The sequence below is a fragment of the Kitasatospora saccharophila genome (assembly GCF_039529925.1).
Lineage (GTDB): Bacteria > Actinomycetota > Actinomycetes > Streptomycetales > Streptomycetaceae > Kitasatospora > Kitasatospora saccharophila.
In genome coordinates, this window is record NZ_BAAANS010000026.1 from 1 (window position 1) to 113,789 (window position 113,789).

The 113,789-nt window shown below is 73.4% G+C and carries 103 protein-coding genes and 1 tRNA gene; 37 read left to right on the forward strand and 67 right to left on the reverse strand.

The features are described 5' to 3' along the window. Window positions 1–62 precede the first annotated feature (62 nt). The 5 genes from ABD345_RS19720 to ABD345_RS19740 all read right to left on the reverse strand — a co-directional run bounded on the left by ABD345_RS19720 (window position 63) and on the right by ABD345_RS19740 (window position 5,747). Window positions 63–1,322, reverse strand: coding sequence for an MFS transporter (locus ABD345_RS19720; protein ID WP_344553652.1), 1,260 nt, complete (start codon window positions 1,320–1,322; stop codon window positions 63–65). 5 nt (window positions 1,323–1,327) lie between these two features. Further along, a complete protein-coding gene (locus ABD345_RS19725; protein ID WP_344553653.1) occupies window positions 1,328–1,492 on the reverse strand; it encodes a hypothetical protein in 165 nt (54 codons plus the stop codon). Between the two features lie 229 nt (window positions 1,493–1,721). Beyond that, complete coding sequence (locus ABD345_RS19730) at window positions 1,722–2,528, reverse strand: helix-turn-helix domain-containing protein (RefSeq protein ID WP_344553654.1); 807 nt, start codon at window positions 2,526–2,528, stop codon at window positions 1,722–1,724. 304 nt (window positions 2,529–2,832) lie between these two features. Continuing rightward, window positions 2,833–4,440, reverse strand: a complete 1,608-nt coding sequence (locus ABD345_RS19735; protein ID WP_344553656.1) for a S9 family peptidase — start codon at window positions 4,438–4,440, stop codon at window positions 2,833–2,835. Between the two features lie 167 nt (window positions 4,441–4,607). Next, window positions 4,608–5,747 carry a pyridoxal phosphate-dependent aminotransferase gene (locus ABD345_RS19740; RefSeq protein WP_344553658.1) on the reverse strand — a complete coding sequence of 380 codons (1,140 nt, stop codon included), beginning with the start codon at window positions 5,745–5,747 and terminating at the stop codon, window positions 4,608–4,610. A gap of 36 nt (window positions 5,748–5,783) precedes the next feature. Between ABD345_RS19740 and ABD345_RS19745 the strand changes: the two genes are divergently transcribed. Continuing rightward, complete coding sequence (locus ABD345_RS19745) at window positions 5,784–6,338, forward strand: pyridoxamine 5'-phosphate oxidase family protein (protein WP_344553660.1); 555 nt, start codon at window positions 5,784–5,786, stop codon at window positions 6,336–6,338. On the opposite strand, the gene ABD345_RS19750 is transcribed toward ABD345_RS19745, so the two are convergent. From ABD345_RS19750 to ABD345_RS19790, 9 genes are all read right to left on the reverse strand, one after another. After that, the gene (locus tag ABD345_RS19750; RefSeq protein WP_344553662.1) at window positions 6,253–8,943 is read right to left on the reverse strand and encodes a class III lanthionine synthetase LanKC N-terminal domain-containing protein; all 2,691 of its coding nucleotides are present in this window, start codon (window positions 8,941–8,943) and stop codon (window positions 6,253–6,255) included. The two genes, ABD345_RS19745 and ABD345_RS19750, sit on opposite strands and share 86 nt — an antisense overlap. Window positions 8,944–8,949: 6 nt before the next feature. Then, window positions 8,950–10,239: a M16 family metallopeptidase gene (locus ABD345_RS19755; RefSeq protein WP_344553663.1), complete on the reverse strand. Its 1,290-nt coding sequence runs from the start codon at window positions 10,237–10,239 to the stop codon at window positions 8,950–8,952. Next, window positions 10,236–10,811, reverse strand: a complete 576-nt coding sequence (locus ABD345_RS19760; RefSeq protein WP_344553664.1) for an NADPH-dependent FMN reductase — start codon at window positions 10,809–10,811, stop codon at window positions 10,236–10,238. The genes ABD345_RS19755 and ABD345_RS19760 overlap by 4 nt, the downstream gene beginning before the upstream one ends. 27 nt (window positions 10,812–10,838) lie before the next feature. Further along, entirely contained in the window at window positions 10,839–11,828 is a 990-nt protein-coding gene (locus ABD345_RS19765) for an NAD-dependent epimerase/dehydratase family protein (RefSeq protein WP_344553666.1), read from the reverse strand. After that, window positions 11,825–12,556, reverse strand: coding sequence for an O-methyltransferase (locus ABD345_RS19770; RefSeq protein ID WP_344553667.1), 732 nt, complete (start codon window positions 12,554–12,556; stop codon window positions 11,825–11,827). The genes ABD345_RS19765 and ABD345_RS19770 overlap by 4 nt, the downstream gene beginning before the upstream one ends. Beyond that, window positions 12,553–13,128 (reverse strand): NADPH-dependent FMN reductase, encoded by a 576-nt coding sequence (locus tag ABD345_RS19775; RefSeq protein WP_344553669.1) that lies wholly within the window; start codon window positions 13,126–13,128, stop codon window positions 12,553–12,555. Before ABD345_RS19775 ends, ABD345_RS19770 begins: the two co-directional genes overlap by 4 nt. Further along, on the reverse strand, window positions 13,125–14,915 hold the full coding sequence (locus tag ABD345_RS19780) for a hypothetical protein (RefSeq protein ID WP_344553671.1): 1,791 nt from the start codon (window positions 14,913–14,915) through the stop codon (window positions 13,125–13,127). The genes ABD345_RS19775 and ABD345_RS19780 overlap by 4 nt, the downstream gene beginning before the upstream one ends. Window positions 14,916–16,423: 1,508 nt before the next feature. Then, complete coding sequence (locus tag ABD345_RS19785; RefSeq protein WP_344553672.1) at window positions 16,424–17,665, reverse strand: helix-turn-helix domain-containing protein; 1,242 nt, start codon at window positions 17,663–17,665, stop codon at window positions 16,424–16,426. Continuing rightward, a complete protein-coding gene (locus tag ABD345_RS19790; protein WP_344553673.1) occupies window positions 17,662–17,982 on the reverse strand; it encodes a putative quinol monooxygenase in 321 nt (106 codons plus the stop codon). The genes ABD345_RS19785 and ABD345_RS19790 overlap by 4 nt, the downstream gene beginning before the upstream one ends. 175 nt (window positions 17,983–18,157) lie before the next feature. Between ABD345_RS19790 and ABD345_RS19795 the strand changes: the two genes are divergently transcribed. The 13 genes from ABD345_RS19795 to ABD345_RS19855 all read left to right on the forward strand — a co-directional run bounded on the left by ABD345_RS19795 (window position 18,158) and on the right by ABD345_RS19855 (window position 25,771). Further along, window positions 18,158–18,505, forward strand: a complete 348-nt coding sequence (locus ABD345_RS19795) for an SCO3933 family regulatory protein (RefSeq protein ID WP_344553674.1) — start codon at window positions 18,158–18,160, stop codon at window positions 18,503–18,505. 5 nt (window positions 18,506–18,510) lie between these two features. Further along, window positions 18,511–19,890: an FtsK/SpoIIIE domain-containing protein gene (locus tag ABD345_RS19800; RefSeq protein ID WP_344553675.1), complete on the forward strand. Its 1,380-nt coding sequence runs from the start codon at window positions 18,511–18,513 to the stop codon at window positions 19,888–19,890. 79 nt (window positions 19,891–19,969) lie between these two features. Next, window positions 19,970–20,164 (forward strand): hypothetical protein, encoded by a 195-nt coding sequence (locus tag ABD345_RS19805; protein ID WP_344553676.1) that lies wholly within the window; start codon window positions 19,970–19,972, stop codon window positions 20,162–20,164. A gap of 74 nt (window positions 20,165–20,238) precedes the next feature. Further along, entirely contained in the window at window positions 20,239–20,925 is a 687-nt protein-coding gene (locus ABD345_RS19810) for a DUF2637 domain-containing protein (protein ID WP_344553677.1), read from the forward strand. Between the two features lie 19 nt (window positions 20,926–20,944). Beyond that, entirely contained in the window at window positions 20,945–21,136 is a 192-nt protein-coding gene (locus tag ABD345_RS19815) for a mobile element transfer protein (protein ID WP_344553678.1), read from the forward strand. 13 nt (window positions 21,137–21,149) lie between these two features. Beyond that, a complete protein-coding gene (locus tag ABD345_RS19820) occupies window positions 21,150–21,338 on the forward strand; it encodes a hypothetical protein (RefSeq protein ID WP_344553679.1) in 189 nt (62 codons plus the stop codon). Between the two features lie 14 nt (window positions 21,339–21,352). Further along, window positions 21,353–21,889: a DUF6197 family protein gene (locus ABD345_RS19825; protein ID WP_344553680.1), complete on the forward strand. Its 537-nt coding sequence runs from the start codon at window positions 21,353–21,355 to the stop codon at window positions 21,887–21,889. 77 nt (window positions 21,890–21,966) lie between these two features. Further along, complete coding sequence (locus tag ABD345_RS19830) at window positions 21,967–22,506, forward strand: GGDEF domain-containing protein (protein ID WP_344553681.1); 540 nt, start codon at window positions 21,967–21,969, stop codon at window positions 22,504–22,506. Window positions 22,507–22,607: 101 nt separating this feature from the next. Next, window positions 22,608–22,799 (forward strand): hypothetical protein, encoded by a 192-nt coding sequence (locus ABD345_RS19835; protein WP_344553682.1) that lies wholly within the window; start codon window positions 22,608–22,610, stop codon window positions 22,797–22,799. Window positions 22,800–22,804: 5 nt separating this feature from the next. Continuing rightward, window positions 22,805–22,975, forward strand: a complete 171-nt coding sequence (locus tag ABD345_RS19840; RefSeq protein WP_344553683.1) for a hypothetical protein — start codon at window positions 22,805–22,807, stop codon at window positions 22,973–22,975. A gap of 120 nt (window positions 22,976–23,095) precedes the next feature. Beyond that, window positions 23,096–24,388: a replication initiator gene (locus ABD345_RS19845; RefSeq protein ID WP_344553684.1), complete on the forward strand. Its 1,293-nt coding sequence runs from the start codon at window positions 23,096–23,098 to the stop codon at window positions 24,386–24,388. After that, on the forward strand, window positions 24,381–24,605 hold the full coding sequence (locus ABD345_RS19850; RefSeq protein ID WP_344553685.1) for an excisionase family DNA-binding protein: 225 nt from the start codon (window positions 24,381–24,383) through the stop codon (window positions 24,603–24,605). Before ABD345_RS19845 ends, ABD345_RS19850 begins: the two co-directional genes overlap by 8 nt. Continuing rightward, on the forward strand, window positions 24,605–25,771 hold the full coding sequence (locus ABD345_RS19855) for a tyrosine-type recombinase/integrase (protein ID WP_344553686.1): 1,167 nt from the start codon (window positions 24,605–24,607) through the stop codon (window positions 25,769–25,771). Before ABD345_RS19850 ends, ABD345_RS19855 begins: the two co-directional genes overlap by 1 nt. A 73-nt stretch (window positions 25,772–25,844) precedes the next feature. Here ABD345_RS19855 and ABD345_RS19860 read toward each other — a convergent pair. Then, window positions 25,845–25,917 (reverse strand) — tRNA-Arg (locus ABD345_RS19860). Window positions 25,918–26,182: 265 nt separating this feature from the next. Between ABD345_RS19860 and ABD345_RS19865 the strand changes: the two genes are divergently transcribed. From ABD345_RS19865 to ABD345_RS19875, 3 genes are all read left to right on the forward strand, one after another. Further along, complete coding sequence (locus ABD345_RS19865) at window positions 26,183–27,205, forward strand: hypothetical protein (protein ID WP_344553687.1); 1,023 nt, start codon at window positions 26,183–26,185, stop codon at window positions 27,203–27,205. Between the two features lie 108 nt (window positions 27,206–27,313). Continuing rightward, the gene (locus ABD345_RS19870; protein ID WP_344553688.1) at window positions 27,314–28,075 is read left to right on the forward strand and encodes a polyprenol monophosphomannose synthase; all 762 of its coding nucleotides are present in this window, start codon (window positions 27,314–27,316) and stop codon (window positions 28,073–28,075) included. Window positions 28,076–28,149: 74 nt separating this feature from the next. Then, window positions 28,150–29,064, forward strand: a complete 915-nt coding sequence (locus ABD345_RS19875; protein WP_344553689.1) for a YhjD/YihY/BrkB family envelope integrity protein — start codon at window positions 28,150–28,152, stop codon at window positions 29,062–29,064. Between the two features lie 83 nt (window positions 29,065–29,147). On the opposite strand, the gene ABD345_RS19880 is transcribed toward ABD345_RS19875, so the two are convergent. Beyond that, window positions 29,148–31,421 carry a serine hydrolase gene (locus ABD345_RS19880; RefSeq protein ID WP_344553690.1) on the reverse strand — a complete coding sequence of 758 codons (2,274 nt, stop codon included), beginning with the start codon at window positions 31,419–31,421 and terminating at the stop codon, window positions 29,148–29,150. A 300-nt stretch (window positions 31,422–31,721) separates the two neighbouring features. Between ABD345_RS19880 and ABD345_RS19885 the strand changes: the two genes are divergently transcribed. From ABD345_RS19885 to ABD345_RS19895, 3 genes are all read left to right on the forward strand, one after another. Next, window positions 31,722–32,450: a GOLPH3/VPS74 family protein gene (locus tag ABD345_RS19885; protein ID WP_285736124.1), complete on the forward strand. Its 729-nt coding sequence runs from the start codon at window positions 31,722–31,724 to the stop codon at window positions 32,448–32,450. Between the two features lie 338 nt (window positions 32,451–32,788). Then, a complete protein-coding gene (locus ABD345_RS19890) occupies window positions 32,789–33,646 on the forward strand; it encodes a helix-turn-helix domain-containing protein (RefSeq protein WP_344553693.1) in 858 nt (285 codons plus the stop codon). After that, window positions 33,643–33,849: a DUF397 domain-containing protein gene (locus ABD345_RS19895; RefSeq protein WP_344553695.1), complete on the forward strand. Its 207-nt coding sequence runs from the start codon at window positions 33,643–33,645 to the stop codon at window positions 33,847–33,849. Before ABD345_RS19890 ends, ABD345_RS19895 begins: the two co-directional genes overlap by 4 nt. Before the next feature lie 91 nt (window positions 33,850–33,940). Here ABD345_RS19895 and ABD345_RS19900 read toward each other — a convergent pair whose 3' ends face one another. Continuing rightward, on the reverse strand, window positions 33,941–35,047 hold the full coding sequence (locus tag ABD345_RS19900) for an ADP-ribosylglycohydrolase family protein (RefSeq protein WP_344553697.1): 1,107 nt from the start codon (window positions 35,045–35,047) through the stop codon (window positions 33,941–33,943). 194 nt (window positions 35,048–35,241) lie between these two features. Between ABD345_RS19900 and ABD345_RS19905 the strand changes: the two genes are divergently transcribed. Then, the gene (locus ABD345_RS19905; protein WP_344553698.1) at window positions 35,242–36,336 is read left to right on the forward strand and encodes a tyrosine-protein phosphatase; all 1,095 of its coding nucleotides are present in this window, start codon (window positions 35,242–35,244) and stop codon (window positions 36,334–36,336) included. Here ABD345_RS19905 and ABD345_RS19910 read toward each other — a convergent pair. After that, window positions 36,333–38,936, reverse strand: coding sequence for a bifunctional FO biosynthesis protein CofGH (locus tag ABD345_RS19910; RefSeq protein WP_344553700.1), 2,604 nt, complete (start codon window positions 38,934–38,936; stop codon window positions 36,333–36,335). The two genes, ABD345_RS19905 and ABD345_RS19910, sit on opposite strands and share 4 nt — an antisense overlap. A gap of 187 nt (window positions 38,937–39,123) precedes the next feature. Here ABD345_RS19910 and ABD345_RS19915 point away from each other — a divergent pair, with 187 nt between their 5' ends. Continuing rightward, complete coding sequence (locus ABD345_RS19915; protein ID WP_344553701.1) at window positions 39,124–40,320, forward strand: LolA family protein; 1,197 nt, start codon at window positions 39,124–39,126, stop codon at window positions 40,318–40,320. A gap of 189 nt (window positions 40,321–40,509) precedes the next feature. Here ABD345_RS19915 and ABD345_RS19920 read toward each other — a convergent pair whose 3' ends face one another. Further along, window positions 40,510–40,836 (reverse strand): hypothetical protein, encoded by a 327-nt coding sequence (locus tag ABD345_RS19920; protein ID WP_344553702.1) that lies wholly within the window; start codon window positions 40,834–40,836, stop codon window positions 40,510–40,512. Window positions 40,837–41,075: 239 nt separating this feature from the next. Between ABD345_RS19920 and ABD345_RS19925 the strand changes: the two genes are divergently transcribed. Continuing rightward, the gene (locus ABD345_RS19925; protein ID WP_344553703.1) at window positions 41,076–42,326 is read left to right on the forward strand and encodes an extracellular solute-binding protein; all 1,251 of its coding nucleotides are present in this window, start codon (window positions 41,076–41,078) and stop codon (window positions 42,324–42,326) included. Window positions 42,327–42,345: 19 nt separating this feature from the next. Here the strand turns inward: ABD345_RS19925 and rarD are convergent, their stop codons facing one another. The 27 genes from rarD to ABD345_RS20060 form a co-directional block, all read right to left on the reverse strand. Continuing rightward, complete coding sequence (rarD, locus tag ABD345_RS19930; protein WP_344553778.1) at window positions 42,346–43,272, reverse strand: EamA family transporter RarD; 927 nt, start codon at window positions 43,270–43,272, stop codon at window positions 42,346–42,348. A 160-nt stretch (window positions 43,273–43,432) separates the two neighbouring features. Then, the gene (locus tag ABD345_RS19935; protein WP_344553705.1) at window positions 43,433–44,470 is read right to left on the reverse strand and encodes a 2-oxoacid:ferredoxin oxidoreductase subunit beta; all 1,038 of its coding nucleotides are present in this window, start codon (window positions 44,468–44,470) and stop codon (window positions 43,433–43,435) included. Next, window positions 44,467–46,368: a 2-oxoacid:acceptor oxidoreductase subunit alpha gene (locus tag ABD345_RS19940; protein ID WP_380276422.1), complete on the reverse strand. Its 1,902-nt coding sequence runs from the start codon at window positions 46,366–46,368 to the stop codon at window positions 44,467–44,469. The genes ABD345_RS19935 and ABD345_RS19940 overlap by 4 nt, the downstream gene beginning before the upstream one ends. A 202-nt stretch (window positions 46,369–46,570) precedes the next feature. Beyond that, window positions 46,571–47,230 (reverse strand): LuxR C-terminal-related transcriptional regulator, encoded by a 660-nt coding sequence (locus ABD345_RS19945; protein ID WP_344553779.1) that lies wholly within the window; start codon window positions 47,228–47,230, stop codon window positions 46,571–46,573. Window positions 47,231–47,279: 49 nt separating this feature from the next. Beyond that, complete coding sequence (locus ABD345_RS19950; protein WP_344553707.1) at window positions 47,280–48,293, reverse strand: polyprenyl synthetase family protein; 1,014 nt, start codon at window positions 48,291–48,293, stop codon at window positions 47,280–47,282. A gap of 229 nt (window positions 48,294–48,522) precedes the next feature. Then, on the reverse strand, window positions 48,523–50,157 hold the full coding sequence (nuoN, locus tag ABD345_RS19955) for an NADH-quinone oxidoreductase subunit NuoN (RefSeq protein ID WP_344553708.1): 1,635 nt from the start codon (window positions 50,155–50,157) through the stop codon (window positions 48,523–48,525). Next, window positions 50,157–51,770, reverse strand: coding sequence for an NADH-quinone oxidoreductase subunit M (locus ABD345_RS19960; RefSeq protein WP_344553709.1), 1,614 nt, complete (start codon window positions 51,768–51,770; stop codon window positions 50,157–50,159). The genes nuoN and ABD345_RS19960 overlap by 1 nt, the downstream gene beginning before the upstream one ends. Beyond that, window positions 51,770–53,668, reverse strand: a complete 1,899-nt coding sequence (gene nuoL, locus ABD345_RS19965) for an NADH-quinone oxidoreductase subunit L (RefSeq protein WP_344553710.1) — start codon at window positions 53,666–53,668, stop codon at window positions 51,770–51,772. The genes ABD345_RS19960 and nuoL overlap by 1 nt, the downstream gene beginning before the upstream one ends. A gap of 14 nt (window positions 53,669–53,682) precedes the next feature. After that, complete coding sequence (gene nuoK / locus ABD345_RS19970; RefSeq protein ID WP_344553711.1) at window positions 53,683–53,982, reverse strand: NADH-quinone oxidoreductase subunit NuoK; 300 nt, start codon at window positions 53,980–53,982, stop codon at window positions 53,683–53,685. Next, window positions 53,979–54,836, reverse strand: a complete 858-nt coding sequence (locus tag ABD345_RS19975) for an NADH-quinone oxidoreductase subunit J (protein WP_344553712.1) — start codon at window positions 54,834–54,836, stop codon at window positions 53,979–53,981. Before ABD345_RS19975 ends, nuoK begins: the two co-directional genes overlap by 4 nt. Further along, window positions 54,833–55,414, reverse strand: a complete 582-nt coding sequence (gene nuoI / locus ABD345_RS19980; protein ID WP_344553713.1) for an NADH-quinone oxidoreductase subunit NuoI — start codon at window positions 55,412–55,414, stop codon at window positions 54,833–54,835. The genes ABD345_RS19975 and nuoI overlap by 4 nt, the downstream gene beginning before the upstream one ends. 6 nt (window positions 55,415–55,420) lie before the next feature. Continuing rightward, window positions 55,421–56,755, reverse strand: coding sequence for an NADH-quinone oxidoreductase subunit NuoH (gene nuoH / locus ABD345_RS19985; protein ID WP_344553714.1), 1,335 nt, complete (start codon window positions 56,753–56,755; stop codon window positions 55,421–55,423). After that, window positions 56,752–59,202, reverse strand: coding sequence for an NADH-quinone oxidoreductase subunit G (locus ABD345_RS19990; RefSeq protein ID WP_344553715.1), 2,451 nt, complete (start codon window positions 59,200–59,202; stop codon window positions 56,752–56,754). Before ABD345_RS19990 ends, nuoH begins: the two co-directional genes overlap by 4 nt. Next, complete coding sequence (gene nuoF, locus ABD345_RS19995) at window positions 59,199–60,557, reverse strand: NADH-quinone oxidoreductase subunit NuoF (RefSeq protein WP_344553716.1); 1,359 nt, start codon at window positions 60,555–60,557, stop codon at window positions 59,199–59,201. The genes ABD345_RS19990 and nuoF overlap by 4 nt, the downstream gene beginning before the upstream one ends. Then, window positions 60,557–61,276 carry an NADH-quinone oxidoreductase subunit NuoE gene (gene nuoE, locus ABD345_RS20000; protein WP_344553780.1) on the reverse strand — a complete coding sequence of 240 codons (720 nt, stop codon included), beginning with the start codon at window positions 61,274–61,276 and terminating at the stop codon, window positions 60,557–60,559. Before nuoE ends, nuoF begins: the two co-directional genes overlap by 1 nt. 17 nt (window positions 61,277–61,293) lie before the next feature. Then, a complete protein-coding gene (locus tag ABD345_RS20005) occupies window positions 61,294–62,622 on the reverse strand; it encodes an NADH-quinone oxidoreductase subunit D (protein WP_344553717.1) in 1,329 nt (442 codons plus the stop codon). Beyond that, complete coding sequence (locus ABD345_RS20010; protein WP_344553718.1) at window positions 62,622–63,332, reverse strand: NADH-quinone oxidoreductase subunit C; 711 nt, start codon at window positions 63,330–63,332, stop codon at window positions 62,622–62,624. The genes ABD345_RS20005 and ABD345_RS20010 overlap by 1 nt, the downstream gene beginning before the upstream one ends. Next, window positions 63,329–63,883: a NuoB/complex I 20 kDa subunit family protein gene (locus ABD345_RS20015; RefSeq protein WP_344553719.1), complete on the reverse strand. Its 555-nt coding sequence runs from the start codon at window positions 63,881–63,883 to the stop codon at window positions 63,329–63,331. The genes ABD345_RS20010 and ABD345_RS20015 overlap by 4 nt, the downstream gene beginning before the upstream one ends. Window positions 63,884–63,960: 77 nt before the next feature. Then, a complete protein-coding gene (locus ABD345_RS20020) occupies window positions 63,961–64,320 on the reverse strand; it encodes an NADH-quinone oxidoreductase subunit A (RefSeq protein ID WP_014137597.1) in 360 nt (119 codons plus the stop codon). A gap of 425 nt (window positions 64,321–64,745) precedes the next feature. Further along, complete coding sequence (locus ABD345_RS20025; protein ID WP_344553720.1) at window positions 64,746–65,657, reverse strand: DMT family transporter; 912 nt, start codon at window positions 65,655–65,657, stop codon at window positions 64,746–64,748. A gap of 136 nt (window positions 65,658–65,793) precedes the next feature. Continuing rightward, window positions 65,794–67,071: a geranylgeranyl reductase family protein gene (locus ABD345_RS20030; protein ID WP_344553721.1), complete on the reverse strand. Its 1,278-nt coding sequence runs from the start codon at window positions 67,069–67,071 to the stop codon at window positions 65,794–65,796. A gap of 95 nt (window positions 67,072–67,166) precedes the next feature. Then, window positions 67,167–67,862, reverse strand: coding sequence for a demethylmenaquinone methyltransferase (locus ABD345_RS20035; protein WP_344553722.1), 696 nt, complete (start codon window positions 67,860–67,862; stop codon window positions 67,167–67,169). 44 nt (window positions 67,863–67,906) lie between these two features. Next, window positions 67,907–68,401, reverse strand: a complete 495-nt coding sequence (locus ABD345_RS20040) for a hypothetical protein (protein WP_344553725.1) — start codon at window positions 68,399–68,401, stop codon at window positions 67,907–67,909. A gap of 338 nt (window positions 68,402–68,739) precedes the next feature. Beyond that, entirely contained in the window at window positions 68,740–69,360 is a 621-nt protein-coding gene (locus tag ABD345_RS20045) for a hypothetical protein (RefSeq protein ID WP_344553726.1), read from the reverse strand. Window positions 69,361–69,369: 9 nt separating this feature from the next. Then, the gene (mqnC, locus tag ABD345_RS20050; RefSeq protein WP_344553727.1) at window positions 69,370–70,578 is read right to left on the reverse strand and encodes a cyclic dehypoxanthinyl futalosine synthase; all 1,209 of its coding nucleotides are present in this window, start codon (window positions 70,576–70,578) and stop codon (window positions 69,370–69,372) included. An 89-nt stretch (window positions 70,579–70,667) separates the two neighbouring features. Continuing rightward, a complete protein-coding gene (locus ABD345_RS20055) occupies window positions 70,668–72,311 on the reverse strand; it encodes a serine/threonine-protein kinase (RefSeq protein WP_344553728.1) in 1,644 nt (547 codons plus the stop codon). A gap of 102 nt (window positions 72,312–72,413) precedes the next feature. Next, window positions 72,414–73,301, reverse strand: a complete 888-nt coding sequence (locus ABD345_RS20060; RefSeq protein ID WP_344553729.1) for a menaquinone biosynthetic enzyme MqnA/MqnD family protein — start codon at window positions 73,299–73,301, stop codon at window positions 72,414–72,416. A gap of 354 nt (window positions 73,302–73,655) precedes the next feature. Between ABD345_RS20060 and ABD345_RS20065 the strand changes: the two genes are divergently transcribed. The 3 genes from ABD345_RS20065 (at window position 73,656) to ABD345_RS20075 (ending at window position 75,659) form a co-directional block, all read left to right on the forward strand. Then, window positions 73,656–73,859 (forward strand): cold-shock protein, encoded by a 204-nt coding sequence (locus tag ABD345_RS20065; protein ID WP_176189615.1) that lies wholly within the window; start codon window positions 73,656–73,658, stop codon window positions 73,857–73,859. A gap of 247 nt (window positions 73,860–74,106) precedes the next feature. Further along, a complete protein-coding gene (locus tag ABD345_RS20070) occupies window positions 74,107–75,117 on the forward strand; it encodes a bile acid:sodium symporter family protein (RefSeq protein WP_344553730.1) in 1,011 nt (336 codons plus the stop codon). Beyond that, the gene (locus ABD345_RS20075) at window positions 75,114–75,659 is read left to right on the forward strand and encodes a DUF1707 SHOCT-like domain-containing protein (RefSeq protein ID WP_344553731.1); all 546 of its coding nucleotides are present in this window, start codon (window positions 75,114–75,116) and stop codon (window positions 75,657–75,659) included. The genes ABD345_RS20070 and ABD345_RS20075 overlap by 4 nt, the downstream gene beginning before the upstream one ends. An 8-nt stretch (window positions 75,660–75,667) precedes the next feature. Here ABD345_RS20075 and ABD345_RS20080 read toward each other — a convergent pair whose 3' ends face one another. Both ABD345_RS20080 and ABD345_RS20085 read right to left on the reverse strand, forming a co-directional pair. Beyond that, window positions 75,668–76,228: a Uma2 family endonuclease gene (locus ABD345_RS20080; RefSeq protein WP_344553733.1), complete on the reverse strand. Its 561-nt coding sequence runs from the start codon at window positions 76,226–76,228 to the stop codon at window positions 75,668–75,670. Between the two features lie 125 nt (window positions 76,229–76,353). Continuing rightward, a complete protein-coding gene (locus tag ABD345_RS20085; protein WP_344553734.1) occupies window positions 76,354–77,685 on the reverse strand; it encodes a dicarboxylate/amino acid:cation symporter in 1,332 nt (443 codons plus the stop codon). Window positions 77,686–78,111: 426 nt separating this feature from the next. Between ABD345_RS20085 and ABD345_RS20090 the strand changes: the two genes are divergently transcribed. Both ABD345_RS20090 and ABD345_RS20095 read left to right on the forward strand, forming a co-directional pair. Beyond that, a complete protein-coding gene (locus ABD345_RS20090; protein WP_344553735.1) occupies window positions 78,112–79,302 on the forward strand; it encodes an MFS transporter in 1,191 nt (396 codons plus the stop codon). Between the two features lie 75 nt (window positions 79,303–79,377). After that, a complete protein-coding gene (locus tag ABD345_RS20095) occupies window positions 79,378–79,812 on the forward strand; it encodes a GNAT family N-acetyltransferase (protein WP_344553737.1) in 435 nt (144 codons plus the stop codon). 14 nt (window positions 79,813–79,826) lie between these two features. Here the strand turns inward: ABD345_RS20095 and ABD345_RS20100 are convergent, their stop codons facing one another. From ABD345_RS20100 to ABD345_RS20135, 8 genes are all read right to left on the reverse strand, one after another. Continuing rightward, window positions 79,827–80,912, reverse strand: coding sequence for a LacI family DNA-binding transcriptional regulator (locus ABD345_RS20100; protein ID WP_344553738.1), 1,086 nt, complete (start codon window positions 80,910–80,912; stop codon window positions 79,827–79,829). Window positions 80,913–80,918: 6 nt separating this feature from the next. After that, window positions 80,919–81,257: a DUF4229 domain-containing protein gene (locus ABD345_RS20105; RefSeq protein ID WP_344553739.1), complete on the reverse strand. Its 339-nt coding sequence runs from the start codon at window positions 81,255–81,257 to the stop codon at window positions 80,919–80,921. A gap of 83 nt (window positions 81,258–81,340) precedes the next feature. Then, window positions 81,341–81,859 (reverse strand): GNAT family N-acetyltransferase, encoded by a 519-nt coding sequence (locus ABD345_RS20110; protein WP_344553741.1) that lies wholly within the window; start codon window positions 81,857–81,859, stop codon window positions 81,341–81,343. A 178-nt stretch (window positions 81,860–82,037) separates the two neighbouring features. Next, entirely contained in the window at window positions 82,038–83,360 is a 1,323-nt protein-coding gene (locus tag ABD345_RS20115) for an MFS transporter (RefSeq protein ID WP_344553742.1), read from the reverse strand. Window positions 83,361–83,484: 124 nt separating this feature from the next. Next, complete coding sequence (locus tag ABD345_RS20120; protein ID WP_344553743.1) at window positions 83,485–84,753, reverse strand: MFS transporter; 1,269 nt, start codon at window positions 84,751–84,753, stop codon at window positions 83,485–83,487. A gap of 422 nt (window positions 84,754–85,175) precedes the next feature. Beyond that, complete coding sequence (locus ABD345_RS20125) at window positions 85,176–85,643, reverse strand: ATP-binding protein (RefSeq protein WP_344553745.1); 468 nt, start codon at window positions 85,641–85,643, stop codon at window positions 85,176–85,178. 429 nt (window positions 85,644–86,072) lie between these two features. Next, window positions 86,073–86,936 (reverse strand): formyltetrahydrofolate deformylase, encoded by an 864-nt coding sequence (gene purU, locus ABD345_RS20130; RefSeq protein WP_344553746.1) that lies wholly within the window; start codon window positions 86,934–86,936, stop codon window positions 86,073–86,075. 200 nt (window positions 86,937–87,136) lie between these two features. After that, a complete protein-coding gene (locus ABD345_RS20135; RefSeq protein ID WP_344553747.1) occupies window positions 87,137–87,577 on the reverse strand; it encodes an SCO4402 family protein in 441 nt (146 codons plus the stop codon). Between the two features lie 301 nt (window positions 87,578–87,878). Here ABD345_RS20135 and ABD345_RS20140 point away from each other — a divergent pair, with 301 nt between their 5' ends. Beyond that, entirely contained in the window at window positions 87,879–89,168 is a 1,290-nt protein-coding gene (locus ABD345_RS20140) for an ABC transporter substrate-binding protein (protein WP_344553748.1), read from the forward strand. A 92-nt stretch (window positions 89,169–89,260) separates the two neighbouring features. Here the strand turns inward: ABD345_RS20140 and ABD345_RS20145 are convergent, their stop codons facing one another. Both ABD345_RS20145 and ABD345_RS20150 read right to left on the reverse strand, forming a co-directional pair. Beyond that, entirely contained in the window at window positions 89,261–90,367 is a 1,107-nt protein-coding gene (locus ABD345_RS20145) for a hypothetical protein (protein WP_344553749.1), read from the reverse strand. A gap of 237 nt (window positions 90,368–90,604) precedes the next feature. Next, window positions 90,605–91,981, reverse strand: a complete 1,377-nt coding sequence (locus ABD345_RS20150; RefSeq protein ID WP_344553750.1) for an NsdA family TPR-like regulatory protein — start codon at window positions 91,979–91,981, stop codon at window positions 90,605–90,607. Between the two features lie 255 nt (window positions 91,982–92,236). On the opposite strand from ABD345_RS20150, the gene ABD345_RS20155 reads away from it, so the two are divergent. After that, entirely contained in the window at window positions 92,237–92,941 is a 705-nt protein-coding gene (locus tag ABD345_RS20155; RefSeq protein ID WP_344553752.1) for a bifunctional DNA primase/polymerase, read from the forward strand. A gap of 598 nt (window positions 92,942–93,539) precedes the next feature. Here ABD345_RS20155 and ABD345_RS20160 read toward each other — a convergent pair. Further along, window positions 93,540–94,229: an iron-dependent transcriptional repressor DtxR gene (locus tag ABD345_RS20160; RefSeq protein ID WP_344553753.1), complete on the reverse strand. Its 690-nt coding sequence runs from the start codon at window positions 94,227–94,229 to the stop codon at window positions 93,540–93,542. 199 nt (window positions 94,230–94,428) lie between these two features. On the opposite strand from ABD345_RS20160, the gene ABD345_RS20165 reads away from it, so the two are divergent. The 3 genes from ABD345_RS20165 to ABD345_RS20175 all read left to right on the forward strand — a co-directional run bounded on the left by ABD345_RS20165 (window position 94,429) and on the right by ABD345_RS20175 (window position 97,177). Further along, a complete protein-coding gene (locus ABD345_RS20165) occupies window positions 94,429–95,178 on the forward strand; it encodes a sugar isomerase domain-containing protein (RefSeq protein WP_344553754.1) in 750 nt (249 codons plus the stop codon). Between the two features lie 187 nt (window positions 95,179–95,365). Further along, window positions 95,366–96,295 carry a DUF4231 domain-containing protein gene (locus tag ABD345_RS20170; RefSeq protein WP_344553755.1) on the forward strand — a complete coding sequence of 310 codons (930 nt, stop codon included), beginning with the start codon at window positions 95,366–95,368 and terminating at the stop codon, window positions 96,293–96,295. 12 nt (window positions 96,296–96,307) lie between these two features. Then, window positions 96,308–97,177, forward strand: coding sequence for an alpha/beta fold hydrolase (locus tag ABD345_RS20175; protein WP_344553756.1), 870 nt, complete (start codon window positions 96,308–96,310; stop codon window positions 97,175–97,177). Window positions 97,178–97,231: 54 nt separating this feature from the next. On the opposite strand, the gene fxsT is transcribed toward ABD345_RS20175, so the two are convergent. The 6 genes from fxsT to pdxH form a co-directional block, all read right to left on the reverse strand. Beyond that, window positions 97,232–101,233, reverse strand: a complete 4,002-nt coding sequence (gene fxsT / locus ABD345_RS20180; RefSeq protein WP_344553758.1) for an FxSxx-COOH system tetratricopeptide repeat protein — start codon at window positions 101,231–101,233, stop codon at window positions 97,232–97,234. A gap of 107 nt (window positions 101,234–101,340) precedes the next feature. Next, complete coding sequence (locus ABD345_RS20185; RefSeq protein WP_344553759.1) at window positions 101,341–102,591, reverse strand: TIR-like protein FxsC; 1,251 nt, start codon at window positions 102,589–102,591, stop codon at window positions 101,341–101,343. Window positions 102,592–102,693: 102 nt separating this feature from the next. Next, on the reverse strand, window positions 102,694–103,485 hold the full coding sequence (locus ABD345_RS20190) for an AAC(3) family N-acetyltransferase (RefSeq protein ID WP_344553760.1): 792 nt from the start codon (window positions 103,483–103,485) through the stop codon (window positions 102,694–102,696). A gap of 135 nt (window positions 103,486–103,620) precedes the next feature. After that, a complete protein-coding gene (locus tag ABD345_RS20195) occupies window positions 103,621–106,074 on the reverse strand; it encodes an FxsB family cyclophane-forming radical SAM/SPASM peptide maturase (protein WP_344553761.1) in 2,454 nt (817 codons plus the stop codon). 44 nt (window positions 106,075–106,118) lie between these two features. Then, window positions 106,119–106,289 (reverse strand): FxSxx-COOH cyclophane-containing RiPP peptide, encoded by a 171-nt coding sequence (gene fxsA, locus ABD345_RS20200; RefSeq protein ID WP_344553762.1) that lies wholly within the window; start codon window positions 106,287–106,289, stop codon window positions 106,119–106,121. Window positions 106,290–106,493: 204 nt separating this feature from the next. Continuing rightward, window positions 106,494–107,171 (reverse strand): pyridoxamine 5'-phosphate oxidase, encoded by a 678-nt coding sequence (gene pdxH / locus ABD345_RS20205; RefSeq protein WP_344553782.1) that lies wholly within the window; start codon window positions 107,169–107,171, stop codon window positions 106,494–106,496. Window positions 107,172–107,591: 420 nt separating this feature from the next. Here pdxH and ABD345_RS20210 point away from each other — a divergent pair, with 420 nt between their 5' ends. Both ABD345_RS20210 and serC read left to right on the forward strand, forming a co-directional pair. Continuing rightward, window positions 107,592–108,692: a citrate synthase 2 gene (locus tag ABD345_RS20210; protein ID WP_344553763.1), complete on the forward strand. Its 1,101-nt coding sequence runs from the start codon at window positions 107,592–107,594 to the stop codon at window positions 108,690–108,692. A 180-nt stretch (window positions 108,693–108,872) separates the two neighbouring features. Beyond that, window positions 108,873–109,997, forward strand: coding sequence for a phosphoserine transaminase (serC, locus tag ABD345_RS20215; RefSeq protein WP_344553765.1), 1,125 nt, complete (start codon window positions 108,873–108,875; stop codon window positions 109,995–109,997). A 76-nt stretch (window positions 109,998–110,073) separates the two neighbouring features. On the opposite strand, the gene ABD345_RS20220 is transcribed toward serC, so the two are convergent. After that, window positions 110,074–111,192: an NAD(P)/FAD-dependent oxidoreductase gene (locus tag ABD345_RS20220; RefSeq protein ID WP_344553766.1), complete on the reverse strand. Its 1,119-nt coding sequence runs from the start codon at window positions 111,190–111,192 to the stop codon at window positions 110,074–110,076. A gap of 136 nt (window positions 111,193–111,328) precedes the next feature. Here ABD345_RS20220 and ABD345_RS20225 point away from each other — a divergent pair, with 136 nt between their 5' ends. Next, window positions 111,329–111,787: a MarR family winged helix-turn-helix transcriptional regulator gene (locus ABD345_RS20225; protein ID WP_380274347.1), complete on the forward strand. Its 459-nt coding sequence runs from the start codon at window positions 111,329–111,331 to the stop codon at window positions 111,785–111,787. Window positions 111,788–111,810: 23 nt separating this feature from the next. On the opposite strand, the gene ABD345_RS20230 is transcribed toward ABD345_RS20225, so the two are convergent. Then, complete coding sequence (locus ABD345_RS20230; RefSeq protein ID WP_344553767.1) at window positions 111,811–112,803, reverse strand: aldo/keto reductase; 993 nt, start codon at window positions 112,801–112,803, stop codon at window positions 111,811–111,813. Between the two features lie 213 nt (window positions 112,804–113,016). Between ABD345_RS20230 and ABD345_RS20235 the strand changes: the two genes are divergently transcribed. Next, window positions 113,017–113,661, forward strand: coding sequence for a ScbR family autoregulator-binding transcription factor (locus tag ABD345_RS20235; protein WP_344553768.1), 645 nt, complete (start codon window positions 113,017–113,019; stop codon window positions 113,659–113,661). Window positions 113,662–113,789 lie beyond the last annotated feature (128 nt).

Here is a 113,789-nt window from a genome sequence, read left to right on the forward strand (position 1 = left end):
CCCGGCCCACCCCCGCTTGCGACCGCCCGCCCGCTGAGATCACCGCAGGCCGAACTGACGCCTCAGCAGGCGGCGGCCGGCTCCGCCGCCCCCTCCTCCAGGGGCGTCTCCGGCTCGGCCCGGCCGACGCCGCGCACGGCCGGCAGCAGGCAGATGAGCGAGCAGGGCAGCACCGAGCAGGAGATGGCCGTCCACAGCGTGCCGGAGTCGCCCAAGTGGTGGGCGGCGGGCCCCACCAGCGCGTAGCCGAGGGGCATCGAGACGAGGCTGAACAGCGTGTCGTACGAGGAGACCCGGGAGAGCACCTCTTCGGGTATGACGCGTTGGAGGGTCGCGTCCCAGACCGCGTTGAGCAGCACGACACCACCGTTGGAAGCTGCGGCGGCGAGCGCGACCACCGGCGCCGGCAGCCGGGCGAGCAGCGCCAGGAGCGGCAGGGCTGCCAGGGTGAGGGCCAGGTTGCCGGCCACCAGTGGGCGACTCGGCTGCCAGCGCATGGCCAGCGTGCTCGCCGCCAGTGATCCGGCCGACATGCCGGCTGCCACCAGCCCCCAAGCCGCGGAACCGCCGAGCTGCCGCTGGGCGAGGACCGGTCCGAGGACGAAGAACGTCGCCATCCCGAAGTTCCAGGCGGCGTGGGCCAGGAGATTCAGCAACAGCCATCGGCGGGCGGACACCTCGTGCCAGCCCCTGACCAGATCGGCGAGGAAAGTCCGTCCCGTTCTCGCCCGGACCGCGACCCCGACGAGCCTCAGCAGCACCGTGACGTTGACCGCGAAGGAGGCGGCGTCGATGAAGTACACCACCTGCGGGGCGGTGAACGGGATGAGGAGTCCGGCGGCCGCCGGCCCCACGATCATGGCACCGCTGCGGGTCAGCGACTGCAGGGCCGCGGCCCGCTGGAGCATCGGGCGCTCCACCAGCGCCGGCACCAGCCCGGCGGAGGCCGGCCCGTAGAAGCCCGCCGCGATCCCGTACAGGCCGTTGCCGACGGCCAGCACCCCGGCTGATTCGTGCCCGGTGGTGATCAGCAGGCCCAGGCCCAACTGCACGGCGCAGCGCACCGCATCGGCCGCGGCCATCTGGTGGCGCCGTGAGATCCGGTCCGCCAGGACGCCGCCGACCAGCGCCGCCAGTACCCGGCAGACCATGCCGACGGCCAGGACGGCACCGAGACCGCCCGCACCGCCGCCCGCCCCCAGCACGGCGAAGGCCGTGACCACCGGGACCATGCCGTCACCGACGGAGGAGACCAGCTGGCCGGTCCAGAACATGCGGAAGGCACGGATTCCCAGCGGCGCGAAGCCGTCCCGCAGACCCACTCGAATCAGCCGACCGTTCCGACTACCGCACTGTCGGGCCACCAGATCGCGACGGACCCGGCGCGCTCCGCGGCCTCGGGGCCGGGGTGGCTGGAGTGGCCGGCGAACACCAGCACCGCGACGAAAGCCGCAGCGAGGCAGAGCGAGGAACAGACGGATCGAGTACGCATGGTCGTCCTACGGATCGTAGTTTCCGGATCGGGAGAACGGACGTTTGAACGCTCTGCTTCCCCCTCCTCCATCCTGCGGGAGGCCAGGGCCGGCGTTCCAGCTCCCGAGGGTGCGAGTGCCTGCCATGGCGTGCTTCCGCACCCTCCGGCGAGCGGAGCGGACGACCTGACGAACCGTCATGCCGGTAACCCCGCCCCACCACTGGACGGCAGGGCGGCGCGACGATTTCTACGGAGCGAGCCAGCCCAGTTGGACCGCCTTTACGCCCGCCTCGAAACGGCTCTTCGCCTGCAGGTCGACCAGCAGCTCGGAAATCAACCGACTGAGCGTGCGCGGAGATATGCCCAATACCCGGGCGATCCGATCGTCCTTGACCCCGTCCGCCAGCATCCGCAGCAGTGCCCGCTGCTGTTCGCCGGGGCCGTCCGGGGCCGTCCGCTGGTGCTCCGCGTCGATGAGGTGCGCCTGGTGCCAGCAGTGCTCGAAGAACGCGAGGCCGGCCTGCACCAGCGGTCCACCGCGCAGCATGCAGATGCCGCTCCCCGGGTTGACCGGGTCCAGTGGGAGCAGGACGAGTTCGCGGTCGACGATGAGGAGATCGGTCGGCACGTGGGCGCACAGGCGCACCTCGGTGCCGATCTCGACCGCGCTCTGGAAGTAGCGGCGCAACCGGGTGGCCGCGAAGAAGCTGGACGGGTAGAGCGAGCGGACGGTCACCCCGCGGTCCAGCAGCCGGCGGTCCCGGTCCAGCGAAGCGGCCAACTGCCTGGCCTCCGGCAGCGGGCCGGGGTGCATGGACTCGACGGTGGAGGTCGTCACCTCCGCGAGGTCGTCGAAGAACCGCCGAATCTCGGCACGTTCGGTGATGACGGTCATGCTCAGGTCGGCCTGCTCGCCGGCCGGCAGGAACGCGTGGTCGGCGAGCAGTCGTTCGACCGCGTCGGCCCGCTGCAACAACTGCCGAGAATAATCCCTCAGCTGGTCGCACTGCTCGACGAGCAGCTGGCTCAGGGCGGCGCTCGGGGGCAACGCCACGATTCCGTCCCCCGACGCGGTTTCCTTCACCATGCGCAGGGCTGACAGTTCGTCAAGTACCAGGCCGAGACTCTTCGGCGAGACCGCCAGGGCGGACTGCAACTCGTCCCTGCCGATGGCACCCCGAGCCCTGAGGGTTTCGTAGACCCGTCGACCGGATATCCCGGGGATCTCTTCCATGGCTCCCCCTAAGCCAGAAGTGAACGCCTTCGGCGCCGAATGGCCCCGAAAAATTCGACGTCAGCATAGCAGTCGAATTTCCGGCGATGCTCTTGACATACCGGACAAGGGGAACATTGTTCGCTTACGGCTCATCGCCGGGCGGGCAGTGTCGCAATGCGAATTCGAGCTGCACCGAGATTCGCTCCACCACGTCCGCGAGCCTGCGTTCCTCGTGTCCGCCGTCGTAGTGGTGCAACTCGACGGGACCGCCGCCCCGCTCCACCTCGCGGGCGTACGCCTCGATCTGGGCCGGTGGACAGCGCGGGTCGCGGGCGCCGGCCACCAGCAGGACGGGGGCCCTGACGGCCGGCGCCCAGGTGATCGGCGAGGCCCGGCGGTAACGGTCCGGCACCTCGTCCGGAGTGCCGCCGAAGAGGGCCCGGTCCAGCGCGCGCAGCCGCTCGGTCTCCTCCTCGTAGGCGGCGGCGAAGTCCGCGACCGGAGCGACGGCGAAGCCGGCGCGCCACCGGTCCGGGTGGACCCCCAGCGCCAGCAGGGCGAGACAACCGCCCCAGGAGCTTCCTCCCACGAGGGCCCGGGTGTCGTCGATCAACCCGTCCGCGGCCAGTCGCGCACGGACCGCCATCAGATCGGCGACCTCGGCGTGACCGATGTCCCCGGCGGCCGCGTCCCGCCAGGCCCGCCCGTAGCCGGTGGAGCCGCGGTAGTTGGTCCGCACCACCTGGTACCCGTGGTCCACCCAGGCGGAGACGTACGGGTCGTACGCGTCGGCGTCGAAGGCGGCGGGCCCGCCGTGCAGCAGGAACACCGTGGGCGGTACCGGGCCGCCGCGTTCCACCGGCGGCCCGGAGAGCAGGGCGTGCACCCGCCCGCCCGGACCGTCCGCCCAGACGTCCCGCACGGGGGCGCCGTCCGGCAGGTCGCCGCCGTACAAGGTGCCGTGCCGGGTGGAGCGGACCCGTGCGGAGCGCTCCGACGACGACCAGAGGTAGTCGACGCCGTCCGGACGCGCGGCGGCGGCACGTATCTCACCGGGCTCGTGCGGGATCCGCCGCGGGCCGCCGTCGAGCGGGAGTTCGTACAGCTCGTCCCGCCCCTGCCAGGACCGGCAGACCACCAGGCCCGCCCCGTCCGGGGTCCACTGCGCGCGCAGTTCGCCGAGCAGCCCGTGCCGCAGCTCCAGCACGGTCCGGGCCCGGCAGTCCCACAGCAGCAGCCGGTGCTCGTCCCGCGCCTCCGAGAGCACCAGCAGGCGCCCGTCCGAAGGGCGGGGCGAGAAGCCCAACGGCCGGGCGACGCCCTCCCCGCCCAGCGGCCAGTCGGCCAGCACTTCGCCGCTCACCGGATCCAGCACCCGCAGATCCGGTCGCAGCGGGCCGCCCGCCCCGACATCGGTGACCGACAGCATCGTGCCGTCCGCCGACAACTGCTCGACCTGGCGGTCTCCGGCGAAGTCGAACACCGGGCCGCGGCCGGCGTCGGCACCCGGTTCGCCACCGGTCAGGACCCTGGTCGTGCCCCCGCTGAAACTGCCGAGCGCGAACCGTCCTCCGCCCAGGGCGAGTCCGGCGGGACGCCCGTCCGGGCCGACCGGCTCGGCGACGCCGCCCCCGAAGGGTTCCCGCCACCACCGGCCCCGGCCGATGCGCCGCGGATCGGCGAACCACCACACCCACCGGCCGGCCGGGTCCAGCGCGTACCTGCCCGTCCCGCCGGGCTGGTCGGTCACCTGCCGACGCGATCCGCTGCTCCGGTCCCAGGCGACCACCTCGGGTTTGCCGGACTCCGCGCTCAAGAGGACGCAACGGTCCGGCGCTAGTGCCGCGTAGCGCGGCAGGTGCAGCCGGCCACCGGCGAATCTCCGTCGCCAGTCCGCCGGTTCGGCCGGAACCCGGGTCACCGGACACCGCCCGGCGCGGCTGGGGCGTGGTCGGCGGCCCACCCCTCGGCCGCCCACGTCCCGATCCGCCGCACCGCTTCCGCCAAGTCCTGCGCGGGGACGGCGAAGCTCAGCCGGGCCCGGCCGCCGCTCCCGGGACCGAACTCGGTGCCGGGGACGGCGAGCACGCGCAGCCGGAGCGCGAGGGTCCGGCACCACGTCCCGGCGTCCAGGCCCGACACCGAGACGTCGGGCCAGGCGAAGCACCCGGCTCGCGGGGTGTCCACGCGCAGCCCGGCCGCGCGCAGCCCGGCGACCAACCGGTCCCGGCCGTCCAGCAGCGCGCCGCGGTGGGAGGCCGGGTGGTCGCCGCCGGCCCGCAACACGGCCAGCGCGCACAGTTGGGAGACGGTGGAGACGGACATGCTCAGGGCGTAGTGGGTCCGGGCGATCCGCGCGGCGAGTTCGGCGCGGGCATGCGCGTACCCGACCCGGAAGCCGGTCATGGCCTGGCCCTTGGAGAAGCTGAAGACGGAGACGAAACGGTCGGCCGACCGCCCGGCCCCGGCGGCCGGCGACCGGTGGGCCGCGTCGAAGCACAGCTCCTCGTAGACCTCGTCGCTCACCACGGTGAGCTGCCGGTGCTCCGCCAGCAGCGCGTACAGCCGCGGGTACCAGGTGGGGTCGGCGACCGTCCCCGTCGGGTTGGCGGGGAAGTTCCACAGCAGGACGGCCGCCCCCGGCGCGGCCCGCGCCAGGCCGTCCCAGTCGGGTCCCGTCCCGTCGACCCGGTACCCCGCGGTCCGCAGTCCGAGGGACCGGCAGGCCGCGCGGTAGGCCGGATAGCCCGGCTCCGGGACCAGCACGGTGCCGCCCGGGGCGCAGAGCGTGGCCAGCGCCGCGGTGATCGCCTGGCTGGCGCCGTTGGTCACCACCACCTCCCGCCCGGTGGCGTCGATGCCGTTGACCCGGACGAGCTTCTCCGCCAACTCCCGGCGCAGCACCGGCAGTCCGCCCGGCGGCGCGTAGCCGAAGGACGGGCGGTCCGCGAGCCGGCGCAGGACCTCCGACACCGCTCGCGGCATCGGGTGCGCCGGGTCGCCCAGCCCCAGGTCGAGAACGCGGTCCGCCGGAACGGACCGGAGATCGGTGGTCATGCGGAATTCCTTTCCGGGAACGGCTATAAGTGGGGGGTGTACGAAACCGCCGAAGACCTCGCCCGGCTCCAGGAACTCATCGACGACAGCGCCCGCCGGGCCTCTCCCGGCTTGCGCGCCTCCTTCGGCCTGCCCGAACAGTCGCTGTCCGCCGCACAGGTGGTCCGGCGCTGCGACGGGGTCTTCCAGGTGGTGCTGGCCACGGTGACGGCCGCCGGGGAGCCCCGCTGCGCACCGGTCGGGGCGCTCTTCGTCCACGGCCGGTTGTACGTCCCCACGACCGCCGGGTCGTTCCGCGCCCGCAATCTCGCGGCCCGCCCCGCACTGAGCCTCAGCCTGGCCGGCGATGACGGTTTCGCCCTGGTCGCCCACGGCGCCGGCGAGTTGGTCACCCCCGCCGACCCGGGGTTCGGCGAGGTCGAGGACGCCCAGTTCGCCGCCAGGGGCACGCGGGTGGGCGACTGGGGACGGGGCCTGTTCATCCGGGCCCGGCTCGGTTCCCTGTTCACCTACGCCCGCGACCCGAAGAGCTACCCTCCGGCCGAACCGGCACCGGCCGCGGATCCCACAGGCCCGGCCCGCCGGTCCTGAGCCGCAGCCCCACCCACAGCGGTCCGGCCGTACCGTCGGCCAGCGAGTGGTTGACGTGACGGCCGGAGTCGTCCGGCAGCAGGAGCCTGCCGTGCCGCGGGTTGGCCCGCGCGGCGATCGAATCGAACACCGGGTCGAGGGCGGCCGGGACGGTCCGGCCGGTGCCGTCGAGCTCCGCGGCGTCCAGCAGGAACTCCGCCCAGCCGCTGAGCCCGCGTGCCAGGCCGGTCCGGGCCGGGCTGCACCAATGCGGTACCGCACCGACGAGCCGTTGCACCGCGGCGAGGGTGTCCAGCCCGCACCGTACGGCAGCCACCAGCAGCCGGCCTTCACCGGTCAGACCGTCGTGGTGCGCCAACTGCCGGACAGCGCTCACCGGTTGGGCCGCCACCCGGTCGCAGATCCTCGCCACCTCCCGCTCCGCCCGGCGCGCGGCCGGACCGTGGTCCAGGAAGCGGCCCGCGGCCAGCAGGAACCAGGCGATCCCGGCAGCGCCTGCCGCCAGCCCACCGGTCGGCGGTACCGGAGAAGCGTCCAGGGCCGCCACGAGGGCCTGTGCGCAAGCCGACGCGGCCTCCGCCGGACCGGGCTCACGGGTGGCCAGGTAGAGGCGCAGTTGGAGCATCCCCAACCCCGCGATGCCGTGTCCCAGGCTGAGCCGCAACGTCGAATCGGCACCGTTGACCAGTGGTTGCGCAGCGGCGGCGAGAACCGCCGCACGACGCACCGTGCCGGCCTTCAACGCTTCGTCGCCGAGTGCCTCGGCGGCCTCCCACAACGCCCACAGCCGGCCCGCCTCCCCCGATGCCAGACCGGGACGCGGGCCGGGACGCAGCGACTCGGGCGATGGCGCCCGCTCGACCTCACCGGCCAACAGCCTTACCGCGTCCCGGAGTTCCCGCTGGTCGGTGCCGTACTGCGCCCGAGCGGCGCGCGCCAGGACGAGCAGCGGACCGCCGGCGCCGAAGTCGGTTCCGAGACCGTCCCGGCGCCGACGCCAAGCCGGCTGGAGCTTCAGCCGCTTCTCCCCGAACCAGAGCACGAGCCTGGTCAGTTCGTCGATGCCGTCGGCGAGCACGGCGGCGCCGGTCACGCGCTCCGGCGCCGTGGTGCGGGCCCCGTCGTCCGGGGTGCGGGCCCCGCCGTCCGGGTGGTGCTCCCGGACGGCGGCGGCGAGCCCGGCGGCTGCGGTCCGGGCGGTGGGCCGACGGGCCGGGTCCTCGCTCAACAGGCCCCGGACCAGCAGGGCGACCGTGCCGGCGAAGCCGTGCCGGTCGTCCAGCACCGCGAGTTCCGCGCCGAGCAGGTCCGCCGTGCTCCGGCTGCCGTGCGGAGCCAGCGGGTCGCGTCCGGCAGCCAGCAGGAACCACAGTCCGCCCAGCGCGTGCGCGTCGGCGGCCTGCCCCGGGGTCGCACCGCGCAGCGGAGCGAGGTACTGCTCGGGAGCGGCGTAGCCGGCGGTGTGGTCGCGCAGGACGCGGTCTCCGGGCCGGGCCGCCAGTTCGAGGTCGATCAGCCTGCACCGGCCGTCCGGGCCGACGATGACGTTCCCGGGGGACAGGTCGCCCAGCACCCACCCCGCCGCGTGGACGGCGGCCACCGCGTCCGCCAGCGAACCGGCCAGTTGCCAGATCCGGGCGCCGACCGACTCACCCGGGCGCCACGTGGTGTCGACGAACTCGGCGAGGGTGACGCCGGCCAGCCGCTCCTGCACGAGGAACGCGGCCGTCCCGGTCTCGACCAGGGCGAGCACCGCGGGGACCACGCCCGTGCCGGCCAGGGCGTCGAGCACCCGCGCTTCGTGCCGCAGCACGTCCCGCGCGTCCGTGCCTTCGGGGGTGGCGCCGATGTGCGCGCGGACGTGCTTGATCACCACCTCGCGGCCGGTCCGGGTGTCGGTTCCGAGGAAGACACCGCCACGGGCGGAGCGGCGCAGGACCGCCCGCACCCGGTAACGGTCGGCCACCAGCGGAGCGTGACGGGCGGCAGCGGTGTCCGCCCGGCGCGGCAGGGCCGGTGCCCACCCGGGTGGTGCGAAACGGTCCCGGACGTCCGGCTCGGCGGTGCCGTCCGGCCGGAGCAGGACGGGTACCAGGGTCCCGTCCTCGGTGAGCCGGTCCGCCGTGGTGAAGGCGCCGTAGCGGTGGTAGACCGGCGAGCCGTCCCGCCAGAGCGCGTCCGAGAGCACGGGTGGACCGGCCAGCCCGGCGGTGGCATCGGCCAGCGACTCGGCGACCGCCGCGCACTGTTCGGGGTCCGCCGGGTAGACGGTCAGGAACTTGCCGGTCCCGGAGGCCGCGTACCGGGTGGAGAGGAGCTGCAGCAGCACCGCCAGGTCCTCGGCGCACTTGAACGCCACGCGGTGCTCGCGCAGCACCGGCACGCAGGCCGCCAGTACGGCCGGTGCGGCACCGGGTTCCGCCGAGACGTGCAACTTCCAGCCCTGGTGCGGAAGTCGGTTGCCGACGGGGCGGGCGCGGAACCAGAAACCGTCGCCCGAGGTCTCCCAGCCGCCGTCGAGCAGCGCTTCCACCAGTGGCGCGTAGGCTTCGTTGCCGACGGCCGACAGTTCCTCGCGCCACTCGGTCACTCGGTCACCGGACACGGAGCTTCACCCGGCCGTTCGCCAACTGCCGGGCAGCGCCGCACTGCCGTGCAGCCCGTCCGCGCAGCCGACCGGCCCGACCACCACGCAGCGGGCGGCCTCCGGCATCAACGTGCGCCGCACGGTCCGGAGCACCTCCTCCGGACCGATGTCGCCCCAGAGCGCGAAGAGTTCGCCCTCCTCCTGTGCCGCGCCGCGGCGCAGGACCTCCTGGCCGATGACCGCGCACCGGCCGTGCGCCGTCTCGCGGTCCCGGACGTGGACGCCCCGGTTCATCGCCGCCGCACGCTCCAGTTCCCCGTCGGTCATCGGCTTCGCCAGCGCCTCCTCCAGCAGGGCGTGCAGTGCGTCCACCGCTTCCGTCACCCGCTCGGGGGCGCAGCCGAGCACGGCGATCAGGGCGCCGGTGCTCGCGTGCGGTTCCAGCACCGTGCGGGCTTGGTAGGCCAGGCCGAGCTCACCGCGCAGCCGGGTGCTGATCCGGTTGCCGGGCATGGCGCCGAGGGCGGCGTGGAACAGCCGCACCGCGTACATCTCACGGGTGCTCAGCAGGTACGACACCCCGGGAACGGCGAGTGCCACCAGGGCGGTCCGGCCCGGTAGTTCGAGCGCCGTGTGGACGAGCGGGCCGTACCCGTCAGGGGCGGTTCCGGGCACCGGGCGCCCGGCACCGGCGGCGTCGCCGAGGTGCCGGGCGATGACCTCGTCGAGGCCCGGGTGGTGGCCCGGCGCGTCGATGAGCAGCGTCAACCGGTCGGCGCCGGCCCGGTCGCGGGCGAAGGCCGCGACGTCGGCCGTGGTGAGCCGGGCGATCTCGTCGGCGGCACCGAGCGGCGGCCGCGCGAACGGGCCGGGGCCGTGCAGGGCCGCGGTCACCAGGTGCCGCAGCCTGCGCTGGCGGTCGTCGGCGAACATCCGCAACTCGTTGCCGATCGCCGTGGACTGCGCGGCCAGCTCCGCCGGGTCCCAGCGCGGCGCGGTGTAGCAGGTCAGTAGCAGGTCCAGTGCTCGGGGCAGCGTCTCGTCCGGGCCGTTGAGCTGGAAGGCGGAGTACTCGGCGGCGGTGTGCGCGTTGAAGTCGTGCCCCAGCGCGGACGCGGCGGCGGCGACGCTCTGCGCGGTGGGGTACGGTCCGGCGCCCGCGAAGAAGCCGTGCTCGTACAGGTGTGCCAGCCCCGACTTGCCCACCGGATCGGCCCAGGAGCCGCTGGACAGCAGGAGCATGGCGCAGGCCGAGCGCGCCGGGCCGGGCCGGCTGCGGTGGACGGCCACCGGTGCGGCCACGGAACCGCTCACCGCCGAGCCGCTTTGACCACCGAAGCCACCAGGCCGTTCACCCTGGCCCGCATTCCCGGCTCCGCCAGCCGCAGCGCGCCGTGGGCGTCCCGCTCGTAGTCGGCCGGGGTGGTGACGGCCTGCTCGGGCACGCACAGGCCGTACAGGCCGCGCACGACGATGCGCAGGTGGTCGCAGGCCTGGACCGCGGTGAGCTTCGGGCCGTGGGCCAGCAGGCCGACGGGTTTGCCGTCGAACTCGGCGATGCTCAGGCAGTCCAGAGCGTTCTTCAGCACGCCGGAGTACGAGTTGTGGTAGACGGGGCCGGCCAGGACGAATGCTTCGGCGCGCTGCGCGGCGGCCACGAACTCCTGCACCGACGGGTCGGGATTGGCCGCCGGATCGTGGTGATGGGCCGGGTCCGCGATCGGCAGCGGGCGTGTGCCGAGTTCCCACACCGTGCTCCGGAAGCCCTGCTGCCGCAGGCAGTCGGCGGCGTGGCGGGCCAGTGCACCGGTGTAGCCGTCGGCCCGTACGCTGCCGCAGAGCACCAGCACCTCCCGGGGCCGAACTGCCGCGCTGTCATCCGTCATGGTCGTTCCTCTCTCCACTGCTGCGTCTCAACTGCTGCGTCTCAACTGTGCTGCCCAGGAGGCGAGTCCGACGGCGAGCGGGGTGCCGGCCGTGAAACCCAGGAAGTGCCGGGCCGCCGACACGTCCAACTGCCAGTTGGCCGGGGCCGGACGGTCCGGCTCCGGGTGCCCGCGGTCGACGGTCGCGCCGAGCGCGGTGAAGGCCCGCTCGACGTGAGCCAGCGGCAGCGGGCTGCCGGTGCCGAGGTTCAGGACGGCCGGAGCGCCGTCCGGAGCCGCGGCGAACAACGCCAGCCCCCGGGCCGCGTCGTCCACGTACAGGAATTCGCGGTGGTCCAGCCAGGACGGCACCCGGAGCGGCCGGCCCGTCAGGTGCAGGGCGAGCAGCCGCAGCAGTGCCGCCGCCATCCAGCCGCCGCCGACCCGCGCACCGGGCCCGTAGACACCGCTGAGCCGAGCGATCCGCACGGTGGTCCGGCTGCCGGCGCACACCCCGAGCCCGATCGCTTCGGCAGCCGCCTTCGCCGCGCCGTAGGCGGTGACCGGGCGGCACGGGGTCGTCTCCCCCGCGCGGACCGGCGCGGTCCCCTCCGGCACGCCGTACACCCCGAGGCTCGACAGCAGCAGGAACCGCGGCACCTCCGCCAGGACCGCGGCCTGGGCCAGGTGGGTCGTGGCGGCCGCGGTGCCGGTGAGCAGTTCGGCGCGCTCCGCCACTGTGGTCGCGGTGAGACGCCCGGCGGCGTGGACCACCAGGTCGGGCCCCAACCGGGCCACCGCCGCCGCGGTTCCCGCGCGGTCGGCCAGGTCCAGGGTCAGCGAGCGCCCACCCACCCGGTCGCCCACCGCCCGGGCCCGCTCCCCGTCCCGGTCGGCGCAGACGACGTCGCAGCCCAGGCGGTTCAGTCGGTCGGCGAGCGCGGCGCCGAGCATCCCCGCGCCGACCAGCAGGACGCGCCGCCCGGCCGGCGACCACGCGTCCGGGGCCGGGCGGTCGGACTCCGGAACCCCCGTCATGACGGCTGCGCGGGCGACCGGTCACCGAACCGCGAGACCTCCAGGCCGCACTCGTCCACCGGCAGGGTGGTCGTGGCGACGGCCCCGAGCGCCCTGACGTCGTCCGCCCAGCGACCCAGGTCACGCCCGAACGCCGGGTGCTTCACGTCGTGCGCGACGACGACGGCTCCCGGTGACAGATGGGGTGCCCAGCGCTCCAGCACCCGGTGGTACCCCGCCTTGCGGGCACCGGGTTCGTCGACGTCCAGCAGCACGAGGTCCCACGGCCCCTCGGCGGCCAGGACCGACGCGTCGTAGGCGTCGGCGCGCACCGCCCGGGCGCCGGACCGGTAACCGGCCCGCCGCAGGTTCTGTTCGGCGAGTGCCACCGCGTCCGGGTCGACGTCCAGCCCGATCGCCGTCACGCCCTCGTAGCCGGCGCCGGGCCCGAATCCCGGCCCGGCGACCCAGGCCAGCAGGTTCCCGGCGTAGCAACCGAGGACGGCGACCCGGCTCGGTCGGTGGAGCGCGGCAACGGCGTGCAGCAGCCTCGCGGCGAGCGGGGTCAGATGGGTGTCGGGGACGTGGAACGATGCGTACAGTCGGGATCGGAGCCGGTGGTAGCCCTCCCAGAGGTCGCCCGGAGCAGCCGGGAGCACGCCCTGGCGGTGGCAGTGCTCCAGCATCCGGTCGGCCAGCCGATCGGTCTGGGCGACCGTGAGCCCGGTCGGCAGGACGGCTCCGTTCATCGCGGCACGCCCGGAACGACGGTCGCCGCGTAGGTTCCGAGACCGCGCAGGTCCCGCACGACACCGGCGAAGTCGGGTACCTGACGGGGGTTGCCGATGACGGTCTCACGCGGTGCCACCCACGCACCCATCGCCGCCAGCGTCGACCGCAGTTGGGCGGCCGCGTGGTAGGCGGAGGAGTGGTCCGCGCCGACGACCAGCAGGATCACCGTCTTGCCGGCCAACGGCAGCACCCGGTCCGGGACGAGGTCGTAGTTGGCGCCCCCGAGCACGTTGAACAGGTTGACCAGCGGTCCGGCGACGGAGTTCCAGTACGCGGGTGCCGAGACGACCAGCACGTCGGAGCCCTCGACCGCCTCCTGCACCCGGTCCAGGTCCGGGCTGCGGTACTCGGCGCGGGTACGACCGTCGAACTGCGGAATGTCCAGGTCCCGCAGGTCGAGCTGTTCGTACGCGGTGTCCGCGTCGTCCAGGCCGGCCCGGACGGCGAGCAGCAACTGCCGCGCCGACGAAGGACGTTCAATGCCGGGACCGGGCTTCCGGCTCCCGCACAACAGGGTCACCCGGTTCATCGGATCGCTCCTTCGGTCCCAGGGCGTTCGGTGGTCGCCACGCCGGCCAGGAACCGGTTGAGGTCGTGGCCGGGGCGGCCTTCGAGGTCGACCGACGCCACGTAGGACGGCAGTTTGGAGGACGGGACCAGGATCTCGGCCCCGGCCGAGTGCAGCGCCGCGATCGATCGCGCCCGGTCGCCACTGGCCAGGTCGTGCACCGCGGCCGGGAAGTGGACCTCCGCCGCGGCCAGGGTCTCGGCGTCCAGCGGGTCGGCGCCCAACACGCCCGACCACAGCAGGCCGGACAGCTGCTGCCGGTAGGCGTCCTCGTCCCGGAGCCAGCGCGCGAGCCGGGTGCCCTCCCGGAAGACGGCCAGGGCTTCGGCGTGCCGCCCGCGCTTGTGCTCGACGTAGCCGAGCGCCGACAGCATGCGTTCCAGGTAGAACGGATCGCGCAACGACTCGGCCAGCCCGACGGCCAGCCCCAGCGACTCCGCGGCCCCCGGGAAGTCCTGGTTGCGCAGCCGCAGCAGTCCGATCGCGTACTGGTACAGCGCGAGGTAGTCGGAGCGGTCCGCGGAGAGCAGCACCGAGGAGACCGAGGTCAGGAAGGACTGCGCCTGCTCGTAGCGGCCGGTGATCTCCAACAGGAACGACAGGTTGTACCCCAGGTTGTAGCGCAGGTAGAACGCGCTCATCCCGGGCAGGCCTCGAACCGCCGCGAACGCGGCCAGCTCCTCCCGGTACGCCTCGGCGAACCGGGCCTCGCGCTCGTCGGGGTCGGTGGCCCTGCGGGCCTCCAGCACGGCCACCAGTGCCAGGCCGTTGCCGACCCAGGCCCGCTCCACCAGGGCCTCGACGCTGGGATCGGCGAGATCGTCCACCGCGCGCCGGGCCCGGCCGTAGTAGGTGCGGGCCGCTTCCGGGTCGTAAGAACGCTTGGTCGCGATGAGCGCCAGCAGATAGTTCAGGTGCGCGACGTCCTCCGGCCGCCGAGCCAGTTCGAGCGCCTGCCCGAGCAGTTGTTCCGCCTCCGCGATGTCGCCGACCTGGGCGGCGGATATCGCTTCGAGACGGAGCAGCTGGACCTGGAGGTCCGGCCCCTCCCCGGCCGGAACGGCACCGCTCCCGTACAGTCGGCGCGCCGTTTCGGACACCAGGCGCGAGCGTTCGAAATTCTGCATGGCGAGCGAGTCTCCGACCAGCCGGAGAAGGTCGGGAAGGCCACCGGCCAGCGCGCGGTGCACCACGCTCTCGATTTCCGGGGTACCGTTTTCCGGAAATTCCCCACCGTCGACTTCCCGGTCCCGTTCCGGGCCGTGGACGACAACTCCCCGACGCGCGGCCAGATTGTCGAAGAACGTGCTGCGCAGGCGGCCGATGACCCCGTTCCGAGCAGTCGGCGGCCGACCGGGGAAACCACGGACGAGCAGGCCCGGCGAACCGTCCGCGGCCACCAGCGCCGCCCGGTAGAGGACCCGCACGGACGGGCGGTCCCAGCGGTCCAGGGCCGCCACGTCGAGGAGCAGCGGGCCGGGGCCGGCCACCAACCGCGCGCAGTCGGCGACCAGGCGGGCGGCGGCGTCGATCCACAGGGCGCTGGTGTGCGACTCCCGGCTGATCCGCCGGGTGGTGCCGAGCGCGGCGGCCTCCGAGAAGGGCAGTACCCGTCCGATCTCCTGGCGCTGCCCGGGAGAGGTCAGCAGATCAAGGGTGTCCCGGTGACGGCTGCGCAGGCGGGCGACCGCCGCGTCGTCCGGGGACGCTTCCACCCGGGCGAGCAGCTCCCCCAGCAGGAGGTCCAAGCCTCCGAGGTCCTCGAACCCGGGCCGCGGAGCCGGCACCGGCACGGTCACCGCGGGCCGCGACAGTCCGGCCGCCGCCGAGCACTCCGCGGTCGGGTGCGCCGCGGAACACAACACCATGAGCCGGTGATCCGGCCGCCAGGCCAGGCCCGCCTCGGCCGACCAAGGACGCTGAGCGCCCACCGCGGACGCCTCCGCCGTGGAAAGGGTTGAACTCACGACTCCACCACTCCAGGTCACGGGAGAGCGCGGCCCCCGGAATCCGGGGGCCGCCACTTCATTCAGTCAGAATTCCAGGTCGCCCGGAATCGAACTGACTACCAGGCCTTGGTCACACGGGCCAGCTCGTACTCGCGCTCGCTCATGTTCTCGTCGGACTCCTCGAAGGAAGCCAGAACCTCTTCGAGAGCAGCGTTCAGGTCGGCGTCGGTCATGGTGCCCACCCCTTCTTGATGGATATTCGGACCGTCCGGTATTCCGGCGGCGAGATCAAGACTGGCCGACCGACAGGTACGTCCACAATGCTTCGAGGCTGCGGGGATCCGCCATGGCGAGACGCCGCACCCAGCCGTCCCCCGGCCCCCGGAACGCCGCAGGCCCCCCGCCCCCGAGGGGGTGGAGGGCCTGCGGCCTGCGGTCACGCTGTGCCCCAGACAGGAATCGAACCTGCGACACCGGCTTTAGGAGGATTGGCGTGCCACACCCACTCTGACCTGGAAGTTGCCACCCCTGGGCTCGACCGCGCCACTGCGCCGCCAGCACCCCTGAGTGGCCGTCACGTACCGCTCGATCTGGCACGGCTGTGGCACGCCTCGACAGGCCCGTCTAGGCTCCGAAGTCGGGATAGGGGCACGTCTCCAAAGGCTCCTCCGGACGGTCGCTCCAGCCCCACCACAGGTGCCGGTCGCCACACTGCCAAACTGCTCTACAGACGCGCTTGCCGTCTTCCTCGCGCTTCGACAGCACCATCGCCGTACACGTCATCGGCTGCTCGCAGTCAGGGCAACCAGGCGCTGCGCTGTTCGTCGTCATGCGGGCAAGCTATCTCCCGGGGCCAGCGCCCCTCTACCGACTTCCGCAACTCGCGCAGCCAGCACGCCTCTGCCTGAGCGGGGTGGTCCCCTCCTCGATCGGGCAGCTTCGCCGCACCCGGGTTCTCCAGGGGCCGCCAAGGCTCACGTCCGTGACGCTTGCGCTTGGCCTTGGCGGCCCCTGGAGGTTCCGGGTACGCCCTTGGGTGTCCGGTCGAGGAGGGGGCCGTCCCGCGCCCCACACCGTTCACCACGACGAAGGTGCACCTTCGATCCCGGCGGCTTCCCCCTCCGAGGAGGGCCGGGGTTTGGGGCAGAGCCCCAAGGGCTTCACCGCGGACTCGCTGCAGCCGCGCGCCCGGCGGGAGCCGGGCCGGAGCGGGGCGGAGACAGGAGCGTCGGCCCGGCGGTGAGCCGGGGCGCGCGCGGCGAGCGGTAGCGAGCCGCCTTGAACCCGTAGAGAAGGTTTTTACTCACTCACACCCGGGCGTCAGCTCGTTCCGCGAGATCGCGAAGTTCCGGCGTCGCCGACCGGCCTGCGACCATCAGCAGTTCACGAATCGTGGCCCGTGCCGTGACGTGGGTGTGGATCAGGTCCGGTGACAGCTCCTCCGCCCGGAGCAAGGCGCCCAGGGCTTCACCGAGTTGCCGGCGCTGCGTGTAGGCCCGGCCGAGGTCGAGAAGGAGCCGTGCCTGCCGCTCGGCCGAGAGCCCCGAGGCGTCGATCCGCGTGCCGACATCGAGGGCTTCGCCCGCGTCGCCGAGGTCAACGGCGATCGAGACTGTTTGGATCTCGACGTTGGTGGGCCCGAACTCCAAGTTGAAGTCGTTGCGGTCCTCGCCCAACCTGCGGGCGATCTTCCTGGCACGGTCGAGTTCTTGGCGGGCCCTTGGGCGGTCACCGGAGCGCGCGTTGGACAGCGCCAGCACCAAGTGCAGTGAGCCCGTGACCGACAGAGCCTCGAGGGACGGGTCGCCCTCCCTGAGATGCTGCTCCAACGCGTGGAGGGCGGTCGTGGCCGAGTGGTCCGCCTGGTCGTAGTGCTTCAGCCGCACGAACGCTTGCGCGAGCCGGAAGACACCGGCGAACACCTCCAAGGGTCGGCCGGACTCTTCGGCCGCACGAATCGAACGGTCCGCAGCGATCCAGGCGGCGTCTCCCTCGTCCTGCCGCACGAAGGCCGCCGACAATGCCTGATAGGTCCGGCTGAGCTGCTCCCACATCTGGGGGCGTTGGTCAGCGGGTGCCGTCCGGGCGGCGCGCTCGATCCTCGGCAGCAACGAACCGAGGGCCTTGCTCAGTTCGGCGAACTGGTTGCCGTGGGTCAGTTCCCACACTCGGTCAACCGCAGCTTGCAGCTCTGCCACGGTAACCGGGGCCTCGGTGGGGTCCGCCACCAGCAGCACCTCGGGCACCGGATGACCCGAGATCAGGAGGCGGGCCTGGTCGAGGTCGTTCGGCTCTTCCGTGGTCGGCACAGCCATAGCAGCGACGGGTGCTGGCGCATCCGGACGAAGGACTTGGAGCGACACGCCCAGGCCGTCAGCGAGCATGCGGAGCACATCGAGCCGGTTCACCGGCTGGATGCCGCGCTCGACCTGCGAGAGCCAACTCGCCGTCCTGCCGATCTCGGCAGCGAGCTGCTTCTGCGTCAGCCCGCGTGCCTCGCGCAGCTCGGCCACCCGCACCCCGAAGGCGCGTCGCTCCTCGGGCGTCATGCCGCCACCGGCCCCTTCCCTGCCGTGGCGGACAGGAACGTCACGTCTACGCCGGACAGGTACTGCTCGCGCTGGGCGAGGAAGTGCTTGGTGTGGGGCTGCTGCTCGTGCTGGTCGAAGGCGTCCCGGTCCGCGTACAGCTCGTAGAACACCCGGACGTTCGGTTCATCCGGTACCGCGTGGACGACGTAGGCGAGCGTCCCTGGCTCCAGAGCCTTGATGCCGGCGAGCGTCTGCTCGACCAGGTAGTCAAAGGCCGCAGCAGCCGCATCGTCACGCAGCTCGAAGCGGACCACCAGACCGAAACCGCTGGTCATGTTCCCTCCTTCAAGTCTTGAGTGCGCGCGCACTTGCGCGCGCAACCAGGCTCGCAGAAGTTCCGCTTCACAGCTACTCGCAGAACTTCTTGACTCGCAGAAAAACTGCGCCTACCTTCATAGAGAAGCTGCTACTCGGCGCACGGGCGCCGGAGCTGACTCAAGGAGTAGGCCCATGGCCACTTTCAAGATCGACCTCTCGACCGCCTTCGTGTTCGTGGTCATCCCCCCGGCGCTGAAGCTGGTGAGCAAGCAGACCGGTGAGGTGGCGATCGACCGGGAGACCGGTGCGAAGCTCCTGACGGTGGGGCTGACGATCGCCGACGACGGCGAGGCGAACCTCTACAACGTGACCGTGCCGGAGACCGGCATCTCCGAGGGGCTGGCGGTCGGCATGCCGGTCGCGGTGACCGGGCTCAAGGCGCGCGACTGGGAGAACGAGTTCAACGGCCAGAAGCGACACGGGATCTCGTTCCGCGCGATGGCGATCACGTCCCTCGTCCCGGCTCCCGCGAAGGTCTGAGCGCCGTGTCCGAGCTGCTGACGCTGGCCGAGGTGGGTGGCCCGCTGGCCGCTGTCGCCGGCGGTGCGGCGTACGCGCGGGCCAAGGCTCCGGCCCTCTACTGGTCGGCGATCGGTCTTCCGGTCACGGCGGTCCGGTTCTCCGCCACCTACGGCAGCACCATGGACGCATGCGGTCTGACCGTCGAACCGTCCCGGCTGCGGGTGCTGATCACCCGGGCGACCACCCGGCGGGAGATCCGCCCCGTTCCGCCGAAGATCCGGCGGGTCCGGCCGACATCGACGGGCCTGCGGGTCCGTCTGCGGTTGGCCCCCGGACAGGAACCGGCGGACGTGGTGGCCTCAGCGGAGCGGCTGCGGCACGCCTGGGGCGTTCACGCCGTGCACGTCTCGGTGGTGAAGCCCGGCGTGATCGAGCTGCGGATGACCGGCTTCGACGTGCTCCGCAAGGTACGGATGCCGCGTCGACTGCCGGCCGGTGAGCTGGTGGTCCCGGTGGCCCTGCGGGAGGACGGGACGGCCTTCGTCCGGGACTACCGGGCCGTGCCGCACTGCCTGACCCTGGGTGCGACGCTGACCGGCAAGTCGGTGTACCAGCGCAACCTGATCACCGAACTCGCCCGGCTGAACGTGGCGCTCGTCGGGATCGACTGCAAGTTCGGTGTCGAATTGGCTCCGTTCGCGCCCCGCTTGTCGGCTCTGGCCACGGACCCCGGGCAGGCTAGCGCCCTGCTGGACAAGCTCGTTGAAGAGATGGAAGCGCGCTACGACCTGATCCGCAGCCACCAGGGGATCCCCGGGTGGGTGGCGGACGACGAGATCACGTCGGACATCTGGGGCCTGCCCGCGCAGCTCCGGCCCGTCCCGCTGGTGCTCGTCGTGGACGAGATCGCCGAACTGTTCCTCGTCGCCACCCGCAAGGACGAGGAACGGCGCGACCACCTGGTCACCCAGTTGATCCGGCTCGCCCAACTCGGCCGTGCCGCCGGGATGTTCGTGGAAGCCTGCGGCCAGCGCTTCGGGTCCGAGCTGGGCAAGGGCGCCACCATGCTCCGCGCTCAGCTCACCGGCCGGGTGGTGCACCGGGTCAACGACAAGGCCACGGCTGACATGGGCCTGGGCGACGTCTCGCCCGAGGCTGCGCTCGCCGCCACGCAGATCGCTCCGGAGATGCCCGGTGTCGCGGTGGCCGGTGACTCCTCCGGCGGCTGGTCCCGGATCCGCGCCCCGTACCTGTCCCTCGGGGACGCTGCCCGGGTCTGCCGGGAGACCGCCTACCTCACGCCCGACCTGCCCGCCCTGGACGCGTTCCGTCCCTACGTCCCGCCGGTGAACACCCCGGCAGGCGGCCCGTCGCTGGTCAAGCCCCGCCCCGTCACCGGCTGATCTTCACGCCACCGGCGGCGCGACCGCATCCGCGCCACGTCCCTACCCCGCCATGCCCGAATCCGGAAGGACCGTCCCCATGGCTCCCAGGAAGACCAGCCCCACGAAGGCCGCCGAGGCCAACGACCTGCCGCCCTGTCCGCGCTGCCAGGGCACTGGCTGGGTCACCGAATCGGTCTACGCCGGGCGCAAGCGCCGCGAGGTCGGCGAGACGGACGCGATCTGCTCCCGCTGCCTGTTCACCGGGGTCGACCCCACCCCGGACCGCTACTAGACCGCCGCGCCGGGCGGCCAATTGCTCCCTCGTCCGCCCGGCACCGGCCCGACTCCCGGAAGGAGGACCGACCGATGCGACTCCCCCGCACGGACCCCGTGCTCGTTCAGGCCGTCATCGCCGGCGCCCTGTCCTTCGCTCACCTCCACGACCTCGCCCAGGCCGCCGGACAGCACGGCTGGAAGGCGTGGGCCTACCCCGTCTCGGTGGACCTGCTCCTGGTCGCCGCCTGGCACCGCATGCGCGTCCTGCGGTCCGCCAACTCCCCGGCCTCGGCCGCCTGGACGTGGTTCGCCATCGCCCTGGCCGCCTCGCTCGGCGCCAACGTCGCCACCGCCGGGCTCCTCGACCTCGGCCACGTCCCGGCCTGGCTCCGGATCCTCGTCGCCGGTTGGCCCGCGCTCGCGTTCTTCGGCGGCACCCTCCTCGCTCACGGCACCACCGGCACCACGCGGCCGGCCGAACCCGTGCTGGAGGACGAACTCCCGCTCTACGAAACCGAGATCGCGCCTCCGCCGGCCACGGTGACCGACTCGGAGCCGGAGCCGGTCGAAGCGCCGGAAGCAGTGCCCGCACTCCCCTCTGCACCACCCTCGCCGCCCCAAGTCGTGCCCGTTCCGGCCGCCTTGGTCGAGCACGCCCGCAAGATCGCCGACGACCACCACGCCCGCACCGGTACGCCGATCGACCCGGACACCCTCCGCGTCCGCCTGGGCGTCCCGCCGCACTTCGCCGATGCCATCACCGCCCAACTCGCCTGAGAGAGAAAGGAGATCAGCCATGCCTCGTCCGATCCGCCTGCGCAACGTGATGCGCATCGGCCCCGTCCAGGTCGGCACGTACTTCGACGGCCGTGGCCGCGAGAAGCACACCGCCGCCTGCACCGCCCCGCGCTGCGGCTTCTCCGCCGACTACGACAGTCGCGCCGCCGCCGAGATCGCCGCCCGTACCCACCGCTGCACCATCCGCTGACAGGAGATCCGTCATGAACGTCACCCTGCCTCTGGTCGTCGTCCTCGGCGCCGGCGTGTGGACCGCCGTCAAGTTCCTCGGCATCCGCCTGTGGGTCGCCGCCCTGATCGCCCTCTTCGGCTTCTACCTCTCCGGGACCTTCCTCGCCCCGGTGATCGACCAGACCACCCGGTCCGGCGTCAACGCCGTCACCCAGAAGTGAAGGGACGGTCCGCCGTGCCCACCGCCGTCTTCACGCCCGGCCCGCTGGTCCTCACCCCGGACGCCTCCGGGCTGATCGCCGAGATCGAGGCGTACCTCGCCACCTTCCCCGCCCCGGCCCGGGTGCTCGCCCCGTACGTCTGCCCGCTCGGCAGCACCGTGCAGCCCTGGAACTTCGGCTTCCCGCTGCTCCGTCCGACGCTCCTCGACCGAATCGCCCACCGCCCGGCCCGGCCGACCCCGGTGACCGTCGCGAACCACCTGCGGCTCACCTCCCGCTACCTCAACGCCTACGGCTGGGTGCAGGGCGCCCTGTGGGACTCCGCCGGCCGCGTCTGCCTCCTCGGCGCTCAGGCCGCCGTCCTCGCTCACGGTTACGGCACCCCGGAGACCGTCCGCCGGGCCCGCAACCAGGTGATGGAGGTCCTGCACGCCACCGGACGGCCCGTCGCCTCCCCGGACGCATTCAACGACGCCCCCGGCACCCGGCAGGCCGACGTGCACCACCTGCTCGACCGGGCCTCCGCCCGCGCGCTCTCCCTCGGCATCTGACCGGTCTCCGGGGTGGTTGCAAGCCTCCAAGCCATCCCACCGCCCCGGAGACCTCGACCCGCTCCGGAAGGACCGCCATGGAACTCGCCCCGCTCCTCGCCGCCGGCGTCCCGTTGGTCGGCTGGACCACCCACAGCACCGTCCTGGCCCGCCGCCTGGCCACTGCCCGCCGTGACCCGCTCACCGGGCTCCTGACCCGCGACGGCTTCACCACCCGCGCCGAGCGGATCATCCGCCGCCACCCCGAGCGCACCACCGTCCTGCTGATCGACCTGGACGACTTCAAGGCCGTCAACGACACCCACGGCCACGCCGCCGGAGACGCCGTGCTCACCGCGACCGCCCGCCGCCTGGCCACCTGGTGCGGCACGGACGGCATCGCCGCCCGCCTCGGCGGAGACGAGTTCGCCGCCGTCGTCCTGGACGCCGAACACCGCGTCCCCGACCTGAACGACCAGCTCCACCACCCGGTCCCGTTCGGCACCGAGCTGCTGAGCGTGAGCGCCTCCGTCGGCACCTCGCACCCGGCCACCCTGCTGCTCACCGAAGCGCTGTCGGCGGCCGACCGCCAGATGTACGCCGCCAAGCCCGGCGCCCGCACCGCGCGCCGCCGCTGAAAACGAACCGGTGCCCGGCACGGCAGCAAGCCTCCAAGCATCCCGCCGCGCCGGGCACCTCAACCCTCCCCGAACCGAAGTCCGCGAAGGAGAGCACCATCATGCCCCAGCACACCCGTCCGGCACGCCTGATCTGCCTGAACTGCGACGGCTTCGCCAGTGCCGCCATCGCCACCGGCCTGCGTCTGACCGACGGCTCCCGCGCCACCGTCCCGGTGAACTGCCCGGCCTGCCACGGCACCGGCACCACCACGGCCCCCGCCCGACGCGCCCTCACCACCGCCCGGCGCTGACCGCCGTGAGCGCCCAATTCGACTGGTCCGACAAACGGCACTGGTCCCCGCGCGCCGAGCCCTGCGGCGTCTGCGCCAAGCCGACCAACCTCCGCTCCGACCGTGGCAAGCCCGCTCACAAGGTCTGCGCGGAGACCTGGACCGACCAGCACGCGAAGCCCACCGACAAGTCCTGATCGCACGGCCCGGAGCCAACTCTCCCGGCTCCGGGCCCCGCTGCACCGGAGGTGTTCCCCATCGCCGCCACTGCCCCGCCGCCGATCGCCGACCTGACCGCCTTAGCCTCCCTCGGCACCATGCCCGCCCTCATACGGCAGCTCGCCGGGCTCGGTGGCTGCGGGCGGCCCATCCGCCTCGAAGGCCACCGCACCGAGGTCCACACCGGCACCGGCGAGATCCTGCACCACCTCGACTCGACCGCTCTCGCCGCCGGCCACCTGCTCGTGCGCTGCAACAACCGCCGCACCACCCGCTGCCCGGCCTGCGCGGAGACCTACCGGCGCGACACCTACCACCTGATCACCGCCGGGCTCACGGGCGGCAAGGGCACTCCCGCCACGGTCACCGCGCACCCCCGCGTCTTCGCCACCTTCACCGCCCCCGGCTTCGGCGCCGTCCACAACCGGCCTTCCGCCGGCCGGTGCCGCTGCGGCACTCAGCACCCGGACGGCGCGGCCGAGTTGGGTACGCCGATCAACCCGGACACCTACGACTACCGGTCGGCCGTGCTCTGGAACGCGCACGCGGGGAAGATCTGGGCCCGCTTCTCGATCTACCTGCGTCGCGAAGTCGCCAAGCGCGCCGGCCTGTCGCAGCGGGAGTTCCGCGAGCACGCCCGGGTCTCCTTCGCCAAGGTCGCCGAGTACCAGAAGCGCGGCGCCGTCCACTTCCACGCCGTGATCCGGCTGGACGGTCCCGAGGGCGGCAGCACCCCGCCCCCGGCCTGGGCAACCGCCGAACTCCTGGCCGACGCGATCCGGGCCGCCGCCGCTGCCGCCGAGATCCCCGGCCCCGTCCTCGACGGCACGGCCCACACCTTCGCGTTCGGCAAGCAGCTCGACATCCGCACCATCCGGACCAACGACTTCGCGGGCGGCTCCGCGCTCACCGAACGGGCCGTCGCCGCCTACATCGCCAAGTACGCGACCAAGGGCGCCGAGAGTGCCACCGGCACCCTGGACCGGCCGGTGAAGCTCCTCGCCGAACTCGCGGGCCTGGACATCTCCGAGCACGCCCGCCGCCTGATCCGCACCTGCTGGACGCTCGGCGCCCGCCCCGAGCTGGAGGACCTCCGCCTCCGGGCCTGGGCGCACATGCTCGGCTTCCGGGGCCACTTCTCCACCAAGACCCGCCGCTACTCCACCACCCTCGGCACCCTCCGGGACGCCCGTGCCGCCTGGCGCCGTGCCGAAGCCCTCGGCACCGAACTGCCCGCGCCCACGGGTACCGCGGCTTCGGACGACGAACCGACCACCCTCGTCCTCGCCGCCTGGACCTTCGCCGGCGTCGGTCTCGCCCCCACCGAACGCTGGCTCGTCGACGCGCTCACCCCCGCCCCCGGAACGGAAGGAGAACCCACCCGTGGCTGAACAGCTCCTCACGGTCGAGAAGGTCGCCCGGCTGCTCGGGACCTGGGAGACCAGCGGCGAGCGCTTCCCCCGCCGCCTCATCGCCGAACGCCGCATCGCCTTCGTCAAGATCGGTCGTCACGTCCGGATTCCCGAGTCCGCCGTCGCCGCCTACATCGCCGCCCGCACCGTCCAACCGATCACTGGCCGCCGCGCCGGCCAGCGGAGGGCCGCCTGATGGCCAACAGCAAGAACAACCGGCGCCGCTTCGGCTCGGTCCGCCGCCTGCCCTCCGGCCGCTGGCAGATCCGCTACCCGGACCCGCTCACCGGCCAGCTCCGCCCCGGCGAGAAGACCTACGACACCAAGACCGACGCCGAGGTCGCGCTGTCCGTGCTCGAAGCGGCCATCGTGGAGGACCGCTGGACCGACCCGGACGCCGGGAAGGTGAACTTCGGCGAGTACGCGGCCCGCTGGCTCAAGGAACGGAAGCTGGAGGAGACCACCCGGGAGCGGTACGAGACGGTGTTCCGGCTGCACATCGTGCCCGTCCTCGGGCCGAAGTTCCTCGTGCAGATCACTCCGGCGCGGGTGCGGTCCTGGCGAACCGGCCTCCTGGAGTCGGGAGTCGGCGAACCGAGCGTGGTCAAGGCGTACCAGATGCTGCGGGCCATCATGAACACCGCCGTGGACGACGAACTGATCAAGCGCAACCCGTGCCGGATCAAGGGCGCCGACACCTACGACGTGCCCGAGCGTCCGGTCCTGTCCGTCCCCGAGGTGTTCGCCGTGGCCGACGCCATCGCACCCCGGTGGCGCGCGCTGGTCCTGGTGACCGCCTTCACCACGCTGCGGTTCGGCGAGCTGGCCGCCCTCCGCCGGCGGGACGTGGACCTGGACGCCCGGCTCCTCCTGGTCCGCCGGAACCAGGCCGAGCTGTACAGCGGGAAGCTCTACGACAAGGCGCCCAAGAGCCGCGCCGGGTTCCGCCCGGTCGCCTTCCCGGCCTCGATCGTGGAGGCCCTCCAGCACCACCTGGAGCACTTCGCGGGCCGGGGGCCGAACGGCCACCTGTTCATCGGGCCGCGCGGGGGCCGGCTGCGCCGGAGCAACTTCCGGGACGACTGGACCGCCGCGAAGGCGAAGGCCAAGGTCTCGCCGGACGTGCACTTTCACGACCTGCGCCACACCGGGAACACCCTCGCTTCGCAGAGCGGTGCCAGCACGAAGGAACTCATGACCCGGATGGGGCACAGCACCGCGCGGGCCGCGCTGATCTACCAGCACATGACCAGCGACCGCGACCGGGCCATCGCCGACCGGATGGGCGAGATGGTCCGGAAGGAGCTGGAGAAGCAGGACCCGCCGGAGGAATCTGGCACGGGCGTGGCACAGGACGACTGACCGCCCCGACGACGAAGGCCCCGGCCGGAGGATGGAACCTCTCTGACCGGGGCCTTCCCCGTTGGTCGCGCTGTGCCCCAGACAGGAATCGAACCTGCGACACCGGCTTTAGGAGAGCCGTGCTCTATCCCCTGAGCTACTGAGGCGGGCAGTGCGGCGCAACCGCCCCACAGCCTAGCGGATCGGTTCCGCCGGGAGCTCCTCCCTTTCCCCGGCCCCCGTCGCGGGCGGGGCGGCCCGGCGAGCCTGCGCTCCTGCCCCGGGTGGTCGCCGCCCGCCTGCCCGCCGGACGGGACGGCTCCTGACGGTGCGTCAACTCTGGGGTACGAGGAGGCCGTCCTCCCTGCGGTGGAGACCGCTCCTCCCGGTGGCCGATGCCTCCCGGCCGCACCCCGCCCCAGCATGGACGGCATGACCGGTACGGAGGCCCCTGACCGCACGGGCGGCGCGGACGGCACGGCGGCGCCGCACCCGGAACGCGCCCCGGGCTGGGCCCGCCGGGCGGCGCCGGCCGCCCTCGTCGCGGCCCTCGGCTACGGCCTGCTGCAGACCTGGTGGGCGCTGGGCCACGCCCCGTCCTTCGGCCGGTTCGGCACCGACCTGCTGCTCTTCCCGTCCTGGGCGGCGGTGGCCCTGTGCGCCGCCGCCGCGGGCCTCGCCCTCGGGCTGCACCGGGCCACCGGGCCGCGCGCCCCGCTGTTCGCCGGGGCCGCCGCGGTGAGCGCGGCCCTGCTACTGGGCTGTCCGTTCCTGCTGCTGGACGTGGTGGGGCGGCTGCTGCCCGGCCTGCACATCCCGTTCTCGGCCGCCGGGTCCGCCAGCCGGGTCTGCTGCTGCGCCGTCTCGGTCCTGCTGGCGGCCGCCGCCGTCGCCCACCGCCGCCGCCACCGGGGCGACTGCCCGCGCTGCGGGCGCACCGGGGAGCGGCTGGTGCACGACCCGTCGGCCCGGTTGCCGCGCTGGGCCCGCTGGGCGGCGTACGGGGCGGTGGCGTCCTGCTGGCTGCGAATCGGGGCGCAGTACGGCCTGGGCTTCGGCGGGCCGGGCCGGGCGGGCGCCGCCGGGGCGCTCTCGCTGGCGGCGTTCGAGGCCGGTTTCCTGCTGGCCGGCACCGTCCTGCCGCTGGCCCTGGTGCACCGCTGGGGCCGGGTCCTCCCCCGCCGGCTGCCGCTGCTCGGCGGCCGGCGGGTGCCGCGTCCGCTGCTGCTCGGGCCCGCGGCGGCGGTCTCGGTCGGGCTGCTGGTCTACTTCGGCGTCGGCATCGGCCAGTTGGTCGGGGAGACGGTCCACCCGGTGGAGCACCCCGGCGCGCTGCCGCTGTCCTTCCTCTGGGTGGCGATGCCCGCCTACTGGCTCTGGGGCCTCGGCCTCGGTCTGGCCGCGCTGGCCCACCACCGGGCCACCCGGCGCCCCTGCCGGGGCTGCGGGCGCTGACCCCGGCCCCGCCGGGTGGCCCGGGGCAGCCCTCCCGGTGGCCTACCGTGGAAATCGCGCGCACCCTCCGTGCCGCTCCGGTCAGCCGCTCCCGAAAGGCACCCAGCTGTGAGTTCCTCCCCGGAGACCCCGTTCGCCGGTCTCGGCAAGATCCTGGTGATCATCCCGACCTACAACGAGGCCGAGAACGTCGAGCGGATCGTGTCCCGAGTCCGCGCCGCCGTCCCCGAGGCGCACGTCCTGGTCGCGGACGACAACAGCCCCGACGGCACCGGCAAGCTCGCCGACGCGCTGGCCGCCGAGGACGACCAGGTGAAGGTGCTGCACCGCAAGGGCAAGGAGGGGCTCGGCGCGGCCTACCTGGCCGGGTTCCACTGGGGCATCGACGCCGGCTACGACGTGCTGGTCGAGATGGACGCGGACGGCTCGCACCAGCCGGAGGAGCTGCCCCGGCTGCTGACCGCGCTGCGGAGCGCGGACCTGGTGCTGGGCTCGCGCTGGGTGCCCGGCGGCGCGGTGGTGAACTGGCCGAAGTCCCGGCTGCTGCTGTCCAAGGGCGGCTCCACGTACTCCCGGCTGATGCTGGACGTGCCGATCCGGGATGTCACCGGCGGCTACCGGGCCTTCCGCAAGGAGACCCTGCTCGGCCTCGGCATGGACCAGGTCGCCTCGCAGGGCTACTGCTTCCAGGTCGACCTGGCCTGGCGCGCGGTGAAGGCCGGGTTCAAGGTCGCCGAGGTGCCGATCACCTTCGTGGAGCGCGAGCACGGCGCGTCGAAGATGAGCCGCAACATCGTGGTCGAGGCGCTGTGGCGGGTCACCGCCTGGGGAGTGAACGACCGGATCGCGAAGCTCACCCGGAAGAAGTAGGCGGCGGGCTCCGCCGCCGCGGGCCGGGTGACGATGGAGCTTCCCGGCCCGGCGGCGCTTGCGGAGGTTCCGACGTGACAGAGTCACTGCGACGAGCGGAGCAGGATCCCGCCCCCGGCTCCGGTCCCGGCCGGTGGGGGTCGGCGAAGCAGCGGGCGGCCCGGCTCACCGAGTCCGCCAAGGGCGCCCCCGAGCGGATCCCGCTGGTCGGCCGGGCCGTCAGCAACCTGATCCGGGTCAACCTGCTCGACAACGCCACCCGGCTGGCCGCGCAGGCGTTCCTGTCCGCGCTGCCGGCCCTGTTCGTGGTGGCGGTGTTCGCCCCCGCGACCCTCAAGCACAGCGTCACCGGCTCGCTGCGCGAGCAGCTCGGCCTGCAGGGCCCCGCCCAGCAGCAGGTCCAGCAGCTGATGAACACCCAGGTCGACGGCACCACCCAGAGCATCGGCGCGATCGGCGCGCTGGTCACCCTGGCGTCCGCGACCGCGCTCAGCCGGGCCCTCCAGCGGGTCTGCGAGCGGGCCTGGGAGATGCCGAAGAACAGCGTCCGGGTGGCCCTGTGGCGCTGGGTGGTGTGGCTGATGGGCTGGCTGGTGTTCCTGGTCGTCCAGGTCCCGATGCGCAAGGGCTTCGGCGCCGGCCTGTGGCTGGGCGTCCCGCTGCTCTTCCTGGCCTCCACCGGCGTGTGGTGGTGGACCCAGCACCTGCTGCTCGGCGGCCGGATCCGCTGGTACCCGCTGCTGCCCGGCGCCCTGCTGTGCGGCGTCGCCGAGGTCGGCCTCGGCATCGCCTCGAAGGTCTACCTGCCGCACGCGATGAGCGCCTCGGTCACCAAGTTCGGCCCGTACGGGGTGGTGTTCACCGCGCTGTCCTGGCTGATCGTGCTGTTCACCGCCGTCACCCTGGCCCTGGTCCTCGGACGGGTGGTCTCCGAGGAGCCCGCCGTGGCCCGCTACCTGGGCACCCGCGGCGAACCCGGGCGCTGGTAGGCCCGGCCCGGCAGCCGGAGGGCCCCGGCTCCCGCCGCTCGTGCGAGCGGCGGGAGCCGGGGCCCTCTGCCGGTCCGGGCGGCTCAGCCCAGGCGCAGCAGGCGGGCGCCGATGGACGCCGGGGCCAGGTCGGACTGCAGGGTCACCGGGACCTCGACGCGGCCCTCGCCCTCGCCCGCCGAGAGCGTGCCGACCTGGGTGCCGGCCGCCAGGGTGTGGGCGATCTTCCCGATCGGGGTCAGGGTGACGTGCGCGGTGACGCCGTTCCAGCCCGCGACGGTCAGGTCCTTGGTCGCGACCACCGGCACCTTGCCGCCCACGCCGTCGTCCACGTAGCCGACCACCTCGCCCTGCTTGGCCAGGGTCTGCCCGGCCAGCGCGGACTGGGCGGCCACGTTGATCCGGTCGCTCGGCGGCTGGGCGGCCCGCACCAGGCTCATCTCCTCCTTGGTCTGCGGCTGGCCCAGCGTCACGCCCAGGACCATCCGCGGCACGCCGCCGATCTCCTTGACCGCCGCCCACATCAGGCAGGACTGCGCGGGCGTGGACGAGCCGGTCTTCACCCCGATGTTGCCGTTCCGGCCGAGCAGCGCGTTGGTGTTGTAGACCCGCTGCCCGTTGAACCGGGTGTCCGGCTCGGCGACGATCTGCCGGAAGATCTCGATCTGCATGACCTTCTCGGCCAGCTTCAGCTGGTCCTTCGCGGTCGACTTGGTGTCGTTGTTGTACCCGGCCGGGTCCGCGTAGGTGGTGTTGGTCATGCCGAGCTGCGCGGCGGTGGAGTTCATCTTCTTCAGGAACTCCTCCTCGCTGCCCGCGTCCCAACGGGCCAGCAGCCGGGCCACGTTGTTGGCCGACGGCAGCATCAGCATCTCCAGCGCCTCGTACTCGGTGAGCTGCTGGCCCTCGGTCAGCGTCACCGTCGACTCGTCGCCGTTGCCGGACTCCTGGGCGGCCTGCTTGTCCACCGTGAGCGTCGGGCCGCTCTCCCCCTTCTTCAGGGGGTGCGCCTGCAGGATCAGGTACGCGTTCATCACCTTGGTGACGGACGCGATCGGCACCGGCTTCTCCTCCCCCGACGCCCCCAGGCTGCCCACGCCCAGCACCTCGGCCGCGGCCTGCCCCCGGGTCGGCCACGGGATGTTCGGCTGCTCCCCGGCGAAGGTGAACGAGTCCGCCAGCGAGAGCTTCGCCTGCGGCGTCGGCAGCGGGCGCAGCAACTGCGCCGCCACCACCACGCCCAGCACGAACGCCACGAAGACGCCCCAGATCGTCACCCGCTTCAACGCCCGCCGCAGCGGCGAGACCGGACGGGCGCTCAGCGCCTTGAGCGCCTCCATCGCCTCGATGGTGCTCTCCGGCCCGGGCGGCGGCGCGGCGGGCGCGGGCGCGGACGGGGGCCCGGGCGGGGGCGCGGAGGCCGCGAGGGCGGCGGGCACGGCCGGGGCGATCGACAGCGGCTTGGTCTTGGCCGGGGCCGGAACGGGCTCGGTCCTGGCCTCGGGCGCGGCCCCGAACTCACCCTTGGGCGCGGCCTCGGCGGCGCTCCCGGGGGCGGCGGGCGCACCCTCCTTGGGCAGCCGCAGCATCACGGTCGGCTCGGGGCGGCCCTTGTCGACCCGCAGGGTCATGGTCGGCTCGGGCTTGGCGGCGGGCGCGTCCGCCTTCTCCTCCGCCTTCTCCGCGTCCGCATCGGCGTCCGTCTCGTCCGCGTCCGCGTCCTCGGTCCGGGCGGGCAGCCGCAGCATCATCGTCGCCTGCGGACCGGCCGGAGCGGCCGCCGGCTCCGACTCCTCGGCGTCCTCGTCCTCGTCAGCGTCGGCCTCGGCCTCGGCCTCGGCCTGGGGCAGGTCGGTCAGCCGGAGCATCATGGTCGGCTCGGGCTTGGCGGCCGACGTGTCCGCCTTCTCCTCCGCCTCGTCCTCGGCCTCGTCCGCCTCGTCCTCGTCCGCATCCTCGGCCTGGACGGGCAGCCGCAGCATCATCGTCGCCTGCGGGCCCGCCGGAACGTCCGCCGGCTCCGGTTCCGACTCCGGCCCGGCGTCCTCCGCCTCCGCCTCCGCGTCCGCGTCCGCGTCCACGTCCTCGTCCTCGTCCTCGTCCGGCTCCCCGGCGGGCGTCTCGGATTCCGGTGCGTCCTCGTCCCGCGGAGTGGGACGGGGGGTGGTGAGGGCGGCGCTGGACTCGGGGAGGTCGGCGGGGAGGCGGAGGTCGGTGGTGCGGGTGTCCGCATCGCGGACGCGCAGGTGGACGGTGCCGCTGCCCGCGGCGCTCTCGCCGGGTTCGCGCGGGGTCTCCTCGGTCTCGGCCGACCGCGTCTCGCCGTCTCGCCGCTCGCTCTGCGGGGACTCGCCCACGTAACCCACTCCTCCTCGTCCGCCCGGCACCGCCGGTCCGATCACACAAGCTGGTTTTTTTCGGGTGGGTTCTCGACCCGGCCCGGCACCTGTACAGTCTCCGGCACTGAGCCCGCGAAGGCCCGTCGCACCCCACCCGACCGGCGGTTTTCGCGCACGGCACGCGTTCTTTCCCGCTGGGACGCGGAGCCGTCGGACAACGGTTCCAGCGTGCCCGGGCAAGGTCACGATTCGGAGGCGTACTCGACAAGCCTGTGTGAGAGGCGTCACCCTGTCATTCATCCACGCGGGGAGGCTTGGATGGGCAGAGGCCGTCGAACCATTCCTGAGGAGCTCTTGTTGCTCGCGCTGGACCCGGCCACGGGTACCACCGCGCAGCCGCAGACCCTCGACCTCGGACTTGCCGGGGCGCAGCTCGTCGAGCTGTCCCTGGCCGGAAGGATAGTCCCGGACGGGGACCGGATCGCCGTGGTGGTACCACGGCCGACCGGTGACCCGACCCTTGACCACGCACTGGAACTACTGCGCCGGCGCGGCAGCCCGGTGCGCGCCGCGCACTGGATCGGCGGTCCGCGGCTCGGCCTGCGGCAGACGTACCTGGCGCACCTGGAGCGGTGCGGCATGGTGACCGCGGTACCCGGCCAGGTGTGCGGGGTGCTGCCGACGACGCGCTACCAGGCGTCGGACGACTGCACCAACGCGGCGATCAAGCAGCGGCTGGACACGGCGATCCGCACCGGCGTGCCGCCGGACCCGCGGACGGCGGCGCTGGCGGCGCTGGCGCACGCGGTCGGCCTGGGCAAGCACCTGTACCCGGGCAACGAGGGACGGTCCTCGCGCTCCCGGCTGCGGGACCTGATCAGGTACGACCCGCTGGGCGGGATGGTGGCCCACGCGGTGATGGACGTGCAGAACGGTCTGCCCGCCCAGCAGCAGCAGGGCAGGTCGGCGCCCGCGGGTTCGCGCGGTCCGGCCGGTCGTCCCGCCGCCGCGGGGCGCAGTGTGGCCAGTCGGGTGGGCGCGCGATGAGCGGCGCACGCCGTTAGCGTTCGGTTCGGCAGGAGGGCGGGCGGCCCGGTGCGATGCACCGGACCGGCCGCCCTTCGGCGTTCCGGGGCGCGTCCGCCGGGCAGCGCCCGGGGCCGGACGGTCCGTCAGGGGGCGCGTAGCGCACCGGATCCCCTTTATCGGGTAGGCGCGCCGAATGCAAGCGGGCGAATCCCGATTGAGCTATTTTCAAACGATCTGTTCTACTGCGCTGCCGCGATTCCCGGGCACGAACCGCAGTTGAAGTGGCATGCTGCTCAGCGTCAGGGGGGTTGGTACCAATTACCGCACTGTTGCCCGTAGTAGGGCCGGAGGTCGATGTGTCCGCCAGCGTGAATCCGACGGTTCGCCGCCGTAGGCTCGGTGCCGAACTGCGGCGTCTGCGCGAGCTCAGGGGGATGACCGCCGAAGAGGTGGCCGGCCGCCTGATGGTCTCCCAGTCGAAGATCAGTCGGCTGGAGAACGGCCGCCGCTCGATCAGCCAGCGCGACGTGCGCGACCTGTGCGACGTCTACGAGGTCGAGGACGAGCGGGTCCGCGCCGGGCTGATGGAGATGGCCAAGGAGTCGCGCCAGCGCGGCTGGTGGCACGAGTTCGGGGACATCCCGTACAGCGTGTACATCGGCCTGGAGGCGGAGGCGTCCTCGATCCGGGCCTACGAGTCCTCGTTCGTGCCGGGGCTGCTGCAGACCCGCGAGTACGCGGAGGCCGTGGTGGCGGGCACCCAGCCGGACACCGACCCGACCGCGATCCGCCGCCGGGTGGACGTCCGGCTGAAGCGGCAGCACCGGATCCACGGCGAGGACCAGTTGGGCAGCCTGTGGGTCGTCATAGACGAGGCCGTGCTGCGCCGCCAGGTCGGCGGGAGGGCCGTGATGGCCGAGCAGTTGCGGCAACTCGTCGAGTTGGGCGAGCGGGCGAACATCAACCTGCAGGTGATCCCGTTCTCGCACGGCTCCCACCCCGGCATGACCGGGACATTCTCCTTGCTGGAGTTCCCGGAGTCAGCGGATTCCACGGTCGTCTACTTCGAAGGAGTGACGAGCGATCTCTACCTGGAGAAGGACGCCGACGTCCGCCGCTATACCAATCTCTACGACCACTTGAGGGCCGCGGCGCTGAGCGTCGTGGAGAGCCGGTCGATGATCATCGACATCGCAGAGGAGTTCATGAAATGAGCAAGGCCACCGAGAGCCTTAGCTGGCGCAAGAGCAGCTACAGCGGGGGCAACGGCGCCTGCGTAGAGATCGCGCTGCCGGGTTCGGCCTCGATCGCGGTCCGGGACTCCAAGGACCCGAAGGGCCCGCAGTTGCGCTTCACCGGCGCGTCCTGGGCGGCGTTCGCCACGGCGGCCGGTGCGGGCCGCTTCGGCGAGGTCTGAGCCTTCCCACCGCCACGTGAGGGTGCCCGCCCCCGGCCCGAAACGAAGGTGCCCGCCGCTTCCCGCGCGGCGGGCACCTTCGCGTCCGGCGTCAGCTCCCGCTCGGCGCGGGGTAGCGGTCGGACCAGGCTCCGGTGCCGTGCAGTTCGGGGCCGTGCAGCAGTTCCAGCACCAGGTCGTCGGCGAGTTCCAGGATGGCGCCGCGGCCCTCGACCTCGGCCAGCAGTTCCGGCGGGAGGGCGGTCTCGCCGTGCAGGGCGCCCAGCAGGTTGCCGCAGATCGAACCGGTGGAGTCGCTGTCGCCGGAGTGGTTGACGGCCAGCAGCAGGCCGCTGCGGACGTCCTCGGCGACCAGCGCGCAGTACAGGCCGATGGCGAGCGCCTCCTCGGCCACCCAGCCCTCGCCGAGCTCCTCGACCCGCTCGGGGGACGGCGCCCCGGCCCGGACGGCGTCCAGCGCGGCGCGCAGCGCGGCGGTGGTCTCCTCGTGGCCGGCGCGCTCGGAGAGCAGGGCCAGCGCCAGGTGCACGCCCTCCTCCAGGGTGCCGCCGCGGGCCACCGCGTGGACGATCACCGCGAACGCCCCGGCGGACAGGTAGCCGGTGGGGTGGCCGTGGGTCAGCACCGAGCACTCGACGGCGAGCTGGAAGACCAGGGCCGGGTCCCAGGCGGTGAGCAGTCCGAACGGGGCGGCCCGCATCACGGTGCCGCAGCCCTTGGAGGCCGGGTTGCGCGGCTCCTCGACGGTGGGCAGCGGCCCGTTCTCGGTGCCGGCCAGGCCGGACAGGCAGGCCTGGCCGGGGGCGCGGCGGGCGTACAGCCACTCCTCGCGGCCGAGCCAGCCCAGGTCCTCGCGGCGCTCGTCCGGGCCCCAGTCCTGCTGGGTGGCGTACCAGCGCAGGTAGGCGCGGTGCACGTCGGACGGCGGGTGCCAGGCGCCGCCGTCGCGGCTGATGTGGGAGCGGATCAGGCCGTCGACGGTGAACAGGGTCATCTGGGTGTCGTCGGTGATCGCGCCGCGCCGCCCGTAGGCGGGGACGTAACCGGTCACCCCGGCCTCGCCGTGCGCCGCGCGGATCTGGTCCAGCTGCTCGAACTCGATGCCGCCGCCGAGGGCGTCGCCGATCGCCCCGCCGAGCAGACAGCCCCGGACCCGGCTGCGGAAGTCCTGCTGCTGGGCGCGTGACCACAGAGGCATCACGAGGCGGAACCCTTTCGGTCGGCGGCACGGTCGGGCGCCCGGGACGGGTGCTCGGGCAGTAGACGCACCTTATTCGAAGAGCCGCGCGAAAAGGCGGTCCGCACCGAACATCGATTCGTTCAACCGTCCTTGGCCGGGCCGACATCCGCAGGTCACCGGGCACCTGGTCGGTGTGCCTACGGTCGGCGTCCATGAGCTCCCCCCGCACCCGGCTGATCGCCGCGGCCGCCCTCACCGCCGCGCTGACCGTCACCGTCCCCGCCCTCGCCACCCCCGCCCTCGCGGCCCCGTCCGCCAACTCGGCGCAGCACTCGGCGCACGCGATCCCGTTCACCGCCGCCACCGCCGTGCAGCAGGCCGACGGCAGCTTCGCCCTCAGCTGGACCGCCCCCGGCGCCCGGCACGTCACCGTGTACGCGGGCACCGACCCGGAGCACGTGGCGCACCGCCGGGCCGTCGCCTCCGGCGCGGGCAGCGCCACCGTCACCGTCTCCGGGCTCGGCGCGGCCGACCGCTGGTACTTCGAGCTGGTGCCGGACCGGGGCGCGCCGCTGGTCGTCGCCGACCGCTCGCTGCACCTGGCCTCCGCCCCCAACTTCCGCGACCTGGGCGGCTACCGGACCGCGGACGGCCGCTGGGTGAAGCTCGGGCAGGTGTACCGCTCGGACGACCTGTCCAAGCTGACCGACGAGGACCTGGCCAAGCTGCGCCGGCTGGGCGTCCGGACCGTCTTCGACCTGCGCACCCCGGCCGAGCGGCAGGCCGCCCCGGACCGGCTCCCGGCGGGCGCGAAGGCGATCACCGCGAACGTGCTGGGCGCCGCCGACACCGGCCAGTTCAACGTCACCAGCCCGCAGGCCGCCGTCGACATGATGGTCCTCGGCGAGCGCACCATGGTCTCCGCCGACAGCGCCCGCGCCGCCTACGCGCAGCTGCTGGGCGCCGCCGACGACCGCGGCGCGGTGCTGTTCCACTGCACCGCGGGCAAGGACCGCACAGGCTGGGGCGCGGCCGCCCTACTCACCGCGCTCGGCGTGCCGCAGGAGACCGTGCGGGCCGACTACCTGGCGTCCAACACCTACCGGGCGCAGGCCAACGCGGCCGCCCTGGCCCAGCTGCCGCCCGCCTACCAGGCGGTGTACCAGCCGCTGCTGGACGTCCGCCCCGAGTACCTGGCGGCGGGCTTCGACGAGGTGAAGACCCGCTACGGCAGCTTCGACGCCTACCTGAAGAAGGGTCTGGGCGTGAACGCGGAGCAGCTGCGCCGGAACCTGCTGGTCGGCTAGTCGGCCAGCGGCAGCAGCCGGGGCAGGTGCCCGTCGGAGGCCAGCGCGGCCGCGCGGCGCTCGGCGGGCACCTCGCCGTACAGGGTGGTGCGCTGGCGGGCCGGGCGGCCGGCCAGCGCGGCGATCGCCTCCAGGTCGCGGACCGACTTGTAGGAGCCCCAGGAGGAGCCCGCCATCCGGGAGATGGTCTCCTCCATCAGCGTGCCGCCGAGGTCGTTGGCACCGCTGCGGAGCATCTCGGCGGCGCCCTCGGCGCCCAGCTTCACCCAGCTGGTCTGGATGTTGGTGATGTGCGGGTGCAGCAGCAGCCGGGCCATCGCGGTGACCGCCCGGTTGTCGCGGGCGGTCGGGCCGGGCCGGGCGATGCCCGCCAGGTAGACCGGCGCGTTGGTGTGCACGAACGGCAGCGTGACGAACTCGGTGAACCCGCCGGTGCGCTGCTGGAGCCCGGCGAGCAGCCGCAGGTGGCCGAGCCAGTGCCTCGGGGTGTCGACGTGGCCGTACATCATCGTCGAGGAGGAGCGGATGCCCAGCTCGTGCGCGGCGGTGACCACCTCGACCCAGGTCGCGGCGGGCAGCTTGCCCTTGGTGAGGATCCAGCGGACCTCGTCGTCGAGGATCTCCGCGGCGGTGCCGGGGATCGAGTCCAGTCCGGCCTCCCGCGCGGCGGCCAGCCAGTCGCGGACCGACAGGCCGGTGCGGGTGGCCCCGTTGACCACCTCCATCGGCGAGAAGGCGTGCACGTGGATGCCGGGCACCCGCTCCTTCACGGCCCGGGCGATGTCGAAGTACGCGGTGCCCGGCAGGTCCGGGTGGATGCCGCCCTGCATGCACACCTCGGTCGCGCCGACCTGCCACGCCTGCTCGGCCCGCTCGGCGACCTGCTCCAGCGAGAGGGTGTAGGCGTCGGCGTCGGTGCGGCGCTGGGCGAAGGCGCAGAACCGGCAGCCGGTGTAGCAGACGTTGGTGAAGTTGATGTTCCGGGTGACGCAGTAGGTGACGTCCTCGCCGACGGTGTCGCGGCGCAGCTCGTCGGCGATCCGGGTGAGCGCGTCCAGGGCGTCGCCGTCGGCGTGGAACAGGGCCAGGGCCTGGTCGTCGGTCAGCCGGGTCGGGTCGTCGGCGGCGGTGGAGAGCGCGGAGCGCACGTCCGCGTCGATCCGGCGGGGGGCGGGCAGCGCGGCCCGTTCGCGCAGCGACTCCCAGTCGCCGTAGACGTCGTCGAAGTCGGTGCGGCGGTCGCCGGTGCGGCCCTCGGTGTCGACGGTGCGGAACAGGTCGGTGCGGCCGCCGCCGGTCATCGGCTCGTCCGGCTCCTGCCAGGGCAGGCCGACCGGGGTCCGGCCCTCGACGGCCAGGCCGGTGGCCGGGTCGGCCAGCGCCCGGACGTGCGGCAGCAGGCGCGGGTCCAGCCAGGGCTCGCCGCGCTTGAGGTACTCGGGGTAGATCGTCAACCGCTCGCGCAGCGCGAACCCGGCGGCGGCGGTGCGTTCGGCCAGCTCTTCGACGTGCGGCCAGGGGCGTTCCGGGTTGACGTGGTCGGGCGTCAGCGGGGAGACGCCGCCCCAGTCGTCGATGCCCGCGCCGATCAGCAGCGCGTACTCCTCGTCCACCAGGTTCGGCGGGGCCTGGATCCGGGCGGACGGGCCGAGCACCAGCCGGGCCACCGCCACCGCCGCGGCCAGCTCGGACAGCTCGGCGTCCGGCATGGCGCGCATCGCGGTGTCCGGCTTGGCCCGGAAGTTCTGCACGATCACCTCCTGCACGCCCTGGTAGGCGCGGGAGACCGAGCGGATCGCCAGCAGCGACTCGGCCCGCTCCAGGTACGTCTCGCCGATGCCGATCAGCACGCCGGTGGTGAACGGCACCGCGCTGCGCCCGGCGTCCTCCAGCACCCGCAGCCGGACGGCCGGCTCCTTGTCGGGCGAGCCGTGGTGCGGGCCGCCGGGCTCCGACCAGAGGCGGACGGCGGTGGTCTCCAGCATCATGCCCATCGACGGGGCGACCGGCTTGAGCCGCTGGAAGTCCGTCCAGGACAGCACGCCCGGGTTGAGGTGCGGCAGCAGCCCGGTCTCCTCCAGCACCCGCACGGCCATCGCCCGCACGTACGCCAGGGTGTCGTCGTAGCCGTGCGCGTCCAGCCACTCGCGGGCCTCGGGCCAGCGGGTCTCGGGGCGGTCGCCGAGCGTGAACAGGGCTTCCTTGCAGCCGAGTTCGGCGCCCTTGCGGGCGATGTCCAGCACCTCGTCCGGGGACAGGTACATCCCGTGCCCGTCCTTGCGGAGCTTGCCGGGGACGGTGACGAAGGTGCAGTAGTGGCAGCGGTCCCGGCACAGCCGGGTGAGCGGGATGAACACCTTGCGCGAGTACGTGATGACGCCCGGGCGGCCCGCCTGCTCCAGGCCCGCGTCCCGGACCCGGGCGGCGGTCGCGCACAGCTCGGCGAGGTCCGCGCCGCGGGCCTGCAGCAGCACCGCGCCCTCCGCCGCGTCCAGCGCCACGCCGTCCCTGGCCCGGCGCAGCGCCCGCCGCATCGCGGTCGCGGTCGGGGCGGCGGGCACGGACGCGGCCGGGGGCACGGACGGGGACTGAGGACTCATGGGCCCGACCCTACGCGAGAGGCGTAGCCCCTTGGGACTAACCGACCCTGATGGCGTCTCAGGGTCGCCGCGCACCGGATGCGACGCGAGGCGTACCCGGATCTGCTGCCCCCGGGCGACGCCCGCACGGCCAGGACGGCTTCTAATGGACGGTGACAGCGCACAGGCACTCGATCAGGGGGCGGTCATGGACCACGACTCCACCGCAGCACAGGACACGGCGCCGATCCGCATCGCACCGCCCGAGCCGACCGCGCCGGGCACCCGGCCCCCGAAGCGGCGCGCCGCCGTCCGGGTGGGCGTGCCGGTGGCCGTGGCCGCCGCCGTCGCCACCGGCATCGGCCTGGTGCCCGCGCTCGCCAGCGACGAGGCGCCCGACCTGCCCGCGATCAGCGCCCAGGACCTCGTCGCCAAGGCCCTCGCGGCGGACACCGACACCTTCTCCGGCACCGTCCGGATCAGCGCCGACCTCGGCCTGCCCACCGCCCTCACCGACGCCGCGGGCGGCTCCGGGCCGCTCGGGCGGCTGGCCCGCGGCGCCGGCGCGGAGGTCGGCGGCGCCGCCCCGCAGCTGAAGGCCGTCGAACTGCTCGGCGGCTCGCACACCCTGAGCGTCGCCGCGGACGGGCCCGACCGGCAGAAGGTCGTCCTGGCGGGCGACGGCTCCGGGTACGAGCTCCTCCACGACGGCACCCAGCTGTGGGCCTACGACCGCGCCTCCCGGCAGGCGCTGCACTACACCGCCCCCGCGGCCGCCGGGCACGAACGCCCCTCCGGGATCGACTCCTTCACCCCGCAGGAGGTCGCCGGGCGCTTCCTCGCGGAGTCCTCGGCGACCACCGACGTCACCGTCGGCGGCACCGAGCGGGTCGCCGGGCACGACGCGTACCGGCTCAGCGTCAAGCCGAAGCAGGCCGGCTCCACCATCCAGGAGGTGCGGATCTCGATCGACGCGGAGAAGGGCGTGCCACTGGCCGTCCAGGTCCGCACGGTGGACGGCGCGACCGCGCTCGACGTCCGCTTCGGCACCCTCTCCTACGCCAAGCCCGACGCCGGGACGTTCCGGTTCGCCGCCCCCAAGGGCACCGAGGTCACCGAGGCCGGCGCCGACGCGTTCTCGGCCGGCCCGCTCTCCTCCGCCCTGCCCGAGCGCCCCGCCGCGAACGACGGCGGCGCCGCCGCGATCGGCGAGGGCTGGACCACGGTCCTGCACGGCGACGCGGGCGCCGACGCCGCGGGGGCCCTCGCCAAGTTCGCCGGCCGCCACGTCGACGGCGGCACCCTGGTCTCCACCCGCATCGTCAACGCCCTGGTCACCGACGACGGCCGGATCTACCTCGGCGCGGTCACCCCGGAGACGCTGCAGAAGGCCGCCCGCAACTGACGAACGGCGAGAAGGGCATTCAGGGGCCCGGGGAACGGCGGGTCGATGCTGCTGGTGGCCGGAGCCCATCGATGTGTCCGTGCTGCTGCGTGTAGTGAACAGAACCCGAAGCTCACGCGCTGGGCGGCAGTGAACCGTCAGCAGCCACGGCCTCGCCGTTCCCCGAGCCCCTGGTTTCGCTTTCCTCTGCTATCGGGCCTGCGTGGAGGCCGCCGCCAGGGCGAGGGCCGGGAGGTCGGCGGGGGGCACCAGGAAGAGCGGGGACCAGCCCGCGGTGACCAGGCGGACGCCCGCGGTCAGGCCGTGCAGGCGGGCCCGGTGGGAGTGGCGCAGTTCGACCCGGTCGAGGCGGTAGGGCGGGAGGAGGTCGACGGGTTCGCCCCCGGCGGGCTGCCAGCGGATCACCGCGGGGAGGCCGGGCGGGCGGACGATGCGCAGTTCCCCGCCCTGCGACCCGCAGGCTTCCCGTCGCACCGCGGGAACGCGGCGGAGCTGGGGCCGGGCGAGGTGCACCATCGGAGTTCCTCCCGCGCGCCGGGACAGCTGCGGCCGGGTCGCGCAGCACGGACGTTAGCAGTCCGGGAGTCCGGTTGAGGAGATCCCGAGGAGGCGTTCTTCACCGGTGCCGCGCCCCTGACCCGCCGGCCGTCCCCGGCCCTTGACGCGGGCTCGGGGCGGACGGTGGGATGGTGGGCCGCCGCGGACCGTTCGTCCGCCGTTCGCCCGCCCGTTCGTCCGACCCCGCTGGGAGTGCCGTGCCGATCCGCCGCCGCCGGGTGCTGCTGGGTGCCCTGGCCGCCCTGGGCGCCACCGCGCTGGCCAGGTACGGGTCGGCGGCGGCGAGTCCGGCGGAGGGGCCCTCGGGTCTGCTGGAGGTCTCCACCGACTGGACGTCGGGGCCGGAGCGCAACGGCCTGCAGGCGCTGCTGGCGGCGTTGAAGGGCAGTGCCCCGAACGTCACCTTCGTCGCCGGGGACGGCTCCAACCCGTCCGGCACGGACCTCGCGGCGCGGCTCGCCGACGGCCCGCCCCCGGACAGCTTCCGGTGCTCCGGCGGCGCCGAACTCGCCGAGCTCGCCCCCTACTTGGAGCCGCTGGACGCCCGGGCCGGGGCCCGCGGCTGGAGTTCGGCGCTGCCCGCGGCCCTGCTGCCCCGGCTGCGTCCGGGCGGGGCCCTGCTGGCCGTCGCGGCCGGGGCCCGGCGCACCAACCTGCTGTGGAGCAACCCGCAGGTGCTGGCCGGGGCCGGGGCCGGCGTCCCGCCCCGGGGCGCCGCCGCGCTGCTGGACCGGCTGCGGCGGGTCGCGGCCACCGGTACCGTCCCGCTCGCCGTCGGCGGCCCCGTCGAGGTGCTGCACCTGGCCGAGCACGCCCTGCTGGCCGCGCACGGCCCGGACGCCTTCACCGCCCTCTGGCAGCCCGGCGGCCCCTGGCGGGCGCCCGCCACCGGCGAGGCGCTGCGCACCCTGGACGCGCTGCTGGCGCTCGCCGCGCCGCCCGCCCCGGACGCGGACTGGACCGACGCGGCCCGGCTGCTCGGCACCGGCCGGGCCGGGTACCTGTTCACCGGGGACTGGGCGGACGGCTGGCTGCGCGAGGACCTCGGCCTGCGTCCGGGCACCGACTACGGCTGGAGCGCCGCCCCCGGCACCGAGGGCCTGTTCCAGTCCCGCGTCGACGCCTTCGCGCTGCCGCGCGGGGCCCGCAACCGCTCCGGCGCGCTGGCCTGGCTGGACGTGTGCGCCGGGCTCGACGGCCAGGTCGCGCTGAACGGCGCCCGCAGCGCCGTGCCCGCCCGCACCGACCTGGCCGACCCGACCCGGGCCCTGTTCGGCCCGTACGCCCGCTGGTCGCTGGACGAGTGGCGCACCCGCCGCCCGGTCGACTCGCTCACCCACGGCGGCCTGCTCGCCCCCCGCCGCCGGGCCGCCGCGGTGGCGGCCGCGCGCGAGTTCACCGGGCACCGCGACGGCACCCGGCTGGCCCGCGAGCTGGCCGCGCTCTGATCCCCGGCCCGGCGTCCGCTCAGCCGGCGACCGGGACGGGGACCGGCACCCGCCGGCGCTCGGCCCGGATCCGGCGCAGCGCGTCCGCGCTCAGCACCACCAGGGCCACCCAGACCAGGGCGAAGCCCGCCCAGCGGGCCGGGGCCATCGTCTCGTGGAACACCGCGACGCCGATCAGGAACTGCGACACCGGCGCCAGGTACTGCAGCAGCCCGAGCGTGGTCAGCGGCACCCGCAGCGCCGCCGCGCCGAAGCACATCAGCGGCACCGCCGTGATCACCCCGCTCAGCACCAGCAGCGCGCTGTGGCCCCAGCCGCCGGTGAGGAAGCTGCCCTCGCCGCGCACGCCCAGGTAGACCAGGAACACCAGCGCGAACGGGAACATCACCGCGCTCTCCACCGCGAGGCTCTCCGCGCCGCCCAGGCCCACCTTCTTCTTGATCAGGCCGTAGGTGGCGAACGAGAACGCCAGGGCCAGCGCGATCCACGGCGGCCGGCCGTAGGCCACCGTCAGCACCAGGACGGCCCCGGCGCCCACGCCGACCGCCGCCCACTGGGCCGGGCGCAGCCGCTCGCGCAGCACCAGCACCCCGAAGGCGATCGTCACCAGCGGGTTGATGAAGTAGCCGAGGCTGGTCTCCACCACGTGCCCGGAGTTCACGCCCCAGATGTAGACGCCCCAGTTGATCGAGACGGTGACGGCGGCCAGCGCCAGCAGTGCCAGTCGGCGGGGCTCGCGCAGCAGCGGCCGCACCCACGCCCAGTGGCGGCGCACCAGCAGCATCGCGGCGACCGCGACCAGTGACCACACCATCCGGTTCGCCAGGATGTCGACCGCTCCGGCGGGCTCCAGCAGCGGCCAGAACAGCGGGAAGAGCCCCCACATCCCGTACGCCGCGAAGCCGTTCCAGAGTCCGACCCTGGCCTCCCGCGAACCCTCCGCCATGGCCTGCCCTTCACCCGCACGCTGTCGTGTCATCCGAAAGGTAGCGGCCCGCGCGCGGCGATGTCATCTCCCAATTCGGATATGGCTCCTGACATGGGGCGAAACGCGGGGGCCCGGGGGACGGTCGTCCCCCGGGCCCCGCGCGAGGTGCTCGGCCCCGCTAAGCCTCCACCGTCCAGGTGCTGGACCCGGCCAGCAGCCGGCCCAGGTCGCCGCGGCCGCGCTGCTCCTCGGCCCGGGCGAGCTGCTCGGTCATCAGGGTGTCGTAGACCGGGCGGGCCACGTCGCGCAGCACGCCGATCGGGGTGTGGTGCAGGGTGTCCGCGTCGGCCAGCCGGGTCAGCGCGAAGGCGGTGGCCGGGCTGGCCGCGTGGGCGTCGTGGACGATCGCGGTGCCCTCGGAGCGGGGGGCGATCCGCAGTTCGCCGTCCGCGTCGCGCACCACGTGCCGTTCGGCGCCGACCAGCACCGGCTGCCCGTGCTCCAGCCGGATCAGCGCCTCGTCGCGGGTGCCCGGCTCCTTGAGGACCTCGAAGGCGCCGTCGTTGAAGATGTTGCAGTTCTGGTAGATCTCCACCAGCGCGGTGCCCTCGTGCCGGGCGGCGGCCCGCAGCACCGACTGCAGGTGCTGCCGGTCGGAGTCGACGGTGCGGGCCACGAAGCTCGCCTCGGCGCCGATCGCCAGCGAGAGCGGGTTGAACGGGGCGTCCAGCGAGCCCATCGGCGTCGACTTGGTGATCTTGCCGACCTCGCTGGTGGGCGAGTACTGGCCCTTGGTCAGCCCGTAGATCCGGTTGTTGAACAGCAGGATCTTCAGGTTGACGTTGCGGCGCAGCGCGTGGATCAGGTGGTTGCCGCCGATCGAGAGCGCGTCGCCGTCACCGGTGACCACCCACACCGACAGGTCGGGGCGGGAGGCGGCCAGGCCGGTGGCGATCGCCGGGGCGCGGCCGTGGATCGAGTGCATCCCGTAGGTGTTCATGTAGTACGGGAAGCGCGAGGAGCAGCCGATCCCGGACACGAAGACGGTGTTCTCGCGCCGGATGCCCAGCTCCGGCATGAAGGACTGGACGGCCGCCAGGATCGCGTAGTCGCCGCAGCCCGGGCACCAGCGCACCTCCTGGTCGGTCTTGAAGTCCTTCGCGGACTGCGGGCCGTCCGCCTTGGGGACCAGGCGCAGGGCGGGGAAGTCGGTCATCGGGTCTCCTCCGCGTCGAGGCTGCCGAGTGCGGCGTGCAGCACGTCGGCGAGTTGGGCGGCCTTGAACGGCAGGCCGCGGACCTGGTTGTAGGACTGGGCGTCGACGAGGTACCTGGCGCGCAGCAGCAGGGCGAGCTGGCCGAGGTTCATCTCGGGGACGATCACCCGCTCGTAGCGCTCCAGCACCGCGCCGAGGTTGGCCGGGAACGGGTTGAGGTGGCGCAGGTGGGCCTGGGCGACCCGGCCGCCGTCGGCCCGGACCCGGCGCACCGCGGCGGTGATCGGGCCGTAGGTGGAGCCCCAGCCGAGCACCAGGACGCGGGCGGCGCCGCTCGGGTCGTCGACCTCGACGTCCGGGACGGAGATGTTGTCGACCTTGGCCTGCCGGGTGCGCACCATGAAGTCGTGGTTGGCCGGGTCGTAGGAGATGTTGCCGGTGCCGTCCTGCTTCTCGATGCCGCCGATCCGGTGCTCCAGGCCCGGCGTGCCGGGCACCGCCCACGGGCGGGCCAGCGTGTGCGGGTCGCGCTGGTAGGGGCGGAAGCTGCCGTCCGGGCCGTTCGGTTCGGTGGCGAACTCGACGCGCAGGTCCGGGAGTTCGTCGACCTCCGGGAGCTTCCACGGCTCGGAGCCGTTGGCCAGGTAGCCGTCCGAGAGCAGGAACACCGGGGTGCGGTAGGTGAGCGCGATCCGGGCCGCGTCCAGTGCCGCGTCGAAGCACTCGGCGGGCGTCGCGGGCGCCACGATCGGCACCGGGGCCTCGCCGTTGCGGCCGAACATCGCCTGCAGCAGGTCGGCCTGCTCGGTCTTGGTCGGCAGGCCGGTGGACGGGCCGCCGCGCTGGATGTCGACCACCAGCAGCGGCAGTTCCAGCGACACCGCCAGGCCGATGGTCTCCGACTTCAGCGCCACGCCCGGGCCGGAGGTGGTGGTGACGCCCAGCGCGCCGCCGAACGCCGCGCCCAGGGCCGCGCCGATGCCGGCGATCTCGTCCTCGGCCTGGAAGGTGCGGACGCCGAAGTCCTTGTGCCTGGACAGCTCGTGCAGGATGTCCGAGGCCGGGGTGATCGGGTACGAGCCGAGGAACACCGGCAGGCCGGAGCGCTCCCCCGCGGCGACCAGGCCGTAGGAGAGCGCCAGGTTGCCGGAGATGTTGCGGTAGGTGCCGGGGGCGAGCTTGGCGGGCGGCACCTCGTAGGAGACCGCGAAGTCCTCGGTGGTCTCGCCGAAGTTCCAACCGGCCCGGAACGCCGCCACGTTGGCCTCGGCGATCTCCGGCTTCTTGGCGAACTTCTGCCGCAGGAACAGCTCGGTGCCGTGGGTGGGCCGGTGGTACAGCCAGGACAGCAGGCCGAGCGCGAACATGTTCTTCGCCCGCTCGGCGTCCTTGCGGGCCAGGCCGCTCTCCTTGAGCGCCTCCAGGGTCAGCGTGGTCAGCGGCACCGGGTGCAGCCGGAACGCCTCCAGCGAGCCGTCCTCCAGCGGGGAGGCGGCGTAGCCGACCTTCGCCAGCGCCCGCTTGGTGAACTCGTCGGTGTTGACGATGATCTCCGCGCCGGCCGGCAGGTCCGCCAGGTTGGCCTTCAGCGCCGCCGGGTTCATCGCCACCAGCACGTCGGGCGCGTCGCCCGGGGTGAGGATGTCGTGGTCGGCGAAGTGCAGCTGGAAGCTGGAGACGCCCGGCAGGGTGCCTGCGGGGGCCCGGATCTCGGCCGGGAAGTTCGGCAGCGTGGAGAGGTCGTTGCCGAACGCCGCCGTCTCCGAGGTGAACCGGTCGCCGGTGAGCTGCATGCCGTCGCCCGAGTCCCCCGCGAAGCGGATGATCACCCGGTCCAGCCGCCGGATCGGCTTGGCCGCCCGTCCGGACGCCGGCCCGGACGCCGGCCGGGCCGGCACGGCCGGGCCGTCGCCGTCCGAGCCGTCCACTGCTTCTGACTGATCGACCTGACTGGTCACTGCCGCGGACCTCCTGTCGGGGAGCCAGCAGCGGGCGTGAGCCGGTGTGCCCCCGTCCGCCTGGTGCACCAAGGGCATCCTAAGCGGGCGGGGCACGGCTGGAGGGGAACTCGCGCAGAGCGTTCCGGCGGCCGGAGCGGGGTCAGGACTCCAGGTAGGCGAGGACCGCGAGAACCCGCCGGTGATCGCCCTGGCTCTGGCTCAAACCCAATTTCTGGAAGATGTTCGACACGTGCTTCTCGACCGCCCCGTCCGACACCACCAGTTGCTTGGCGATCGCCGCGTTGGTCCGGCCCTCCGCCATCAGCCCCAGCACCTCGCGCTCACGGGGCGTCAGACCGGCCAGCGTGTCGACCTGGCGGCTGCGGCTGAGCAGTTGCTGCACCACCTCCGGGTCGAGCGCGGTGCCGCCGTCGGCGACCCGGGCCACCGCGTCGACGAACTCGCGGACCTCGGCCACCCGGTCCTTGAGCAGGTAGCCCACCCCGCGGGTGGAGCCAGCCAGCAGTTCGCTCGCGTACTGCTCCTCGACGTGCTGGGAGAGCACCAGCACCCCCAACCGCGGGTAGCGGCCGCGCAGTTCCACGCAGGCCCGGACGCCCTCGTCGGTGTGCGTCGGCGGCATCCGGACGTCCGCCACCACGACGTCGGGCAGGGCCCCCGCGCCGTGCAGCTCGTCGATCGTCCGCACCAGGGCGGCGCCGTCCCCGACCCCCGCCACGACCTCCATCCCACGGTCCGTCAGCAGCCGTGTCAGCCCCTCCCGGAGCAGCACGGAGTCCTCGGCGATCACCACGCGCAACATGGCACTGACCCTAGCGCGCGCCGGACCGGGAGCCGGACCGCGGCCGCTACATGGTGCGGATCGCCACCGTGTCGCAGAGCTCCTGCAGGGCGGCCTTCGCCGGGCAGTCGGGCAGCGGGTCGAGCAGCGCCCGGGCCTCCTCGGCGTAGCGCAGCGTGTCGCGGCGGGCCCGCTCCAGCGCCGGGTGGCGGCGCAGCAGGCGCAGCGCCTCGGCGTGCGCGGCGTCGTCGGCGGCCAGGTCGGTGTCGAGCAGTTCGCGCAGCCGGGCGTCCTCGGGGTCCGCCGGGTCGGGGGGCAGCTGGCGCAGCACCAGCACCGGCAGGGTGGGGACGCCCTCGCGCAGGTCGGTGCCGGGGGTCTTGCCGGACTCGTGGCCGTCGCTGGCGACGTCCAGGACGTCGTCGGCGAGCTGGAAGGCGGTGCCGATCCGCTCGCCGTACTGGGTGAGCAGGTCGACGATCCAGCGCTCGGCGCCGGACATCAGGGCGCCGAAGCGGCAGGCCACCGCGATCAGCGAGCCGGTCTTGCCGGAGATGACGTCCAGGTAGTGGTGCAGCGGGTCGTCCTCGGGGCGCGGCCCGGCGGTCTCCAGGATCTGGCCGGTGACCAGGCGCTCGAAGGCGTCGGACTGGATCCGGACGGCCTCGGTGCCGAGGTCGGAGAGCACCTGCGAGGCGCGGGAGAACAGGAAGTCGCCGGTGAGGATGGCCACCGAGTTGTCCCACCGGCTGTTGGCGCTGGGCGCGCCGCGCCGCACCGGGGCCTCGTCCATCACGTCGTCGTGGTAAAGCGTCGCGAGGTGGGTCAGCTCGACCACCACCGCGGAGGGCACCACGCCGGGCGCCGCGGGGTCGCCGAACTGCGCGGCGAGCATCACCAGCAGCGGCCGGAACCGCTTGCCCCCGGCCTCGATCAGGTGGCTGGCGGTCACCGTGATGAAGGGCACGTCGCTCTTGACGGCCTCGATCAGGGCGGCCTCCACGGCCTCCATCCCCGCCTGGACGTCACGGGTCAGATCGCGGTCCTGCACGCTCAGCCCGAAGGGCCCCACGACGGTCACGCTGACCACTCCTGTCCCTGGTCGATCCAGCGGGCCGGTCCCTCAGCCTCGCCGATGCACATACAAGGCAGCGTATCCGGTCCCGAGTGGATCACTGCACGGGCATGGGCCCGACTTCCCTGGTGGCGGGAGGTGGGCCGCGGGCGGTCCCGGCCGCACCGCTCCACGGCTCCGGCCCCCGCCCGGTGCGGGCGGGGGCCGGAGCCGGTCGGAACCGGTCGGAACGGGTTCAGCGGGTGAAGAGGGCGGCCTTGGAGGCCAGGTCGAGGAAGTACTGCGGGAGCAGGCCCAGACCCAGGGTGACCAGCACGCCCACGCCGATCGCGGTCGCGGTGAGCGGGCTGGGCACGGCCACCGCGGGCCCGGAGGGCTGCGGGTCGGAGAAGAACATCAGCACGATGACCCTGATGTAGAAGAACGCGGCCACCGCCGAGGACAGCACGCCGACGATGACCAGCGGGGTGGCCCCGCCCTCGGCCGCGGCCTGGAAGACCGCGAACTTGCCGGTGAACCCGGAGGTCAGCGGAATGCCCGCGAAGGCCAGCAGGAACAGCGCGAACACCGCCGCCAGCAGCGGCGAACGGCGGCCCAGCCCGGCCCAGTTGGACAGGTGGGTGGCCTCGCCCTTGGAGTCCCGCACCAGGGTGACCACGGCGAACGCGCCGAGCGTCACGAAGGAGTAGGCCAGCAGGTAGAACAGCACCGCCGCCACGCCGCGCCGGTCGGTGGCGATCAGGCCGGTCAGGATGAAGCCGGCGTGCGCGACCGAGGAGTACGCCAGCAGCCGCTTCACGTCCTGCTGGGTGATCGCCAGGATCGCGCCGACCGCCATGGTGAGGATCGCCACACCCCACATCACGGGCCGCCAGTCCCAGCGCACGCCGGGGAAGGCCACGTAGAACAGCCGCAGCAGGGCGCCGAACGCGGCGGTCTTGGTGGCGGCCGCCATGAAGCCGGTGACCGGCGTCGGGGCGCCCTGGTAGACGTCCGGCGTCCAGGAGTGGAACGGCACCGCGCCGACCTTGAACAGCAGGCCGACGGCCAGCATGGCCAGGCCGATCAGCAGCAGCGCGTCGTTCTGGGTGGTGACGGCCAGCGCCGGGGTGACCTGGGAGACCCCGGAGACCACGTCGGCGATCTCGCCGAACTGCAGCGAGCCCGCGTAGCCGTACACCAGGGCGGTGCCGAACAGGAAGAACGCCGAGGCGAACGCGCCCAGCAGGAAGTACTTGACGGCCGCCTCCTGCGAGATCAGCCGGCGGCGCCGGGCGAGCGCGCACATCAGGTACAGCGGGAGGGAGAGCACCTCCAGCGCCACGAACATGGTCAGCAGGTCGTTCGCGGCCGGGAAGAGCAGCATGCCGCCGACCGCGAACAGGGTCAGCGGGTAGATCTCGGTGGTGCGCAGGCCCTCGCGGACCGCGTCGCGCTCCTGCTCGCCGCCGGGGACGGCCGCGGCCTGGGCGGCGAACGCGTCCACCCGGTGTCCGTTGATCCGCGGCTCCAGCCGGCCCTCCGCGTAGGTGAGCACGGCCAGCACCGCGGTCAGCAGGATCACGCCCTGCAGGAACAGCGCGGGGCCGTCGATGGCGACCGCGCCCATCGCCAGCAGGCCGGCCCCGGTGGTGGCGTGGCCCTGGGCGGCCAGCACCAGCACGGCCGCGAAGGCGCCGCCCAGGCCCAGCAGCGACACCCCCAACTGGGCCGAGGCGCGGGCCCGGCGGGGCAGGAACGCCTCCAGCAGCACGCCGACCAGGGCGGCGCCGAACACCACCAGCATCGGCGAGAGCTGCCCGTACTCGATGTGCGGGGCGGGGATGCTCGGGCCGCTGCCGTTGGCGGCGGCCAGCGCGTGGACGGGCATCACTTCTGCTCACCTCCGTTGGTGGCGGCGACCGGGTGGGCCGGCGCGGGGTCGGTGCGGTGGACCTGGCTGAGGGTGTCGTTCACGGCCGGGTTCACCAGGTCGGTGAGCGGCTTCGGGTAGACGCCGAGCAGCAGGGTCAGGGCCACCAGCGGGGCGACGACGGCCAGTTCGCGGGCCTTCAGGTCCTTGACGCCCTCGACGCCGGCCTTGACCGGGCCGGTCATGGTGCGCTGGTACAGCAGCAGCGCGTACAGCGCGGCCAGCACGATGCCGAAGGTCGCCACGATCCCGATCGCCGGGTAGCGGCTGAAGGTGCCGACCAGGACCAGGAACTCGCTGACGAACGGGGCCATCCCGGGCAGCGACAGCGTCGCCAGGCCGCCGATCAGGAAGGTGCCGGCCAGCACCGGGGCGACCTTCTGCACGCCGCCGTAGTCGGCGATCAGCCGGGAGCCGCGGCGGGAGATCAGGAAGCCCGCCACCAGCATCCACGCGGCGGTGGAGATGCCGTGGTTGACCATGTAGAGCGTGGCGCCGGACTGGCCCTGGCTGGTCATCGCGAAGACGCCCAGGATGATGAACCCGAAGTGCGAGATGGACGCGTAGGCGACCAGCCGCTTGATGTCCTTCTGGCCGATCGCGACCAGCGCGCCGTAGACGATGCCGACCAGCGCCAGCACCATGATCACCGGGGCGAAGGTCTTCGAGGCGTCCGGGAACAGGCCCAGGCAGAACCGCAGCATCGCGAAGGTGCCGACCTTGTCGACCACCGCGGTGATCAGCACGGCCGTCCCGGCGGTGGACTCGCCCATCGCGTTCGGCAGCCAGGTGTGCAGCGGCCACATCGGGGCCTTCACCGCGAAGGCGAAGAAGAAGCCGAGGAACAGCGCCCGCTGCGCGTTCGGGTCGATCACCAGCTTGCCGGAGGAGATCGCGTCGGTCAGCGCGGTCAGGCTGAACGTCGCCTGCCCCTGGTCGGCGGCCACCACGTACAGGCCGATCACGGCGGCCAGCATGACCAGGCCGCCGAGCAGGTTGTACAGCAGGAACTTGACGGCCGCGTAGGAGCGCTGGCGGTCCGAGTCGGGGCCGCCGGCCCGGTCGCCGAAGCCGCCGATCAGGAAGTACATCGGGATCAGCATGGCTTCGAAGAACACGTAGAACACGAAGACGTCGGTGGCCAGGAAGGACACCAGCACCATCGACTCGACGGCCAGGATCAGCGCGAAGAACGCCTGGGTGCGCCGCTTGGACTCGAAGGAGCCCTCCGGGGTGGAAGGGTCCGCGTCGTGCCAGCCGGCCAGCATCACCAGCGGCACCAGCACGGCGGTCAGCAGCACCAGGGCGGTGCCGATGCCGTCCGCGCCCAGCGAGAAGCTGATCCCGAAGGAGCGGATCCAGGAGTGGGACTCGGTCAGCTGGTAGCGGTCGCCGCCGGTCTCGAAGGAGGCGGCGATCGCGGCGGCCAGGCCGAGGGTGAGGACGGAGACCGCCAGCGCGACGGTCTTGGTGGTGCGCCGCCGGGACTCGGTGGTCCCGGCCGGGAGGGCGGCGGTGAGCACCGCTCCGGCGGCCGGGACGGCACAGGTGGCGGAGAGGAGGTAGCTCATCAGACCGACCTCATCAGGAGAGTGGAGGCGACCAGCACCAGCGTGCCGCCGAACATGGAGAGCGCGTACGTGCGGACGTAGCCGGTCTGGATCCGGCGCAGCCGGCCGGAGATCCCGCCGATCGCCGCGGCCAGGCCGTTGACGAAGCCGTCCAGGCCCCGGCTGTCGAACCAGACCAGGGTGGCGGCCAGCGCGGTGCCGGGACGGACCAGGACGGCGTGGTTGAAGTCGTCCTGCAGCAGGTCGCGGCGGGCCGCCCGGGTGAGCAGCGAGCCGACCGGGGCCTTGACCGGGACGGGGCTGCGCCCGTACATCTGCCAGGCCAGGCCGGCGCCGAGCAGCATGCAGACGGTGGCGAGAGCGGTGACGGTCCACGCGCTCAGCGGGGAGTCGCCCTCGGCGTGGCCGGTGACCGGCTCCAGCCAGTGCAGGAAGGAGCTGCCGTAGACGAACAGGCCGCCCGCGAATACCGAGCCGAAGGCCAGCACGACCATCGGGACGGTCATCGACTTCGGGGACTCGTGCGGGTGCGGCGGCTCGCCGGTCTCCGCGTCCGGCTGCCAGCGCTTCTCGCCGAAGAAGGTCAGCACCATCACCCGGGTCATGTAGAACGCGGTGATCGCGGCGCCGAGCAGGGTGCACAGGCCGAGGATCCAGCCCTCGGTGCCGCCCTTGGCGAACGCCGCCTCGATGATCTTGTCCTTGGAGAAGAAGCCGGACAGGCCGGGGAAGCCGATGATCGCCAGGTAGCCGAGGCCGAAGGTGGCGAAGGTGACCGGCATGTACTTCCGCAGGCCGCCGTAGTGCCGCATGTTCACCTCGTCGTTCATGCCGTGCATGACCGACCCGGCGCCGAGGAACATCCCGGCCTTGAAGAAGCCGTGGGTGACCAGGTGCATGATCGCGAAGGCGTAGCCGATCGGGCCCAGGCCCGCCGCCATGATCATGTAGCCGATCTGCGACATGGTCGACCCGGCCAGGGCCTTCTTGATGTCGTCCTTGGCGCAACCGACGATCGCACCGAACAGCAGCGTCACCGCGCCGACCACCACCACGGCGGTCTGCGCGTCCGGCGCCAGGTTGAAGATCGCCCCGGAGCGGACGATCAGGTAGACGCCCGCGGTGACCATGGTGGCCGCGTGGATCAGGGCCGAGACCGGGGTCGGGCCCTCCATCGCGTCGCCCAGCCAGGACTGCAGCGGCACCTGCGCGGACTTGCCGCAGGCGGCCAGCAGCAGCATCAGGCCGATCGCGGTGAGCTTGCCCTCGCTCGCGTCGCCCGCGGTGGCGAACACCGGCTGGAAGGCGAAGGAGCCGAACTCGACGAACATCAGCATGATCGCGATGGACAGGCCCATGTCGCCGACCCGGTTGACGATGAACGCCTTCTTGGCGGCCGTCGCGGCGCTCGGCTTGTGCTGCCAGAAGCCGATCAGCAGGTAGGACGCGAGGCCCACGCCCTCCCAACCGACGTACAGCAGCAGGTAGTTGTCGGCGAGCACCAGCACCAGCATGGCGGCCAGGAACAGGTTCAGGTAGGCGAAGAAGCGGCGGCGGCGCTCGTCGTGCGCCATGTAGCCCACCGAGTACAGGTGGATCAGCGTGCCGACGCCGGTGATCAGCAGCACGAAGGTGATCGAGAGCTGGTCGAGCTGGAAGGCCACGTCGGCCTGGAAGCCGTCCACCGGGATCCAGCTGAACAGCCGCTCGGTGACGGCGCGCTGCTCGGCCTCCCGGCCGAGCATGTCCGCGAACAGGGCCAGGCCGAAGGCGAAGGAGAGCGCGGCCAGGGCCGTCGCGATCCAGTGCCCGAACCGGTCCAGGGCGCGGCCGCCGAGCAGCAGCAGGGCAGCGCCGGCCAGCGGCGCCGCGACCAGCAGCGGAATGAGAGAGTTCACTGAAGGGCCCTCCGCTACAGCTTCATCAGGTTGCTGTCGTCGACCGAAGCGGAGTGCCTGGTCCGGAAGATGGAGACGATGATGGCGAGGCCGACCACGACCTCGGCCGCCGCGACCACCATGGTGAAGAACGCGAGGACCTGGCCGTCCAGGTTGCCGTGCATCCGGGAGAAGGTGACCAGCGCCAGGTTGGAGGCGTTCAGCATCAGCTCCACGCACATGAACAGCACGATCGCGTTGCGCCGCAGCAGCACCCCGGAGGCCCCGATGGTGAACAGCAGCGCGGCGAGGTACAGGTAGTTGGCCGGGTTCACTCCGCCCCCTCCTCGTCCTGGTCCTTGGTCGGCACGGTCTCCAGCGCCCGGCGCGGACCGGTGACCCGCGGGCGGGCGGAGGACGGGCGGCCCAGCCAGTCGGCCGTGCTCTCCTCCAGCTCGGCCATCCGCTCCAGCATCTCCTGGCTGACGTCGCGGACCTGGCCGCGCTCGCGCAGGGTGCCCATCACCGAGTCCTCGGCGACGGTGCCGTCCGGCAGCAGCGCCGGGACGTCCACCGCGTTGTGCCGGGCGTACACGCCGGGGGCGGGCAGCGGCGGCACCTGGATGTTGTCCTTGACCCGTCGCGCGGCCAGCTGGCGCTGGGTCAGCGGGGCGCGGACCTTCTCGCGGTGGGTCAGCACCATCGCGCCGACCGCCGCGGTGATCAGCAGCGCGCTGGTCAGCTCGAACGCCCACACGTACTTGGTGAACAGCAGCCGGGCCAGGCCCTGCACGTTGCCCTCGGCGTTCGCCCCGGACAGGCCGGTGAAGTTCCGCAGGTGCGCGTTGGCCAGGCCGGCGATCAGCAGCACGCCGAAGCCGAGCCCGCAGAGCACCGCGGCGATCCGCTGGCCCTTCAGGTGCTCCTTCAGCGAGTCGGCCGCCGAGACGCCGACCAGCATCACCACGAACAGGAACAGCATCATGATCGCGCCGGTGTACACCACGATCTGCACCACGCCCAGGAACACCGCGCCCTGCGCCAGGTAGCAGACCGCCAGCGCGAGCATGGTGGCCGCCAGGCAGAGCGCCGAGTGCACGGCCTTCTTCATCAGCAGCATGCCGAGCGCGCCGCCGACCGCGATCACGGCCAGCACCCAGAACTGCACGGCCTCGCCGGTGGAGGTCATGACTGCTCCTCCTTCTCGCGGTCCTGCCGCTCCTGCTGGACGGTGCCGGGCGCCGCGCCGGTGATCTCGCCCCGGTAGTAGGCACCCTCGTCGGCGCCCGGGAAGATCGAGTGCGGGGAGTCGACCATGCCCTCGGTCAGCCCGACCAGCAGCTGCTCCTTGGTGAAGATCAGGTCCTGCCGGGAGGAGTCCGCGAGCTCGTACTCGTTGGTCATGGTCAGCGCCCGGGTCGGGCACGCCTCGACGCACAGCCCGCACAGGATGCAGCGGGCGTAGTTGATCTGGTAGACCGCGCCGTACCGCTCACCGGGCGAGTAGCGCTCCTCGTCCCGGTTGTCGGCGCCCTCGACGTAGATCGCGTCGGCCGGACAGGCCCAGGCGCACAGCTCGCAGCCGACGCACTTCTCCAGGCCGTCCGGGTGCCGGTTCAGCTGGTGGCGGCCGTGGAAGCGCGGAGCGGTGGGCTTCTTGTACTCCGGGTACTGCTCGGTGAGCCGCTTCTTGAACATGGCCTTGAAGGTCACGCCGAAGCCGGCGGCCGGCCCGAGGACCGACTTCTCTGACGGTTCGTCAGGCATCTCGGATCAGCTCCCTTCGGAATGGTCGGCCCCGTTGAGGGCGTCCTGGAGTTGCGGGGTCCGACGGCGGCGGCGCGGCACCGGCGGCAGTTCCTGCCCGGGCAGCGGCGGCACGGGGTAGCCGCCCGCCATCGGGTCGAACGCGGGCTCCGGCTCCGGAGCGGGCGCGGGCTTCTTCCGCAGCAGGTCGACCACCAGCGCGACCAGCAGCACCGCCGCCAGCGGCGCGCCCACGTACAGCACCACCTTGGCGAAGTCGTAGCCCTCGTTGCGCAGCGCCCGCACGGTGGCGACCATCACCAGCCACACCAGCGAGACCGGGATCAGGATCTTCCAGCCGAGCTTCATGAACTGGTCGTAGCGCAGCCGGGGCAGGGTGCCGCGCAGCCAGATGAAGAAGAACAGCAGCAGCTGGATCTTCAGCACGATCCACAGCATCGGCCACCAGCCGTGGTTCGCGCCCTCCCAGAAGGTGGAGATCGGCCACGGGGCGCGCCAGCCGCCCAGGAACAGCGTGGAGGCGACCGCCGAGACGGTGACCATGTTGACGTACTCGGCCAGCATGAACATCGCGAACTTCAGCGAGGAGTACTCGGTGTTGAAGCCGCCGACCAGCTCGCCCTCGGCCTCCGGGAGGTCGAACGGGGCCCGGTTGGTCTCGCCGACCATCGCGATGATGTAGACGATGAACGACACCGGCAGCAGCACCGCGAACCAGGTCGGCTGCTGCGAGGAGACGATCTCCGAGGTCGACATCGAGCCCGAGTAGATGAACACCGCCGCGAACGACAGGCCCATCGCGATCTCGTAGCTGATCATCTGCGCGGAGGAGCGGATGCCGCCCAGCAGCGGGTACGTCGAGCCGGACGACCAGCCCGCCAGCACGATGCCGTAGATGCCCACCGAGGCGGTGGCCAGGATGTACAGCAGCGCGATCGGCAGGTCGGTGAGCTGCAGCGGCGTCCGGGTGCCGAAGATCGACACCTGGTTGTCGGCCGGGCCGAACGGGATCACCGCGAACGACATGAACGCGGGGATCGCCGCGACGATCGGCGCCAGCACGTAGACCGCCTTGTCGGCGCCCTTGACCACCAGGTCTTCCTTCAGCGCCAGCTTCACGCCGTCGGCCAGCGACTGCAGCAGGCCCCACGGGCCGTGCCGGTTCGGGCCGATCCGCAGCTGCATCCAGGCGACCACCTTGCGCTCCCAGACGATGGCGATCAGCACCGTCAGGACCAGGAACGCGAAGCAGAACACCGCCTTCAGCAGCACCAGCCACCACGGGTCGCGGCCGAAGAAGCCGAGCGTGTCGGCGGCCGCCAGTGACGAGGAGAGGCTCATGATTCCTCCGCCGGGGCGATGGTGACCAGGTGGCCGACCGTGGTGCCGAGCGTGCGGTGCGCGCCGCCGTCCGGCGTCGAGTTGAGCGGCAGCCAGACCGTGCGGTCCGGCATCGCGTCGGTGACCTGCAGCGGCAGGGTCAGCGACCCGGCCGGGCCGGTGACCCGCAGCGCGCCGCCGGCCGGGTCCGCGCCGATCTCGGCGGCGGTGGCGGCGGACAGCCGGGCCACGGCGGCGTGCCGGGTGCCGGCCAGGTGCTCGTCGCCCTCCTGCAGGGAGCCGTTGTCCAGCAGCATCCGGTGCCCGGCCAGCACGGCCTGCCCGGTGGCCGGGCGGGGCAGCGCGGCGGGGTGGGCGGCGGGCACGGCCGGGCGGTCGCCCGTCCACGGGGCGAACCGGTCCAGCTCCAGCCGGGCCGCGCGGACGTCGGGCAGGCCGATCGGCCTCCCCAGCGCGTCCGCGACCATGTTCAGCACCCGGACGTCGGCGTGCAGGTGGCGCTGCATCAACTGGTCGGGCTTGAGCGCCGGTTCGAACATCCGGACCCGGCCCTCCCAGTCCAGGAAGGTGCCGGCCTTCTCGGCGACCGCCGCGACCGGCAGCACCACGTCGGCGCGCTCGGTGACCGCGGACGGGCGCAGCTCCAGCGAGAGCACGAACCCGACCCGGGCCAGCGCCTCGTCGGCGAGCGCCGGGTCCGGCAGGTCGTCCAGGCCGACGCCGCCGAGCACCAGCGCGTCCAGCTCGCCCGCCGCGGCGGCGGCCAGGATCTGTCCGGTGTCGCGGCCGGGGCGGGACGGCAGTTCGGCGACGCCCCAGTGCGCGGCGGCCTCGGCGCGGGCGGCGGACACCGCGACGGCCCTGCCGCCGGGCAGCAGCCCGGGCAGCGCGCCCGCCTCGACGGCGCCGCGCTCACCGGCCCGGCGCGGCACCCAGGCGAGCTTCGCCCCGGTGACGTGCGCCAGGCGCAGCGCGGCGGTCAGGCCGCCGGCGGTCTGCGCGAGCCGTTCGCCGACCAGCACCACGGCGCCCGGCGAGCGCAGCGCGTCGGCGCAGCGCCCGGCGTCGTCGGCGAGGACCTCCTCGCCGGCCAGCGCGCCGAGCCACTCGGTCTCGGTGCCGGGGGCGGCGGGCAGCAGCGCGCCGTGCAGCTTGGCCAGGCCGCGGGTGGCGTGCGAGGCGATCGAGAACACCCGCAGTCCGGCGGCCCGGTTGGCCTTGCGCAGCCGCAGGAAGACGATCGGCGCCTCCTCCTCGGCCTCCAGGCCGACCAGCAGCACGGCGGGCGCGGCTTCGAGGTCCCGGTAGGAGACGGCGTCCCCGTCCAGGTCGACCCCGTGTCCGGCGACCGCCGCCGCCAGGAAGTCGGCCTCCTCGTCGCTGTGCGGCCGGGAGCGGAAGTCGACGTCGTTGGTGCCGAGCGCGACGCGGGCGAACTTGCCGTAGCCGTACGCGTCCTCGACGGTGACCCGGCCGCCCGCGAGCACCGCGGCGCGCGCCCCGCGCAGCCCCTCGGCGGCCCGGGCCAGCGCCTCCGGCCAGGACGCGGCGACGAGTTCGCCGCCCTGCCGGACCATCGGGGTGGTGAACCGGTCGCGGCGCTGGGCGTAGCGGAACGCGAACCGGCCCTTGTCGCAGTTCCACTCCTCGTTGACCTCCGGCTCGTTGCCGGCCAGCCGCCGCAGCACCTTGCCGCGCCGGTGGTCGGTGCGCTGCCCGCAGCCGGCCGAGCAGTGCTCGCACACGGACGGGGAGGAGACCAGGTCGAACGGGCGGGAGCGGAACCGGTAGGCGGCGGAGGTGAGCGCGCCGACCGGGCAGATCTGGATGGTGTTGCCGGAGAAGTACGAGTCCAGCGGCTGGTCGACGCCGGTGCCGATCTGCTGCAGCGCGCCGCGCTCCACCAGGTCGATGAACGGGTCGCCGGCGATCTGCTGCGAGAAGCGGGTGCAGCGCGCGCACAGCACGCAGCGCTCGCGGTCCAGCAGCACCTGGGTGGAGAGCGGGACGGGCTTCTCGTACGTCCGCTTGACGCCCTCGAACCGGGAGTCGGTGTCGCCGGTGGACATCGCCTGGTTCTGCAGCGGGCACTCGCCGCCCTTGTCGCAGACCGGGCAGTCCAGCGGGTGGTTGATCAGCAGCAGTTCCATCACGCCGCGCTGCGCCTTCTCGGCGACCGGCGAGGAGACCTGGGTGCGCACCACCATGCCCTCGGCGACCGGGATGGTGCAGGAGGCGACCGGCTTGCGCTGCCCCTCGACCTCCACGATGCACTGGCGGCACGCCCCGGCGGGGTCGAGCAGCGGGTGGTCGCAGAAGCGCGGGACCTGGGTGCCGATCTGCTCGGCGGCGCGGATCACCAGCGTGCCCTTGGGGACGCTGACTTCGACGCCGTCGATGGTGAGCGTGACCAGCTCGGTCTGGGTGGAAGGCTCCGTGACCGTCACGCGTGCACCTCCCTCTCGGTGGCGGACTCGTGGACGGGGGACCGGCCGGCCCAGACGGTGGAGGCCGCCGGGTCGAACGGGCAGCGGTGTTCGTTGAGGTGCTGCTCGTACTCGGCGCGGAAGTGCTGCAGCGAGGAGACGATCGGGCTGGCCGCGCCGTCGCCCAGTGCGCAGAACGACTTGCCGTTGATGTTGTCGGCGATGTCGAGGAGCTTCTCCAGGTCCCCGGGGACGCCCTGCCCGGCCTCGATCCGCTTGAGCAGCTGGACCAGCCAGTAGGTGCCCTCGCGGCACGGGGTGCACTTGCCGCAGGACTCGTGGGCGTAGAACTCGGTCCACCGGGTGACGGCCCGCACCACGCAGGTGGTCTCGTCGAAGACCTGCAGCGCCTTGGTGCCGAGCATGGACCCGGCCGCGCCGACGCCCTCGTAGTCGAGCGGGACGTCGAGGTGCTCCTCGGTGAACATGGGGGTCGAGGAGCCGCCCGGGGTCCAGAACTTGAGCCGGTGCCCGGCCCGGATCCCGCCGGTGATCTCCAGCAGCTGGCGCAGCGTGATGCCGAGCGGCGCCTCGTACTGGCCGGGGTTGGTGACGTGCCCGGAGAGCGAGTAGAGCGTGAAGCCGGGCGACTTCTCGGTGCCCAGCGACTTGAACCAGTCCTTGCCGCGGGCCAGGATCGGCGGCACCGAGGCGATCGACTCGACGTTGTTGACCACGGTCGGACAGGCGTACAGGCCGGCGATCGCGGGGAACGGCGGGCGCAGCCGGGGCTGGCCGCGGCGGCCCTCCAGCGAGTCGAGCAGCGCGGTCTCCTCGCCGCAGATGTACGCGCCGGCGCCGGCGTGCACGGTGATGTCCAGGTTGATGCCGGAGCCCTGGATGTCCTTGCCGAGGTACCCGGCCGCGTACGCCTCGGCCACCGCGGCCTGCAGGCGGCGCAGCACCGGGACGACCTCGCCGCGCAGGTAGACGAAGGCGTGCTCGCAGCGGATCGCGTACGAGGCGATGACCATGCCCTCGATCAGCGCGTGGGGGTTGGCGAACAGCAGCGGGATGTCCTTGCAGGTGCCCGGCTCGGACTCGTCGGCGTTGACCACCAGGTAGTGCGGCTTGCCGTCGTTCTGCGGGATGAACTGCCACTTCATGCCGGTGGGGAAGCCGGCGCCGCCGCGGCCGCGCAGGCCCGCGTCCTTGACCAGGGCGATCACCTCGTCCGGGGCCATCGCGAGGGCGGCGGTCAGGCCGTCGTAGCCGCCGTGCCGGCGGTAGGTCTCCAGCGTCCAGGGGCGCTGGTCGTCCCAGGAGGCGGACAGGACCGGGGAGAGGAGCTTCTCGGCCGGTTCGGCAGAGGTCATCACGCTTCCGTCCCTTCGTGCCGCGGGGAGACCACCTTGGCGCCCGGGGTGCCGGGCAGCGCCTCGCCCTTGGCCAGCCGCAGGCCGGCCAGCGAGGGGGCGCCGCCCGCGCCGGACTCGTCGACGGCGCCGGGGCGCTCGTCGGCGAAGCCGGCCAGGATCCGGGAGGTCTCCTTGAACGAGCAGAGCTTGGCGCCGCGGGTGGGGCGGACCTCCTGGCCGGCGCGCAGCTGGTCGACCAACTGCTTGGCGCTCTGCGGGGTCTGGTTGTCGAAGAACTCCCAGTTGACCATCACCACGGGGGCGTAGTCGCAGGCCGCGTTGCACTCGATCCGCTCGATCGAGACCGAACCGTCCTCGGTGGTGCGGTTGTTGGCGATGCCGAGGTGCTCGGAGAGCTCGTCGAAGATCTGGTCGCCGCCGAGCACCGCGCACAGCGTGTTGGTGCACACGCCGACGTGGTACTCGCCGGCCGGGCGCCGCCGGTACATCGTGTAGAAGGTCGCGACGGCGGTGACCTCGGCGGTGGTGAGGTCCAACTGCTCGGCGCAGAACCGGATCCCGGTCGGGGTGACGCAGCCGTCCTCGGCCTGCACCAGGTGCAGCAGCGGCAGCAGGGCGGAGCGGGACTGCGGGTAGCGGTCGATCAACTCCCGTGCGTCGGCGGCGAGTCGGGCGGCCACCTCCGGCGGGTAGGGCTTGGCCGGCAGCGCCGGCAGGCCGAGTTCTGTGCTGCTCACCGGTCCACGCCTCCCATCACCGGGTCGATCCCGGCCACCGCCACGATCACGTCGGCCAGCGGGCCGCCCTCGCACATCGCGGCCATCGTCTGCAGGTTGGTGAAGGACGGGTCGCGGAAGTGCACCCGGTAGGGCCGGGTGCCGCCGTCGCTGACCACGTGCACGCCGAGTTCGCCCTTGGGCGACTCCACCGCGGCGTAGGCCTGGCCGACCGGGACCTTGAAGCCCTCGGTGACCAGCTTGAAGTGGTGGATCAGGGCCTCCATCGAGGTGCCCATGATCTTCCGGATGTGGTCCAGCGAGTTGCCCATGCCGTCGGGGCCGACGGCCAGTTGGGACGGCCAGGCGATCTTCTTGTCGGCCACCATGACCGGCCCGGGGGCCAGCCGCTCCAGGCACTGCTCGACGATCCGCAGCGACTGCCGCATCTCCTCCAGGCGGATCAGGAACCGCCCGTAGGAGTCCGCGGTGTCGGCCACCGCGACGTCGAAGTCGTAGGTCTCGTACCCGCAGTACGGGTCGGTCTTGCGCAGGTCGTGCGGCAGCCCGGTGGCCCGCAGGATCGGGCCGGTGGCGCCGAGCGCCAGGCAGCCGGGCAGGTCGAGGAAGCCGACGTCGACCAGCCGGGCCTTGAACACCGGGTTGTCGGTGGCCAGCTTGTCGTACTCGTGCATCCGCGAGCGCAGCAGGTTCACGCCCTCGCGGATCTTGTCGACCGCGCCGGGCGGCAGGTCCTGCGCGAGGCCGCCGGGGCGGACGTAGGCGTGGTTCATCCGCAGGCCGGTGACCAGCTCGAAGATGTCCAGCACCACCTCGCGGTCCCGGAAGCCGTAGATCATCAGGGTGGTGGAGCCGATCTCCATGCCGCCGGTGGCCAGCGCCACCAGGTGCGAGGAGATCCGGTTGAGCTCCATCATCAGCACCCGGATCACGGTGGCCCGCTCGGGCACGTCCGCGGTGATCCCGAGCAGCTTCTCCACGGCCAGGCAGTAGGCGGTCTCGTTGTACAGCGGGGTGAGGTAGTCCATCCGCGTCACGAACGTGGTGCCCTGCACCCAGTTGCGGAACTCCATGTTCTTCTCGATGCCGGTGTGCAGGTAGCCGATGCCGCAGCGGGCCTCGGTGACCGTCTCGCCGTCGATCTCCAGGATCAGCCGCAGCACGCCGTGGGTGGACGGGTGCTGCGGGCCCATGTTGACGATGATCCGCTCGTCGTCGGCGCCGGCCACCGCCTCGGCGACCTCGCCCCAGTCGCCGCCGGTGACGGTGAAGACCCGTCCCTCGGTGGTCTCCCGGGCGCCTGCTTCGTAGTGGGTGCTGCTCATCAGCTGTACGACCTCCGCTGGTCGGGAGCCGGGATCTGGGCGCCCTTGTACTCGACGGGGATGCCGCCGAGCGGGTAGTCCTTGCGCTGCGGGTGTCCCAGCCAGTCGTCCGGCATCATGATCCGGGTGAGCGCCGGGTGGCCCTCGAAGACCAGGCCGAAGAAGTCGTAGGTCTCCCGCTCGTGCCAGTCGTTGGTCGGGTAGACGCTCACCACGGACGGGATCCGCGGGTCGGCGTCGGGCGCGGTGACCTCCAGCCGGATCAGCCGGGTGTGGGTGATCGAGCGCAGGTGGTAGACCGCGTGCAGCTCCCGGCCCTTGTCCTGCGGGTAGTGCACGCCGCTGACGCCCAGGCACAGTTCGAACCGCAGCGCCGGGTCGTCGCGCAGGATCCGCACCGCCCTGAGCAGGTGCGCGCGGTCGAGGTGGAAGGTCAGCTCGCCGCGGTCGACCACCGTCTTCTCGATGACGTCGGCCACGTCGAGGCCCTGCTCCTCCAGCGCGCCCTCGAACTCGTCGGCCACCTCGTCGAACCAGCCGCCGTACGGGCGCTCGCTGGCGCCGGGCAGCACGATCGGCGCGGTCAGGCCGCCGAAGCCGGAGGTGTCGCCGGTGCCGCGGGCGCCGAACATGCCCTGTCGGGCGCCGACCACCTCGACCGGGATCTCCCGCCGGGTCGCGGGCACTTCGGGCCCCTGCTCCTCGCTCATCGCAGCAGCCCCCGCATCTCGCTGATCGGGGTGGCCTGCAGCGCGAAGCGCTCGGCCTCCTCCTCGGCCCGGCGGCGGTTCACGCCGAGCTTCTCGTGCTGGATCTTGTCGTGCAGCTTGACGATCGCGTCCAGCAGCATCTCCGGGCGGGGCGGGCAACCCGGCAGGTAGATGTCCACCGGGACGATGTGGTCGACGCCCTGGACGATCGCGTAGTTGTTGAACATGCCGCCGGACGAGGCGCACACGCCCATCGAGATGACCCACTTCGGGTTCGGCATCTGGTCGTAGACCTGCCGCAGCACCGGCGCCATCTTCTGGCTGACCCGGCCGGCCACGATCATCAGGTCGGCCTGCCGGGGCGAACCGCGGAAGACCTCCATGCCGAACCGGGCCAGGTCGTAGCGGCCCGCGCCGGTGGTCATCATCTCGATCGCGCAGCAGGCCAGTCCGAAGGTCGCCGGGAAGACCGAAGCCTTCCGCACCCAGCCCGCGGCGGCCTCCACGCTGGTGAGCAGAAAGCCGCTCGGCAGCTTCTCCTCGATACCCATCAGTTCCCTCTCAATGCCTTCGAGTCCGGTGGCTTGTCCGCCCGTTCACAAACGCCGCGCCCGGCGGCGGCCGGTGGTCAGTCCCACTCCAGGCCGCCGCGGCGCCAGACGTAGGCGTAGGCGACGAACACGGTGGCGATGAACAGGAGCATCTCGACCAGCCCGAAGATCCCCAGGGCGTCGAAGCTGACCGCCCAGGGGTAGAGGAAGACGATCTCGATGTCGAAGACGATGAAGAGCATCGCCGTCAGGTAGTACTTGATCGGGAACCGACCGCCGCCCACCGGCTGCGGGGTCGGTTCGATGCCGCACTCGTACGCCTCCAACTTGGCCCGGTTGTAGCGCTTCGGGCCGGTGAGCGAGGCCATCACGACGGAGCCGACCGCGAACGCCGCCGCGATGGCACCGAGTACGAGGATCGGCGCGTAGGCATTCATAGCCCCCGCTCCCTCCGTCCAGTCGTCCTTGACTGCAGATCGGAACCACCAGGTCACCAAGGGTGAAATGATGATCCACTTCGTGGGATCCGGCTCCATGTGAGGCAGTTCACAAAGCCAGGTTGGAGCGCATCCTATGCCTGTCCGCTTGTGATCTGCGACACGCAGTTCCCGATGATCTTTGTGATCTTCGCCACCCGACGAAGCCCATCGAAAGCGGATCGATCACCACTGTTCGACCCAGTGCGGGCAATTGGCCACGTACAGTCGCAATCCAGTGCGAAACGGCCGCCGTTCGGCCACGCCCTATATCAATTCTGCGGCGGTCCAGGCAAATTTCGGAGTGATCCGGTTTGCGTGATAGTGGATCTCACCCGCCAGGTGGACCCGGCGGGGCGGCAGCTTGACCCTTCGTTCACAAGCCCTCAGGCGGCCGCCGGGAACCGCGGCGCCCGCCGCCGGCCCCACTCGGTGCCCGCCAGCACCGCCACCGCCCCCAGCAGCGCGAGCACCCCCGGCCGGTCCCCCGCCAGCAGCACCCCGCACAGCGCCGCCCACAGCGGCTCGGTGCCCAGCAGCAGGCTCACCCGGGACGGCGAGGTGGCCCGCACCGCCCACAGCTGCACGAAGAACGCGAACAGCGTGCACAGCAGCGACAGGTACAGCAGCAAGCCCCAGCGCGCCGCGTCGAAGGACCCCGCCACGCTCAGCGGGGACGGCCCGGCCAGCGGCGCCGCCAGCACGAACACCAGCGTGGCGAACGCCAGTTGGACCCAGGTCAGGGCCAGCGCGTCCACCCCGCGCACCGACCGCAGCCGGGCCGTCGCCAACACGTTCACCGTCCGCGCCACCGCCGCCCCCAGCACCAGCAGGTCACCCGCCGAGGGCGCCCGCAGCCCGCCGTCCCCGGTCAGCAGCGCCACCCCCAGCACCGACAGCCCCGCCGCCGCCAGGAACGCCCCCGAGGGCGCCGAGCGCCGCAGCGCCGCCTCCGCGAGCGGCGTGAACACCATCGTCAGGCTGATCACCAACCCCGCGTTGGTCGCCGAGGTGTGCACCGCCCCGTACGTCTCCAGCAGGAACACCGCCCCCAGCACCAGCCCCAGCACCGCCCCGCCGCCCCACTGCGCCGCCGACAGCCCCCGCAGCCGCCGCCACGCCACCACCCCCAGCACCGGCAGCACCAGCCCGAACCGCAGCGCCAGCACCGCCACCACCGTCTCCGGCTCGGCGACCCGCTTCACCACCAGGAAGCTCGACCCCCACACCACCGCCACCGCCACCAACGGCAGGTCCCGCACCACCTGCGGACGCGCACCAACGGACAGAACAGCCACAGCAGGGCTCCCGGAAGGACTCGACGGGGCCCGTGCGGCATCGGACGGGTACGGGGAGCCGCCACTCTCCCGCACCCGAAAGGCGGCGGGCAAGCGCTTTCCGCGCTCGCCCGCCGCCGTCCCGGAGCCCGTGCCGTCAGGCGCGCGGCGCCACCTTGGTCAGGCCGTTGATGATCCGGTCCGCGACGTCGCCGCCGCTCGGGTCGGTCAGGTTGGCGAGCAGCTTGAGGACGAACTTCATCAGCACGGGGTGGGTCAGGCCGCGCTCGGCGGCGATCCGCATCACCTTGTCGTTGCCGATCAGCTTCACGAACGCCCGGCCCAGCGTGTAGTAGCCGCCGTAGGTGTCCTTGAGCAGCTGCGGGTAGCGGGCCAGCGCGCGCTCCCGGCCCTCGGGGGTGATCCGGGCCATCGCCTGGACGATGACGCCCGCCGCGAGCTGGCCGGATTCCATCGCATAGGCGATGCCCTCGCCGTTGAACGGGTTGACCATGCCGCCCGCGTCGCCGACCAGCAGCAGGCCCCGGGTGTAGTGCGGCTGCCGGTTGAAGGCCATCGGCAGCGCGGCGCCGCGGATCGGCTCGGTCATGTTCTCCGGCGTGTAGCCCCACTCCTCGGGCATGCTGGCGCACCAGCTCTTCAGCACCTCGCGCCAGTTCAGGTCGCCGAAGGCGGGCGAGGAGTTGAGGATGCCGAGGCCGACGTTGGAGGTGCCGTCGCCCATGCCGAAGATCCAGCCGTAGCCGGGCAGCAGCTTCTTCTGCCCGCCGCGGGTGTCCCACAGCTCCAGCCAGGACTCCAGGTAGTCGTCGTCGTGCCGGGGCGAGGTGAAGTACGTCCGGTACGCGACGCCCATCGGCCGGGACTCGATCCGGTGCAGGCCCATGGCCAGCGACAGCCGGGTCGAGTTGCCGTCCGCGGCCACCACCAGCGGCGCCCGGAACTCGACCTCGCGCTTGTCCGGCCCCAGCTTGGCGGTGACGCCGGTGATCCGCCCGGTGCGGTCCTGCACCGGCCCGCTGACGTTGCAGTTCTCGTACAGCCGGGCGCCGGCCTTCTGCGCCTGCCGGGCCAGCAGTTCGTCGAAGTCGGCGCGCTTGCGCACCAGCCCGTAGTCGGGGAACGCCGCCAGGTCCGGCCAGTCCAGCTCCAGCCGGACGCCGCCGCCGATGATCCGCAGGCCCTTGTTGCGCAGCCAGCCCTCGGCGGACACGTCGATGCCCATGTCGACCAACTGCTTGACGGCGCGCGGGGTCAGGCCGTCCCCGCACACCTTCTCGCGCGGGAACTCGGACTTCTCCAGCAGCAGCACGTCCAGGCCCGCCTGGGCCAGCCAGTACGCGGTGCTGGCACCGGCCGGACCGGCGCCGACGACGATGACGTCGGCGGTGGACTCCACGGCGGTCTCGGTCATACGGGGCTCTCTCCTGAGCGCGTCGGGGGCACGGGGATCGGGGCCGACTCCCCGTCAACGCCTTTCCGGCGGACGGGGTGCCGAACCACCGCAGTCTACGGCGCCTTGAAGCCGCGGTGGAGAGCGACGATGCCGCCGGTCAGGTTGCGCCACGCCACCTTCGTCCAGCCCGCCCGCTGCAGCTCGGCGGCCAGCGCGGGCTGGTCCGGCCAGGCCCGGATCGACTCCGCGAGGTACACGTACGCCTCCGGGTTGGAGGACACCTTGGTCGCCACCGGCGGCAGCGCCCGCATCAGGTACTCGGTGTACACCGTCCGGAACGGCGTCCAGGTCGGCGTGGAGAACTCGCAGATCACCAACTTCCCGCCGGGCTTGGTCACCCGCAGCATCTCCCGCATCGCCACCTCGTGCTCCTGCACGTTGCGCAGCGCGAACGAGATCGTCACGGCGTCGAACGACTCGTCCGCGAACGGCAGCCGGGTCGCGTCGCCCGCGGTCAGCGCCAGCTCGGGGTGCCGGCCCTTGCCCTCGGTCAGCATCCCGATCGAGAAGTCGCACGGCACCACGTCGGCGCCGGCCTCCAGGAACGGCAGCGAGGACGTCCCGGTGCCCGCACCGAGGTCCAGGATCCGCTGTCCCGCGACGGCCCCCACCGCGTCGGCCACCGCCCGGCGCCACAGCCGGGCCTGGCCCAGCGAGAGCACGTCATTGGTGCGGTCGTACTTGGCCGCGACGTCGTCGAACATGGCGGCGACGTCCTGCGGCTGCTTGTCCAGATGGGCTCGGGTCACGCCCCCATTGTTCACCTTGCGACCCGGACGACCGTCACCAGGGCTCACCGCAGGGCGCGGCGGCCCCCCTTGCGGCGGCGCCGGGAGCGCTTCCCCTGGGTCAGCGCGGGCATCCCCTCCGCCGCGAACGCCACCGTGAAACCGGCCCGCGCCCGCTCCGCCCCCGCCCGGCCCCGCTGGATCCGCCACAGGCACAGCCCGCACAGCAGCACCGCCACCGGCACGCTCAGCTGCGCCAGGCCGACGCCCGACGGCTGCGGGTACGTCTTCCCGCACACCCGCACCGCGGACGGGTCGTCCGCCGCGTGCTCCAGGCAGATCGGGTCCCCCGCCCGGACCCCCGCCGGCAGCCACAGGTCCGCCGCCGTCAGCCGCCGCCCGTCCACCGGGTACGCGACCTGGCTGTACGTCCCGCTCCCGCCCGGCAGTTGAGTGACCGTCCCCTCCACCCGCACCGGATGCGCGTCGATCCGGTCCGCCTGGTCGGCCTGCCGCCACCCGAGCAGGCACATCGCCACCGCCACCACCGCGCTCAACACGGCCCCGACGTACCACCCCCGAGCCGGTCGGCTCCGGGGACGTTCGGGGGTCGCGGCTCGCATGCGTCCTGTTCCTGGCTCGGGGGGAGGTCTGAACCGGGATGCTAGCCGCAAAGACCTCTCCGGGTCACGGTGAGTCAGAAAGCGAAGGACGGCGGGACGCGCATTCAGGGGCTCGGGGAACGGCGAGTCGATGCTGCTGACGGCCGGAGCCCATCGAAGGTCCGTGCTGCTGCGTGTCTTCAAGAGAACCAGGAGCCGATGCGCGCTCCGGCAGTGCACCGTCAGCAGACCCGGCCTCGCCGTTCCCCGAGCCCCTGAACGCACGGCCCCTGCTTTCACCTGCTCCGGTACAGCAGCCGCCCGTCCAGCACCGTCGCGAGGCACCTCGTCCCGCCCCCGGCCAGCTCCTCCGCCGTTCCGGCCGCGAACACGGCGAAGTCCGCCGCCCCGCCGACCGTCAGCGGCCGGTGCAGGGCGGCCTCCAGGGTGCCCCCCGCGCGCGGGTCGAGCGGGTCGAGGGGGCCGGGGCCGGTGTCCGGGCCGGGGAGGTGGCGCAGGCCGGAGCGGGTGACGGCGGTCCGGACGGGGGTGCGGTGGAGCGGGCCCGCCAGGGCCGTCGTGCCGTGGGCGAGGAGCCGTTGCAGTCCGCGCCGGGCGCTGCCGCCGCGCTGTTCGTCCGTCAGGTCGCCGTCGGGCAGCAGCGGCCGGTCGCCGCGCTCCTCCCGGGGGTCGGGGTGGTAGGCGGTCTCCAGCAGCCACGCCGCGTGCCGGTTGAGCAGCCCGGGCACCAGCAGCCCGGGCCACTCCCGGATCCGGGCCGGGCCGCCCGCCAGTTCGTCGAAGGGGCCGATCGCGGTGACGGTGGCGCCGTCGACCAGCACCGCCCCGTCCTCGACCGTCCCGGTGCCGGCCCCGGTGCCGGTGTGCAGCAGCCGGGCCCGGTGCAGGGTGAGCACGCCGGGGCGTCAGTTCGTCGCGAGGATGGTCAACTCGGGGTGCGCGGTGCCGCCCTCGATCGCGGTGGAGGCGATGTGCGAGGCGACCCGCGGGTCGACCGGGTCGTTGGCCGGGTCGTCGAGGACGCGCAGGTGCTGGTAGGTGGTGGAGCGCTGGGCGGGCACCCGGCCGGCGGTGCGGATCAGGTGGATGAGTTCGTGCAGGTTGGAGCGGTGCTTGGCGCCGGCCGCCGAGACGACGTTCTCCTCCAGCATGACCGAGCCGAGGTCGTCCGCGCCGTAGTGCAGGGAGAGCTGGCCGGCCTCCTTGCCGGTGGTGAGCCAGGAGCCCTGGATGTGGGCGACGTTGTCGAGGAAGAGCCGGGCGATGGCGATCATCCGCAGGTACTCGAAGACCGTGGCCTGGGTCGAGCCCTTCAGGTGGTTGTTCTGCGGCTGGTAGGTGTAGGGGATGAACGCCCGGAAGCCGCCGGTGCGGTCCTGCACGTCGCGGATCATCCGCAGGTGCTCGATCCGTTCGGCGTTGGTCTCGCCGGTGCCCATCAGCATGGTGGAGGTGGACTCGACGCCGAGGCGGTGCGCGGTCTCCATGATCTCCAGCCAGCGCTCGCCGGACTCCTTCAGCGGGGCGATCGCCTTGCGCGGCCGCTCCGGCAGCAGTTCGGCGCCGGCGCCCGCGAACGAGTCGAGGCCCGCGGCGTGGATCCGGGTGATCGCCTCCTCGATCGACACGCCGGAGATCCTCGCCATGTGCTCGACCTCGGAGGCGCCCAGCGAGTGGATCACCAGCTGCGGGAACTCGGCCTTGATCGCGGCGAAGTTGGTCTCGTAGTACTCGACGCCGTAGTCGGGGTGGTGCCCGCCCTGGAACATGATCTGGGTCCCGCCGAGCTCGACGGTCTCCGCGCAGCGCCGCAGGACCTCGTCGAGCTCCCGCGACCAGCCCTTCTCGCTCTTCGGCGGCACGTAGAAGGCGCAGAACTTGCACGCCGTCACGCAGACGTTGGTGTAGTTGATGTTCCGCTCGATGATGTACGTCGCGATGTGCTCGACGCCCGCGTACCGCCGCCGGCGCACCGCGTCGGCGGCCGACCCGAGCGCGTGCAGCGGCGCCGACCGGTACAGCTGCAGGGCCTCTTCGGCGGTGATCCGGCCGCCCTCGGCCGCGCGGTCCAGCACGGCCTGCAACTGGGTGGCGGAAAGGTTCTGCTCGGACACCTGGCGGGCCTGCTCTCTTCATCGGAGGGACGACCGGTTCAGCCTACGCCAGCACATTTCGGCCCCACCGCAGGCCCGTTCCGCGCCGCCTACTGCTTGACCAGGTCGCCTTCCGGGTCGGAGCCGAGCGCCGCCCCGGAGACCGCCACGTGCAGGCCGCCGCCGCTGAGCAGGGTGTACGTCTGCTTCTCGGGGACGCCGGTGCAGGCGCTGTCGGTGCCGTCGGGGCGCTCCTGGAGCAGGGCCTTGCCGTCCTGCACCGAGAGCAGGGTGAGCACGCCGCGGCAGACGGTGGTGCTGAGCTGGGAGGCGTTGCTGGTGCGTCCGACCTCCTCGCCGACCTTCCCGGCGGTGAAGGTCACGGTGAAGGTCGACGCCAGCGGGACGAGCCTGGTGGTGATGTTCCCTTTGAAGGTGCCCAGGAACGCCTCGGGCAGCGCCGTCCCGTCGCCCTTCACCGGCGTCCCCGTCCCGCTCGGGCCGGGGCTCCCGCTCGGGCTCCGGCTCGCGCTCGCGCCCGCCCCGGCACTCGCCCCGGCGCTCGGGTCCGGGCTCGGCGCCCCGGTGACCGCGTCCTGCCCCGGTGAGGGTGAGGGTGAGGGCGTGGCGCTCGGTCCGGGGCCGGCCTGCGCCCAGGGCAGGTTGCCGGTGGCCGCCAGCCCGCCGTAGAGCGCGGCGGCCAGCGCCAGCACTCCGGCGGCGGCCACCGCCCACCGCCGTCCCGCGGGCCGCTCCGGCCGTCCCGGGGGCCGTTCCCGCCGTTCCGGCCGTTCCCGCCGCGGCCCGCCGTCCAGCACCGTCGGCATCCGGTCGGTGACGACGGCGCGGCTCGGCCCGCTGTCGCCCTCCAGGTCGAGGAGTTCGACGGCGGCGCGGCCGACCGCGGCGGCCAGCGGGCCGGGCAGCCAGCCCTCGGGGCCGGCCGCGGCGGCGGGGGCGAGCCGGGCGCGCAGTTCGGCGGGGGTGGGGCGGCGGGCCGGGTCCTTGGCAAGGCAGGCGGTGACGGCTTCGCGCAGTTCGCCGTCCAGGCCGTCGAGCGCGGGTTCCTCGTGCAGGACGCGGTAGAGCAGGACGGCGGCGCTGACGCCCTCGCCGAACGGGGCGGTGCCGGTCGCGGCGAAGGCCAGCAGCGCGCCGAGCGAGAAGACGTCGCCGGCCGGTCCGGCGGGCGAGCCGGCGGCCTGCTCGGGCGACATGAAGCCGGGCGAGCCGACCACGTAGCCGCTGTGGGTGAGGGTGGCGGCGGCGTCCAGCGCGCGGGCCACGCCGAAGTCGATCAGCCGGGGGCCGTCCAGGGCGAGCAGCACGTTGGACGGTTTGACGTCCCGGTGGACCAGGCCGAGGGCGTGCACCTGTTCCAGGGCCTCGGCGAGCCGGGCGCCGAGCGCGTGCACGGAGGGGACGGGGAGCGGCCCGGCGGTGCGGACGGCCTCGCCGAGCGAGGGGCCGGCCACGTAGCCGGTGGCGACCCAGGGGCGGGGGCCCTCGGTGTCGGCGTCCAGCACGGGGGCGGTCCAGCGGCCGCCGACCCGCCGGGCAGCGGACACCTCCTGGCGGAACCTGGCCCGGAACTCGGGGTCGTCGGCCAGTTCGGGGCGCACCACCTTGACCGCGACGGTCCGCCCGCCCGCGGTCCGGCCCAGGTAGACCCGTCCCATCCCGCCGGCGCCGAGCCGCCGCAGCAGCCGGTAGTCGCCGATCACCGACGGGTCGTCAGCCGTCAGCAGTTCCATGACCGTCCCCCTCGTCCGCCGTCCAGCACCCGCCGGCCGCTCCGATCATCCCAGGGCGGCCGCCGGGCGGGAACGCCCGAGTCCGGAAGGGGACCGGACGGGTCAGACCACCGCGGGCGCGGCCTCCAGCAGCCGGATCGGCACGTCGGGGGCGAAGCCGCTGTCGTGCGCGACCCGGCGGGCGAACTCGGCGATGCCGGCCAGCTGGCGGCCGCCGAGCGAGAAGTCGAGCGCCTCGGAGAAGTAGGTCTCCAGCAGCGGGGCGTCGAACTCCTCCCAGCGGGCGGCCTGCGCGGCGACCTTCCCGGCCTCGGCCAGCGAGAGGTCGCGGGACTCCAGGAAGGCCCGGTGGACGGCGGCGGTCAGCGCGGGCTGCCGCTCGGCGTACTCGCGGCGGGCGGCCCAGACGGCGAAGACGAACGGCAGTCCGGTCCACTCCTTCCACATCGCGCCGAGGTCGTGCACGGCCAGCCCCTGCCGGGGGGCCTGCTCCAGCGAGGCGCGCAGCGCGGGGTCGCCGATCAGGACGGCGGCGTCGGCCTCGGCGAGCATCGCGTCCAGGTCGGGCGGGCAGGAGAAGTACTCGGGGCGGACCCCTTCGCGCTCCTCCAGCAGCAGCCGGGCGAGGCGCACCGAGGTGCGGCTGGTCGAGCCGAGGGCGACCCGGCGGCCGTCCAGGTCGGCCAGCGGGACCTTGCTGACGATCACGCAGGACATCACCGGGCCGTCGCTGCCGACCGCGATGTCGGGGAGCACCACCAGTTCGGACGCGTTGCGCAGGTACTCCACGCAGGTGATCGGGCCGACGTCGAGCTCGCCGGCCACCAGCCGGTCGCTGAGCTTCTCCGGGGTGTCCTTGCTGAGGTCGAGGTCGAGCAGGTTCCCGGTGCGCGCGAGGCCCCAGTAGAGGGGAAGACAGTTGAGGAACTGAATATGGCCGACCCTCGGCCGGACCGCGCTCTCCGGCCGTCCGCCGTCGCTACTGCTCACCGTGTGCTCCCTTGCCGTTGGTGCTCTCCCGGCAGGGTATGCCCGCTGATTGGGACGGTCCGCATCCGGTGTCCGACACACCGTCCGACACCGTTGTTCACCCCTGGTCGGGGCAGCCACCGCGTGCTACCGTTCCCCTCAGTTGCAGTTTGATTCCCCTTGCAGTACTTGGAGCCTGCGGAGCATGTAACCGCAGGCTTTTTGTAATTTTTCAGCAGTATCAGGCGTCAATTGAGCATTGATTGAAGCACTGTGCGAAAAACTCCGGACTCGTCCGGAGGCGGGGCGATCAGCGCAGCGGACCCGGGCGCCACAAGGTGTGGCGTCCATAACGTCCCTCGCAAGGAGAACGGTATGGCGACCGGAACCGTCAAGTGGTTCAACGCCGAAAAGGGCTTCGGCTTCATCGCCCAGGAGGGCGGCGGCCCCGACGTCTTCGTCCACTACTCCGCCATCAACGCGACCGGTTTCCGCTCGCTGGAGGAGAACCAGGCGGTCAGCTTCGACGTCACCCAGGGCCCGAAGGGCCCGCAGGCGGAGAACGTCACCCCCGTCTGAGGCGCGATCTCCATTTGATCGCTCACGGCCCCTCGGGTCCGTACGAGTAGCAGTTCCCAAGGAGGCCCGCCACGGCGGGCCTCCTGCCTTTTCCCCGCGCATTCCCGATTACCGCCGCTACCGCCGCATTCCCCCGGTTGCGCCCGCATTTCCCCCGGCTGCCCGTTGCCGCCGGTTACCGCCCGTTGCCGCCCGTTTCCGACACCCCGCCGCCGGAGCCCGGGCCGCGCCGGGAGAGGATCGATGCATGCACCGCCTCCGATCCGCCCGCCGCGCCCTCGACCGCTCCCTCGGCCGGATCGGCATCGACACCTACCTCCTGCTGCTGCTCGGCACCGTCCTGCTGGCCACCCTGCTGCCCGCCCGGGGCGCCGCCGCCACCGCCGTCACCGACGCGGTCTCGCTCGCCGTCGCCCTGCTGTTCTTCCTGTACGGCGCCCGGCTCTCCCCGCAGGAGGCGCTCGCCGGGGCCCGGCACTGGCGGCTGCACCTGCTGATCCTCGGCTGCACCTTCGTGCTGTTCCCGCTGCTCGGCGAGGCCACCCGGCTGCTGCCGGACTCGGTGCTGCCGCCGCAGCTGTTCACCGGCGTGCTGTTCCTGACCCTGCTGCCGTCCACCGTGCAGTCCTCGATCGCGTTCACCTCGGTCGCGGGCGGCAACGTCGCGGCGGCGATCTGCGCGGCGACCTTCTCCAGCCTGCTGGGCATCGTGCTCACCCCGCTGCTGGCCACCTGGCTGCTGTCCGGCGCCTCCGGCGTCGGGGTGGACGGCGGCCAGGTGCTCGACATCGTGCTGCAGTTGCTCGTCCCGTTCGCCCTCGGCCAGCTGCTGCGCCGCCGGGTCGGCCCGTGGATCGCCCGGCACAAGCTGGTCACCATGCTGGTCGACCGCGGCTCGATCCTGTTGATCGTCTACAGCGCCTTCGGCGAGGGCGTCCGCGAGGGCATCTGGAGCCGGGTCACCGCCGGCCAGCTGCTCTGGCTGGCCGTGATCTCGCTCGCCCTGCTGTTCACCGTGCTCGGCTTCACCCGCCTCGCCTCCCGCCGACTGGGCTTCTCCCGCGCGGACGGCATCACCATCCAGTTCTGCGGCTCCAAGAAGTCGCTGGCCAACGGCCTCCCGCTGGCCACCATCCTGTTCCCCGCCTCCGCCGTCGGCCTGACCGTCCTCCCGCTGATGCTCTTCCACCAGCTCCAGCTGATGGTCTGCACCGTCCTCGCCCAGCGCTGGTCCCGCGCGACTACGCTGCCCGGGTGACCTCACTCCCTGACGGCCCGCGGACCCGGGTCGGCGCCGCGGACCGCGACAGCGCCGTCGAACGCCTGCAACTCGCCTACGCCGAGGAGCGGATCAGCCAGGACGAACTCGACCAGCGGGTCCACGCGGCCCTGACCGCGACCGTCCGCGCCGAGCTCGACGCCGTCCTGCACGACCTGCCCGCGCGGGCCCCGGACGCCGCCGTCACCCTGACCGCCGTGAGCGGCCGCCTGGTCCGCCGCGGCCCCTGGCGCGTCCCCCGCGTCCTGAAGGTCTCCTCCACCTTCGGCAAGGTCCACCTCGACCTGAGCGCCGCGGTCATCGACCACCCCGTCGTGGACATCGAGCTGGGCCTCGGCTTCGGCCGCGCCACCATCACCGTCCCGCCCGGCGCCACCGTCGACCTCGACGGCCTCCAGCAATCCTGGAAGACCGTCCGCTACCGCCCCCCGCGCACCCCCGCCGCCACCCCCGGCCCCACCGTCCGGATCACCGGCACCCCGGGCTTCGGCCGCCTCAAGATCCGCCACGCCCGCCGCTGAGCCCTGCCTCAGAACCGGGAGGTGTCCACCCGCAGCCCGAACGGCTCCGGCAGCTCGACCGGCTCCCCGAACGGCAGCGGCCCGATCGCCCGGGTGTACCCGAGCGCGCCCGGCTCGGAGAACAGCGTGCAGGCCCGGTCCTGGCGGTCGATCAGCAGGTAGAGCGGCGCCCCGTACTCGGCGTACCGGCGCCGCTTCACCACCCGGTCGGTGTCCGCGTTCGAATCGGACGTCACCTCGACCACCAGCAGCGTCTGATCGGGCAGCAGGGCGGCGCTGCCCTTGGCCAGCGCCTCGGGCACGACCGCGACGTCAGGGATGTACCAGTTGCTCGACCCCGGCAGATCCAAGTCCCCCGCACCCATCACACAGTCGAGCTCAAAGACCCTGGCCGTCAGTTGGCGGCGTAGGTGACTGGCGATCGACTCGTGGTCCCACCCCGGCGACATCGGCTCGATGACCCCTTCCACGATCTGGACACGGTCCCCGGCATGGTGCTGGATCGCGTACTTCAGGGCCTGCTCCGGATCGACGGCGTCGTACGGCCGCTCGCTGGGCAGCGCGCTCATCGGCCCCTCCTTCGTCGCTCCCACGCTACCGACCGCCCCGGGCGGCCCCAAGCGAACTCACTCCAACGGGCGAAGGCCCGCACCCTCCCGAGGTGCGGGCCTTCGTGTCTGCGGAGCGGGCCGGGTCAGGCGGTGACGGGCTCCGACGCGGTCTGGGCCGGGACGGTGACCGGGCGGTCCTCGGCGAGGAGGTCACCGGTGGGGTTGTTGTAGGCGACGAGGTCGAGGGTCTTCTCGCGGGCGGAGACCAGGATCGGGACGACGACCTGACCGGCCACGTTGGTGGCGGTGCGCATCATGTCGAGGATCGGGTCGATCGCCAGCAGCAGGCCGACGCCCTCCAGCGGGAGGCCCAGGGTGGAGAGGGTCAGGGTGAGCATCACGATCGCGCCGGTGAGGCCGGCGGTGGCCGCGGAGCCGATCACCGAGACGAAGGCGATCAGCAGGTAGTCCTTGATGCCGAGGTCGATGCCGTACACCTGGGCGACGAAGATCGCGGCGAGCGACGGGTAGATCGCGGCGCAGCCGTCCATCTTGGTGGTCGCGCCGAACGGGACGGCGAACGAGGCGTACTCGGACGGGACGCCGAGGCGCTCGGTGACGCGGCGGGTGACCGGCAGGGTGCCGACCGAGGAGCGGGAGACGAAGGCGAGCTGGATCGCGGGCCAGGCGCCCTTGAAGAAGTTCAGCGGGTTGAGGCCGGCCACGAAGCGCAGCAGCAGCGAGTAGACGCCGAACAGGACGATCGCGCAGCCGACGTAGACGTCGGCGGTCAGCGTGGAGAAGGGCTTGAGCAGGTCCCAGCCGTACTCGGCGACGGACTTGCCGATCAGGCCGAGGGTGCCGAGCGGGGCGAGCCGGATGACCCACCACAGGGCGGTCTGGACGAGTTCGAGGACGCTCTCGGAGAGCTGGCGGACCGGGGCGGCCTTGTCGCCGAGCTTGAGCAGGGCCGCGCCGACGACCACGCCGAGGAAGACGATCTGGAGGACGTTCACCTTCAGGAAGGCGTCGGCGATGTTGGTCGGGATGATGCCGGTCAGGAAGTCGACCCAGCTGCCGCCCTTGGCGACGCCCTTGACGCCCTCGGTGGAGATGTTCGCGCCCTTGCCGGGGTCGGTGAGCAGGCCGAGGCCGAGGCCGACGGCGACCGCGATCAGCGAGGTGGCGAGGAACCAGAACAGGGTGCGGGCGGCCAGCCGGGCGGCGTTGGTGACGTTCCGCAGGTTGGCGACCGAGACGATGATCGCGGTGAAGACCAGCGGCGGGACGGCCAGCTTGAGCAGCTGGACGAAGGTCTTGCCGATGGTGTCCAGGGTGGTCTTCAGCCAGGACACGTCGCCGGACCGGGCGATCCAGCCGAGCAGCAGGCCGAGGACGAGGCCGCCGACGATCTGGACCCAGAAGGGGGTGCGGCGGAGGCGTCCCAGCAGGGTGGGCGCGGGCGCGGTGGACATGGGTGTGCGTCTCCGGGGGGGGGGTGGTGGAGCAGGCGGGGGGTGGGAGGGGCGGAGGCGGCGGCACGGCGGACGCGGGGACCGGGCGGGGAGACCCGGGGCCAACACTCGGGGTGTCGGTGCGTCAGGAGCGGCGTGCCGCCCGCATACAGCCGCCGGAGCGACAGCGGCGCGGGCCGTCCACGGCACCGGGCAGACGCGGGCAGCGCGGCACGAGCGGGGTGCTCGTCCCGGCCTGGCGCGCGGCGTCTGCGGTGGTCATGAGCAGCACAGTAGCAACAAACCTTTGAGATGTTCAAAGTACTTGTTTGAGATCGTTACCGAACGACCCTTTCCTGACGGGCCATCAGCCTGACCAGGCAGCTTTGACGCCCTTCCGGTTATACGTATAACTTGAAGGGACACCACGCCGCCGGAAGGACACCCATGGGCTACGCCGCACTGCTCCGCGCCCCGCACGTCACCCGGCTGCTGCTCGGCACCCTGCTCGGCCGGCTCCCGGCCGGCATGACCGCCCTGGTCATCGCGCTCGCCCTGCGCGAGGCCGGCGCCCCCTACAGCCGGATCGGCCTGGCCACCGCCGCGTACGCGATCGCCACCGCCGTCGGCGGGCCCGTCCTCGGCCGGATCGTCGACCTCACCGGGCAGCCCCGCGTCCTGCTCGCCTCCGCCACCCTGGCCGGCACCGGCTACGCGCTGCTCGCCCTCGCCCCCGGCTCCGCCCTCGCCGCCCCGCTCGGCGCCGCGGTCGCCGGCCTCTGCATGCCCCCGCTGGAACCCTGCCTGCGCTCGCTGTGGCCCGCCGTCGTCCGCGAGGAGCAGCTCGACACCGCGTACGCCTTCGACTCCGCCGCCCAGCAGGTGCTGTACCTGGCCGGGCCGCTCGCCGTCGCCGGGATCGCCGGCGCCTTCTCCCCCACCGCCGCGCTCTGGACCGCCGCCGCGCTCGGCCTGCTCGGCGCCCTGGTGGTGGCGAGCTCCGCGCCCGCCCGGGCCTGGCAGGCCCCGCCGCGCGAAGCCTCCGCCGGACTGCTCGGACCGCTGCGCTCCCCCGGCCTCGTCCTGCTGCTGCTCGGCCTGGCCGGGGCCGGCTGGACGGTCGGCGGGCAGAACGTGCTGTTCATCGCGTACGCCGAACAGCACCCCGGCCTGCCCGGCGGCGCCGGCACCCTGCTCGCACTGGCCGCGCTGGCCGGACTGCTCGGCGCCCTGGCCTACGGCACCGCCCGCTGGCGGGCCGACACCGCGACCCGCACCTGGGTGCTCGCCCTCGCCATGGCCGCCTGCTACCTGCCGCTGCTGCTCCTGCCCGGCCCGTGGCCGATGGCCGCCCTGGCCTTCGCCTCCGGCCTGGGCCTGGCCCCGCTGCTGGCCGCCGCGTTCGTGCTGGTCGCCGAGCTCGCCCCGACCGGCACCGTCACCGAAGCCTTCTCCTGGCTGATCACCCTGTTCGCCACCGGCAACGCGGCCGGCAGCGCGGTCTCCGGCGCCCTGGTCGACACCTCCCTGTCCGCCGTCGCCCTGTGCGCCACCGGCGGCATCACCCTCGGCGGCCTCCTCCTGCTCACCACCCGCAGCTGGCTGCGCCCGGCCACCCCCGTGCTCGTCCCCGCCTGACCCGGCCCCGGCTGACCCGGCCCCGGCCGGAAAAGCGCTGGTCCGCGTCGGCCGCCCGCTGCTTGGATGCCCCGCATGACCAGTTTCGAGCTGCCCGCCGGCCACAGCGTCTCGACCGACCCCGACCGCCTCGACCGGGAGGCCGTGCACCGCTGGCTCTCCGAGGGCGCGTACTGGGCGCTCGGGCGGCCGCGCGCGAAGCAGGAGCTGGCGATCGACCACTCCCTCAACTTCGGCCTGTACGAGGACGCTTCGGGCGCCCAGGTCGGCTACGCGCGGGTGGTCACCGACCGGGCCACCTTCGCCTGGCTGTGCGACGTGTTCATCGCCCCCGGGGCCCGCGGCCGCGGCCTGGGCACCGCACTGGCCGCCGCCGTCCGGGACGAGCTCGCCGCCCTCGGCCTGCGCCGGGTGCTGCTCGCCACCGGGGACGCCCACGAGGTGTACGCCAGGGTCGGGTTCGCGCCGCTGGCGCTGCCGGAGAAGTGGATGGTCCTCGGCGAGCAGTGAGGTGAACCGCCGGCTCAGACCGCCGCGGTGGACCGGCGCACCACCAGCGTGGTCGCCAACGGGGGCACCGGGGAGGGGAGTTCGCCGTCCAGCAGGGCGGTCAGTTGGGCCAGCCCGGCCCGGCCCAGCTCCTCGCCCGGCAGGTCGACCGTGGTCAGCGGCGGGCTGAGCAGCTCCGCCACCGGGATGTTGTCCATGCCGACCACCGACAGGTCCGCCGGGATCCGCAGCCCCAGCTCCGCCGCCGCCCGGTACAGCCCGGACGCCACCACGTCGTCGTCGCACACCACCGCGCCCGGCCGCCCGGGGCCGGCCAGCAGCTCCCGGGCCGCCCGCTCCGCCTCCCGGCTGCCCTCGTTCAGGCCCACCGCCAGCTCCCGCACCTCCAGCCCGGCCGCGGCCGCCGCGAACGCCGCCTGCCGCACCCGGAAGGTGTGCGCCGAGTGCACCGAGCGCAGGTAGCCGATCCGCCGGTGGCCCAGCCCCGCCAGGTGGTCCACCGCCGCCCGCATGCCCGCCGCCAGGTCCAGCTCCACCGTCGGACGGCCCGGGTGGGCCGCCGGGTCGGCGTCCAGGAACACCGCCGGGGTGTCCGCCGGGAGCCCGCCGACCTGCTTGTCGTCCGGCGAGCAGACCAGCAGCCCGTCGAACCGCCCGGCCGCCGCCGCCTCGGCCAGCTCCGCCGCGTCCCACCCGCTGGAGACCACCACCGACAGGCCGTGCCGGGCCGCCTCCCCGTGCACGCCGGTCAGCACCCGGCCGAAGAACGGTCCCAGCAGGTTCGGCACCGCCAGCAGCACCATCCCGCTGCGGCCCAGCCGCAACTGCCGGCCGGCGGCCTGCGGACGGTAGCCCAGCTCGCGGGCCGCGGTGCGGATCCGCTCCCGGGTGGCCGCCGAGACCCGGTGCCCGGCGCTGCCGGAGAACACCAGCGAGACCGTCGCCTGCGAGACCCCCGCCAGCCGGGCCACGTCACGGCCGGTCGGACGCCGACGCGGGCCCTCGCCGGAAGGGGGTTCGCCGGAAAGGGCCTCGTCGAGCGGGCTCTCCCCGGACGGGCCGTCCCCGGACGGGCTCTCGCCGAGCGGGCTGTCCGCCAACGCCGGTCAGCCGGCCTGCGCCCGCTGGGCCTGCTGGGCGGCGGCGGCCCGGGCCGCGTCGTCCGCCGCGTCCTCGGCCGAGTCCCGCGCCACCGCGCGGGTCTTGCGGGTCTCGATCCGCTCCGCGATCTGCGCCGACATCTCGTCGCGCTGCTTGCTCAGCACCACGTAGCTGATCGCCGAGGACGCCACCGCCGCCAGCGCGAACAGGATCAGCAGGCCCAGCGAACCCACCACCGGGATCACCTTGAAGTGCCCCAGCAGCAGGGCGACCAGCAGGCAGGCCAGGAAGATGCTCGCCCGCAGCGAGGTGTAACGGAGCGTGGCGTGGTTCTTGCTGCTCACCGGGATCGTCCTTCGCTGCCGGGCCGCGCCGGCGGGCGCGTGGGGGAAAAAGGCCCTCCCAGTGAAGCACGACCTCACACCGCTCAGGCGCGCAGGTCGAGCCACATCGTCACGTCGTCCCGGTCGTCACCCGGCGCGACCCGGATCGCCCCCGGCACCCGGCCCACCTCCACGTACCCGCTGCGCCCGTAGAACTCCTCCAGGCCGTGCCCGCCGCGCAGGGTCAGCTTCAGCCCCGCCAGCCCCCAGTCCCGGGCCACCCGCTCTGCCTCCGCCAGCAGTTGCGCCCCGTAGCCGCGGCCCTGGCACTCCGGGTGCACCATCACCCGCTTCAGCAGCCGCCAGTGGTCCATCAGACCGAACCGCATGTCCTCGAAGAACACCACCGCGACGGCCCGCCCGCCCGGCTCGAACCCCACCAGCAGCCGGTCCGGCCCCAGCCCCGCGAACTGCCGCTCCGCGACCGGCCGCACCTCCGCCACCTCCACCGGCGGCACGAACCCCACCGCGCCCCCGGCGTTGGACACCTCCGTCCACAGCACGGTGATCTCCTCCCGCAGCGCGGGGGTCGGCTCGGGGTCCAGCACGAATCGCAGCGTCATGGTCAATAACCATACCTGACCCTTACAGTGGCCTTCCGGGAGAACGGCGGGAAGCCGAATCAGGGGCTCGGGGAACGGCGAGCCCCGGTCTGCTCACGGTTCACTGCCGGAGCGCGCATCGGCTTCCGGTTCGGTCGAAGACACGCAGCAGCACGAACACTCCGACGGGCTCCGGCCGTCAGCAGCTCGGACTCGCCGTTCCCCGAGCCCCTGGAGTGAGCGCCAGACAGCAGCCCACCGCGACCGCGCAGAGCGCTCCCGCCGCGTACCAGGTCGCGTCGTAGTCGCCGAAGCGGTCCCGGGCCAGGCCGGCCAGGCCGGCCACCGCGGCCGCGCCGACCTGGTGGGCGGCGAGGACCCAGCCGAAGACGATCGGGGCGTCGGCGCCGAAGTGGCGGCGGCAGAGGGCGACGGTGGGCGGGACGGTGGCGACCCAGTCGAGGCCGTAGAAGACCACGAAGGCCAGGATCGGCGGCCGCAGGCTCTCCCCGAAGAGGGCGGGCAGGAAGAGCAGCGAGAGCCCGCGCAGCGCGTAGTAGGTGACCAGCAGCCGGACGGGGTCGAAGCGGTCGGTGAACCACCCGCTGGCGATCGTCCCGGCGACGTCGAAGACGCCGATCAGGGCGAGCAGCGAGGCGCCGGTGGTGACGGGCATGCCGTGGTCGTGGGCGGCGGGGATGAAGTGGGTGCCGACCAGGCCGACGGTGGTGGCGCCGCAGATCGCGAAGGACGCGGCGAGCAGCCAGAACGCGCGCCGCCCGGTCGCCTGCCGCAGCACCCGCAGCGAGCGGGCCAGCGCCGAGCCGTCGGTGGTCGGCGGCGGCGGGGCGGTGCTCGCGCCGTACGGCAACTGCCCGACGTCGGCGGGCCGTTCGCGCATCAGCAGCAGGACGGGGACGGCCACCGCGGTGGCGCAGAGCGAGACCACCACGACCGCGGTCCGCCAGCCGTGGTTCTCGACCAGCGCGGCCAGCACCGGCATGAAGACCAGGTTCCCGGCGGCTCCGGCGGCGGTCAGGACGCCGGTGACCAGGCCCTGTCGGGCCTCGAACCAGCGTCCGGAGACGGTGGTGGCGAAGGCCCCGGCCATCGAGCCGCTGCCGAGGCCGACCAGCACGCCCCAGCACAGGACCAGCTGCCAGGGGTGGGTCATCAGCATGGTCAGGCCGGCGCCGGTGGAGATGGTGAGCAGCGCGCAGACCACCACCGGGCGGACGCCGAAGCGGTCCATCAGGGCGGCGGCGAACGGCGCGGTGAGGCCGTAGAGGGCGAGGTTGACGGAGACGGCGCTGGAGATGGTGGCGCGGGACCAGCCGAACTCGTCGTGCAGGGCGTCCATCATCAGGCTGGGCGTGGAGCGGAACCCGGCCGAGCCGACCAGGACGACCAGCGAGACGGCGACCACGATCCAGCCGTAGTGGACGCGCGGGGTGCGGCGGGGGCCGGGCGGGTCCCCGGCCGGGTCGGCGACGGGGTCGGGGTCGAGTTCCAGTTCCTTCACCCGGCCGAGTCTCCCGCCCCGGCCGCCCGGGCACGACGGCTCCGGCTGCCACGTATGCCCGATTTCCGGTCAGCGGGCCGCCGTTCGGGCGGCCCGGCGGTCCGTTCCGTGCCCGGCGGTCCGTTCAGTGGCCGGCGGTGACCGGGCCGCCGTCGGGGACCCGGCGCAGGTTGCGGATCGGCGGGCTGAGCAGCAGCGCGGTGGCGGTGCCCAGGGTGACGACGCCGCCGATCAGGTAGACCTGGGTGGTGCCGAGCAGGTCGACGGCCGGTCCGGCCAGCGCCGAGCCGAGCGGGAACATGCAGACGGAGCCCGCCACTTCGTACGCGTGGATCCGGTTGAGCACCTCGCCGGGGACCTGGGTCTGCACGCTGGTGGCCCACATGACGCCCCAGAAGCTGATGCCGATGCCGGAGACCAGCTGGGCGGTGCCGAGCAGCGGCCAGGGCAGGTCGGCCGCGAAGGCGAACTGCTGGACGGCGAACAGGAACAGGGCGGTGGCGCCGGCCGCCAGCGGGCGGACCGGCTTGACCCGGATGGCGAGGACGCCGCCGATGATGGTGCCCGCGCCGAGCATGCTGTTGATGATGCCGTAGACGAGGACGCCGTCGCGCTTGGCGATGTCGCCGACCACCACCGGGGCGAGCGGGCCCCAGGAGAGCACGGTGAAGGCCATCCAGATCAGGATGACGCCCCACATCCAGCTGCGGGACCAGAACTCGTGCCAGCCCCCCACCAGGTTCTGCCACAGGCTGTCGCCGGGCGGCGGGGCGGGGACCGGGCCGAGCCGCAGGACGAGCAGGCAGGAGGCGCTGACCGCGTACATCACGGCGGCGAGCACCATCACCCAGCCGGTGGAGAGGGTGATCAGCGCGGCGGCCAGCGAGGGACCGGCCAGGGCGGTCAGCGCCTCGGAGATCCGCAGCACGCCGTTGGCGCCCTGCACGTCGGTGGCGACCAGCGGGACGGTGGAGGCGGCGCCGGGCTGGAACATCGCGGCGGCGGTGCCGGCCAGCGCGAGCAGCAGGTAGAGCTGCCAGAGCTGGTCGAAGCCGTGGAAGAACAGCACCGCGAGCAGCACCCGGGTGACGAGGTTGAGCAGGTCCGCGAAGATCATCAGCCGCCGGGCGGTGAACCGGTCGGCGAGCACTCCGCCGAACAGCACCAGTCCGGCGAACGGGCCGAGCAGGAAGGCCATCGCGAAGCCGACCTCGGAGGTCTTGTAGCCGGCCGTCACCAGGCCGGCCGAGACGGCGACCGGGAGCATCGCGTCGCTGAGCAGTCCGGCGGTGCGGGCGGTGAAGTAGAGCCGGAAGTTGCCCGACCAGATGGCGGGCGGTTTCGCCGTGCTGACCTGCGGGGTGGGAGCGGTTCTCAGTTCGGGTGCGGTCACGGGTCTCAGTTTTGGTGTAGACCACTACCGGTTTCCAGTGATTTTGGGTCACGATGCGGAGTCTGCGCGTCCGCCGGCGGAACGACGGCCCGCCGTGCGCACCCCGAGCACGGCACGGCGGCCCGTCGTCCGGTCGACGTCCGGGCCCTGAAGCCGTGACGCCCGGGCGGCCCGATTTCGCCGAGGTTCCGGACGGGGTCGGCCAACGACCCCCTGAGTGTCGGCACCGCCCGGTCTCCCTCGGCGTCCCCTCGCAACGGGCGCCGCACCCAAGAGTGATCAGTCGGATACGTCACGTCAATGGGTTGTCCGAAATTCAGACCGATCCCGCCGGGGCGCGGACCGCGCGCGACCGGCGCACGACCGCGGCCCCGGCGGGCGCCCGGCGCCCGGCGCGCCCGCCGGTTCAGCGGGCCGCCGGTTCAGCGGGCCGAGGCCACCTGGGCGGCCGGCTGCCCGGCCAGCGCGCAGGACGCCCCGTCCGGATCGCCGATCTCGCACCACACCCGCTTGCCGGAGCCGTCCGGGTACCAGCCCCAGCGCTCGCAGAGCAGCTCGACCAGCTCCAGGCCGCGCCCGTTGGTGGCGTCCTCGTCGGCCCCGGCGTGCCGGGGCGCGGGGGCGGCGCAGCTGGCGTCGGCGACCTCCACCCGGAGCGCGGTCGGCACGGCGGCGGGGTCGACCGGCATCAGCAGTCTGAGCACCGCCGGGCGGCCGGTGTGCACCACCGCGTTGGTGACCAGTTCGGAGACCACCAGCACCAGGGTCTCGGCCACCGGGGCCTCCGGGTCGATCCCGCCGGCCCGCAGCCGGTCCCGGACCCACCGCCGCGCCCGTGACACCTCCGCCGGGTCCGCCTGGACCGCCAGCTGTACCTGGAGTACCTGCACCGCTCCACCACCCGCACTAGGTATTCGGCCCGCTTGATCCCGCCGGTCCGGTCGGCCGCTCGAAGCGGGGGTCACCGACCAGGACTGCCCATGGCATCGACACGAATACGCCCCAGAATGATTCCGGGGCCGGGTCGCAGCAAGAGCTTCGGGCATATTCCAGCGTTCGGGGGACGGCTCGGTGCATACTGTCCCGCTCACCCTGCCGGGGTTCGCACGACCGGTCGGCGGCACCGCCCTCGCGGGTACCCACGACCGTACCGCCGTGGCGGGCCGGACACCGGCCCGCCACGGGCGAACCACCCTTCCTACAAATGTCCACCGCGACTCGAACGCCGGTGGCGGGGAAGGGTGCTGATCAACCGTCGGCCCGTCCGCCGGATCAGCCGTCGGCCCGTCCGTCGGCGGTGCCGACCGGGCCCGGCCGGGTCAGGCGAACACCACGGTGCGCGAGCCGTTCAGCAGCACCCGGCGCTCGCTGTGCCACTTCACCGCCCGGGCCAGCGCCTGGCACTCGACGTCCCGGCCGAGCGCCACCAGCTGCTCGGGGGTGACGTCGTGGGTGACCCGGGCGACCTCCTGCTCGATGATCGGACCCTCGTCCAGGTCGGCGGTCACGTAGTGCGCGGTGGCGCCGATCAGCTTCACGCCGCGGGCGTGCGCCTGGTGGTACGGCTTGGCGCCCTTGAAGCTCGGCAGGAAGGAGTGGTGGATGTTGATCACCCGGCCGGACAGCGCCTTGCACAGGTCGTCCGAGAGCACCTGCATGTAGCGGGCCAGCACCACCAGGTCGACCCGCAGTTCGGCGACCAGGTCCAGCAGTCGCTGCTCGGCCTCGGCCTTGGTGTCCCGGGTCACCGGCAGGTGGTGGAAGGGGATGCCGTACGACTCGGTCAGCTCGCGGAAGTCGGTGTGGTTGGAGACCACGCCGACGATCTCCACCGGCAGCGCCCCGATCCGGGTGCGGAACAGCAGGTCGTTCAGGCAGTGGCCGAACTTGGAGACCATCAGCAGCACCCGCATCCGCTCGGCGGAGGCGTGGATCTGCCACTGCATCCGGAACGAGTCGCCGATCGCCGAGAAGCTCGCCCGGAGCTTCTCCGCCGTCACCGGCTCCTCCGCGGAGAAGTGCACCCGCATGAAGAACAGGCCGGTGCCGGCGTCGCCGAACTGCTGACTGTCGATGATGTTGCAACCCGTCATGAACAGGTAGCTGGAGACCGCGTGCACGATGCCCTGCTTGTCGGGGCAGGACAGCGTCAGGACGTACTGGGAGCGGGCGGTCTCTTCCATCGTGCGGGTCCCCGTTTCTGGGTTCGGGTTGCTGGGTCCGGGTGGCCCGGTCCGGTCCGCCCGGTCAGGCTGCCCGGCCGGGCGGACCGGACCGGGTCCCCGCGCTCCGGGCGGGGGCGGGCGACGGCCCAGCCTGGCATAGATCGCCCCGGCCCGGGGGCGGAGCCCGCCACCCGAGACTCCCGGGGACGGCGCGGCGCTCAGGCCCGGGCGGTCAGCCGGCCGAGTTCGGCCAGCGGGAGCGGCGGCGCCTCGGGGTCCTCGCCGTCGTTGACGGCCAGCCGGTGGTGCGCCTCGCGGGCCGCCCGCACCGCCTCCGGCCAGTCCGGGTGGCCCAGGTACGCCGCGGCCGGGGCGTCCTCGCCGACCTTGTGCACGACCAGCAGCACCCGCAGCACCGCCGCGTCCACCGCGACCGCCTCCGCGGAGTCCCGGAAGACCGAGCCCACGTACTTCTCCGCCGACCAGCGGTCCAGCCAGCTGTCCCCCACCAGCCGGTACACGGCGTCGGAGAGGTCGCCGTACCCGCCGCGGCCGCCGTCCAGCCACGTCCCGCGCTGGAAACCGGGGTCGGACAGCATGTGCAGCGCCGAGCGGATCCGGGCCCGCCAGCGCCACCAGGGCAGATCGCTCGGGGGCATGCCGCCCATCGTGCTGGAGCGGGCGCCCGTTCGAGAAGGGTTTCGGGCAGACCGGTGCGGAGAATCCATGCTGTCGGACACGGGAGTCGATCGTACGTTCCCCACCCGGTCCAGCTCCACCCGCGCCTCTACACGCGTCACCGGACGGCAACGCTCCGTGTTCCTCCCCCGTTGGCGATCCGTTCACATCGCGTCCCTCTCTGCGTGCCCGGTGACGACCACCCTTGATCCGCCGAGCCTGCGCAACGGAGCACGGGACGACCCGCAGCAGCAGCACGCCCGCCTGGGAGGAAAGAGCGCCATGACGCGGAACGGAACCCCCCACCCGCTACCCGCCGTCAGCGGACGACGCCGCGCAGCCACCGCCCTCGCGGCCTCCGCCGCGGTCCTGCCCGCCCTGCTCTCCGCCTCCGCGTGCGGCGGCCCCGCCGCCGCCGACGCCGCCGGCCAGGACGTCACCGTCATGACCTGGGCCCCGTCCGGCACCGGAGCCGCCGACCGCCCCGGCATGACCGCCCTCGCCGAGGCCGTCGGCCGCGACCTCAACGCGCACGGCGGCCTGGCCGGCCACCAGGTCCGCGTCCTCACCTGCAACGAGCACGACACCACCGACGGCGCCACCGCCTGCGCCGACCAGGCCGTCAGCGCCCACGCCGTCGCCGTGGTCGGCTCCGCCAGCCAGTACGGCAGCAACTTCATGCCGATCCTCGAACAGGCCGGCATCCCGTTCATCGGCGGCTACGGCCTCTCCGCCCCCGAGTTCAGCAGCCCGCTCTCCTACCCCGTCAACGGCGGCCTGCCCGCCCTGGTCGCGGGCAGCGGGCGCCAGCTCGTCGAGGCCGGCTGCAAGCAGGTGGCGCTGATCCGCCCCGACAGCCGGGCCGGCGACGCCCTGGTCAACTACCTCGACGCCGCCGTCAAGTCGAACAGCGTCAAGATCGTCGACATCAAGGCCCCCGAGAAGTCCAACGACTACTCCTCGTACGCCCGGCGGGCCATCGGCGACGACAAGCCCGGCAACTGCCTGCTCTCCGCGCTCGGCGCCGAGCCCACCGCCAACCTGCTCGACCCGTACCGCCGCGCCAACCCGAAGAACACCCAGCTCGCCTCCGTCATCGGCTCCTTCCAGCAGTCCGTGGTCGACTCCACCGGCGGCGACGCCGGCCCGCTGCACGGCGCGTACGCCACCGGCTGGTTCCCCGTCGAGTCCTCCGCCGTCTGGGACGACCTGCGCGCCACCGCCCGCACCTACGGCAACGGCGCCACCATCGACGTCGCCGACCCCGGCGTGCAGACCACCTGGGTCGCCTACGAGGTGCTCCGCCAGGCCGCCGGACGGATCGACCCGAGCAAGCCGATCACCGCGAAGGCCCTCCAGGTCGTCCTCGACAGCGGCGACCCGATCGACACCGCCGGCACCACCCCGCCGCTCGGCTGGGGCGTCACCAACATGCTCCCCAGCTCCGACTCCCCCCGCCTGGTGAACACCTCCGTCACCTTCCAGCAGGTCCAGAACGGCCGCCTGGCCGAACAGCACCAGGGCTTCACCGACATCCGCTGGGCCCTCACCAACCAGAAGCCCCCGGCGTAACCGGGGCCCGGCTCCGCCCCAGCGCAGCGGCTCTCTCCGCGCCCCGGCTTCGCACCCCGCTGAGCGCGCGGCGGTCCCCCCGTGCCGGACGGCTAGAGCTCGCCGGCGCCCTTGTTCGGCAGCCCCGTCTTGGTGGCGATCGCGCCCCACAGCTCCGCGGCCTGCTTCTTCGCCGTGGTGGCCGTGCCGCTCGCCGAGTCGCCGTTGTGGAGGTGCTGGTTGTCCTTGGTCTTGGCCGGGTCGCAGCCCGCCGCCAGGTCGCCGGCCCACAGGGCGTACTCGGAGTCGGCGGTGGCGGAGGCCTGCCACGCCTGCTGGAGCGCGGTCACCAGCTTCGCGCCGTCGGCGAGCTGGTCGACCTTGAGGGCGCCGAGCTTGGTGAGCAGGTCCTGGCGCTGCGCCGCGGCCGCGGTGAGCGCGGCCTGCGAGTCGGGGAGGTTCTGGCACTTGCCGACCGCGGCGACCGCGTTGACCACCGAGGTGCGGCTGGCGCTGGCGGTGCCGAGCAGGTCGGACATCGCCTGGGCCTGGGCCTTCGTCTCGGGGCTGACGGCGGCGTTCCCGCTCTCCGTGCTGGGGGCGACGCTCTGGCCGGTCGTGGTGCCGCTCTTCGCGGTGTCCTTGTCCTTCTTGTCGTCGCCGCCGCCGCTGGCCAGCACGCCGACCAGGATCGCCACCACCGCGACGCCGGCCACGCCCGCGCCGATCAGCACCTTGGGGTTGCGCCGGCGGCCGCCGTCCGCGCCCTGCGGCCGGTAGCCGTCGTGGGCGGGGGCCGGGGCGGGGGCGTACCCCTGCTGCTGCGGGGCGCCGTAGCCGACGCCGCCGCCGTAGGTCGGGGCGTAGGGGGCGGCCTGCGGGGGCTGCTGCGGGAAGCCGGGCTGGGGGGCGCCGACGGCCGGGCCGCCGGTCGGGTAGGGCGGGAGGTACTGGGTGGCGCCCTCGTCGGCCTGCGGGGCCGCCGCGGCCTGCTGCGGGGGCGCGCCCCAGTACTCGGGGCTGCCGCTCTGGCCGAGCGGCGGCGCGGACTGCTGCTGGGGGACGGGGGCCTGCGGCGGTGCGGGCGGCTGCGGCTGGGCGTACGGGGGCTGCCCGGCGGCCTGCGCCGGAGCACCCTGGCCGTCCGCGGCGGGCTCCGGGCGGAAGAGGTCGTCCAGATTGAAGTCGCCGGAGTTGGGGTACGAGCGGCGCTGGCTCAACGCGATTCCTCACCTGTGCACGGCACCGGGATCCCGGGCCTCTCGGTTGCCCCGCCGGTTTGCTGACGGCGGGCCACAACTGCGAGGCCACGGTACCCGTTCACCGGCACAGGTGACTACGCGGGCTGCTGTTCTGTGCTATTGCTTCACGTTCCCGCGTCCGCTAGGACGCCGTGCGGCCGCCGCGGACCGCCGCGGAGCGGCGCGCACCCTCGCGCGCCGCCGCCGCGCACCGTCTCACGCCGCCTCACCGTCCATCCGGGCGTGGAACTCCCGCACGGCGCGGTGCCCGCGGTACGGCTCCAGCCGGGTGCGGAAGTCGTCCAGGTACTCGACGCCGCGGTTGGAGCGCAGCCCGCTGAGCAGCCGGACCGCCTCGGTGCCGGTCTCGCAGGCGCGTTCCAGGTCCCGTTGCTGGAGTTGGGCGGTGGCCAGCAGGACGAGGTCGACGGCGCGGCGGCGGACCCGGTGCGCGGGGTGCAGTTCGAGCGCGGTGCGGGCGTAGTGCTCGGCCCGCTCGCCCTGCTGGAGGTCCCGGTGACAGTGCGCCAACTCGTCGGCGAGGTAGGCCTCGTCGAAGTGGACGATCCAGTCGGGGTCGTCGGCCGGGTTGCGGCGCTCCATCGCGGCCAGCGCCTTGGCCGCGACGTTCTCGCAGGAGTACGCGTCGCCGAGCAGGGCGTGGCCGCGGGCCTCGGCGGCGTAGAACATCGCCATCGCGGTGGGGGTGGCCACGCTGCGGGCGCCCTCCTGGGCGGCGCGGGCGAGTTGGGCGATCTCCCGGGGGTTGCCGAGGGTCGCGGCGAGGTGGCTCATCGAGGCGGCGAGCACGTAGCCGCCGTAGCCGCGGTCGTCGGCGGCCTGGGCCAGGCGCAGCGCCTGGATGTAGTACCGCTGGGCGAGGCCGGGTTGGCCGGTGTCGACGGCCATGTAGCCGGCCAGTTCGGTCAGCCGGGCTACGGCGCCGAAGAGTTGACGTCCCGTCTCGTCGCGGTAGGAGCCGCCGAGGAAGCCGGAGACCACGCTGTTGAGGTAGTGGACCACGACCGGGCGGACGTGGCCGCTGCCGAAGCGGTGGTCGAGGTCGACCAGCATCTGGGTGGTGGCCCGGATCGCCGCGACGTCGGCCAGGCCGACCCGGGTGCCGCCGGTGCGGGCGACGACGGGGTCGGGCGGGGTGATCAGCCAGTCCCGGCTGGGTTCGACCAGCGCGGAGGCGGCGACGGTGGTGCCGGCCAGGAAGTCCCGCTTGCCGACGTCGCTGCGCCAGAGCTCGCAGATCTGCTCCAGCGCGGCGCCCAGGCTGGGCGCGAACTGGAGGCCGACGGCGGAGCTGAGGCTCTTGCCGTCGGCCATGCCGATCTCGTCCACGGTCACGCCGCGGCCGAGCTTGCGGCCGAGCGCCTCGGCGATCACCGCGGGCGCCTGCCCGCGGGGTTGTTGCCCGCGCAGCCAGCGGGCGACGGAGGTCTTGTCGTAGCGAAGGTCGAGTCCGTGTTCTGCTCCGCAGAGGTTGACCCGGCGGGCGAGGCCCGCATTGGAGCAGCCCGCCTCCTGGATCAGCTGCTGCAGACGCTCGTTCGGCTCTCGTGCGACGAGTGGTCTCGCGGCCATGGGATTTTTCCGCCTCCCCAACGCCGTCCGGACCCGACCGGAAGGCGACGACTGTGCAACACCATGCGGAATACCCACGGTGACGTACCCGCTCCCCACGCGCCCGGGTGAATGCTTCTGTGCGCCCCTACTGCGCCCGTTACCGCCCCTGCTCAGCCGACCGGTTCCGACCAGGATCACCGTCCCGGGTGACAACGCGCGCCCCGTTCGAAGCGTTCGGCCCCGGGCCGTAACCCGCACTCACGGACGGTAGTTGTGCAGCACGTGGACAACACCCCGGGAGCCCCCGACCAGAACCTGCCGCCGCTGCTGCTCGAAGCCGTCCGCTACGCCGAGGACCGGCACTGGGAGGTCGCGCCGGGCACCTGGCTGCTCGACGGCGACGACCCGGCCCGCTGCTCCTGTGGTGAGGAGCGCTGCGCGCTCCCCGGCGCGCACCCCCTCGGCGCGGACTGGCGGAGCGAGGCGAGCGCCGGTCCCGGGGTGGTCCGCAAGTGGTGGACGGAGACCCCGGAGGCGTCGATCCTGCTGCCCACCGGCCGGTCCTTCGACGTGCTGGACGTGCCGGAGGTGGCGGGCTGCCTGGCGCTGGCCCGGATGGAGCGGATGGGGCTGCAGCTGGGCCCGGTGGTGGCGGTCCCGGCCTCGCCCGGGCGCGACGGGCGGCGGCTGCACTTCCTGGTGCTGCCCGGGGTGGTCGACAAGCTGCCGGACCTGCTCCGGCAGATCGGCTGGTCGCCGGACCGGCTGGACCTGGTGGCGCGCGGCGAGGGCGACTGGGTGGTCGCCCCGCCGTCCCGGGTCGGCGGGTACGCCTCCGCGCAGTGGGCCCGGCCGCCGTCCGCGCTGAACCGCTGGCTGCCGGACGCGATGGAACTGGTCAGCCCGCTCGCCTACGCCTGCGGGCGCGAGGCCACCGCCCCGCGCCCCGTGCAGCGCCCGGCCGCCGCCGTGCGCTAGGCCCCCGAACGTGCCCCCGGCCGATCCGGTGGGGGCGTGCCCGCGCGACACCCCGCGCGGCCGTGGCGGGCCCGGCCCCCCGATCCGGGGGCGGGGCCCGCCGTTCGCGTGCCCGGGGCCGTTCCCGGCCCGCCCGGAGGCCGCCCGGCGCCCGTCCGGAGCGTGATCTTCCGGAACTGGTCGTCATACCCGCAGGTCAACGGGGGAAGCCCACCGATCGGGTGACATCGCTCAAGGATTGGCCGCGGTTGCCGAGGGGATCATCCTCAACGTCGGCACGGGGCCAACGGAGCGGAGGGAGCCAGCGAGCGGACCGAGAGCGTGGGGGGGCTGCCGGGAGGGCGTTCGGACGGGGAAGCCGAATGCGGCAGCGGGCGGGGAACAGCAGGAGGGGACACCGGGGGAACCGGAGGGGGACGGGAGCGGCCGGGCGCGGCCGGGGAGCCGCGCACGACCGCGACCGGGCGGGGGACGGGAGGGGAGCAGGGGGAACGGGGAAGGGCGCGGGGCCCGGTGTGGGGACACCGGGCCCCGCGCCTCGTGCTCGCCCCGCGCACCGCGGGCCCGGGCTCCGCACGGCCCGGCCGGCCCGGCCGTGCTACGGCTGGGCGACGAACACGTGCGCGGCGATCTCCTTGCCGAGCTCGGCCGCGCTCTCGCCGCTGCCGACCAGCACGCCGCCGGCCGCCGGGGAGACCCGGACCGTCGCCCCGGGGCGGACGCCCGCCCGGCGCAGGGTGCGCATCAGTTCGCCGTCGGTCTGGATCGGCTCGCCGATCCGGCGGACCACCACGTCGGTGCCCCCCGCGACCGCGACCGCCTCCAACGTGACCAGCCCGGCGTCGTAGCCCTCGCCCTCGGCCTTGGTGTCGCCGAGCTCGTCCAGGCCCGGGATCGGGTTGCCGTACGGGGACTGGCTGGGGTGGCCGAGCATGGCGAGCACCTTGCGCTCGACCGTCTCGCTCATCACGTGCTCCCAGCGGCAGGCCTCCTCGTGCACCTGCTCCCACTCCAGGCCGATCACGTCCACCAGGAGGCACTCGGCGATCCGGTGCTTGCGCATCACCCGGACGGCCAACTTGCGCCCCTCGCCGGTCAGTTCGAGGTGCCGGTCCTCGGCGACCTGGAGCAGGCCGTCCCGCTCCATCCGGCCCACCGTCTGGCTCACCGTCGGGCCGGACTGCTCCAGCCGCTCGGCGATCCGGGCGCGCATCGGGGTGATGCCCTCTTCCTCCAGCTCCAGGATGGTGCGGAGGTACATCTCAGTGGTGTCGATCAGCCCTGACATCGCCCCTGGCTCCGTTCTTCGGTGTCCTCACCGCCAATTCTGACGTACCCGGGTGACAACCAGGTGCGCGCGCCCGCTATGCCCGCACTCTTTCGCGGCTGTTGACAGCCGGGTCCGGCGCGGGCCACCGTGCACGCCGTAACTTTCTCCCAGCAGCGGTCTGGACCACCGGCCGCCCCCGAGCCCGTACGGAGCAGAGATGAGCGAACTGGTCGGCCGGTACCTGGACGCCGCCACGGCCCACCTGGAGCGGATCCGCGCCGAGGAGGGGGAGAACATCGAGGCCGCCGCGGAACTGCTGGCCGAGGCCGTCGAGCACGGCCGGCGGATCTTCACCTACGGCGCCGGGCACTCCTCGCTGGCCGCCCAGGACGTGGTCTACCGGGCCGGCGGCCTGGTGGTGATGAACCTGCTCAACGTGCCCGGGATGACCGGCGTCAACGTGATGCCCGCGCACCTGGGCAGCGCCCTGGAGCGGGTCTCCGGGCTGGCCACCACCACCCTCGACCTCACCCCGGCCCGCAGCGGCGACCTGCTGTTCGTGATCTCGCTCTCCGGCCGCCAGGTGATGCCGGTCGAGCTGGCGCGGCACGCCCGCGACCGCGGCATGAAGGTGATCGGCGTGACCTCGCTGGCCTATCCCGGCGCGGTCACCTCGAACCACCCGTCCGGCACCTACCTCAAGGACAACTGCGACGTCGTCCTGGACAGCAAGATCGGGGTCGGTGACGGCGAGCTGGACCACCCCGGCGCGGGCGCCCCGTTCGGCTCGGTGTCGACCATCACCACCAGCGCCCTGATGCAGGCGGTGACGGCCTCGGCGATCGCCAAGCTGGCCGACCGCGGCATCACCCCGCCGCTGTTCCGCTCCGGCAACGTGGACGGCGGCACCGAGTGGAACAACAAGGTGATCGCCGACAACGCGGACCGGATCTTCTACGCCTGGTAGCCCCGGCGGCCCCTGCGGCGGGGCCCTGCGACGGCGCCCGCCGCAGCCGAGCCCCGACCCGCCCCATTCGGCCAACTCCGTTGCCGCCCGTGTGAGTTGTCCCAGCGATGGGAAGGACTCACGGGACCGGTGAGACTGCGCTGCGGGGGCGGGGATGGCGGCTGGGGCGGGGCGTTCGATCGGCTTCGTGCGGGAGCAGGACCTGCTCCCGCGCGTCTTCTGGGCCGCCGACGGCGCGTCCCTGCAGGGCCAGGCCAGGGCGGTGGCGCTCTCCCGCTGGGAGCTGCTGCTGCTGATCGGCGCGGCCTTCGCCGGCTCCGCGGACGGCCCGCCGTGGGCCTGGGCCGCCGCCATCGCGTACCTGGGCGCGCTGTTCATCGCCGTCACCGTCGCCCGGCAGAACCCGCAGCGGCTCTGGTACGACGGCCGGGCGGTCGCCGAGTCGGTGAAGACCCTGGTGTGGAAGTACGCGGTGCGGGCCGACTCCTACCAGCCCCCGCCGCGCAAGCTGCCCGACGCCGAGCGCCTCTACGACGTCCAGCTCTCGAACATCCTGGGCGAGTTCGACACCGAACTGGTCTCCCCCGGCGTCACCGAGGAGCTGCGCACCTGGCGCGCCCCGGCCCGCCACCCGCAGATCACCGACACCATGGAGCAGCTGCGCGAGCAGCCGCTGCCGGTCCGCCGGGAGATCTACCTGCGCGAGCGGGTGCAGAGCCAGCGCCAGTGGTACCAGGCCAAGGCCATCCAGTGCCGCAACGCCACCCGCCGGGTCGGCCGGCTGGCGATCGTGCTGCCCGCGGCCGGTCTGCTGCTCGCCGTGCTGCGCGCCCTCGGCCAGTTCGGCTTCGACGCGCTCGGCGCGATCTCGGCCGTCGCCGCGTCCGTCTCGGCCTGGGCGCAGCTGCGCCAGTACCGGCCGCAGGCCGCCGCCTACACCCTCGCCGCGGCCGAACTCGCCAAGGTCGAGGCCCAGTTGGCCTCGGCTGATCTCGGTTCGGCGGACGCCGAGGAGATCTGGGCCCGACTCGCCCGGGACGCCGAGGACGCCATCTCCCGGGAGCACACCACCTGGCAGGCGCGCCGCGAGGTGCGCAGCCTCGACATCCCCAGCTGAGCAGGAGGTCCCGTGGCGCCACGGAGGATCGAGACGCCGGACGGCGGCGTCCTCGCCGTCGACATCTCCGGGGACCCGTCCGGCAGGCCGGTGTTCCTGCTGCACGGGACCCCGGGCAGCCGGGTCGGGCCCGCCCCGCGCAGTGCCGTGCTGGCCCGGATGGGCGTCCGGCTGATCTCCTTCGACCGCCCCGGCTACGGCGAGTCGACCCGGCTGCCCGGCCGGGACGTCGCCGCCGCGGCCGCCGACGTCACGGTGATCGCCGACGGCCTCGGCCTGGACGGCTTCGCCGTGGTCGGCCGCTCCGGCGGCGGCCCGCACGCGCTCGCCTGCGCCGCGCTGCTCCCCGACCGGGTCAGCCGGGCCGCCACCCAGGTCTCGCTGGCCCCCCGGCACGCGGAGGGCCTGGACTGGTTCGCCGGGATGACCCCCTCCAACGAGCACGCCTACCGCCAGGCCGAGCTGGGCCGGCCCCGGATCGCCGACCAGTTCCAGGTCCGCTCCCGGGTGATCCGCCGCGACCCGGCCCAGCTGATCCGCAACCTGGTCCCCGAGCTCACCCCGCCGGACCGCACCGTGGTCGCCGACATCGGCGTGCGCCGGATGTTCCAGTCCGCTTACCGCCAGGCGTTCCGGTACGGCGCCGACGGCTGGATCGACGACGTGCTGGCCTTCATCGCCGACTGGGGCTTCAGCGTGGACACCATCCGCGTCCCGGTCCGCCTCTGGCACGGCGCCGACGACCGGTTCTCCCCCGTCGGCCACTCGGCCTGGCTCGCCGACCACATCCCCGGCGCGCAGCTCTACCTCGAACCGGGCGCCGCGCACTTCGGCTCCCTCAAGGAGATGACCGACGCCATCCGCTGGGCCGCCCACGCGTAGCGGCCGCCCCGGTCGCGGCGCCGCGACCGGGGGTGCGCCCGCCCCCGCCCCCGCCTACAGCGGTTGCGGCTCCAGGTCCCGGTTGGTGCGCTGCCAGCCGCGGGCGGAGACGACGGACGGGTGGTCCTCGCCGAAGAGTTCGACGAGCGCGGCGACGGCCTGCATCCGCAGGTTCTCCGCCTCGCCGCGGCGGCCCGCCGCGCGGACGGTGACGGCCAGGTTGGCCTGGCAGACCAGGGCGTCGGGGTGGGTGGCGCCGTAGCGGGCGGCGAGGCTGTCGTAGGCGTCCCGGGCCAGTTCCTCGGCCTCGGCCAGTTCGCCCGCCTCCGCGAGCGCGTTGGCGAGGTTGGTGGAGGCGTTGAGGACGAACGGGTGGACCTCGCCGAGGACCCGGGCGAGGCCCTGCAGCGCGGTCCGGCCGTGCCGGACCGCGCCGACCAGGTCGCCGGAGCCGCGCAGGTAGATGCCCAGGTTGTTCTGGCAGGCGAAGGTGAAGGGGTGGTCGTCGCCGAAGAGCCGGCGGTGGCCCTCGTAGGCGTCGGCGGCGATGTCGCGGGCGGTCTCCTTGTCGCCGGCGGCGCTGAAGTCGGCGGCGAGGTTGAGCCGGCAGGCCAGCGCGTCGACGAAGTCGGGCCCGTACAGGGCGATGTAGCGCTCGTAGGTGCGTTCGGTGAGTTCGCGGGCCTCGGCGTACTGGCCGGCCCGGCGCAGCGAGACGGCGAGCGACTTGGCGTTGCGCAGTTCCTCGGGCAGGCCGGGGGCCTCGACGTCGGTGAACGCCTCGGTGACCTCGCGCAGGAGTTCCGCCGAGCCCTTGTAGTCGCCCATCTCGCGCAGGTCGCGGGCGAGGTTGGACTTGGTGCTGAGGGTGTAGGGGTGCAGCGGGCCGAGGACGGCGGAGCGGCGTTCGAAGGTGTCCTGGTCGAGGTCCCGGGCGGCGACGGTGTTGCCGACCAGGCGGTGGTCGATGGCGAGGTTGTTGGCGACGGTGAGGGTGCGCGGGTCGTCCTCGCCGAAGAGTTCGACGAACTGGTCGTAGGTGTCCTGGTCGAGGACCAGCGCCTCCTGGAAGCGGTTGAGGTAGCGCAGGTCGGCGGCCATCGAGTTGGCGGTCATCAGGGCGTACGGGTGGTGCTCGCCGAGGAGTTCGCGCTGTCCGGCCAGGGTGGCCTGGTTGAGGGCCAGCGAGTCGTTGTAGGCGCCCTGGGAGCGCAGCACGTTGGCGACCTGGAAGCGCAGGCTGTAGATCTGGCGGCGCCACAGGCGGTGTTCCTCGGGGTCGGGTTCGCCCTCGGAGCGGACCGTCCAGGCGGCGTCGAGCTGGCGGCCGAGCTGCAGGGCCTGTTCGAGGTCGACGCGCTTCCACAGGTAGCGGACCCGGTCGATGAGCAGTTCGCGCACCTCGCGCTCGTCGCAGTCCTGGGCCCGGGACGGTGCGAGGTGGGGCCAGATCTTCTCCAGGGTGGGCCAGTTGGCGGGGTCGTCGGTGTCACCGCGGGGCGGCCGGGCGTTGACCAGGATGCGGTGCACCTGGTGCATGGCGGTGGCGCGTTCGGCCTCGCTCATGCCGCTGCGGACGACGGCCTGCACCAGCCGGTGGACCTGGAAGGAGTCGGAGGCGGCGTCGGTCTTGGCCAGCGCGTAGCGGCTGACGGCGCGCAGCACCTTGCCGAGCAGGAAGGTGTCGGTGAGTTCCTGGTCGTAGGGGACGAGGGCGAGCCGCATCTGCTCGGAGAAGAAGAACTGCCGCAGCGAGATCGGCTCGGGGGCGAAGAACGCGCACAGTTCCAGCAGCCGCACGGCGGCCGGCGACTGCTCGCGCAGCCGGGTGATGGAGACGTTCCAGGTGAGTCCGACCGGGGTGGGGTAGTCGACGGGGGTCTCGCCGGCCGCCAGGACCTTGGTGGCCTCGGCCTTGAGCTGGCTGACGTAGGTCTCGACGGGGGTGCGGGTGGTCTCCAGCCAGGCGGCGGCGACCTCGACGGCGAGCGGCAGGTCGCCGACGGCCTCGGCGACCCGGTCGGCGTCGGCGCGGGCCAGGCCGCGGACCCGCCGGGTGAGGTGGTCGACGGACTCGGTGCGGTCGAAGACGTCGACGTTGAGCACGCCGGCCTGCCCGGACCAGCCCTGGTTGCGGGAGGTGACCAGGATGTGGCCGGGGCCGTCGGGGAAGAACCGGCGGATCTCGCCCGGCTCGTCCGCGTTGTCGAAGATCAGCAGCCAGTTGGGGGTCGGGATGCCCTGCCGCAGCGCGTCGCGGGCGGCCTGGGCGGCCTCGCTGACGTTGTCGCCGACCCGCAGTCCGAGGCGTCCGGCGAGGTCGGCGAGGTCGACCACGACGTTCTCGCTCTGCTCGGCGTCGACCCACCACACCAGGTCGTAGTGCGACATGTAGCGGTGCGCGTACTCCAGCGCGACCTGGGTCTTGCCGACGCCGCCGAGGCCGTACAGGGTCTGCGGCGGCGGCAGCACCGCCGTGGTGCCGCCGGCCAGTTGGGCCCGCAGGTCGTCGAGGACCTTGACCCGGCCGGTGAAGGAGTGGTTGCGCTGCGGCACCTCCCAGTAGGTGGGCTTGGTGCCGGGGAAGCGCGGCGCGCCGGGGCTGCGCTCGGGCAGGTCGGGCTCGGTGCGGCCGAGCGCGCGCAGCAGCGCGACGGCCGCGGAGGGCTCGTCGCGGCCGATCAGGTCGACGGGGTTGCGGTTGTTGTAGGGCGCGTTGAGCCGGACGTCGGAGACCCGGACCGGGATCAGCTGGCGGCGGGCCCCGGCCGGGTCGGCGAGCACGGTGCGGTCCCACAGCGCCTGGGCCTGCGGGGACTGCAGGTAGGCGGCGGACAGCAGGGCGACGGTGCGGTACGCGGAGTCGATGCCGCGCCCGGTGGCCTCGCGCGGGTTGGCCCCGGCGCCGACGTCGCGCGGGACGACCCGGTAGCCGGCGTCGGCGAGCAGCGCGGAGATCCAGTCCGCCCAGGCCCGGTCCTCGGGGACGTAGCTGAGGTACAGGTCGGCGGGGGCGGTGGGGCGGCGGCGGGCGAAGCCGTCGAGGAAGCGCAGCCGCAGGTCCTCGGGCATCGGCGGCACCCCGCTGACCCGGCCCTGGGTGATCTCCCGGGTGAGCCGCTCGTTGGCGGCGAGCATCGAGCCGGGCAGCCCGGGCTGGTCGCCGAACGGGGCGAGGATCTCCTCGTAGGCGTAGAACGGCCGGTAGGGGATCTCCACGCCGGCCCAGTAGCGGGCCAGGTCGCTCTCGCCGAAGCCGGCGGGCAGGCCGGAGAACTTGATCCGGGCCAGTGCCCGGCCCGCGTCGGCCTTCTCCTTCTCGCCCTCGTCGATCCGCATCGGGACGGGCAGGATCCGGATGTCCCGGTCGCCGTAGCGGTCCTCGATCACCCGGGCGATCCGGGAGGCGCCGTCGATGGACTGGTCGCTGAGGGTGAAGCAGACCACCAGGTCGTCGGGCATCTCGACGGTGCAGATGTCGGCGGTGTCGGTGAGGCCGGTGCGGCTGTCGATCAGCACGTAGTCGTAGCGGCGCTTCATGTCGGCGCGCAGCGACTGGATGAAGCGGCGGCCCTCGTAGCGCTCGTACAGCAGGTCCCAGTCGAGGCGGGCCACCGAGTAGTCGCGGTTGCGCTGCCCGGCGGGGACGAGGTCGATCCGGCCGCCGCCGGGGAAGTGCGGCCAGGCCAGCGAGAGGGCGTGCGGGTGGATCCGGGCGAAGTCCTCGATCCACTCCGGGTCCCGGTCGATCGGGCGGCGGGCCTCCTCCAGGTAGTCGCCGAACAGGTCCATGATGCCGGTGGTGGCGGCGACCACCTCGGGGTTGAGGAACGGCCGGAAGAACTGGGCCAGGCCGGGGGCCTCCAGGTCCCAGTCGACGACCAGCACCCGGTAGCCGTTGGCGGCCAGGATCCAGGCGGTGTTGGCCAGCGCCATGGTGCGGCCGGTGCCGCCCTTGTAGGAGTAGAAGGTGACGATCCGGCCGTGCCGGTTCTCGATGGTGGCGTCGCGGCGGCGGGCCTGGATCTGCGGGCCCTTCGTCGGCCTCTCGGTCATGACGTTCCCTCCCCCGGGCCCTTGGTGCCCGTCGTGGTGCGCACGCCGTGCTCACCGGCCGGAGTCCCGACCGTCCGGTGTCCTGCAGGTGCCGTCCCGGGCCCGGCTCAGGGCCCGATGCTGGGTCTGCGCTCGCCCGGGCCGCTCTCGGGGCGGCCGCGGTGGTGCTGCTCGTGGGCGGTGCAGGCGCGCATCACGGCGCGCTCCATCTCGCCGCGGAACTCCTCGATGCTGCCGGGGGCCCCGCCGGCGCCCTCGTCGCGCAGGCTGGGCCGCTGCCGGGCGCCGCGGCTGACGGCCAGCACGCTGTCGCCGAGCTCGTTGAGCATCCGCTCGTGGTCGCGGCTCTGCTGGTCGTCGCGGTTCCAGGGCTCGATGACGGCGACCGAGTCGAGGTTGCGCCGGTCGAGCCGGCGCACCGCCTCGGACCGCCGGCCGTCCAGGAACGCCCACCGGTCGACCAGCAGCACGCTGGGCCCGGCGGGCCGCTCGCCGCCCAGCAGGTGCTCGGTCTCGTCCTCGAACTCGCCCACGGTGGGCTGGAAGCCCATGCTGCGGGCGATGTCGGCGGCGTCCTGGGAGAGCGGCCGGGAGGAGTCCGGCCGGTAGGGCTGCCAGTCGGTGCGCTGCTCGCCGTACCAGACCGCGTTGCGGTTGGGCGGCAGTTCGCGCTGCTGGTAGGAGAAGACCGAGATCCGCACCTGGTCGCCGCTGTCGGGCTGGTCGAAGGCGGACGGCTGGGACTCGAAGTCCAGCACCTGGCCGATCGGGATCACCGTCTGCTCGGCGACCTCGACGATCCGCCGGGCGAGCTTCAGCACCGCGGCCTGGTACTGCGAGCTGAACTCGTCGATCTTCATCAGCGCGTACAGGCCCTCGGCGGCGTAGTCGGGGCCGAAGCTGTCGTGGCTGAACTGGAGTTCGCCGGCGACCCGGGGCAGCTGGTAGTGGTCCATCGCCACCCACAGGGCGGGCACGATGCCGGTCATCCGCTCCGCGGTGGGGCGGCGCTGGTAGACCGAGCGGCGGCTGAACAGGTGCCACTCCTTACCGCACGCCTCGGACTTGAAGTAGCGGGGCGAGTACAGCGGCACGAACACCCGGCAGGTGGCCAGCTCCCGGGAGAGCCGCTCGGCCCACTTCTGGCCCTGGTGCATCGAGCGGTCCATGAACCCCACCGGGTGCCCCGAGGGCACGTCGGTGATCTGCAGGATCGCCTCGCAGAGGTCCTGGTAGAGCTTCGCCACCCACAGGTTGGGGTCGGCCGCGCCCCGCGAATTGATCCGCGGCGTGTGCGCGTAGCTGAGGAAGAAGTACGGCCGCGGCGCGTCCTTCCCCTGGCCCGCACCGCTGCTCACACGCGCCTCCCCCGAGCCCGCCTGTCCCTGTTCCCCCGAAAGGGACTCAAGTGTAGGAAGACCGGCGGTCCGAATGGAATAGGGCCGCGACCTGATCGAACGTCAACTCTGCCTGTTCCGGTACCACTTGTCGGCGAGGTCGACCGCTTCGCGGATCGGCATCAGGTGGCAGCGGGCGTCGCCGACCGGGCCGGTCGCGATCAGCTCGGGCAGGCCCGCGGCGAGCACCTCCCCCATCTCCGGGAAGTGCTCGTCGTGCAGCCGCGTCCCGGTGAAGGAGCGCCACTCCCGGCCGCCGTCCGGGGTGCGGACCACGCACCGGTACTGCTGCTCCTCGCGGTCCGGCTGCCAGTACTCCAGCAGGTGGAGCGGCGTGCAGCACCACACCGGGACGCCGATCATCAGGCAGCGGGCGCCGCCCTCGTAGAGCCGGTGGGCGGGCGAGTCCTCGCCGAGGTGGCTGTGCCAGGGGTGCCGCCCGGTCAGCTCCCCGGCGCGCGGGCCGATCGCGGTGAAGGAGGTCTGCGGGTGGCCGCTGCGCCGGGCCCCAGGCAGCAGCCGGACCTCCTCGGCGAGCCGTCCCATGGTGGGCGACGCGGGCGTGTCGGCGGCGTCCCAGGCGGGCATGCGGTCGTGGTGTTCGCGCAGTTGGGCGGGGGTCAGCCCGGCCACGGCGGCCCGGTAGTACGAGGAGGTGCGGGAGTTCTCGGGCGTAGCGGTGTAGACCACCAGTGTGCCGTCCGCCCCGAGCGCCCCCCTGAGCGCCCGCACCACCCCGTGCACGCCGTCCGCCACCGGCCCGACCGCCCGCAGCGAGGCCTGCACCAGCAGGGTCTCCCCCGGCCGGACGCCCAGCCGGTCCAGGTCCGCGACGAGTTCCGAGACGGCGTACAACGGGACCTCCCACAGCCACGGGCCGGTGCACGGCCCTGGAACGCACAGCGGTCGCGCCGCCACGACGGCGGCCGGTCACCGACCACCCTGCCCAGCGGGAGTCCGTTCCCAACCGCCGGGCCGGTGGCGGCTCCGTCAGCCCGCCCCCGCGGCCACCCGGGCCCGCCACCGGGCCAGGTTCTCGGCGGCCGCCGCCCGGGCCGCCGCCTCGGCGGCCGGGCCGACCGGGACGGCCAGCCAGGGTTCGACGGCGGTGCGCATGCCGGTGGCGAAGCGTTCGCCGAGCGGGGTGAGGGCGCCGGAGCCGGTCAGCTCCTCGATCGCCCCGACCGTGTGCGAGCGCCAACCGGCCAGCTGGAAGCGGGCGTTCTCGCGCTCCGGCCCGTCGGCGAGCACCCGCACCCGGGCCGCCCAGTACTCGGTGACCGCGAGGTGCGCGTAGGTGCCCTGGAACAGGCCCTCCAGCGGGCGCGGGTCGGGCCGCCAGGGGGCGTGGAACAGCCGCTGGTCGGTCCGGTCGTACAGGTCGTGCAGGTCGAGCACCGCGCCCAGCTTGACGTGCTGGAACTCGTGGGCGACCAGCAGGGCGAGGGTCGGCGCGGCGGCCGGGCGGGCGATGCCGACGGCGCCGAACGCCTGCCGGGCGGCGGCCGAGACGTCCCGCCCGGCGGGCCCGGGCCGCAGCGGGGTGAGGGTGGACAGGCCGGCCCGGATGCCGGGGGCGTAGCCCGGCAGGTCGCGGCCGATCAGCTCCCACGCCTCCCGCAACGCGCCGCTCCAGGCGCGTAGTTCGGCCTCGTCCAGGCGTTCGGCGACCGGCCACTGGTGGCTGTCGCGCTGCGGGTCGGTGTCCTCCAGCGCGACCGTCCAGCCGTCGGCGAGGGCGACCCGCCGCACCGGCTGCCAGCGGCCGTCGCCCGGGGCGTCCCAGCCGGTCCGGACGCCGCCGACCTCGAAGCCCTCCGGGTCGCCGGTGAGCACGGCCTCGCCCGCGCCGCCGACCAGCACCCGCCCCAGGGTGGGCAGGTGGACGGCCCCGGCCCGGACCGGCAGCGGCAGTTCGAAGGAGCGGCGGGCCCGCAGCGCGGCGGCGGCGGCCAGCTCGGCCACCCCGCCGAGGTCCGCCCCGACCGGGTCCGCCCCGCCGGAGCCCGGACCGCCGGAGCCCGCCCCGCCGGAGCCCGGACCGGCCAGGCAGCGCACCGCCCAGGCCCGGACGTACGGGTGGGTCAGCACCGCGGACAGCGCGGCGCCGTCCCCGGCGTCCAGCGAGGTGACCAGCTCCCAGGCCGGGGAGGCGGTCGCGACGGCGGCCACCAGCCGCCGGGTGAGCCCGAGTTGGGCCCCGGCCAGGGCCCGGACGGTGTCGGCGCCGCCGTAGCCCGCCGCGAGTTCGTCGAGCTGGCGGTCGGTCAGCGCGGCGCCGGGCGGGTCCTGGGCCGGGACGGCGGCGGTGGGCGTCGTCCGGTCGCGGACGGTGGTGATCAGCTTCAAGAGGTCCCCGCAGAAGACGGAGGGATTGCGGAAGCCGGAGCCGTCGTCGGCCCGGTAGCGGTGCGCGTAGAGGCCGCCGCCGCAGGAGCGCACCACCGGGCAGGCCCGGCACTCCTCGGCCAGCCCCGCCAGCCCGGACTGCCGCTCCACCATGCCGGGGTGCGCGGCGACCTGGTCGAGGCTGTGCTCGAACACCGTGAACCCGGTCTCGGGCGCGCCGTCGTAGGCGGTCTTCAGGCTGTCGGCCTGCTCGAAGGACCCGTCGGTCTCCACCACGACCAGGTCGGACGGGTCCAGCCCGAGCGACTCGGTCAGGCTGGAGCGCCCGCGCAGGGTGCGGTGGATCGAGTCGAAGGTGCGGACCGGGACGGGGCGGCCCAGCTCCTCCCAGCGCCGGTACACCGCCAGCAGCCAGTCCGCGTACGGGGTCGGGCCGAGCCCGTCCGGGCGCTTGGGCGGGTCCGCCCAGGTGGCGTGCGGGAGCAGGAAGTCGACCCGGGGCGGTTCCAGCGCGACCAGCGCGTCCAGCACCGCGACGGGGTCGTTCTCCACGTCGATGGTGCACAGCAGGCCCGCGTACAGGTGCCGGTACTCGGGGCGGCGCAGCAGGCCGACCGCGGCGAGCACCTTGGCGTGGCTGCTGCGGCCGTCGGCGAAGCGGCGGTGCCGGTCGTTGGCCGCCCGGTCGCCGTCCAGCGAGATGCCGACCTTGATGCCGTGCTCGGCGAACAGGTCGAGGTGGCGGGTGTTCAGCCGCACCCCGTTGGTGTGGATCCGCAGGTCGAGGGCGCACCCGGGGGGCAGCGCGGCGCGCAGCAGTTCGGCCGCCCGGCCGAGCCGGGCCGGGCCCGCCAGCAGCGGTTCCCCGCCGTGCAGGACCACGTGGACGGCGGGCAGCCGGTGGGTGCGGGCGTGCTCGGCGATCCGCTCGGCGGTGCGGGCGAGCACCGCCTCGTCGATCACCCGCGCCTTGCCGCGCCAACTGGTGTCCGCGTGCTCGTAGACGTAGCAGTGGTCGCAGGCCAGGTCACAGCGGCCGTGGACCTTGATGACGTACTGCGAGAACGGGACGGGCGGGCGCGGCGCGGGGGGCACGGGTGATCAGGTGGAACGTCGTGTCCGGCTCGGTTCCGGGCCGGTCAGATCGAGGAGTTGAACGCGGCCACGGCCACCTGCCCGGACTCGCCGCCCGGGAGGGCCCGGTGCAGGCCCGCGGCGAGCTCCTCGGTGCCGAGGGCGGCCAGGGCTGCCAGCGAGGGGGCGGACTCCTCGGCGCGCGCGCTGTCGGCGGGCTTGGTGGCGGCGACCATGATGACTCGTTTCTGCGCCCGGACGACGGGCGCCCACAACGGAGGCCCCGGCATCCTTTTGACGGGACTCACCCGCGCGGAAGTCTACGCCGCGCTACCCACTGTCCGCCGCCTCAAACGTACTCAATTTTACCAACGTACTCCCCCTGGAGTACTTGCGGCCGCCTGGAGTTGACGAACGGTCAGCTTTGCGGCAGGGGAGCCTCAGGGGCAGAGCCGCTCGACCCGCCACCCCCCGGGCGCGGCACCCGCGGCGCCCCCGCCCGCGGCGCCCCCGCCCGCGGCGCCCTCGCCCGCGGCGACGAAGCGTAGCCGGTCGTGCAGCCGGTTCTCCCGCCCCTGCCAGAACTCGACCGTGCGCGGCACCACCCGGTAGCCGCCCCAGAACGGCGGGACGGGGACGCCCTCGCCCTCCGGGTACCGGGCGGCGAGGTCGGCGTACCGCTGCTCCAGCACCTCGCGGCCGGCCACCGGGCTGGACTGCTCGCTGGCCCAGGCGCCGAGCTGGGAGCCGTGCGGGCGGGTGCGGAAGTACGCGGCGGTCTCGTCCCGGCCGACCTTCTCCACCCGGCCGGTGACGATGACCTGGCGGGCCAGCACGATCCACGGGAAGAGCAGCGCGGCGTTCGGGTTGGCCGCCAGGTCGGCGCCCTTGCGGGAGCCGTAGTTGGTGAAGAACACGAAGCCGCGCGGGTCGTAGCCCTTGAGCAGGACGGTGCGCGCGGAGGGCAGCCCCTCGGCGTCGGCGGTGGAGAGCACCATCGCGTTCGGCTCGGGCACGCCCGCCTCGCGCGCCTCGTGGAACCACTGGGCGAACTGCTGGAACGGGTCGGCGGCGAGCTGCCCCTCGGTGAGGCCCTCGTGCCGGTAGTGCTCGCGCATCGCGGCCGGGTCGGGCCCCGGGGGCGGGGCGGATCCGGTGGAGGGGGCGGATCCAGCGGGCAGGGACTCGGCGCTCGGACGGCGTTCCGCGGTAGGCACGCCCCCATCATTCCGTACGACAAGCGCCGGGCGCCGCCCCGCCCGGCCGACGGCCGGGAGTAGGGTGGCTCGCCACCGCTTCGGCACCCGCCGCCCGGGGAACCGTCCGGCCGTCGCCCGGTGCGCCCCGGAGGATCCGCCGACGACGCCGGAGACGACGGGCCGGAGCGGCCCGTGGGGGAAACATCACCGTCGTGGTGTATGGCGCAATGCACTCCGTGCCTGTCAGTCTGACACCGAGTGCCAATCACCATCGGCCACCGGCGCGCCGCCCCACCACGGCCGCGCGCCGCCGTCGGATCATTTGAAGGAGCCGTTCAGATGTCGGATTTCGTACCCGGCCTTGAGGGTGTAGTCGCCTTCGAGAGCGAGATCGCCGAGCCCGACCGCGAGGGCGGGGCGCTGCGCTACCGCGGGGTGGACATCGAGGACCTGGTCGGCCAGGTCTCCTTCGGACACGTGTGGGGCCTGCTGGTGGACGGCAAGTTCGCCCCCGGCCTGCCGGCCGCCGAGCCGTTCCCGATCCCGGTCCACTCCGGCGACATCCGGGTCGACGTGCAGTCCGCCCTCGCCATGCTGGCCCCGGTCTGGGGCCTCAAGCCGCTGCTGGACATCTCCGCCGAGCAGGCCCGCGACGACCTCGCCCGGGCCGCCGTGATGGCGCTGTCCTACGTGGCCCAGTCGGCCCGCGGCCAGGGCCTGCCGATGGTCCCGCAGCGCGAGATCGACAAGGCGGAGACGATCGTCGAGCGGTTCATGATCCGCTGGCGCGGCGAGCCCGACCCGAAGCACGTCAAGGCCGTCGACGCGTACTGGACCTCGGCCGCCGAGCACGGCATGAACGCCTCCACCTTCACCGCCCGGGTGATCGCCTCCACCGGCGCGGACGTCGCGGCGGCGCTGTCCGGCGCGGTCGGCGCGATGTCCGGCCCGCTGCACGGCGGCGCGCCGTCCCGGGTGCTCGGCATGATCGAGGAGATCGAGCGCACCGGCGACGCGGCCGGCTACGTGAAGAACGCCCTCGACAAGGGCGAGCGCCTGATGGGCTTCGGCCACCGGGTCTACCGCGCCGAGGACCCGCGCGCCCGGGTGCTGCGCCGCACCGCCAAGGAGCTCGGCGCGCCGCGCTTCGAGATCGCCGAGGCGCTGGAGAAGGCCGCCCTGGAGGAGCTGCACAACCGCCGCCCGGACCGGGTGCTGGCCACCAACGTCGAGTTCTGGGCCGCCATCATGCTGGACTTCGCCGAGGTCCCGGCGCACATGTTCACCTCGATGTTCACCTGCGCCCGCACTGCCGGCTGGTCGGCGCACATCCTGGAGCAGAAGCGCACCGGCCGGCTGGTCCGCCCGGCCGCCCGCTACACCGGCCCGGCCGCCCGCAAGCCGCAGGAGATCGAGGGCTGGGAGCAGATCGCCGGCTGACCCACTTCCGGGTGAAAGGCTGACGTCACGTCAGCCCCGGCACGGCCGTCACCGGGCGCGCGCACACCCCCTGACCAGGGGTCACGCGCCCCGGTGCGGCCTGTCCGGAGCGGCCAAGATCACGTCTCAGCGGCCGGACGGGCGTACCGCCGCCGCGCGTCCGGGGGATAGGGTGCGGGTGTGGCTCAGATTCAGATCCCCGCCGACAATCTGCCCAACGACGGCCGCTTCGGCTGCGGCCCCTCCAAGGTGCGCCCCGAGGCCCTGAGTGCCCTCGCCGCCACCGGAACCTCCCTGCTGGGCACCTCCCACCGCCAGGCCCCGGTCAAGAACCTCGTCAAGCGCGTCCGCCAGGGCGTCGCCGAGCTGTTCTCGCTGCCGGAGGGCTACGAGGTCGTGCTCGGCAACGGCGGCTCCACCGCGTTCTGGGACATCGCCGCGTTCGGCCTGGTGCGCGAGAAGTCGCAGCACCTCGACTTCGGCGAGTTCTCCTCCAAGTTCGCCTCCTCCGTGAAGGCCGCCCCGTGGCTGGCCGAGCCGACGGTGATCAAGACCGCCCCGGGCACCCACCCGCTGCCGGTGGCCGAGGCGGGTGTGGACGTCTACGGCCTCACCCACAACGAGACCTCCACCGGTGTCGCGATGCCGATCCGCCGCCCCGAGGGCGCGGACGCCGGCTCGCTGGTCCTGGTCGACGCCACCTCCGGCGCCGGCGGCCTGCCGGTCGACATCCGCGAGACGGACGTCTACTACTTCGCCCCGCAGAAGTCCTTCGCCTCCGAGGGCGGCCTCTGGCTGGCCAGCTTCTCGCCGGCCGCGCTGGAGCGCGCCGCGGAGATCGCCGGCTCCGGCCGGTACATCCCGCCGTTCTTCGACCTGCCGACCGCGATCGACAACTCGTCGAAGGACCAGACGTACAACACCCCGGCCATCACCACCCTCTTCCTGCTGGCCGACCAGCTGGAGTGGCTGAACGGCCAGGGCGGTCTGGACTGGGCGGTGGCCCGCACCGCGGAGTCCTCCTCGATCCTGTACTCCTGGGCCGAGAAGTCCTCCTTCGCGCAGCCCTTCGTGGCCAAGCCGGAGGAGCGCTCGCAGGTCGTCGGCACCATCGACTTCGACGACTCGGTCGACGCCGCCGCGGTGGCCAAGGCACTGCGTGCCAACGGCATCGTGGACACCGAGCCGTACCGCAAGCTGGGCCGCAACCAGCTGCGCGTCGCGATGTTCCCGGCGGTCGACCCGGCGGACGTCGAGAAGCTCACCGGCGCCATCGACTACGTGGTCGAGCACCTGAACGACTGATCCGACGCCTTCCCGGGAGGCCCCGGTCCGCGCGAGCGGGCCGGGGCCTCCCGGCGTTCCGGGCCGGGTCCGGCCCTCAGACCGCACCGGCCTCGGCCGCGGCCGCGTTCGGGCCGAACTGGTCGAGGAAGCGCCCGGTGAACAGGTCGGCGCCCTTGTGGTCCCGTACCGCCTCGACCGGCGTGACGAACGGCCCGTCCGGCGAGGGGAGTTGGCCAACGCCGCCGGTGGTGCCGAGCGGCAGCAGGATGATCGGGTGGCCGAGCGGGCGGTAGACCTCGGCGGGCTGCTCGCCGCGCAGCTGGGCGGCGATGTTCTTGGCCACCACCTCGGCGTGCCGCATCGCGAAGCCCGCCATGTCGGCCTCCGGCAGGTCGGCCAGGTCGCCGATCGCGTACGCGTGCGGGTGGCCGGGCAGGCTCAGCCGCTCGGTGACCTCGACCTTGCCGCGCGCGGTGCGGGCGGTGAGCTTGCCGTCGGCCAGGTAGTCGGCGTCGACGCCGGACCCGTACGCCCGGTACCAGAGGTCGGCGGTCAGCCGCTCGCCCGCCGTGGTGGTGACGGTGAACTCGCCGGCCCGGCCGCTCTCGCCGGGCGGCGGCTCCACCAGGCCGGTGCCGAGCCGCAGTTCGACGCCCAGTGCGTCCAGCTGGCGGCGCAGGTCGTCGGCCACCCCGGGCAGGAAGCCGGGCAGCAGCTCCTCGACCGGGTCGACCAGCACCACCCGCTTGTCCGGCCAGACCTCCTTGATCTCCCCGGCCAGCTCCAGGCCGATCGCCCCCGCGCCGAGCACCAGCACCCGCCGCGCCCCGGCCAGTTCGCGGTGCGAGGCGCGGAGGTCGGCGAGCGCCCCGTCGACGGTGTCGGCGGCCGGTTGCGCCGGGTACGGGTACCGGGCGCCGGTGGCCAGCACCAGGTAGTCGGCGGGCAGGTGCTCGCCGGAGGCCAGCGTGACCCCGCCCGGGTCGACCGACACCGCCCGGTCCCGGACCACCCGCCCCTCGGTCAGCAGCGTCCGGTAGGGGAAGAACAGGTTCCCGGCCCAGTCCGGCCGGGTCAGGCCGCGCAGCGAGCCGGCCACGTTGACGAACGCCTCCCGCGGGTCGACCAGCACCACGTCCGCCTCGGCCTGCAGCGCCTTGGCGACCGCCGCGCCCCCGTAGCCCCCGCCGACCACCACAACGGTACGACTCATGACTCCACCCTCCCGTGGCTCCGCGCCCCTCTTGGTTCGCACTACGAACATAGTTGTTCGCAGTACGAATTACCAGCCTCCCGGGAATCTTTATTCGTACCACGAACTACCGCCTTCCCCGTGGTACGCTCGCCGGATGGCGAAGTTCGAAGCGGGCCCGATGAACCTGGTCACCGCCCTGGTCCGGACCTCCTTCCTGGTGGACGCCGCCTACACCCAGGCCGGCCGGGAGCACGGGCTGACGCCGCAGCAGGGCCAACTGCTCTGCGTCCTGACGGCCCGCCCGTACGGGATGGGCGAACTCTCCGCGGTGCTCGGCCTCGCCAAGTCCAGCCTGACCGGCCTGGTCGACCGCACCGAGCGGCACGGGCTGGTGCGCCGCGAGGACGACCCGCGCGACAGCCGGGCCGTCCGGGTCGCCCTGACCGAACTGGGCGGCGAGATGGCCGAGCGCTTCTACGCCGCGGCCTGCCGGCGGGTCGACGAACTCCCCTTCGGGCTGGACGCCGAGCAGCGCGGGACGCTGACCGCGCTGCTCGAACGGGTGGTGCTGGACAACGAGGCCCCCGAGGTCTTCACCGAGCCCGGCGCCTGACGCCCCCGCCCCGCCCCGCCCGCTCACCAGGCGTACGCCTCCGGCGCGGGGCCGCCGCCGTTCGGACCGGGCGGCGGGAACAGCCGGTCCAGCTCGGCCAGCAGTTCCGCGTCCGGCTTCAGCTCCAGCGCGGCCAGCGCGCCGTCCAGCTGCCCGACCGTGCGCGGGCCGATGATCGGGCCGGTGACGCCCTCCTGGGCCAGCAGCCAGGCCAGCCCGACGTGCGCCGGATCGGCGCCCGCCCGCGCGCACAGCTCCTCGTACGCCTCCAGCGTGCCCCGGTGCGCGTCCAGCGCGGCCGCCGAGTGACCGCCGCCGCCGCGGGCCGCCGTGCCCTCCCGCCGCTTGCGCAGCACCCCGGCGAGCAGGCCGCCGTTCAGCGGGCCCCACGGGATCACGCCGATGCCGTAGTGCCGGGCCGCGGGCAGCACCTCCAGCTCGGCCCAGCGGGTCATCAGGTTGTACCGGGACTGCTCGGCCACCAGGCCGAGGAAGTGCCGCTCGCGGGCCGCCTCCTGGGCCTGGGCGAGGTGCCAGCCGGCGAAGTTGGAGGAGCCGAAGTACAGCACCTTGCCCTGCCGGCGCAGCACGCCGAACGCCTCCCAGACCTCCTCCCACGGCGTGCTCCGGTCGACGTGGTGCATCTGGTACAGGTCGATGCGGTCGGTCCGCAGCCGCTTCAGCGACGCCTCCACCGCCCGCCGGACGTGCAGCGCGGACAGGCCGCCCCCGTTGGGCCCGGAGCCGGTCGGGAGGTAGACCTTGGTGGCCAGCACGGTGCGCTCCCGGCGCTCCGGGTCGCCGGCGAACCAGCGGCCGATGATCTCCTCGGTGGAGGTCTCGCCCGGGCGAGTGCCGTAGACGTTCGCGGTGTCGAAGAAGTTGACGCCGTGCTCGTGCGCCCGCTGCATCACCGCGTGGCTCTCGCGCTCGTCCGTCTCCGTCCCGAAGTTCATCGTGCCGAGCACCAGCCGGGACACCGTCAGCCCGCTGCGGCCGAGCCGGGTGTACTCCATGGCAACCGCCCCCTCATCCCCGACGGCCCGCCGGTCGGGCCGCTCCGCCGCCCAGAATACCGACAGACTTGTATGGAAATCGCGCTTTCCCGATCTCCGGCGTACCGACCCCGGACCGGAACATCGCCCTCCGACGCCCGGTGGGCCTCAGCACTAGGATGCAGACCGGTCGGCATGCAAGGCGTCGGCCCGGCACCGCAGGAGGAGACCGGAGTGACGAAGCAGGAACGCGGCATCCGCTCGCGGCAGGCCATCCTGGAGGCCGCCGCCGAGGTCTTCGACCTGCGCGGCTACGACGCCGCCGGGACCAACGAGATCCTCGCCCGCACCGGCCTGACCAGGGGCGCGCTCTACCACCACTTCCCGTCCAAGGAGGCCATCGCGCTCGCCGTCCTGGACGCCCACGGCGCCGCCCTGACCGCCGTCCCCGAGCACGCCAGCCGGCTGCAGTCCGTCATCGACCTGGGCTTCGCCTTCGCCGACCGCCTGCGCACCGACGTCGTCCTGCGCGCCGCCGTCCGCCTCGCCGTCGAACGGACCTCGCTGACCCGGCCCGCCGTCACCCCGTACGAGCAGTCCCGCGCCGTCGTCCGGGCCCTGCTCGCCGACGCCGCCGAACGCGGCGAGACCCTGCCCGGCCTCGACCCCGACGAGGCGGCGGACGTCGTCATCGCCGCCTTCACCGGCGTCCGGGTGATGTCCCAGGTCTACACCGACCGCGCCGACCTGCCCGAACGCCTCACCGCCCTGTGGCGGACGCTGCTGCCCGGCCTCGCCGCCCCCGGCATGATCAGCCGCCTGCGCACCACCCCGCCGACGCCGGACGGGGACGCCGCTACTTCTGCACGATCGCGCTGATGATCACCACGACCAGCAGCAGGACGAACGCGCCGGTGACGATCCGCATACGAGTCTTCGGGTCCACCCTCCGAGGGTAATCGGTCGAACGCCCCGCCCCGCACACAGGGCGCTCGTCCCGACGTTCC

Excerpts from the sequence above, each read along its gene's own strand:
- ABD345_RS19725 (WP_344553653.1), bottom strand. The coding sequence starts at position 1,492 with ATGCGTACTCGATCCGTCTGTTCCTCGCTCTGCCTCGCTGCGGCTTTC.
- ABD345_RS19740 (WP_344553658.1), bottom strand. The coding sequence starts at position 5,747 with ATGACCACCGATCTCCGGTCCGTTCCGGCGGACCGCGTTCTCGACCTG.
- ABD345_RS19760 (WP_344553664.1), bottom strand. The coding sequence starts at position 10,811 with ATGACGGATGACAGCGCGGCAGTTCGGCCCCGGGAGGTGCTGGTGCTC.
- ABD345_RS19765 (WP_344553666.1), bottom strand. The coding sequence starts at position 11,828 with ATGACGGGGGTTCCGGAGTCCGACCGCCCGGCCCCGGACGCGTGGTCG.
- ABD345_RS19770 (WP_344553667.1), bottom strand. The coding sequence starts at position 12,556 with ATGAACGGAGCCGTCCTGCCGACCGGGCTCACGGTCGCCCAGACCGAT.
- ABD345_RS19775 (WP_344553669.1), bottom strand. The coding sequence starts at position 13,128 with ATGAACCGGGTGACCCTGTTGTGCGGGAGCCGGAAGCCCGGTCCCGGC.
- ABD345_RS19785 (WP_344553672.1), bottom strand. The coding sequence starts at position 17,665 with ATGACGCCCGAGGAGCGACGCGCCTTCGGGGTGCGGGTGGCCGAGCTG.
- ABD345_RS19790 (WP_344553673.1), bottom strand. The coding sequence starts at position 17,982 with ATGACCAGCGGTTTCGGTCTGGTGGTCCGCTTCGAGCTGCGTGACGAT.
- ABD345_RS19795 (WP_344553674.1), top strand. The coding sequence starts at position 18,158 with ATGGCCACTTTCAAGATCGACCTCTCGACCGCCTTCGTGTTCGTGGTC.
- ABD345_RS19805 (WP_344553676.1), top strand. The coding sequence starts at position 19,970 with ATGGCTCCCAGGAAGACCAGCCCCACGAAGGCCGCCGAGGCCAACGAC.
- ABD345_RS19810 (WP_344553677.1), top strand. The coding sequence starts at position 20,239 with ATGCGACTCCCCCGCACGGACCCCGTGCTCGTTCAGGCCGTCATCGCC.
- ABD345_RS19815 (WP_344553678.1), top strand. The coding sequence starts at position 20,945 with ATGCCTCGTCCGATCCGCCTGCGCAACGTGATGCGCATCGGCCCCGTC.
- ABD345_RS19820 (WP_344553679.1), top strand. The coding sequence starts at position 21,150 with ATGAACGTCACCCTGCCTCTGGTCGTCGTCCTCGGCGCCGGCGTGTGG.
- ABD345_RS19830 (WP_344553681.1), top strand. The coding sequence starts at position 21,967 with ATGGAACTCGCCCCGCTCCTCGCCGCCGGCGTCCCGTTGGTCGGCTGG.
- ABD345_RS19835 (WP_344553682.1), top strand. The coding sequence starts at position 22,608 with ATGCCCCAGCACACCCGTCCGGCACGCCTGATCTGCCTGAACTGCGAC.
- ABD345_RS19845 (WP_344553684.1), top strand. The coding sequence starts at position 23,096 with ATGCCCGCCCTCATACGGCAGCTCGCCGGGCTCGGTGGCTGCGGGCGG.
- ABD345_RS19855 (WP_344553686.1), top strand. The coding sequence starts at position 24,605 with ATGGCCAACAGCAAGAACAACCGGCGCCGCTTCGGCTCGGTCCGCCGC.
- ABD345_RS19865 (WP_344553687.1), top strand. The coding sequence starts at position 26,183 with ATGACCGGTACGGAGGCCCCTGACCGCACGGGCGGCGCGGACGGCACG.
- ABD345_RS19885 (WP_285736124.1), top strand. The coding sequence starts at position 31,722 with ATGGGCAGAGGCCGTCGAACCATTCCTGAGGAGCTCTTGTTGCTCGCG.
- ABD345_RS19895 (WP_344553695.1), top strand. The coding sequence starts at position 33,643 with ATGAGCAAGGCCACCGAGAGCCTTAGCTGGCGCAAGAGCAGCTACAGC.
- ABD345_RS19900 (WP_344553697.1), bottom strand. The coding sequence starts at position 35,047 with ATGCCTCTGTGGTCACGCGCCCAGCAGCAGGACTTCCGCAGCCGGGTC.
- ABD345_RS19905 (WP_344553698.1), top strand. The coding sequence starts at position 35,242 with ATGAGCTCCCCCCGCACCCGGCTGATCGCCGCGGCCGCCCTCACCGCC.
- ABD345_RS19910 (WP_344553700.1), bottom strand. The coding sequence starts at position 38,936 with ATGAGTCCTCAGTCCCCGTCCGTGCCCCCGGCCGCGTCCGTGCCCGCC.
- ABD345_RS19915 (WP_344553701.1), top strand. The coding sequence starts at position 39,124 with ATGGACCACGACTCCACCGCAGCACAGGACACGGCGCCGATCCGCATC.
- ABD345_RS19920 (WP_344553702.1), bottom strand. The coding sequence starts at position 40,836 with ATGGTGCACCTCGCCCGGCCCCAGCTCCGCCGCGTTCCCGCGGTGCGA.
- rarD (WP_344553778.1), bottom strand. The coding sequence starts at position 43,272 with ATGGCGGAGGGTTCGCGGGAGGCCAGGGTCGGACTCTGGAACGGCTTC.
- ABD345_RS19935 (WP_344553705.1), bottom strand. The coding sequence starts at position 44,470 with ATGACCGACTTCCCCGCCCTGCGCCTGGTCCCCAAGGCGGACGGCCCG.
- nuoN (WP_344553708.1), bottom strand. The coding sequence starts at position 50,157 with ATGCCCGTCCACGCGCTGGCCGCCGCCAACGGCAGCGGCCCGAGCATC.
- ABD345_RS19960 (WP_344553709.1), bottom strand. The coding sequence starts at position 51,770 with ATGAGCTACCTCCTCTCCGCCACCTGTGCCGTCCCGGCCGCCGGAGCG.
- ABD345_RS19975 (WP_344553712.1), bottom strand. The coding sequence starts at position 54,836 with ATGACCTCCACCGGCGAGGCCGTGCAGTTCTGGGTGCTGGCCGTGATC.
- nuoI (WP_344553713.1), bottom strand. The coding sequence starts at position 55,414 with ATGCCTGACGAACCGTCAGAGAAGTCGGTCCTCGGGCCGGCCGCCGGC.
- nuoH (WP_344553714.1), bottom strand. The coding sequence starts at position 56,755 with ATGAGCCTCTCCTCGTCACTGGCGGCCGCCGACACGCTCGGCTTCTTC.
- nuoF (WP_344553716.1), bottom strand. The coding sequence starts at position 60,557 with ATGACCTCTGCCGAACCGGCCGAGAAGCTCCTCTCCCCGGTCCTGTCC.
- ABD345_RS20005 (WP_344553717.1), bottom strand. The coding sequence starts at position 62,622 with ATGAGCAGCACCCACTACGAAGCAGGCGCCCGGGAGACCACCGAGGGA.
- ABD345_RS20010 (WP_344553718.1), bottom strand. The coding sequence starts at position 63,332 with ATGAGCGAGGAGCAGGGGCCCGAAGTGCCCGCGACCCGGCGGGAGATC.
- ABD345_RS20015 (WP_344553719.1), bottom strand. The coding sequence starts at position 63,883 with ATGGGTATCGAGGAGAAGCTGCCGAGCGGCTTTCTGCTCACCAGCGTG.
- ABD345_RS20020 (WP_014137597.1), bottom strand. The coding sequence starts at position 64,320 with ATGAATGCCTACGCGCCGATCCTCGTACTCGGTGCCATCGCGGCGGCG.
- ABD345_RS20030 (WP_344553721.1), bottom strand. The coding sequence starts at position 67,071 with ATGACCGAGACCGCCGTGGAGTCCACCGCCGACGTCATCGTCGTCGGC.
- ABD345_RS20055 (WP_344553728.1), bottom strand. The coding sequence starts at position 72,311 with ATGGAACTGCTGACGGCTGACGACCCGTCGGTGATCGGCGACTACCGG.
- ABD345_RS20065 (WP_176189615.1), top strand. The coding sequence starts at position 73,656 with ATGGCGACCGGAACCGTCAAGTGGTTCAACGCCGAAAAGGGCTTCGGC.
- ABD345_RS20070 (WP_344553730.1), top strand. The coding sequence starts at position 74,107 with ATGCACCGCCTCCGATCCGCCCGCCGCGCCCTCGACCGCTCCCTCGGC.
- ABD345_RS20080 (WP_344553733.1), bottom strand. The coding sequence starts at position 76,228 with ATGAGCGCGCTGCCCAGCGAGCGGCCGTACGACGCCGTCGATCCGGAG.
- ABD345_RS20085 (WP_344553734.1), bottom strand. The coding sequence starts at position 77,685 with ATGTCCACCGCGCCCGCGCCCACCCTGCTGGGACGCCTCCGCCGCACC.
- ABD345_RS20090 (WP_344553735.1), top strand. The coding sequence starts at position 78,112 with ATGGGCTACGCCGCACTGCTCCGCGCCCCGCACGTCACCCGGCTGCTG.
- ABD345_RS20095 (WP_344553737.1), top strand. The coding sequence starts at position 79,378 with ATGACCAGTTTCGAGCTGCCCGCCGGCCACAGCGTCTCGACCGACCCC.
- ABD345_RS20110 (WP_344553741.1), bottom strand. The coding sequence starts at position 81,859 with ATGACGCTGCGATTCGTGCTGGACCCCGAGCCGACCCCCGCGCTGCGG.
- purU (WP_344553746.1), bottom strand. The coding sequence starts at position 86,936 with ATGGAAGAGACCGCCCGCTCCCAGTACGTCCTGACGCTGTCCTGCCCC.
- ABD345_RS20135 (WP_344553747.1), bottom strand. The coding sequence starts at position 87,577 with ATGCCCCCGAGCGATCTGCCCTGGTGGCGCTGGCGGGCCCGGATCCGC.
- ABD345_RS20140 (WP_344553748.1), top strand. The coding sequence starts at position 87,879 with ATGACGCGGAACGGAACCCCCCACCCGCTACCCGCCGTCAGCGGACGA.
- ABD345_RS20150 (WP_344553750.1), bottom strand. The coding sequence starts at position 91,981 with ATGGCCGCGAGACCACTCGTCGCACGAGAGCCGAACGAGCGTCTGCAG.
- ABD345_RS20160 (WP_344553753.1), bottom strand. The coding sequence starts at position 94,229 with ATGTCAGGGCTGATCGACACCACTGAGATGTACCTCCGCACCATCCTG.
- ABD345_RS20165 (WP_344553754.1), top strand. The coding sequence starts at position 94,429 with ATGAGCGAACTGGTCGGCCGGTACCTGGACGCCGCCACGGCCCACCTG.
- fxsT (WP_344553758.1), bottom strand. The coding sequence starts at position 101,233 with ATGACCGAGAGGCCGACGAAGGGCCCGCAGATCCAGGCCCGCCGCCGC.
- fxsA (WP_344553762.1), bottom strand. The coding sequence starts at position 106,289 with ATGGTCGCCGCCACCAAGCCCGCCGACAGCGCGCGCGCCGAGGAGTCC.
- pdxH (WP_344553782.1), bottom strand. The coding sequence starts at position 107,171 with ATGCGCGAGCACTACCGGCACGAGGGCCTCACCGAGGGGCAGCTCGCC.
- ABD345_RS20210 (WP_344553763.1), top strand. The coding sequence starts at position 107,592 with ATGTCGGATTTCGTACCCGGCCTTGAGGGTGTAGTCGCCTTCGAGAGC.
- ABD345_RS20220 (WP_344553766.1), bottom strand. The coding sequence starts at position 111,192 with ATGAGTCGTACCGTTGTGGTGGTCGGCGGGGGCTACGGGGGCGCGGCG.
- ABD345_RS20225 (WP_380274347.1), top strand. The coding sequence starts at position 111,329 with ATGGCGAAGTTCGAAGCGGGCCCGATGAACCTGGTCACCGCCCTGGTC.
- ABD345_RS20230 (WP_344553767.1), bottom strand. The coding sequence starts at position 112,803 with ATGGAGTACACCCGGCTCGGCCGCAGCGGGCTGACGGTGTCCCGGCTG.